Raw genomic sequence first — 86,008 nt, 5'->3', positions numbered from 1 at the left:
CGGCGACCGCGCGCGCGGCTTCGGCGCCGTCGGCCGCCAGCGCCAGCGCCTCGCTCGCGCGCGTCAGCAGCGCCTGGCCTGCCTCGGTCAGGTCCATGCCACGGGTGCCGCGGCGGAACAGCGGCGCGCCGATTTCGGCCTCGAGCTTGCGGATCTGGACGGACAGCGGAGGCTGCGCCATCCGCAGCCGCTCGGCGGCCCTGCCGAGGCTGCGCGTTTCGGCGACGGCGACGAAATAGCGGAGCCGGCGAAGATCCATTGACATACCGAAAACGTATGGGTTGGCCACCAAAATCGTATTGGACGGCGAGTTAACAAAACTGTCATTCTCGCTGTCAATGTCTTCGGGCCAACGGCGGCCCGCTTCGGAGCGTGATGTGGCGATGAACGGCGATCCCTGTCTCCTGTCCGCAACCGAACTGCGCGGCCTCATTGCCGCAAAGAAGATTTCGCCGGTCGAGATCGTCCGTGCCGTGCTCGCGCGCGCCGAGGCGCTCCAGCCCGAGTTGAACTGTTTCATCACGCTCTGTGGCGACGAGGCGATGGCGCAGGCCCGCGCGGCCGAGCGCAAGGTGATGGCCGGTGAGCCGCTTGGCCTGCTGCACGGCATCCCGGTCACCGTCAAGGACATCGTCAACACCAAAGGCGTCAAGACCACCTTCGGCGCCGTTCCCTACAAGGACAATGTGCCGAGCGAGGATGCCGTGGCGGTGGCGCGGCTGCGCAGCGAAGGTGCGATCCTGATCGGCAAGACCACGACGCCGGAATTCGGCAGCAAGTGCCTGACGGATTCTCCGCTGTTCGGTCGTACCCGCAATGCGTGGGACGCGTGCCGCTCCTCCGGCGGCTCCAGCGGCGGCGCGGCGGTTGCAATTGCCAGCGGCATCGCGCCGCTTGCGATTGCGACAGACGGCGGCGGCTCGACGCGGATTCCCGCCGCCTGCAATGGCGTGGTGGGTTTGAAGCAGAGCAACGGAATCATCCCGCACAGCCAGGCGCTGGACGTCTTCGGCAACCAGACCTACGTCACGCCGACCACCCGCACCGTCGCCGACACCGCGCTTATGATGCAGGCGATGGCAGGGGAGGATGCTTGCGATCCCTGGTCGATTGGCGTGCCCGTGCCGGACTTCATCGGCACCGCCGCCCCGCGTGGCGACCTGCGCGGGCAGAGAATCCTGTACTGCCTGACGCCGCCGGGCCGGCCGGTATCGGTCGAAGTCGCCGCCAATTTCAGGGCGAGCCTCGACCGGCTGGCGGGACTTGGCGCCGAGCTCGAGGAATTCTCGGGCGAGGGTTTCGACATCGAGCCGATCTGGCGCGCCATCAACCACACCGTCTGGCGCACGCGCTTTGCCAAGCTCGCCGCCGAGCACAAGGACGTGCTGAGCGAGGCCTTCCTCAAGCAGCTCGCACTCGCCACCGAGGTCAGCGGCGTCGACTACCAGGAGGCGATGTTCGCGCGCACCGCGCTGTTCCGCCATGTGCAATCGCTGCTGGCGCGCGGGCACCTGCTGGCGATGCCGACCCTCACGCGGACCGCACTGCCGATCGGCCAGGACCTGTTCGGCACCATCGAGATCGATGGCCGGCATTTCGACAGCGTCCGGCCGCACTGGTTCCCCTGGACCATGCCGTTCAACATGACCGGCCATCCCGCTGTCAGCCTGCCCTCCGGCTTCGGCCGTGACGGCTTGCCGATCGGACTGCAGCTTGTCGGCCGCTTCCGCGCTGATGCGGGACTGCTGCGCGTGAGCGCATTGTTCGAGGCGTCCAGCGATCTTCTGTCCCGCTGGCCGGCTTGAGGGGATGGGCATGGCGCAAAGGGCTTCTCAGCAAAGGGCTTGCCTCCGGCGCCCGGACATGTTGATCGTGCCGCAAGTGAGCTTTGAGCCCGAGCGCGCATGAGCGTATTTGTCCTCCGACGTCTGTTGACCCTGCTGGCGACGCTGGTCGGCGCATCGCTGATCATCTTCCTCGTCCTCGATGCGCTTCCCGGCAATGCCGCGCAGATGCTGATGGGTGCGGATGCCTCGCCGGATGCGGTGCGCGCGCTCACAGTCAAGCTCGGGCTCGACCAGCCGCTGGCGGTTCGCTATCTGCAGTGGATCAAGGGCCTCCTCGTCGGCGATCTCGGTAACTCCTATGTCTACGGCACGCCGGTCGCCAGCCTGATCGCGGAGCGGCTGCTGCTGACCGTTCCACTCGCGATCATGGCCATGGCGATCACAGTGACGCTGGCGCTTTCCGCCGGCATCTACACCGCCGCCAATCACAACAAGCTCGGCGACGTCGGCGTGATGTCGCTGACGCAAATCGGCATCGCGCTGCCGAATTTCTGGTTTGCGATCCTGCTGGTTCTCCTGTTCTCGGTGCGGCTGCAATGGCTCTCGGCGGGCGGCTTTGCCGGCTGGGAGGACGGCATCTGGCTCGGCGTGAAGTCGCTGCTGCTGCCGGCAATTTCGCTCGCGGTCGTGCAGGCCGCGATCCTCGCGCGCGTCACGCGTTCGGCCGTGCTGGAAGTGCTGCGCGAAGATTTCGTCCGCACAGCACGCGCCAAAGGACTCGGCAAGCGCGAGGTGCTGTGGAGTCACGTGCTGCGCAACGCCATGATCCCCGTGATGACGGTGATGGGGCTGCAATTCGCCAATCTGCTGGCCGGCACCATCGTGATCGAGAACGTGTTCTATTTGCCGGGCCTCGGCCGCCTGATCTTCCAGTCGATCGCCAATCGCGACCTGATCGTGGTGCGCAATTGCGTGATGCTGCTCGCGACCATGGTCGTCATCGTCAATTTCGTGGTCGACGTGCTCTACGCCTTCATCGATCCCCGCATCAAGGTCCACGACCTGTGAGCGAGCCCCTGATCATCGATGCGCCGCTCGCACCGCGCCCGCTGCCGGCGCGGACGTTCTGGCGGCGCGCGCTACGCCATCGCAGCTTCGTGCTCGGCGGCGCGCTGAGCCTGCTGGTGCTCCTCTCCGCGCTGCTGTCGCTGGTGTGGACGCCATGGTCGCCCTACGACATCGACATCGCCTCGAAGCTGCGGCCGCCGTCGGCGGCGCATTGGCTCGGCACCGATTCCTTCGGCCGCGACATCGTCTCGCTGCTGCTCGCCGGCGCCCGCTCCACCATCATGGTCGGAATCATCGCCGTCAGCATCGGTCTCACCTTCGGCGTCACGCTCGGCCTGGTCGCCTCTGCACGGCGCGGCTGGACCGAGGAGATCATCATGCGCTTCTCCGACTTCACCTTCGCGTTTCCGGCCGTGCTCTCCGCGATCATGCTCGCCGCGGTGGTGGGGCCGGGCATGGTGACCTCGATCGTCGCGATTGGCATCTTCCAGATCCCGACGCTGACCCGGCTGACGCGCGGCTCGGCCAACGCGATCTGGGCGCGCGAATTCGTGCTGGCCGCGCGCGCCGCGGGGAAAGGGAAATTCCGCATCACCATTGAGCACGTGCTGCCGAACATCCTGTCGATCCTGATCGTGCAGGTCACTATCCAGTTTGCGCTCGCCATACTTGCCGAAGCGGCGCTGTCCTATCTCGGCCTCGGCACGCAGCCGCCGCAGCCATCCTGGGGGCGGATGTTGAACGATGCGCAGACGCTGCTGTTCCAATCGCCGATGCTCGCGGTCTATCCGGGCGCGGCGATCGCAATCGCGGTGCTCGGCCTCAATCTGCTCGGCGACGGATTGCGCGACCTGCTCGATCCAAGATTGGCGCGGGAGCGATGACGATGGCTGAGCGCTCCGACATGCCGCTGATCGAGGTTGAGAATCTCGGCGTCCGCCTCAACACCAGTCGCGGGCCGGCGCAGGCCGTGCGCGGCGTCAGCTTCGCGCTGAAGCGCGGCGAGACGCTGGGACTGGTCGGGGAGTCCGGTTGCGGCAAGTCGGTCACCGCGATGTCCCTGATGGGGCTACTACCCGATAGCGCAATGGTCACCGGCAGCATCAAGCTCGACGGCAACGAGCTCGCCGGGCTTGCGGATGCGGACTACTGCCGCCTGCGCGGCAACCGCATCAGCATGATCTTCCAGGAGCCGATGACCGCGCTCAATCCGATGCACACCATCGGCAACCAGGTCGCCGAGCCACTGCGGCGTCACAAGAAATATTCGGCGTCTCAGGCGCGGAAAGAAGCGATCGCCTTGCTCGATCGCGTCGGGCTGCCTGATCCCGCGCGGCGGGTCGACGCCTATCCGCACCAGTTTTCCGGTGGCCAGCGTCAGCGCATCACCATCGCAATGGCGCTCGCCTGCGAGCCGGACCTCCTGATCGCGGACGAGCCGACCACCGCGCTCGACGTCACCATCCAGGGGCAGATCCTCGACCTCATTGCTGATCTCGTCGAGGAGCGCGGCATGTCGATGATCCTGATCTCGCACGATCTCGGCGTCATCGCCGAGAACGTGCAGCGCATGATGGTGATGTACGGCGGCGCCGTCGTCGAGAGCGGGCCGACCGAGGAAGTCTTCCGCCGCATGGGCCATCCCTACACGCAGGGCCTGTTCCGCGCCCGGCCGAAGCTTGGCGCGCGCAAGGGGACGCGGCTGAAGACGATATCGGGCACCGTGCCGGAGCTGGCCGATCTGCCTTCGGGCTGCACCTTCTCCGAGCGATGTCCGCTGGTGATCGATGCGTGCCGCGCCGCAGTGCCGCCGATGGTGGAGGTCGGACCTCGCCATGGCGTGCGCTGCATCAGGACTGATGTCTCGATGGCAGAACGCGTCGGAGCGCTGACCGCATGACCGTCGCACCGCTTCTGGACGTGAAGGATCTCGAGCAGCGCTACGCCCTGCCGCGGGAAAGCCTGTTTCGTCCGCCGGGGCAGGTGCGTGCGCTCAATGGGGTGAGCGTGCAGGTTGCCGCGGGCAAGAGCCTCGGCGTCGTCGGCGAATCCGGTTCGGGCAAGTCGACCTTCGCGCGGCTGGTGATGGCGCTAGAGCGGCCGACGTCGGGACAGGTCGCGCTGCTTGGGCGCGATCTCAACCGCATCCCCGCGGATGAATTGCGCCGCGCCCGGCGCGATTTCCAGATGGTGTTCCAGGATCCCTACGGCTCGCTCGATCCGCGCCAGACCATCGCCCGCATCGTCGCCGAGCCACTCACCGTGCTGGAGGGGGCCGATCGCACGACGTTCCGCGACCGCGTCGCCGCAGTGCTGCGCCAGGTGGGCTTGCGCGATGCGGACATGGACAAATATCCGCACGAATTCTCCGGCGGCCAGCGCCAGCGCATCGCCATTGCCCGCGCGCTGATCACCCAGCCCAAGCTGATCGTCGCCGACGAGCCGGTCTCCGCGCTCGACGTCTCCGTGCAGGCCCAGGTGCTGAACCTGATGCAGGATCTCCAGGAGCAGTTCGGCCTCAGCTACATCCTGATCAGCCATGACCTCGCAGTCGTCGACTATCTCTGCGACGAGGTCGCGGTGATGTATCTCGGCCGCATCGTCGAGCAGGGCCGCCCCGAAGATCTGTTCGAGCATTGCGCCCATCCCTATACGCGGGCGCTGCTGGAGGCCGTGCCGCGGGCGCGTGCCGGCGGCGGTCGCCGGCGGCGTGGGGGCCAGGCGATCGCCTCGCAATCGGCGGCGGCGGTCGGATGCCCCTATGTCGCGCGCTGTCCGCTCGCCGAGCAGCATTGCCGCGAGGCCCTGCCTGAGTTACGCAAGGTCGGCGAGGGACAACTTGCCGCCTGCCACAGGGCGGAGGCCGTGATGGCGTTGCCGCAGGCCGCCATGGAAGGTTAGTGTCCGGAGCCGGATTGGCGTAGGCTTAAGAACAGAACAGGGCCGGGGAGTTGCGCATGTTGAGGAAATTATCGATCGTCGCCTTTGCCGCCGCGCTCGTCGCGGCACCTTTGCCCGTGCTGGCGCAGAGCAAGAAGGACAGTGTCGTCATGGCGATGACGCTGGAGCCGCCGGGGCTCGATCCCACCAATGCCGCCGCCGCCGCGATCGCCGAGGTCACGCTCTACAACATCTATGAGACTCTGACCAAGATCAACGAGGACGGCTCGGTCTCGCCGCTGCTGGCGGAGAGCTGGACCGCTTCGCCTGATCTGAAGACCTATACGTTCAAGCTGCGCAAGGGCGTCAAATTCCACAATGGCGAGCCGTTCGATTCCGCGGCGGTGAAGTTCTCGTTCGAGCGCAACGCGGCGCCGACCAGCACCAACAAGGACAAGAGCCTGTTCCAGGCGTTCGAGAAGGTCGACGCGCCCGACGCCGACACCGTCGCGATCACGGTGAAATATTCCGAGCCGAACCTGCCGTTCCTGCTGGGGCAGGCGAGCGGCTCGATCGTCGAGCCGAAGAGCGCGGCGACCAACGTCACGCAGCCGGTTGGGACTGGACCCTATCAGTTAGGGGCCTGGGCCAAGGGGTCCTCGATCACGCTGACCAAATGGGCCGGCTACCGCAACGCCTCGGCGATCAAGCTCTCGAAGGTCACGATCCGCTTCATCTCCGATCCGGCCGCGCAGGCTGCGGCGCTGCTGTCGGGCGACGTGGATGCATTTCCGCGCATCGCGACTCGCGTCGTTGCTCAGTTCAAGTCCGACCCACGCTTCACGGTGCTGATCGGCGGATCCAGGGCCAAGACCATCGTCGCGATCAATCATCGCAAGAAGCCGCTCGATGATGTCCGCGTCCGCCGTGCCATCCTCGCTGCGATCGACCGCAAGGCATTGATCGACGGCGCGGTCGAAGGGTTCGGCACCCCGATCGGCAGCTTCTACACGCCTGGATCGCTCGGCTATGTCGACACGACCGGCATCAATCCCTACGATCCCGAGAAGGCCAAGAAGCTGCTCACTGAAGCCGGCGTCACCACGCCGATCGAGCTGTCGCTGAAGCTGCCGCCGCCGCCCTATGCGCGGCAGGGCGGCGAGATCGTCGCGGCCCAGCTCGCCAAGGTCGGCATCGTCGCCAAGATCGAGAATGTCGAATGGGCGCAGTGGTTGTCGCAGGTGTTCGCGCCCAATGGCCCGCACAATTTCGACCTCACCATCGTCAGCCACGTCGAGCCGTTCGACCTCGTCAAGGTCACCGAGCCGGACTACTATCTCGGCTACAACAACGAGAAGTTCAACGCGCTCTACAAGGAGATCGTGTCGACGCCGGAGGAAGCCGCTCGCGCCAAGCTTCTCGGTGACGCCCAGCGCATGCTGGCCACCGACGCCGTCTCCGCCTACCTGTTCCAGCCGCAATGGCCCACTGTCATCAACAAGAAGCTGAAGGGCGTCTGGAAGGAAGTCCCGCAGTTCGAGAACGATTTCTCGGCGTGGGCCTGGGAATAGGAACGATCGATCAATTCGAGCGCATCGGTTCAATGTTGGCCTCTCCTCATCGGGGAGAGGCCAATCGTTTGTCAGGTCCAAAACAAAAACCTGAAAAACAACCCCATGCACAGTAGCCGGGCGTAGTCATTTCAAGGACTTGCGCGTTGCGTCGCTCAATGGTCGACGGCGGCGCCGGGATGTTGATGCGTCGGGCAAAACACCGGCAATCTATCATCATCGCGTCGGTCATCGCCGTGTAAGGGGATCGTAGCGGAGTTCCATACGCACAATCAAACTCTCTCCCGAATTCCTGCAAATCTCTGCCATCGACCAAAGGTAGATTCGCTCCCGGTGAAGCGTGGTCAACAACGCGTCTTGCAAAAAAGCATTCTGCAGGCGTCAGGCCCGCTTCCGACAATGAAATGGGAGTTACGCCATGCAGCATCTGCCGAACGACACCATCGACGTCCTGCTCGACCAGTTTGGTCAAATCGAAACCATCTACGGCGATCCGAACTTCCCGACCACCGCGGACGCCTGGGGCGGCAACGACACCGTGACGGCAACCATCACCCAGCCCGAAGCAGAGGTCACGATCTTCGGCGAGGACAATACGACCTTGCACGGCCAGTCCCACGGGGGCAACGACACGCTCACGGTCAACTTCAACTACGGCTGGAACGCGGCCCTCGTGGTCGGCGATGCCCAGGCCATGACCGACGACGCCAGCGGCGGCAACGACACGATCAGCGTCGAGGACGATTCGCTGTACACCAACGCTCATGCATTCGGCGACGTCGCTGGCGACATGTCGGGCGATTCACACGGCGGCAGCGACGTCATCACCGGCGCGGTGGGCTGGCGGAGCTACGATAATGTGTACGCCGGAGATGCCGGTGGTTCCATGAGCGGCACGGCGCAGGGCGGCAATGACACGCTCGATGTCAGTCTGAATACCATGGAGGGCTTAGCGCAGGCCAGCGGCGACGCCATCGGCTCCATCAGCGGCGATGCACGTGGCGGCAACGACAACATAACCTTCACGTTCGGCACCAACATCGTCTACACTTTCGGAGCTGGGTACGGAGATTCGGCGACCTCACTGACCGACAATGCCCAAGGGGGCGATGACATTCTCACGCTGAAGGCCGATAGCCCCGATACCCTCCAGCTTACGCACCCAACGCTCTACGGCGATGCTCCGACCATGTCCGGCAATGCCCAGGGTGGTAACGACGTTCTCACCGGCGGGACAACCGGTGACTTCCTGTATGGCGACGCGAAGGTCTATGACCCCGCGACGCCGGGCTCGATCGCCGGCGGCAGGGATATCCTCAATGGCGGCGCTGGCGATGACCAGCTCGCGGGCGGGGGGAACAGCGACATCTTCGTCTTCAATACCGGCTCCGGCAACGACCTCATCACCGACTTCGATCAAGGCAACAAGGCGGTCGGCAGCACCGTGACGGAGCACGATCTGATCAACGTGCACGACTACGGGTTTGCGGACTGGGCGGCGCTGTCGAGCCTGATCAGCGACAATGCCGCCGGCGACGCCGTGATCCATCTGTCGGCGAGCGATACCATCACGCTCGACGGCGTCCAGGCGGCGAACCTGCATTCGACCGACTTCCTGATCTGAGCGAGTTGCTTTGGGCGCAACGACCTCGCCCCGCCAGCAGCGGGGCGAGACACCTTCGCCGCTCAGCAGCACGACCAATTCCCCGCTTGGACGTCCGCTTCTGACCGGGGGCCGAAAGAGCGGAACGTGTCCGCCCCGCCGGGCGATTCAGACTCGCTCCGCGATGAGAAGCGCGTCGTCCCGTCGCAGCCGAAATATCAGGCGATATTCACCATTTCTACGCTGCCGAAAAGGAATTCGGCGTTAACCATCCCTAACGGTTTCAATCTGAACGAAATCGCTTCGAAGTTTCTTAAATTTTGCCGGGTTACCTCTTCGGGCATGGTGACCTGGGGTAAGATATGAGTAAGCGGGCCAAACGTAGGAAGGCGGAGACGCTCGCCATGCCGATGGCCGCGAGAGTTGCACTCGGCGCCGTGGCCGTTGCCGCGTTGGGGTACGGGTTGCTGTCTGGCCCGGCGAGCGTGCCACCCGCGCGGAAGCCGTCCGCACCTCAAGCCCAGGCATCGTCAAGTCCGGTTTACGTGGCACCTCCGGTTCATGCATCGGCGCCGCCTCCGGCTCCAGTTCCGGCCCCGGCGCCTCTGGTTGAACCACCGAAAGCCGCTGAGGGCCCCGGCGCTCTTGTCCGACAAGTGGTTGATTATGCCAGCCGCCAGGCGCCGGGCACCGTGATCATCGATACCAAGAACACATTCCTCTATTTCGTCCTGAACGACACGCAGGCGATGCGCTACGGCATCGGTGTCGGCCGCGAAGGTTTCGCATGGTCCGGTGAGCAGACTGTGGCCCGCAAAGCAGAATGGCCGGATTGGCATCCGCCCGCGGAGATGATTGGGCGTCAGCCTTATCTGCCGCGGTTCATGGCAGGCGGTCCCGGCAACCCGCTTGGCGCCCGGGCGATGTATCTCGGCGAGACCGAATATCGAATTCACGGCACAAATAACCCCGATACGATCGGGAAGCGGGTTTCGTCTGGCTGTATCCGGCTGACGAATGACGACGTCACGGACCTTTATGAACGGGTGAAAGTCGGAGCGAAGGTGATCGTGCTTCCGGCAAATGCCGCCCGTCGACCATCGCAGGGAGCGCCGTCCGACGCCGCTTTCCGCTTGCCGGATCCGGCATCGTCGCCGAAGCGGCCCTTGGCGGCCAACGCGCAGATGCTGTCATCTGGACCGAAGATTGCCGAGGTCCAGTAGCTTAGTTCTTGGTCCGTAACTGAGGCAAGGCGGCGGCGCATCGTTCGGAAATGATGCGCCGCTCCACTCATGCGGCTTTCGCCTCGACATTGCCGATCCAGTCGCGGGCGAGCGTCACGTCGGCTTGCGACAATTGATGGCCCGCCGGCAGGACCCTGTGGGTCACGCTCGCGCCTGCTTGCGAGAGCAGGGTCGCAAGCCGGGCCGAATTGCCGGCCGGCACGATCGGATCGCCTTGCCCGGACAACAGCAGGACCGGCTTGGTTGCAAGATCGGCCGTTGGCGGATCCGACAGCGGCACCATGGCACGTAGCAGGATCGCGCCCGCAAGCACCTCCGGCTCCAGCAGCAACAGCGCCGCCGCGATGTTGGCGCCATTGGAGAAGCCGACCGCGACCGGCGCGGCGATGCCGTAGCGCTGCCGCGCATCCGCGACGAAGTCGCCGAGCTCGCGTGCGCGCCGGCGCACATCCTCCTCGTCGAACACGCCTTCGGCCAGCCGGCGGAAGAAACGCGGCATGCCGTGCTCGAGCACGCGGCCGCGCGGCGAGAGCAGGGCGGAGCCGGGCGAGATCATCTTGCCGAGCCCGAGCAGGTCGTTCTCGTCGCCGCCGGTGCCGTGCAGCAGCAGCAGCGGAGGGGAGCCCGCGCTCGTCGCGGGCTCAAAACGATGGATGAATGAACTCTCGGTCATGACACGCTCTCTTCCAGGTTCGGCAACACGCCCACGATCTGCTCGCGCTGCGCTTCGAGGAATCTCGGCAGCTTCAGCTCGCGACCCAGCGTCGCGACGGGCTCGTCGACGGCAAAGCCGGGAATGTCGGTCGCGATCTCGAACAGCACGCCGCCGGGTTCGCGGAAGTAGATCGAGCGGAAGTAGTTGCGGTCCCTCTGCTCGGTCGGATGCAGGCCGTGATTGCTGATGAGCCTCTCGGCCATCTTGGCCTGCTCGGCGTCATCGGCCGCGCGGAAGGCGATGTGGTGCACCGAGCCGCCGCCCTGATGGCCGCGCAGAAAACCCTTGGCCTCGTAGATGTCGACGACGCTGCCCTCCACATCGCCCGGCGCCTTGAAGCGGATCACGGAGCCTTCGCGCCCCGTCTCCTTGAAACCGAACACGTCGGTGAGGACGGCGGCCGTCTTCGCCGCGCTGTCGAGCAGCAAGGTTACGCCGTGGAAGCCGCGGATCGCATGCTCGGCCGGCACGTCGCCATTGCTCCAGCCGGGCTCGCCCTCGGCGCCGGGGATGCCGACCAGCGCAAGCGCCATGCCGTCAGGATCGGTGAACGGCAGCACGGATTCGCCAAAGCGCTTCTCGAGCGCCTCATAGGCAATGCCCTTCTCGGTGAAGCGCTGGGTCCAATAACTGAGCGAGCGCTGCGGCACGCGGAAGGCGGTCTGATGGGTCTCGCCGACGCCGCGGCGTCCGGGCGACACGCCAGCCCAGGGGAAGAAGGTCAGGATGGTGCCGGGCCGACCGGTCTCGTCGCCATAGTAGAAATGATAGGTGCCGGGATCGTCGAAATTGACCGTCTTCTTGACGAAGCGCAGGCCGAGATCGCGGGTGTAGAAGCCGAAATTGCGGATGGGATCGCCGGCAATCGCGGTGACGTGGTGCAGTCCTGACATTGTCGTCCTCCAAACTTCGGGGAGCGGTCTTGCTCTGGACGGAAATATTGTTCAGCTTTGGATTGGAGACAATCCATGCAAATATGACGGCTATGTCTACGATTTGGAAACAATCGGCGGAAGCAGACCTTGGATAAGCTCGGCAGCCTCCGGGCGTTCGTGAAAGTGGTCGAGAGCGGCAGCTTTGCGGAAGCCGGCCGGCAGCTGCGGCTGTCGCGCTCGGCGATCAGCAAATACATCGCCGACCTCGAGGAGAGCCTCGGCGTCCAGCTTTTGAACCGGACCACGCGGCACGCGAGCCCGACCGAGAATGGCCAGCGTTATTTCGAGCGCGCGCTCGTCATCCTCTCGGAGGTCGAGGCGGCCGACCAGGCGGTAACGCAAGCCCAGTCGGCGCCGCGCGGCCTGCTCCGCGTCAACGCGCCGATGTCGTTCGGCACCCTACGGCTCGGGCCCGTGCTGGCCGATTTCATGACGCGCTATCCGGAGCTCCAGCTCCAGATCGTGCTCAGCGACGATCTGCTCGATCCCGTCCAGGACGGTTTTGACGTGACCTTGCGGATCGCGGAATTGGAATCGTCGAGCCTGATCGCGCGAAAAATCATGCCGGTATCGCGCATGATCTGCGCTTCGTCCGATTATCTCGCGCGTCACGGCACGCCAAAACATCCGCAGGATCTGCGCGAGCATGTGTCGCTGACCTACGGCTTCCTGCTCACCGGCAACCAGTGGAAGCTCACCGGCACCGACGGCGATCACTGGATCCAGCCGGCCTGGTCGCTGTGCGTCAACAATGCCGAGGTGCTGCGCGACGTCGCGATCAAGGGCAGGGGGCTGGCGCTGCTGCCGGAGTTCATCGCGGCTGATGCTTTAAGGAAGGGCGAGCTGCGCGCAGTGCTGCAAGACTATTCTGCGCCGCCGCTCGCGCTTTATGCGGTCTATCCGCCGACGCGGCATTTGTCGGTGAAGGTGCGGCTGTTCATCGATTTTTTGGTGGAGCGGTTTGGGCGGGAGGAGGAGGCAGGCTGACGCGCCACAGGTGGCGCGCCAAGGGAAAAGCCGGGCCGAGACATTTCAGCCCGGCTCGCCGTCCTATTTCTTGCCGTCGAGAAACTGGCGCACCGCCTTGATCGTCGCCGCCGGATCCTCCTCCATCAGCCAGTGCCCGGCACCCGGGATGACGACCTCGGTGACATCAGTCGCGGCATTGCGCATCACGACCGCCTCCGTCGCGCCAAAGGATTTCTCCCCGCCGACGGCGAGCACGGGCATGGTCAGCTTGGTCGCGATCGCCTTCTTGTTGTCCTCGGCGTCGGTGCGGATCGACCTGAACTGGGCGAATGCCGCGTGCATCGCGCCCGGCCGCGCATAGAGCTCTGCATAATGGCGGCGTGTCGCTTCCGTGACCTTTGATGGCGTGCCCGCGAAGTCATCCCAGAAGCGGTCGAGGTAGATGCGCTCGCGGCCCTTGACCAGCCGTTCCATGTCGGGCCCCCCGAGATCAAAATGCCAAAGCTGCGGACTGCGAACGACCTCGTCCCATGGCGGCACCCCGGGCACCGGCGCATCCATGACGACCAGCTTCTCGGTCAGGTCGCGATACCGGGCCGCGTAGGCATAGGCCACCATGGTTCCGATGTCGTGTCCGACGACGGCGGCCTTTTCGATGCCGAGTGACTGCAAAACGGCACGCATGTCGGCCGCCTGAGTCCACTTGTCGTAGCCATTATCGGGCTTGCCTGACAGGCCCATGCCGCGGAGATCGGGCACGACCACGGTGTGATCGCGCGCGAGGTCAGCGCCGAGCTTGACCCACATGTCGCCGGTATCGCCGAAGCCATGGATCAGGATCACGGCCGGACCTTGGCCGCCGACGCGAACATGAATCTGTGTGCCATTGGCCGCGACGGTTCTGGTTCTAAAGCCGGAAGGGAATTGTTCGACCTCGGCGCGCGCGGCAGGAGCGAACAGCATGAGAAGAATGGCGAGGCATTTTGCGCGCACCGGCGTCTCCGATCATCTTGTACTTCAGTCAGCGACCGTACGATGTTCGGCTGGCCGGAGCAATTCGTCCAACGCGCTCATCGAGGCCTTCTGAAGCGTGGCGAGCTCGCGTGCAGCGTCCTGGCGCTCGGGCGGGGACATTGAGCTCGCTGCCAGCTCGACTTCGCGGCAGCGCTCGAACAGCCGGACGAGGCCAAGCGCGCTCGCCGCGCTGCCGAGCTGGTGCGCCGATCGGGCGAGCCGCTTGTGGTCGCCGAGCTCTGCCGCCTTGCCGATGTCCGAGATCAGCCTGTCGCCGGTCTCCTGGAGCAGATGATGGAGCTTTGCGATCTGCGTCGGGCCAAGGAGTTCTTTCTGGTCGTCGAGGAAAGGGCGATCAATCAACGCGCCCGCGGCGAGCTGCGCTGCTGCTGGCTCGACTTCCGGATCGTCCTCGATCGCCTCGCGCAGCGCGTTGATCAGGATCGGCTTGCTGACGATCCTGGCGATGCCTGCGTCCGCGAGCCGCTCGCGCGCGCTGGACGACACGTCGGCCGTCACGGCGATGATGCGCGGCGTGCTTGGCAGGCCGAGCTTGCCGATTCGCGACGCGGCCTCCACACCGTCCATGTCGGGCATGTGCAGATCCATCAGGATGGCGTCGAATGAATGATTGCGGGCGAGCTCGACGGCCGATGCACCGTTCCTGGCGATCGTGGGATGATGGCCGAGCCGGTTCAGGATCGCCTCTCCGACTTCGCAATTGACGGGATCGTCGTCGACCAAGAGCACGCGAAGCGGCCGCGACGGCGGCGGAAGCTTGCCTTGCGCGACGCCGCTCGCGGCCAGGCTCAGCGGCACCTCCAAGACAAACGTGCTGCCCGCGCCCGGCGTGCTCGCAACCGTCAACTCGCCGCGCATCAGCCGCGTGAGGCGCCGCGCGATCGCAAGGCCGAGGCCGGTGCCGCCGAACCGCCGCGCGATGCTGTCGTCCGCCTGCACGAAATCCTCGAAGATCCGCTCGTGCATGTCGGGGGCGATGCCGATGCCGGTGTCGCGAACGGTGATGCGCAGCAGGACATGATCGTCGTGCCGCTCAGCGGCCGCGTTCACGGCGATCCCGCCTGATGGCGTGAACTTGATGGCGTTGCCGATGAGGTTGAGCAGGATGCGATTGAGCCTGACGGGGTCGCCGTGCACCGAGGTATTGACCGTCGCATCGCAGGCGAGGTCGAAAGTCAGCCCCTTGGCGAAGGCCTGCGGACGCATCAGATCGGCGGTTGTCCCGATCAGCTGGTCGAGGCGGAAGTCGCGTGTTTCCAGCGTTTCGGTGCTGGCCTCAAGGCGGGCATATTCCAGGACGGCGTCAACCAGCGCGATCAGCGTTTCGCCCGACGCGGCTGCGGTCGCGAGGTGGCGCCGCTGCGCCTCGCCGAGATTGCCGTCATCGAGCAGCTGCAGCACGCCCATGACTCCGTTCAGCGGGGTGCGCAGCTCGTGGCTGACGACGGCGAGGAAGCGCGATTTGGTCTCGTTGGCCGCCACCGCCGCGCTGCGCGCGCGCTCGGCGGCATCGTGCTCGGCAAGGGCGTGATCGCGCGCCTTCTCCAGCTCGGAGGTGCGCTCGATCACCTTGCGTTCGAGCGTCGCGTAGGAGTCGCGCAGGTGCGCCGCCATCCGGTTGAATTGGTCGCCGAGCGCTTCCAGCTCGTCGCCGGTCTTGATCGCGAGCCGCAGGCCGAGATCGCCGCTCCCGATCCGCCGCGCGCCCTGGGTCAGGAGCTGGATCGGCCCCGTCATGCGCCGGCTGAGAAAGAGCGAGACCAGCACCGCACCGACCAAGAGGACGACGAGGAGGAAGGCCGAACGGCCGATCGATGCGTAGATCGGCGCATAGGCTTCGCTGAGCGGCAGCTCGACGAACACCAGCCAGCCGAGCGAGGGGACCGTCGCATAGGTCGACAGCACGCACTGGCCGGTCAGATCCGCCTTGACCAATCCGCCCGAGGGCGGCCCCACGCCATCGAGCGCGGCGCGCACGTCCGCATGGCCCGAGAGATCGCTGCGCTGCAGTGCCCGCCACAAATCCGGATGCGCGATCAAGACGCCCATGCGATCGACCACGTAGGCCTTGCCGGTGGTGCCGACCCTGATCCCGGTGACGAGGTCCCAGATGAAACGCAGATTGACCTCGGCGACGATCACATTCGGATTGCGGCCGGTGCCGCGCGTGGCGAGCGTCATGAATGGCTCGGTGTCGGCGAAGAAGTAGACCGGCCCGTAATAGGCGCGGCTTTCGTTGGCACCGCGAAAGGCGGGCGAGGCGGACAGGTCGGCCTTGCTGCCGATCTTATCCGCCACACGGCGGGACACGCGCACCTGCTCGAGTCCTTGCGAGTCGAGCTCGGCGATTTCCGCGATGGGCGGCGAAAGACGCAGGAGACGGATGGCGTTCAGGCGCTGGTCTTCGTTGGTCGACAATTCCGGCGGCAGGCGCGACAGCCATCTGATCTGGCTCTCGATCTGGCCGACGAACTGGCCGATCTGGATCGCCGCGGACGCTGCCTGCTCGCGCTGGGTTGCCGCCAGAAGCTGCTTCTGCTCGCGATAGGAGAACCAGACGTCAAAGCCGGTGTTGATGGCGAGCGCGGCAAAGGCGAGGGCGAGGATCGAGTAGAGATATTTGCGGAACAGCCGCCCGGGAGGCGTCCGCAGAGGTCCCTGGTCGACTGTCTCGTTCACTCGCGGATCTCGTCGGTGCGCGCGAGCAGCGTGAACGGGATGGTCAATCCCAGCAAGCGAGCGACCGTACGGTTGATCAGGAGCTCGTATTTCCGCGGCGATTGCACCGGAAGATCACCGGCCTTGGTGCCGCGCAGGATGAGATCGACGTAATCGGCCGAGCGCACCTCCAACGTCGGCCCGTAGCTCATCAACCCGCCGGCATCCATGAAGTAATGGAACGGATAGATCGTGGGCACGCGATACTTGGCCGCCGCAGCGACGACCGTCTGCCGGTTGACGACGAGGAAGCTGTCGACCAGCGCGATCATCGCCGCCTTGGGCGGTTCGGAGAAGCGCCTGACGGCGTCGTCGATGTCCGCCGGCACATGGACGGGGGCGGGGAGGACGGACACTCCGGACTCGGCCGCCTGTTGCTCGATCGAGTCGAGGAAGAAGCGCCCCGCCCGAGGTGTGGTCGCCGGATTGAACAGGACACCGATGCGGGTAAGGTCGGGCACGGCCTCCCGGATCAGTTGCAGCCATTTGCCGCCCATCTCGGCGGTGCTGTTGGTGAAGCCGGTCACGTTGCCGCCGGGATGGGCAAGGCTTTCGACGAAGCCATTGCCGACGGGATCGTTGGCGGTCGCAAAGACGATCGGAATGGTCTTGGTGGCGGCAAGGACCGCTGCGGTTTCGATGGTCGATCCCGTCAGGATCACATCCGGCTTGAGCTCGAGCAGTTCCTGAATGGCCGCCTTCAGCCTGTCCGGTGCGCCGAAGCTTGAACGCAGCTCGAGGCGGAAGTTGACGCCCTCGACCCAGCCGCGCTGCCTCAAGCCGACGACGAGGCCGCCGAGGCGAGAGGTCGCGCTGTCGATCATGCTCCGCCTCGTCAGCTCGTCGTCGAGCGGCAATGCGGTCAACGATGCGACGATCCGCATGCGATCCGACGTTGCGCCGAGCGCGATCCATCCCGCGGCGGTCGCTCCTGCAAGACGAATGAAGTCGCGGCGATCGACCGCGAGAGCGGAAGGCCGTTCGGTCATGGAATGCTTTGCATGATGGCTTGCCCCGGCTCGGATGCTTAGCGCGATCGGCCAGCGTCCACAATTGATCAAAAAATGCACGTGTGAATGTTCATTCGCAGCGTTTGGCAGCCACTCTCCCAGCTAACGCCGCAGCGTGAACTCATCCGCCCGGCGCCGATGCTCCCATTTCGCTTGCTCGAGCTCGGGCCGGTCGCATTCGCCTTCCGGATAGCCGATGCAGAGATAGGCGATGAACTTCCAGGTCTCGGGTACGTCGAGAATGGCGTGCACGCGATCCGGATTGAGGATCGACACCCAGCCGAGACCGATGTCTTCCGCGCGTGCGGCGAGCCACATCGCGGTGATCGCGGCAACCACGGAATATTCCGTGGTCTCCGGCATGGTCGCGCGGCCGAGACCGTGGCCGATGTCGCTGGTCTTGTCGGCGAACACGGCGAGATGGCCGGGCGCCTGTTCGAGGCCCGACAATTTCAGCGTGGCGTAGCGCGCTGCGCGCTCGCCGGAATAGCAGCTCAGCGCATCGGCGTTGCACGCCCTGAAATCGTCGATCACGGCGCGGCGGCGCACGGCATCGTCGACGATGACGAAGCGCCAGGGCTGGCTGAGGCCGACCGAGGGCGAAAGGCAGGCGGTCTCGATCAACCGATCGATGGCCCCCTCCGGTAGCGGATCGCTGCGAAAGCGGCGCACGTCGCGGCGCCACACGAACAGCTCGTGCAATTGCCGGCGGAAGGTGTCGTCGAACTCGACCATCGGCTCAACGTCCGATCTGAAAGGCTGCGGCGACCAGCAGGACCAGAATTTCGCCGATCTGCTCGAACGCGCCGAGGATGTCGCCGGTCTGCCCGCCGATCTGGCGGATCGCAAGCCGTGCCAGCATCAATCCAGCAAACGACAGCAGGATCAGGCCGACCAGCGCCTTGCCCGGCCCCAACGCCAGGGCGAGCGCGAGCGTTCCAACCGCGAATGCGATAGCGACGCTGCGGCCCGGCGGCGATCCGGCGCGCGCCGACAACCCGTCCGGTCGTGCCGGCGGGACCAGTGACATGAAGGCCGGCACGCCTGCACGGGCGGCCGCGTGCGCGGCGCACAGCGCCAGCGTGACGGCGAAGGGACTGGCGATCGTTGCGAGCGCGCTCCAGCGCAGGCCGAACGACAGGATCAGCGCACAGACGCCGTAGGTGCCGATCCGGCTGTCGCGCATGATCTCCAGCTTGCGCTCGCGCGTGCGGCCGCCGCCGAGTCCGTCGGCGGTGTCGGCAAGCCCGTCCTCATGCAATGCGCCGGTGATGAGGGCGGTAGTCCCCAGCGCAAGCAGGGCGGCGAGGTTCGGTGTCAGTCCGCAGCGGATCGCGGCCTTGTAGACGAAGGCGCCGGCGAGGCCGACCAGCAGTCCTGCGACGGGCAGCGCCCAGGTCGCCCGCGCGACGGCGCCGTCAGCCGCCGGCTTCGACGATGCCGCCGGAAGGATCGTCACGAACGACGCCGCCATCCTGAGATCGGCGACGATGTCTTTGAGAAGCTCGGCGCGCGGCATCATTTCAATTTCATCGGAAGGCCGGCGACGACGAACTCGACCTCGTCAGCAACGTCGGCGATCGTTTGATTCATGGTTCCGGCGGCGTCGCGATAGAGGCGCGCCAGCGCATTGTCCGGCACGATGCCGAGGCCGACTTCGTTGGTGACCAGGACGACGGGGCTCTTGAAACGGGGCAGGGCGGCGGCGAGTTCGGTCACCTCGCGTTCCCAATCGCGCGTCGCATGCATCAAATTGGAAAGCCACAGCGTCAGGCAATCCACCAGTCTTGCGCCGCCGCCATCGGTCGCGACCAGCGCCCCCACGAGATCTAGCGGTACCTCGCGCTCGATCCAGTCGGCTCCGCGCCGCGCGCGATGCTTGGCAATGCGTGCCTCCATCTCAGTGTCGAGTGCCTCGGCCGTTGCGACATAGACGGGCTGGCCCGGAAAAGCGCGCGTGCGCATTTCCGCACGCCTGCTCTTGCCCGATCGCGCTCCGCCGGTGATCAAGATGACGGCCATAAAACTCTCCTGGAGGGCCTGACTAACCACCAATCGCGGCCAAAGACAAAGCCGAAATCAGGCGTGGAGGGGCTTGCGCTTGGCCCTCGCTTTGCGCAACAGGGGCTGGACAGGAGGCAGGATTGGGCTTTGCGGGCGCGATGGTGGTGGCGATGGCGGTGGATGCCCTCTCAGGCTGGCCGTCGTGGCTGTTCGCGCGGATCGGCCATCCCGTGACCTGGCTGGGGCGGCTGATCGGCGCCATCGATTGTAGCTGGAATCGCGCCCCCGATCCGCCGGCGCTCCGCCGCGCGGCTGGCGTCGCCGGAGCACTTTTGGTGGTCGCATTCTCCGTTGTGATTGGCTGGATGATTCAGGCCTTGCTTCCCACGGGTTGGATCCAGATCGTGCTGGTCGGTGCCCTGGCCTGGCCGCTGGTCGCGCTGCGTTCGCTGCATGATCACGTCGCCGCCGTCGCCAAGCCGTTGCAGGCCGGCGACATCGCGGCTTCGCGCGAAGCAGTTTCGCGCATCGTCGGTCGCGATCCCGCGGCGCTCGATGAAGCCGGCATCGCGCGCGCGGCAATCGAGAGCCTCGCGGAAAACGCTTCCGACGGCATCGTCGCTCCGGTGTTCTGGGGCGCGCTGTTCGGATTGCCCGGCATTTTGGGGTACAAGGCGATCAACACGCTGGACTCCATGATCGGCCATCGCAGCGAACGGCATGAAGCCTTCGGCTGGGCCGCCGCGCGCGTCGACGATGTCGCCAACTTCGTCCCGGCGCGCCTGACCGGATTTCTGTTCGTGCTGCTGGCGCCGCGGCGATCCGGAGCGCTGGCGTGCATGACGCGCGATGCGCGCCGTCATCGCTCGCCCAATGCGGGCTGGCCGGAAGCCGCGATGGCAGGTGGGCTCGGCGTGCGGCTCAGTGGTCCCCGCATCTATCACGGCAGCATCACGAACGAACCCTGGCTCAACGAGGGCGCGCGCGATCCGCTTGCCGCGGATATCGGCGAGGGACTGACGATCTATCGCCGTGCCATGCTGCTGCTTGCCGGCGTGCTTGCGATCCTGGCGTTCGCGTGAAAGAACGGGGCATGCGCGAGCATGGTGGAAATCTCGATCTGGCCGGGCAACGTTTTGGCGGGCGCGCCGAGGACTGGATCGACCTGTCGACCGGGATCAACCGGTTGCCTTATCCCGTGGGGAGGATGAGCGCGCGTGCGTGGAGTGCGCTGCCGTCGCACGCCGAGATCGACGCTCTGCATCAGGCCGCGCGGCACGCCTACCGCACCAGCGCGCCGATCGTCGCGCTTGGCGGCGCGCAGGCCGCGATCCAATTGCTGCCGCAACTCGTGCCGCCCGGCCGCGTGCGCATTCTTGCGCCGACCTATAATGAGTATGCGGGTGTGCTGTCGGCCGCGGGCTGGGAGGTGCAGGAGGCTGGCGAGCTCGACGCGCTGGCCGGCGCCGACCTCGCCATCGTCGTCAATCCCAACAACCCCGACGGTCGGAATCATGCGCCAAAGGATTTGCTCGCGCTGCTGCCACGCGTCGGCCGTCTCGTGATCGACGAGAGCTTTGCCGATGCGGTCCCGCAATTGTCGCTTGCGCCTGGAGCGGATCGGCCTGGACTGCTGGTTCTGCGCTCGTTCGGAAAATTTTATGGCCTTGCCGGCGTGCGGCTGGGCTTTGCCCTTGGCAATGCGGCTGATGTGGCCAGGCTCGCGGCGGCTTCGGGTCCATGGCCCGTATCGGGGGCAGCGATCGCGATCGGTTGTCGCGCGTTGCACGACGATGCCTGGGCTGAGGCCACGTCCGCGCGCCTTGCGCGCGACTGCATTCGTCTCGACGAGATGGCGCGCGAGCAGGGATGGCGGCTCGTTGGCGGGACAGCGCTGTTCCGCCTCTACGAGACGCCGGACGCACTCGCTGCGCAGGAGAAGCTGGCACATGGCTATATCTGGTCCCGCGTCTTCGCGCACAATCCGGCGTGGCTGCGGCTCGGGCTTCCGGGCAACGAAGCCGAATGGACGCGCCTTGCCGAGGCGCTAGCGCGCTAGCGAAAGCAGGCCTTCGACGTCGAGATGGCTTTCGATGTGATCTGCGAGGGCGTCGAGCGCGCTTTCGACCCGGGCCATGTAGGGCTCGTCGCCTGCGGGAATGTCGAGCTCGGCGAGGTAGGCCTTGCGGAAATCATCGGAGGCGAAGAGGCCGTGCAAATAGCTGCCCTGCACGTGGCCGTCGCGTGAGATCGCGCCTTCCGGCTCGCCGTTCAGTCTTGCGAAGGGGCGGGCGCGATCCGGTCCATCGGTACGGCCGATGTGGATCTCGTAGGCCTCGATCGGCTGCTCCGTGGCGGTGTGCACGGCCGCGACACGCGTCAGCGTCTTTTGCGGGCTCATCACGGTGTTGACATCCAGCAGCCCGAGACCCGGCGTGTCGCCTGCGGGACCCTCGATGCCGTCGGGGTCGGCGACGCTGCGCCCGAGCATCTGATAGCCGCCGCAGAGGCCAAGGACATGGCCGCCCCTACGGTGATGTGCAAGCAGGTCGATGTGCCAGCCCTGCGCGCGCAGGAAGGCGAGGTCGCCGCGGGTGGATTTTGAGCCCGGGATGATGACAAGACGCACGTCGCCCGGGATCGCTTCGCCAGGGCGCACCATCACGAGATCCACGGCCGCCTCGAGCCTGAGCGGATCGAGATCGTCGAAATTCGCGATCCGCGACAGTGCGAGGCAGGCGATCTTGCACTGGCCGGGCTTGCGCGCGTCGCGGAGGCCCAGAGCATCCTCAGCCGGCAGCTCGCCGGCGCGCGGAAACCAGGGCAGCACGCCGAGGCCGCGCCACGCGGTCTTTTGCTCGATCAGCTTGTAGCCGTCGTCGAACAGCGTTGGATCGCCGCGGAACTTGTTGATGACGAAACCCTGGATCATCGCGGCATCGTCGGTGTCGATCACCGTCTTGATGCCGACGAGCTGGGCGATGACGCCGCCGCGGTCGATGTCGCCGACCAGCACGACGGGCACTTCGGCCTTGCGGGCAAAACCCATATTGGCGATGTCGGCCTTGCGCAAATTCACCTCTGCGGGGCTGCCCGCGCCCTCGACCAGCACGAGATCGGCGCGCGCTTTCAGCCGCTCGAAACTCTCCAGCACCGCACCCATCAGCGATGGCTTCATCGTCGCATAGTCGCGCGCGCGTGCGGTCGCGATGCGTTTCCCATGCACGACCACCTGCGCGCCGACATCGGTCTCGGGCTTGAGCAGCACCGGGTTCATGTCGGTGTGCGGCTCGACGCCGGCGGCCAGCGCCTGCAGCGCCTGCGCGCGGCCGATCTCGCCGCCGTCGACGGTGACCGCCGCGTTGTTCGACATGTTCTGCGGCTTGAATGGCAGCACACGCAGGCCCCGCCGCGTGAAGGCGCGCGCAAGGCCGGCGACGATCAGCGACTTGCCCACGTCCGAGCCGGCCCCCTGGATCATCAACGCGCGTGCCATGGTTTTTTCAGAACTTGGTGTGGTCAGAACTCGACGCCGGCCTGCGCTTTGATGCCGGAGCGGAAGGGGTGCTTGACCAGCGTCATCTCGGTGACGAGATCGGCGATCTCGATCAGCTCGTCCTTGGCGTTGCGGCCGGTGAGCACGACATGCGTCATCTCGGGCTTTTGCGTCGTCAGGAACTCGACCACCTCGGCGATGTCGAGATAGTCGTAGCGCAGCGCGATGTTGATCTCGTCCAGCACGACCATGCGCAAATTGGGATCGAGGATGAGCTCCTTGGCCTTCTCCCAGCCGGCGCGCGCGGCGGCGATGTCGCGGGCGCGGTCCTGCGTCTCCCAGGTGAAGCCTTCGCCCATCGCATGGAACTGGCAGAGCTCGCCGAAATGGCCGGTGAGCAGGCGCCGCTCGCCGGTATCCCAGGCGCCCTTGATGAACTGCACGACCGCGCAGGGGAAGCCGTGGGCGACGCAGCGGACGATCATGCCGAAGGCGGAGGAGGACTTGCCCTTGCCGGCGCCGGTGTGGACGATGATGAGGCCCTTTTCGCCGCTCTTGGTCGCCATGATCTTGTCGCGGGCGGCCTTCTTCTTCGCCATTTTCTGGGCATGCCGGGCGTCGGTTTCCTCGGCAGTTTGGGTATCCGGTTCAGGCGTCATCGGTCCCGGTCCTTCGGCTTGACAAGAGGCGGCCACCGGCAAATGGTGGCCCGGCGTTGGTTCCTGTCCTATGACAGGCGAAGAGGGAATGCGATAGGGTCCGAATCGGCAAGATTTGGGTCCAAACTGCAGCCGCCCCCGCGACCGTAACCGGAGAGATGCCCGAAGCCACTGATTCCCTTAGGAATCGGGAAGGCGGGGATCGAAGGGCAAAGCCCTGCTCCGCAAGCCGGGAGACCTGCCAGCGCGGACGAGTTTTGAACCGGCGGACGGGGTGTTCCGCGACGGGGAAACGGGCCTTCTGAAGAACGGTCCGTGTGCCTCATCGCCTCCCGCGTTTATCAGGAAGAGGCGATGACCGTCACACTTCATGTCTGCATCACCTGCCGTGCCGGCCAGACGCTTGGCGAGGGCGAGACGACGCCCGGCAAGCGCCTGCATGGCGCGATCCTCGAGACCGGCGTGCCCGAGGGCGTCAGAGTGGTTCCCGTCGAATGCCTGTCGGCCTGCAGCCAGGGCTGCTCGGTCGCGCTCAGCGCGCCCGGCCGCTGGTCGTACGTCTATGGCCGCCTGTCGGATGCCAATGCGCAGGACGTGGTCGCCGGCGCCGCTGCCTATGCGGCTGCGCCCGATGGAATCGTGCCCTGGCGCAGCCGTCCCGAGATCTTCCGCAAGCAATCGCTTGCGCGCATTCCCCCTGTTGCCGTCGTGCCGGAGGCCGCCGAATGAATTCGCTCGCAAAAGTCCCGGTCACGGTGGTCACCGGTTTCCTCGGTTCCGGCAAGACAACGCTGATCCAGCATCTTCTCGCAAACCCTGACGGCAGGAAGCTCGCCGTGCTCGTCAACGAGTTCGGCAGCGAGGGCGTCGACGGCGAGATCCTGAAGTCCTGCGCCGACGCGAACTGTCCTGAAGAGAACATCGTCGAGCTCGCCAATGGCTGCATCTGCTGCACCGTCGCCGACGATTTCATTCCGACCATGGAGCGATTGCTGGCGCGCCCGGTGCGGCCCGATCATATCCTGATCGAGACCTCGGGCCTGGCGCTGCCGAAGCCGCTGCTCAAGGCGTTCGACTGGCCCGAGATCCGCTCGCGCATCACGGTCGATGGCGTGATCGCGCTCGCCGACGCCGAGGCCGTCGCGGCCGGCCGCTTCGCGCCCGATCCCGACGCCGTCGAAGCGCAGCGCGCGGCGGACGAAAATCTCGACCACGAGACGCCGCTGTCGGAAGTGTTCGAGGACCAGATCGCCTGCGCCGACATCGTGCTGCTGACCAAGGCCGATCTCGCCGGCGCGGCGGGACTTGAAGCTGCGAAGGCTGTGATCACCGCCGAGATGCCGCGCCGAGTGCCGATGCTGCCCGTCACTGACGGCGCGATCGATGCGCGCGTCATTCTCGGCCTCGGCGCTGCCGCCGAGAACGATCTTGCCGCGCGCCCCTCGCATCACGACGGCGAGGAAGAGCACGAGCACGATGATTTCGCCTCCGTCGTGATCGACCTTCCTGAGGTCGTCGACATCGATGCGCTGGTCGGCTCGGTGCAGAAGCTCGCGCGCGAGCAGAACGTGCTGCGCGCCAAGGGCTACATCGCGGTGGCGGGCAAGCCGATGCGCCTGCTGCTGCAAGCGGTCGGCGAGCGCGTGCGCCACCAGTTCGACAAACCCTGGGGGGCAGGTCTCAGGCAGTCAAAGCTCGTCGTGATCGGCGAGCATGGCGATATCGACGAGGCCGCGATCAGGTTGGGACTAGGCATCTGATGCACGTCGTCTTCCGCGAGAGCCGCGGTCTGGAGGAGACCGCGACGCCAAGGGACATCGGCCAGGACCCGGCCGATCTCGTGGTGCTCTCGTATTCGGATTCCGACCTTGCAGCGTTTGCGGCCGGATGGCGCCGCGGCCGCAGCAACTTGCCGTCGCTGCGGCTCGCCAATCTCGCGGAGCTGCGTCATCCGCTGTCGGTCGACACCTATATCGAGCGCACGTTGTCGCAGGCGCGCGGCATTCTGGTGCGGCTGATCGGCGGCGAGTCCTATTGGCCGTACGGGCTGGCTGCCCTTCAACAACTCGCCAAGGATCGTGGCATCGTGCTCGCCGTGCTGCCGGCCGACGGCCGCGATGACACGCGGCTCGATGCCTATTCGACCTTGCCGGTCTCGACGCTGCGCCGGCTCAAGGTGCTCTGCGACACCGGCGGTCCGGTCGCCGCGCAAGCGGCGATCGCGCAACTCGCGCTGGCGTCGGGCCTCTATGCAGGGCCTGTCATCGGTGAGATGACCGTGCCCGAGATGGGCTTCTACGATCCCTTGCGCAGCGTCATTGCTGCGCCAGTGGGTGGCGAGGGGAAGCCGCGTGCCCTGGTGACGTTCTATCGCTCCTATCTCACCGCTGCCGACACCGGCCCGGTCGATGCCCTCATCGCGGCGCTGCGCGACAAGGGCTTTGACGCCTACGGCGTGTTCGTCACCTCGCTGAAGGCTCCGGGTGTTGCGGACTGGCTGCGCGCGCATCTTGCGCAAAATCCTCCGGCCGCGATCGTCAATGCGACGGCGTTCTCGGCCGTAGGCGACGACGGCACGACGCCGTTCGATGCCGCATCCTGTCCGGTATTCCAGGTCGCGCTGTCCACGGCACGGCGCGAGGACTGGGCTGCCTCGCTGCGCGGCCTATCGCCCGGCGATCTCGCGATGCATGTGGTGCTGCCCGAGGTCGATGGACGGCTGCTCGCAGGCGTCGTGAGTTTCAAAACAGCGGCCGAGCGCGATCCCGATCTGCAATTCTCACATCTGGCGCACAGTCCCGACGAGGAGCGGGTGAAGGCCGTTGCCGCGCGCGTTGCGGCCTGGCGGCGGCTCGCGGAGAGGCCAACCGCCCAGAAGCATCTGGCGATCGTGCTCTCGAACTATCCGGGACGCCCGCACCAGATCGCGCACGCAGTCGGGCTCGATGCGCTGGCTTCGGTCGAAGCATTGCGGTCCGATCTCGCCGCGGTCGGCTTCGATGTCGCGCCGGTTCGAGCACTCGGTGAGACTCTGCTGAAGCAGAAGCTCAGCTGGAACGTCGCCGATTATCGCGCCGCGCTCTCGCGCCTTCCGCAATCCCTGCAGGATGATCTCGCGCAGGCCTGGGGCGCGCCGGAGAACGATCCGAGCTGCCGTGGCGGCGCGTTTCAATTCGCGGCCATCGCGTGCGGTCAGTCGGTCATCGCGGTTCAGCCGGAGCGTGGCGATGTCGCCACGCGCGATACCGACTATCACGATCTCGCCCGCACGCCGCGCCATGCCTATGTCGCGTTTTACCTGTGGCTCCGCGAGCGTGGGATCGATGCCGTCGTGCACATGGGCGCGCATGGTACGCTGGAATGGTTGCCCGGAAAGTCCGTGGCGCTGTCATCCGCGTGCTGGCCGGAAGCGCTGATCGGCGATTTGCCCGTCATCTATCCCTTTATCGTCAACGATCCCGGCGAAGCCGCGCAGGCCAAGCGTCGCTTAGGTGCCGTCACCATCGGTCATCTGCCGCCGCCGCTGGAGACATCCACGGTGCCAGAGGGGTTGCGGCGGCTCGAACGGTTGCTCGACGAATATTCGACCGCCGATGGTCTGGATCCCGCGCGCCGGCAACGATTGATCGCGGCGATCCGCGACGAGGCGCGTGCGGCGGGTCTCGAAGACGATCTCGGCCTCGATGCCTCGGCCGCGCCGGCCGAAGCGATCCCGCGCATCGACCGCTTCGTCTGCGATCTCAAGGAAAGCCAGTTCGGCGACGGTCTGCACGTGTTCGGCCGCGGCGCCTGCGGCGAAGCAGAACGCGATGCGCTGCTCGCTGCGCTTGCCGGCCAGCGCGTCGCGCCCGGACCATCGGGCTCGCCCTATCGCGGCCGCGCGGACGTGCTGCCGACCGGGCGCAATCTCTTTGCCGTCGACCCGCGCGCGGTGCCGACGGCATCGGCGCATGCGCAAGGCATCAAGCTCGCCGAAGAGCTGCTGCGCCGTCACCTGCAGGATCATGGCGACTGGCCGAAAGGGCTCGTGGTCGATCTCTGGGGCTCGGCGACGATGCGCACCGCGGGCGAGGAATTTGCCATGGCGCTGCATCTGGCCGGCCTTGCGCCACGCTGGGATCACGCCTCCGGCCGCGTCACCGGCTACGACATTATCGCGCCGGCCGAACTTGGCCGCCCGCGCATCGACGTCACGCTGCGCGTCTCGGGCCTGTTCCGCGATGTCTTCTCGGGCCTTGCGCAATTGTTCGAGGCTGCGTCCGAGGCGCTTGCGGGGCGCGAGGACGAGGGCGAGGACAATCCGTATCGCCACCGCACCTCCCGCGTGTTCGCGCCGCGGCCAGGGCAATATGGTGTCAGCCTCTCGGCGATCCCGGATGCTTTCACGCCGGAAACGCGAGAGGCGGCCGGCGAAGCCTGGCTGTCGGCATCGTCCTGGGCGTTCGCGGCCGACGGCGAGATGCAGCACGACCGAGCCGGCATTGAACAGCGCCTCGCTGCGGCCGACGCCTTCGTCCACGTCCAGGATTTGCCGGAAACCGACCTGTTGCTCGCCGCCGATTATGCTGCGCACGAAGCCGGTGTTGCGGCTGCCGCAGGGCATCTCGGCGCGGCGGGACCATCGCTCTATCACCTCGATACGACGTGCCCCGAGCAGCCGCATGCACGTACGCTGACCGAAGAAATTTCCCGCGTCATCCGTGCGCGCGCCGCCAATCCGGCCTGGATCGCCGGCATGATGCGTCATGGTTTCCGCGGGGCCGCCGAGATCACCGCGACGCTGGAGCACATGGCCGCTTTCGCCCATCTTGCCGGCGCCGTGCCGCCGCATCTGTTCGATCTCTACTATGATGCGACGCTCGGCAATGACGGCGTCCGCGCCTTCATGGCGCGCGAGAATCCGGCGGCGTTCGCCGCGATGGAAGCCTGCTTTGCGCGCCTGCATGATGCAGCGCTCTGGCAAACGCGCCGCAACTCGATCGCAGCGGCGCTGAGGGAGGCCTCATGAGTGCGGTCGCGGTCAAGGGCTGGTGTCCCGGCGCGCTGCGCCCGATGCTGTCGGGCGACGGACTGGTGGTGCGCGTGCGCCCGTTCGGAGGGCGCCTTGACGCCTCGCAAATCGCCGGGCTTGCCGAACTCGCCGGGCGGCACGGCAATGGTCTGATCGATGTGACGAGCCGCGCCAATCTCCAGATCCGAGGCGTCAGCGAGCAAAGCCATCGGCCGCTGCTCGACGGCCTTGCGCAACTGAGGCTGCTCGATCCCGACGCCGAGATCGAAGCCCGTCGCAATATTCTGGTGATGCCATTCTGGAGCGGCAGCGACCAGACGCAGTCGCTCGCCGCCGAGCTGGAGGAGGCACTCGCCGAGAGCGCGCTCGCGCTTCCGACCAAGTTCGGCTTTGCTATCGATGACGGAAGGTCGCGGGTGCTCGCCGGCGATTCCGCCGACATCCGCATTGAGCGCGATCGCTCGGGCCGTCTCCTGGTGCGCGCCGATGGTGCGAGGCTCGGCCGTTCCGTCGCGCGTGGCGAGGCCGTGAGCACAGCCCTGGCGCTGGCAAGCTGGTTCCTGGTCTCCGGCGGCGCGAGGGGCGGGCGAGGGCGCATGGCAGCACATATCGCCGCCGGCGCGACGTTGCCTGCATCGCTGCGCGGCGAGACCGAGCCTGCACCCGTGATGGCCGCCTCGCGGCCCGGGTCCTATCCGCAAGGCGCCATGGTCGGCGTCGCGTTCGGGCAGTTGCTGCACACGACGCTGCATCAATTCGCGAGCTGCGGGCATGCGCTGCGCATGACGCCCTGGCGGATGGTGCTGAGCGAGGGCAAGCGGGAGATGCCGAGCGGGGCGGGTCTCATCACCGAGCCGTTTGATCCCGCGCTGCGGGTCATCGCCTGCAGCGGCGCGCCGCGCTGCCGCGAAGCTCAGGCCGATACGCGCGCGCTGGCCGCGGCGCTCGCGCCGCGTATCGCCGCCGATGCGCGGCTCCACGTCTCCGGCTGCGGCAAAGGCTGTGCCCATTCCGGCACGGCCGCAGTCACGCTGGTGGCGACGCGCGCCGGCTTCGATCTCGTCCGCGACGGCTCGACGCGCGATGAGCCGGTCCTGCGCGGCCTCAACGGCGCCGACATCGTCAGTGATCCCTCCATCCTCGTCGGAGGGAATTGATGCCGCACGTTTACGAGACCGATGGCGCCACGATCTACCGCCAGTCCTTTGCCACCATCCGAGCCGAGGCCGATCTTGCGCGCTTCACGGCGGACGAGGAGCAGGTCGTGGTGCGGATGATCCATGCCGCCGGCATGATCGGCCTGGAGGCGCATATCCGCTTCACGCCCGGCATGGCGGCTGCCGCGCGCGCCGCGCTGCAAAGAGGCGCGCCGATCCTGTGTGATGCGCGCATGGTCTCGGAGGGAATTACGCGCGCAAGGCTGCCCGCGGCCAACGCTGTCATCTGCACGCTCGGCGACGAGACCGTGCCAGCGCTCGCGCAATCGATGCGCAACACCCGCTCGGCCGCGGCGCTCGAGCTGTGGCGGCCGCATCTTGAGGGCGCAATCGTTGCGATCGGCAATGCGCCGACCGCGCTGTTTCATCTGCTCAACATGCTGGAGGACCAAAACTGTCCGCGGCCGGCGGCGATCATCGGCTGCCCAGTCGGCTTTGTCGGCGCGGCCGAGTCCAAGGCGGCGCTGATGGCCGATCCGCCGGCGCCGGCGCTGACGGTCGACGGCCGCCTCGGCGGCTCCGCAATCACGGTCGCGGCCGTGAATGCGTTGGCGAGCCGGAGCGAATAGCGATGGGACGCATCATCTGCTGCGGTCTCGGCCCCGGTGATCCCGATCTGATGAGCGTGCGCGCCGATCGCACCGTCCGCGCCGCGCAGCACGTCGCTTTTTTCCGCAAGAAGGGCAGGCCGGGCCAGGCGCGGCGCATCGTCGAATGCATGTTGGCAGCCGACGTCACCGAATACCCGATGGAGTATCCGGTCACGACAGAGATCGCATTCGACAGTCCCGAATACGTGCAGTTGCTCGCCGGCTTCTACGACGAATGGGCGGAGCGCCTGGCGCGGCTTTCGCGCGCGGTCGATGTCGTCGTGCTCTGCGAGGGCGATCCCTACTTCTACGGCTCCTTCATGCATCTGCATACGCGCCTGCAAGGCCGCGTCGAGATCGAGGTGATCGCCGGCATTCCCGGCATGGTCGGCTGCTGGAACGGCGTCGGCCAGCCGATCGCGCTCGGCGATGACGTGACGACGGTGCTGATGGGGACACTTCCGGAAGGCGAGCTCGAGCGGCGCATGCGCGATTCCGATGCGCTCGTCGTCATGAAGACCGGCCGCAATCTCGCAAAAGTGCGCCGGGCACTCGCATCCGCTGGCCGGCTCGACGATGCCTGGCTGGTCGAGCGTGGCACTATGCCGGGCGAGCGTGTCGCGCGGCTCGCGGAGATCGATGCCGCCGACTGTCCTTACTTTGCGATCGTGCTGGTTCACGGCAATGGCCGGCATCTGGATGCCGCCGAATGACGGGCTCCTTGACCATCGCGGGCCTCGGGCCGGGTAGCGATGCGCTGGTGACGCCGGAGGTCTCAGCTGCGCTCGCCTCAGCAACCGACATTCTGGGCTATGCGCCCTATGTCGCGCGGGTGCCGGCGCGGCCGGGCCTTATTCTGCATCCTTCCGATAATCGCGAGGAGCTGCAGCGCGCAAGCGAAGCGCTGCGGCTCGCGTCCGAGGGTAGGCAGGTCGTCGTCGTGTCCTCCGGCGATCCCGGCGTCTTCGCGATGGCCTCCGCCGTGTTCGAGGCGCTCGAACAGGCGCCGCAATATCAGGCGCTGGCAATCCGCGTGCTGCCCGGCATCACCGCGATGCTGGCCGCCGCCGCCCGCGCCGGCGCGCCGCTGGGCCATGATTTCTGCGCGATCAATCTCTCCGACAATCTCAAGCCCTGGACATTGATCGAGAAGCGCCTGCGCCTCGCCGCGGAAGCCGACTTTGCGATCGCGATGTATAATCCGCGCTCGGCCAGCCGGCCGGAGGGCTTTGGCCGCGCGCTTTCAGTGTTGAAGGAGGCCGGTTGTGGCGAGCGCCTCGTGATCTTCGCGCGCGCCATCAGCGCGCCTGATGAGAAGATCCAGACGGTGACGCTGAACGAGGCGGCGCCCGAGATGGCCGACATGCGCACGTTGGTGATCGTCGGCAATTCGCAGACGCGCCGCGTCGGCCGCTGGGTCTATGCGCCGAGGCAGGCGCGATGACCGAGCCACTCCATCACGTCAGCGACGCTCTCGACCCGCCAGCGCTCGGGCAGCTCCGGTCGCGAGATCATAATGACGGGAAGGCCGAGCATGCGGGCCGCGTCGATCTTGGCACGCGCGCCATCGCCGCCGGAATTGCGGGCGACGATCGTGGCGATGCCGCGCCTGCGCAGCATTTGCAGCTCTCCGTCGAGCGTGAAGGGGCCGCGCGACACGATCACGTCGGCGGCGAAGGGCAGCGGCGCTTCGGGCGGATCGACGAAGCGCAGGGTGTAGGTGTGCTGCGGCTTCGTCGCAAATGGCGCGATATGCTGGCGACCGATGGCGAGGAACACGTTTGCGGGCAGCTCGGGCAACACTGTGACCGCGGCGCCGACATCTGCGACCTCGATCCAGTTGTCGCCAGGCGTCTTGATCCACGGTGTGCGTTCCAGCGCAATCAGCGGCGTTCCGGTGTCCGCGCACGCTTCGACCGCATGGCGGCTCATCTCGGCTGCGAAGGGATGCGTCGCGTCGATCACATGCGTGATGCCTTCGCCGCGGATGTAGTCGGCAAGGCCGCTCACGCCGCCGAAGCCACCGATGCGGGTCGGCAGCGGCTGATCCGCCGGTGCGCGGGTGCGGCCGCCATAGGAATAGACGGCGTCAAGACCGGCGCGCGCGATCGCCGCGGCGAGCAGGCTCGCATCGGCCGTTCCGCCCAGAATGAGGGCGCGTGTCATGATTGATCCCTGGCTGACCATCATCGGTATCGGCGAAGATGGCCTTGCCGGGCTGTCCGAGGCAAGCCGAAAGGCGCTCAGGGAGGCTGAAACCGTGTTCGGCGGCGAGCGGCATCTTGCGCTTTCCGGCGTGGGCAGTCGCGGCCGTCCGTGGCCGGTGCCGTTCGACGCCGCTGTCGTTCTGAGCTGTCGCGACCGGCCAACGGTGGTGCTCGCCTCCGGTGATCCGTTCTGGTACGGCGCGGGGGTCGTTCTCGCCGAGAAGCTCGGTAGCGACGAGTGGATGGCGCACCCGGCACCATCGACATTCTCGCTCGCTGCCGCGCGGCTGGGCTGGCGGCTGGAGTCCGTGACATGCATCGGCCTTCATGCCGCACCGTTCGAGCGCCTGATACCGCATCTGGTGCGAGATGCGCGCATCATCTGCCTGATGCGTGACGCAACGGCGGTCGGCAATCTCGCGAAGTGGTTGACGAAACGCGGGTGGGGCGCCTCATTGTTGTGGACGCTCGAAGCGCTTGGCGGGCCACAGGAATATATTGACCAGCATCGCGCCGACCTCTTTTCCGAGGAGATCGCTGGAGATCTGGTCGCGGTGGCGGTGTGGGCGAGGGGGACGCAGGGCATTCCGCGCAGCTCGGGCCTGCCAGACGATTTGTTCGTCCACGACGGCCAGATCACCAAGCGCCCGGTGCGCGCGCTCGCGCTCTCGGCGCTGGCGCCGCGTCCCGGCGAACGGCTGTGGGACATCGGTGCCGGCTCGGGTTCGATCTCGGTCGAGTGGGCGCTGTGCGGCGGGACGGCGACTGCCATCGAGGCACGCGAGGATCGCGTCGCGAACATCAGCAAGAATGCAGCCGCGTTCGGACTGGCGCATCGGATCATTGTCGTCACGGGAAGGGCACCGGAAGCTATTGCTGGGGCAGAAGCGCCGGATGCCGTCTTTATCGGCGGGGGCCTCGATAGCGCAATGTTCGATGCCATCTGGTCGCGGCTTTCGCCGGGCGCACGGCTGGTTGCGCATTCCGTTACGCTGGAAACGGAAGCACTGCTGGGCGGGCTGCATCAGCGCCACGGTGGCGAGCTGATGCGGGTCGAGATTGCGCAAGCCGCGCCGCTCGGCCGCTATCGCTCCTGGGAGGCGGCACGCCCGGTGGTGCAGTGGAGTACGGTCCGATGAAGGTCGCCGGGCTCGGATTCAGAAAGGATGTCACGCTGGCTTCGCTGCGCGAGGCGCTGTCGGCGGCCGGCGGTTCCGAGGGCCTCGCAGCGGTTGCGACCGTGGCCGACAAAGCCGATGCGGAGGCGCTGAAGCAACTCGCGCGTGAATGCGGCGTGCCGATCAGGGGTATCCCCGCCGATATGCTGGCCGGCATCGATACGCCGACGCAGTCGAAATTCGTCATGGAGAAGTTTGGAGCAGGATCTGTTGCCGAAGCCGCGGCGCTCGCCGCGGCTGGCCCTCGGGCTCGGCTCATTGCGACGCGCGTGGTTTCGCAGGACCACACGGCGACCGCCGCCATTGCGGAAGGAGACGGCGCATGACGGTGCATTTCATCGGCGCAGGGCCGGGCGCGCCTGACTTGTTGACCTTGCGCGGCCGCGACTTGATCGCGGCCTGTCCGGTCTGTCTCTATGCGGGCTCACTGGTGCCCGAAGGTGTCTTGTCGCATTGCCCGCCGGGCGCGCGCATCGTCAACACCGCGCCTCTGTCGCTCGATGAGATCATCGCGGAGATCGCCGCTGCGCATGCAGAGGGCAAGGACATCGCGCGGCTGCATTCCGGCGATCTCTCGATCTGGTCGGCGATGGGCGAGCAGCTCCGCCGCCTGCGCGCGCTCGCCATTCCGTTCACTGTGACACCTGGCGTGCCCTCTTTCTCGGCTGCCGCGGCAGCGCTGGAGGCTGAGCTGACGCTGCCCGGTCTTGCCCAGACGGTGGTGCTGACGCGCACGCCGGGTCGTGCTAGCGCGATGCCTGAAGGTGAGAAGCTCGCCGCATTCGCAGCCACTGGTGCCGTGCTTGCGATCCACCTCTCGATTCATCTGCTCGACAAGGTCGTCGCCGAGCTCACGCCGCATTATGGCGAAAATTGTCCGGTCGCGGTCGTCTGGCGTGCGAGCTGGCCGGACCAGCGCATTGTGCGCGCGACGCTGGCAACGCTCGATGCCGCGGTCGGAACGGAGATGGAGCGCACCGCGCTGATCCTGGTCGGCAGAACGCTTGGCGCCGCGGATTTCGACGAGAGCCGGCTCTACGCCGCCGACTACGATCGTCGCTATCGGCCCGTCGGTGCCGAGCCGCGCTTTCCGGAGGCGTCGTGATGCCGGCGGGCCTCATCGTCTCGGCACCAGCCTCCGGCGTCGGCAAGACCACGCTGACGCTGGCGCTCGCGCGGGCCTGGCGCCATCGCGGCTTGAATGTGCAGTGCTTCAAGAGCGGTCCCGATTACATCGATCCGGCCTTTCATGCCGCCGCGACTGGACGCGCTTCGGTCAATCTCGATAGCTGGGCGATGGATCGGGGGACAATCGCGTATCTGGTCAGCCGCGGCGCGGATGCCGATATTGTGCTCGCCGAGGGCTCGATGGGCCTGTTCGACGGCGTCGCCGCGCATGGCGTCTGCGGCACCGGTGCCACCGCCGACATCGCCGAGATGCTGGGCTGGCCGGTGCTGCTGGTGATCGACCCGTCTGGCCAGGCGCAGACCGCAGCCGCAATCGCCGCAGGCCTTCGCGATTATCGCGCAGGTGTGCGGCTTGCGGGCGTCGTGCTCAACCGCGTTGCCAGCCCACGCCATGAAGATTTGGTGCGGCGTGCACTCAGCGATGTCGGCATCGCCGTGTTCGGCGCGCTGCCGCGTCATGCCGAGATCAGTCTGCCGAAGCGGCATCTCGGCCTGGTGCAGGCCGAAGAGCAGGCCGAGATCGGCAAGCTGATCGACGAGGCCGCGCGCTTCGTCGCCGAGCATGTCGATCTCGACGCGGTGCTGCGCTCCGCAGCCAGCTGTTCGCCGCGAGCCGCGGCGAGCGGCGTCAATGTAGTGCCGCCCGGCCAGCGCGTTGCGCTGGCGCGCGATGCCGCGTTCTCCTTCGTCTATCCGCATATGCTGGAGGCCTGGCGCGCGGCGGGCGCAGAAATCTTGCCGTTCTCGCCGCTGGCCGATGAAGCGCCTGACGCGAGTGCCGACGTGTGCTGGCTGCCCGGCGGTTATCCCGAGCTTCATGCCGGCAGGATCGCGTCCAATGCCCGTTTTCGCAGCGGGCTGCGCGCTTTCGCCGAAACGCGGCCGGTGCATGGCGAATGCGGGGGCTATATGGTGTTGGGAGCCGCTTTGACCGACGCGGACGGGATGCGCCACGAGATGACAGGCCTGCTTGGCCTCGAGACGAGCTTTGCCAAACGCCGCATGCATCTGGGCTATCGCCTCGCGGCGCTCGCCGCGCCGATGCCGGGATATCGCGCCGGGGCGCGTCTGCGCGGCCATGAGTTTCACTATTCGACCATTCTTGGCCAGCCCGATCCGCAGCTGGCGGTCGTGCACGATGCGACGGGCGCGGCCATTGCCGAGACCGGCTCGCGGCGGGGCCACGTCAGCGGCACTTTCTTTCATCTGATCGCGGAGGACCGGTGAGCGGATTCGTCTCCTTCATCTCCGCCGGACCCGGCGATCCCGAGTTGCTCACGCTCAAGGGCGCCGCGCGGCTGCGCGAGGCCGACGTCGTGCTCTATGATGATCTCGCCTCGGGCGCGATCCTCGATCTCGCCCGGCCCGGCGCCAATCTCGTCGCGGTCGGGAAACGGGCAGGGCGGCCCTCGACCAAGCAGCATCACGTCAACCGGCTCCTGGTCGATTATGCCGCAACAGGGGCGCGCGTGGTGCGGCTCAAGTCAGGCGATGCCGGCATTTTCGGCCGGCTCGAGGAGGAGATCGAGACGCTGCGCGAGGCCGGCATCGGCTATGAGATCGTTCCCGGCGTCACCTCGGCTTGCGCCGCAGCGGCCCAGGCCGGCATTCCCCTGACCCGGCGCCACACCTCGCGCCGGGTGCAGTTCGTCACCGGGGCCGACGTCACCGGCGAGCTGCCGCCGAATCTGAACTGGGCGGCGCTGGCCGATCCTGAGGCGACGACCGTGGTCTATATGGGCCGGCGCACCTTCCCGGCGCTTGTCGCAAAATTGATCGCACACGGTCTCGCCGCGGATACTCCGGCGCTGTTGGCCGAGTCCCTCGGTCGCCCCGACGAGCGGCTGGTCCGCACCACCATTGCCGAGCTTGCCGAGCAGCTTGCCCGCGGCGGCGCCGCTTCAACCGCCGCCGTGATCCTGTTCGGCGCGCTGGCGGGGGATTATCCCTCGTGACCGCTTCGCCCCTTGACGCCGGCTCGGCGAAAGGGGCACACAGGAGAGGCATGGTGCTCGACGCGGCGCAAAGCGCCGGAGCATAATCGGGAATGGGGGTGGGCGGACCAAGTTGCGGCGCCCAAAACCCCAGCCGCCCCCGCGACTGTAAGCGGTGAGGGGCTCCGATCAGCCACTGGGCCGCAAGGCCCGGGAAGGCCGGAGAACCCAGTGAACCGCGAGCCAGGAGACCGGCCCTGCACGTTTTGAGGCCAAGGCCGTCGGGTGTGACGGCAGGAAGGATCTAAGCCATGCATATCGAACCCGGAATCGTGACGGGCGCCAAGCTCGTGTTGAGTTACGCAACCGGCGTCGCCGCGGGCGGCGTTGCCTTGAAGCTCGCCGCCGAGACCGTGCGCGAGCAGGGCATCGGCTCGTTCGCGGCGCGGACGCTCGCCACCACCGCCCTTGTTTTCACCTTCTTCGAGATTCTGCCGCACTTCCCGGTCGGGGTGTCCGAGGTGCACTTCATCCTCGGCTCGACGCTGTTCCTGCTGTTCGGCGCTGCGCCTGCCGCCTTCGGCCTGGCGTTCGGCCTGCTGCTTCAGGGCGTGTTCTTCGAGCCGGCCGACCTGCCGCAATACGGCATGAACGTCACGACGCTGCTGGTGCCGCTGTTCGCGATCCAGGCAATCGCCACACGGATCATCTCGCGCAACACCGCTTATGTCGACCTCAGGTATCGGCAGGCGCTGGCGCTGTCGACGACCTATCAGGCCGGCGTGATCGCCTGGGTAGCGTTCTGGGCGCTCTATGGCTCCGGTTTTGCGATGAGCAACCTCGCCAGCATCGCGACGTTTGCGGCCTCTTACGCGCTGGTCATCGTGATCGAGCCGCTCGCCGATCTCGCCGTGCTGGCGCTTGCGAAGTCGCTGCGCGGCGTCACCGCGCCCGGCCTCGTCACCCCGCGCCTGCACAACGCGGCCTAGAGAGACAAGGGGCGGCCGTCATGGCCGCCCCCAGCGCCCGCGATGCTCACGCTTTCCCTGATCGGCATCGGTTGCGGCGATCCTGGCCAGCTCACACGCGCCGCCGTTGAAGCCATCAATGCCGCCGATCTCATCCTGATCCCGCGCAAGGGAACGGCGAAGTCCGATCTCGCCGATCTCAGGCGGACGATCTGCGCGGATGTTGTCGGTAGCGGCAAGACCGTTATCGCCGAGTTCGATCTTCCCGTGCGCGACGCAGGTGAAGCGGATTACCGCAAGGGCGTGGACGACTGGCACGATGCGGTTGCCGCGACCTGGTCGCAGGCGATCGCAAATCATTTCGGCGGCGAGGGCAAGGTCGCGCTGCTGATCTGGGGCGATCCTTCGCTGTATGATTCCTCGCTGCGCATTGCGCGGCGGCTCGACCCCTTACCCAAAATCGAAGTCGTGCCCGGCATCACGTCGATCCAGGCGCTGTGCGCGGCACATGCACTGCCGCTCAACGATATCGGCGAGCCGTTCTTGGTCACGACGGGGCGGCGCTTACGCGAAGGCGGCTGGCCGCAGGGTGTCGACACCGTGGTGGTGATGCTCGACGGCGGCACGGCGTTTCAATCCTTGGATCCACTCGGGATTCACATCTATTGGGGCGCCTATCTCGGCATGCCCGATCAGATCATCATGTCCGGCGTGCTGGCTGAAGTCGGTCCGCGCATCGTCGCGCAGCGCCAGGAGGCGCGCGAGCGGCATGGCTGGATCATGGACAGCTATATTCTCAAGCGCAGGCGTTAAGCGAGGCAGCATGCTCCCCGAATGGATCACCCAGAACTGCCCCGAGATCTCCGCAGTCCATCGCGAAGCGGCGATCGCGCGTCAGGCGCAGTTGACAAAACCGACCGGCGCGCTTGGCCGGCTTGAGCAGCTCGCAATCGAGCTCGCAGGTCTGCAGGCGACCGAGCAGCCACGCGCCGCGCGTGTACCCATTGTCGTCTTCGCCGGTGATCACGGCATCGTCGCGCAGGGCGTGTCGGCCTATCCGCAAGCCGTGACCATCGCGATGATGGCGAACTTTGCCTCCGGCGGTGCTGCGATTTCGGTGCTGGCGCGCGAGCTTGGCTCGCGCCTGGAGGTGGTTGACGCCGGCACGCTGGCGCAGGAGCAGATGACGGGCATCGTCACCGACAAGCCGCGCCATGGCACGCGCGATTTCAGCGTGGAGGCCGCGCTCCTGCTTACGGAGCTGGCGTTTGCCTTCGAGGCCGGCCAGCGCGCGGTGGCGCGCGCGGAAGCCAATCAGCCCGACCTGCTGATCTTCGGCGAAATGGGGATCGGCAACACCACGACATCGGCGGCGATTGCGGCGAGCCTGCTTGGCATCAGCGCCGAGGAGATCGCGGGCAGCGGCACCGGCGTCGATGCGGCCGGCCGGGCGCACAAGGCGCGCGTGATCGACGCCGCGATTGCACGGCACGGCGTTGCAGGCTCTTCGCCAGAGAAGATCCTGTGTGCCGTCGGTGGGCTCGAAATCGCGGCGATCTCAGGCGCGATCATCGCTGCCGCGCAGCGCCGCATTCCCGTGCTGATCGATGGCTTCATCGTGTCGGTCGCAGCGCTCGCAGCAGCGCGGCTGAACCCGTCGTGCCAGCCCTTCCTGCTGCCGTCGCATCAATCGGCCGAGCAGGGGCATCGCCTGGTGCTGCGCGCGCTGAACGTGCAGCCGTTGATCAGCCTCGATCTCAGGCTCGGTGAGGGATCGGGCGCCGCCATCGCGTTGCCGTTGGTTCGGTCAGCCTGTGCACTTCACAACGGCATGGCGACCTTTGCAGAGGCCAATGTGCCCGATCGGCCTAGCTGATCCGCTGATTGACCGAGACGACACGCCAGCCGGCTGCGAGGCGATCGATCCGGGTCAGCGACAGCGGATCGACGACGAAGCGCAAGGCCGCTTGTGGCGTGAGATCCAGCGCGATGCAGAGCGCGGCCCGGATGGTGCCGGAATGCACGACGAGCGTGGCTGGTCCGGCTCCGATCCGCGCCAGACCCAGCCGCACGCGTGCGACCTGATCCGCAAAGCTTTCGCCGCCCGGCGGCCGTCCGCCGGCCGGATCGTTCCAGAACTGCGCGTAAGTCTCGTCGCCGGCGGCAGCGAGCTCATCGTGCCGACGGCCGGTCCAATCGCCGAAGTCCTGCTCGCGGAATTCACTGACCAGCTCCGGTTCGAGCCCCAGCGCGCGCGCGGTCTCGACCGTGCGCCGCGATGGGCTGGCATAGCTGGCGGCATCTTGCGAGAGGCGCTGCCGCAGCGCCTCCAATTGCGCGCGAGCGCCGAGATCAGCCGGCGCGTCGGCGGCGTGGATGGTGCCGGTGACGCCCGCAACCGGCGCGTGCCGTATCAACCAGAGGAAGGTCTCGCCTTCCATGCTCATCACTCCAAGGAAGTTGGTCGCTGTGGCAACAACGCCGCAACTGGCACATTGACTCCGTCGTGACGGTAATCCTAGATGCTCGCGACGGTTTCCCCGAGAGGGGATGAAAAGGGAATACGGTGCGGGGACGTTGTCCCCAATGCCGTGGCTGCCCCCGCAACTGTAAGCGGTGAATCCTTCGTCAGAAGCCACTGGGGTGCTCGGTCCCGGGAAGGCGACGAAGCGGTGATGACCCGCGAGCCAGGAGACCTGCCGTCAGCCGTGGTCACACGCGAAGATGTCGGTCGGGGAGTACAGACATTCGGCTTCATCGGACGGCTGCAAGCCAAAAGGTGAGACCTCGTTCGCTGTGACGTGCCACTGACGTCACACCGAGGTCCAAGAACCGTGTTTTCCATCCGTATCGTACGACCGTGCAGCGTCCTGCTTGCCTCCGCCGCGCTCACATCCTTCGCCGCTGCCGATATCCCTGCTGCGCTGGCGCAGCAGGCCCGCGAACCGTTGCCGCCCGTCGAGGTGACGCCGGCCCAGTCCCGCAAGCAGGCCAAGCCAGCCGGCCGCGGGGCGCAAAGCCCGCGCCGCGCGGCAGCGCACAGGCCTGCTGCTGCATCCGCGCCCAAGCCCATCGGGCCGGCTGCGGCGGCGCAGACGCCGCTCAACTCCAATGCCGTGGCGGAAAGCGCCTCGCGGCTCGGCCTGACGGTGCGGGAGACGCCCGCGACCGTGGAGGTGATCTCGGCCGAGACCATGCGCGAGCAGGGCTATCGCACCGTGTCTGACGTGGCCCAGGGCGCGGTCGGCGTCACCTCCGGTGACAATCCGGCGGAGCCCTCCGCGTTCTCCATGCGCGGTTTCACCAACAGCCAGATCAACACGCTCTACAACGGCATCAAGATCGGCCCGCAGAACATGACCTCGCGGATCATGGACACCGCCAATCTGGACGCCGTGGAATTGTTGAAGGGACCGGCGTCCTTGATCTCGGGCGAGGGTGCCGCCGGCGGCGCGATCAACTTCGTCACCATACAGCCGCACTCTGGACTTAGCCGGAACGAGGCGGACTTCTCCTGGGATTCGCTGAACTCGTTGCGCGCGCATTACGGCTCGGGCGGTAGCACCAACGTGCAAGGCCTCGACTACCGCTTCGACGTCAGCCGCTCCGCGCTCAACGGCTTTGCCGACGACACCAACACCAAGACGCTGGACGTCTCGGGCCAGCTCAACTACCGCATCTCCGACAGCCTCAAGGTCTGGGGCGCGATCGAGTATCGCGAAGATCGCTCCAAGGCCTATTGGGGCGTGCCGCTGGTGCCGATCGCCTTCAGCGGCTCGCATGCGACGAGCGGGATCGTCTCCGGCAATTACGTCTCGAACTACAGCAAAACCAACCTCGGCGCGGTTACCATCGACGATCGCACCTTCAACACCAATTACAATGTTCTCGACAACCGGAATGTCGCGCAGGAGGTCTGGCTGCGTGGTGGCTTCGAGCTGAAGCTGGCGCCCGACCTGACGCTGAAGAGCCAAGCCTATGGTTATGGCGCTGAGCGCACTTGGTTCAATAACGAGGTCGAAGCATTCAATTCCACGACGAACCTTGTCGATCGCGAGCGCTTCTATGTCGCACATAGCCAGCGTCTCGTCGGCAACATCACCGACCTGATCTGGGACACCAACATCGCAGGGTTCGACAATCGACTCGTCACGACGCTGTCGTCGAGCTATCTGGATTTTGTCCGGCCGGGCGCGGCCAACTTTCCAGGGGATTCCGTTGATCTGGTCGATCCCAACCGTGGCTTCTACGGCCTGCTCACGACCAAGCAGCAGACCGCACGCATCGACAACGAGGCGCTGTCGGTCGAGGACCGGCTGAAGCTGACGCGGACGTTCGCGCTGATCGGCGGCCTGCGCGTCGAGCATATCGGGCTCGATCGCAACTCGACCGATCGGAACGGCCTTGTGAACGCGGGCTTTCCGTACACGAAAGACTGGGCGCCGGTGACGGGACGCATTGGCTACACCTGGGAGGCCGTGCCCGGCCTGACCTTCTTCAGCCAGTACGCGACCGGCGCCGACGTCTCCGCCAACAACATCTTTTTGCTCGCGCCAACCCAGCCGCTGGACCTCACCACCGCGCGCACCTACGAGACCGGCGTCAAGCACCTGTTCTGGGACAACCGCGCGGAGTGGTCGTTCTCGGCCTACGACATCCTGCGCAAGAACGTCTATGCCGCGGCCGGCGGGCAGGCGCTCAATATCGCCGGGCGGCAGGAGTCCAGGGGCGTCGAGCTTGCCGCCTCGTTCCGTCCGATCGAGCCGCTGCGGCTGTGGGGCAACATCGCCTATGTCGATGCGCGCTATGCCGATTACAACTTCGTCGGCGGCTCTTTCTCCGGCAACACGCCGCCGAACGTGCCCCGCATCGTCGCCAATGCCGGCGCGTCGTACCGGTTATTCACGCCCTGGCCGGTGGAGCTCGGCATTACCGGCCGTCATGTCGGCGACCGCTACAATACCGATGCCAACACGGTGACGATGAAGGCCTACACCGTCGCCGATGTCTACGCCTTCGTCGATATTCCCAGGTCCGTATTCAACGCGGTCGACCAGGCCCGCCTGACCTTCCGCGTCCGCAACATTACCGATAAGCGCTATGCGATCTGGGGCGATCCGTTCTATCCCGATCAGGTCCTGCTCGGCGCGCCGCGCACCTACGAGCTCTCGGCGGCGTTCAAATGGTAGGACGCTGACCGCATGATGGGCGCGATCGTCCTGTTGCACCGCTGGCTCGGGATCGCGTTCTGCCTGCTGTTCGCGATGTGGTTCGGAACCGGAATCGTGATGCACTTCGTCCCGTTTCCGTCGCTGACGGAGGCGGAGCGCTTTGCCGCGCTCGCGCCGGTGGCGCGTACGGAGATGAGGATCTCGATCGCCGAGGCGGTCGCTGCGAGCGGGGTCACTGACGCCACGCGCGTGCGTTTGGTCCAGCTGAGCGGCGGATCGGTCTATATTGTGTCGGGGCCATCGCGCGTCCGTGCGGTCGGTGCCTCCGACGGGCAGGACGCAGCTTTGATGTCCGCCGATCTTGCGCTCGCCATCGCGCGGGATCACGCCCGCCGCCGCGGGCTCGACGCCGCGCGGGCCGGGATCGTCCCTCTGGAGGACTACGATCAATGGAGCGTGCCGAACGGCTTTGACCGCCATCGGCCCTTGTTTCGCATCGCCCTCGGCGATGCCGCGGGAACGGAGCTCTATGTCTCGTCGCGCACCGGCGAGGTCGTCCTCGATACGGCGCGCGGCGAGCGCGGCTGGAATTGGGCCGGCAGTGTGCTGCACTGGATCTATCCGACGGTCCTGCGGAGCAACTGGTCTCTGTGGGATCGCGTCGTCTGGACGCTGTCGCTGCTGGCCTTGCTTGCAGCCTCGCTGGGTGCGGTGCTCGGGATCGTACGGCTCAGGATGCGAGGTCGCCGGATCTCGACACCCTACCGCGGCTGGCATGCGCTGCATCACCTTGTTGGCCTTGCTGCAACGGCGTTCGTGCTGACGTGGATTTTCAGCGGCTGGCTTTCGATGGATCACGGCCGGTTGTTCTCGCGCGGCGAACTGAGCCGCGCCGAAGCGGACGTGATGAACGTCGCACCGGACTGGACGGCGGCTCCGTCATTCGATCGACAGCCGATGGCGCCGTCAGTCCGCGAGATTGAATGGTTCGCGTTCGGCGGCCAACTCTATCGCCGCGATCGCTCCGTTCTCGGCGTCCAGACCTTGGCCATGGCAGGGAATGCCTCCCACGAGGAATTTCTGAGCGCGGGCGAGGTCGAAGGGCTCGCGGCGCGTCTCGCCAACGGATGCGGTACGCCGTCCGTTCTGGCCCGGAATGACGGCTATCCCGCACAATCGGTCGTCCCCGGAGCCCCGGTCTATCGCGTCCGCTGCGGTGATCTCTGGTTCGACATCGACGGCGCCGACGGGCACGTGCTGCAACGGCTGGACGCCTCGCGGCGCGCCTACCGCTGGTTCTACAGCGCGCTGCACACACTCGACTTCCCTGTCCTCATGGCGCATCCGCTTCTGCGCGATGTCCTGATCGTCGGGCTTTGCGCGCCTGGGCTTGTGTTCTCGCTCACTGGCATCGTCATCGGCTGGCGGCGCTTGCGGTCGACCTTCGCGGCTTGAGCCGCGTCTCGGGCAAATCATATGAACCATGCAAATTGCGGGTTGCGCGGGCGACGACGGGCGAGGATGATCGACTGAGGGAGCGCAGCAGTGCGCTCTCCCGATGGGGCGATCGTGATCGATGTCTATCTTGCGCAAGCGTCTCGGCATGATCACACCGTCCTCCAATTCGGTGCTGGAGCCCGTCACCGCCGCCATGCTGCAAGGCGTTGACGGCGTCACCGCGCACTTCTCGCGGTTCCGTGTCACGGAGATCGCGCTGGACGCCGCTGCGCTGAGCCAGTTCGATGTCTCGGCGATGCTGCCGGCGGCGGACCTGCTGGCCGATGCCAAGGTCGATGCCATTGCCTGGAACGGCACGTCGGCAAGCTGGCTCGGCGTCGGTCGCGACAGGAGCCTTTGCGAAGCCATCACCGCGCGCACCGGCGTGCCCGCGACGACGTCGACGCTTGCCTGCATCGATGCTGCCCGCGCGCTCGGCGCCAAACGTGTCGGCCTCGTCTCGCCCTATACGGACGACGTGCAGCAGCGCATCGGCAATGTCTGGACCGAGGAAGGCATTGCTCCGCATGCCGAGCGGCATCTCGGCCTGCGTGACAATTTTTCCTTTGGCGAGGTCGGCGCTGGCGCCATCGCGGACATGATCCGCGCCGTGGCGACGGAGGGCGCCGACGCGGTCGTCATTCTCTGCACCAATCTCGATGGTGCGGCGCTCGCCGCCTCGCTCGAGCCGGAATTGAGCGTCGCGGTCCTTGATTCGGTCGCGGTCACGCTGTGGCGGACGCTGGAGCTCGCCGGCGGCGACATCGCGCCCCTTGCGCGGTGGGGCCGGATCTTCGAGACATCGGCAGCCATCAAGTGACGGAGACTCCTGTGACCCAGCTCGATCTCGCCATTCGCGGCGGCACCATCGTGACGGCCAGCGACGAGTTTTCCGCCGATATCGGCATTCAGGACGGACGCATCGTCAGCATTGCGGGCCGCATCGAAGGCGCGGCGCGCGAGATCGACGCGTCCGGGCTGCTGGTGCTGCCGGGCGGTATCGACAGCCACGTTCACATCTCGCAGCCCTCGGGCCCCGACGTGGTCATGGCCGACGATTTCGCGTCGGCGACGCGTGCCGCCGCTGCCGGCGGCAACACCATGGTGCTGCCCTTCGCGCTGCAGGAGAAGGGCACCTCGCTGCGCGCCTGTGTCGAGAATTACCGCAAGCTCGCCGAGGGCGAGTGCTACATCGACACCGCCTTCCATCTCATCATCTCTGATCCGACCGCGATCGTGCTCGGGCAGGAGCTGCCGGCCCTGGTCAAGGATGGCTACACCTCGTTCAAGGTATTCATGACCTATGACGACCTCGTGCTCAGCGACAAGCAGCTGCTCGAGGTGTTCGACGTGGCGCGCCGCGAGGAGGCGCTGGTCATGGTCCATTGCGAGGGCTATGACGCGATCCGCTTCCTCACCACCAAACTCGAGCGTGAAGGCCACATCGCGCCCTATTATCACGCCACCTCGCGGCCACAGGCCGTCGAGCGCGAGGCAACGCACCGCGCCATCAGCCATGCCGAGATCGTTGGCGTGCCCATCATGATCGTCCACGTCTCCGGCCGTGAAGCGATGGAGCAGGTTCGCTGGGCCCAGCAGCGCGGCCTCCCGGTGCATGCGGAGACCTGCCCGCAATACATCACGCTGACGGCCGACGACATGAAGGGCCTGAACATGGACATGTCAGGCGCGAAGTACGTTTGCTCGCCGCCGCCGCGCGATGTCGAAAGCCAGCAGGCGATCTGGGAGGGCATCACATCAGGCGTATTCCAGACCTTCTCCTCCGATCACTGCCCGTTCCGCTACGACGATCCCAAGGGCAAGCTGACGCCGAATTCGCGCACCTCGTTCCGCTGGGTGCCGAACGGCATTCCGGGTGTCGAGACACGGTTGCCGATCCTGTTCTCGGAGGGCGTCTCGAAGGGACGGATCACGTTGCAAAAATTCGTCGAGCTGACCGCGACCAATCACGCGCGCATCTACGGCCTCTATCCTCGCAAAGGCTCGATCGGCATCGGCTTCGACGCCGACATCGTGCTGTGGGATCCGAAGCTGACAAAGCCGATCCGGCAGGCCGATCTGCACCACGGATCCGACTATACGCCCTGGGAAGGCTTTGACGTCACCGGCTGGCCCGTGACCACCATTGCCCGCGGCCGGGTCGTGTTCGAGCGGGGCCACATCGTCGGAGACAGAGGCGCGGGCGAGGTGCTGAGCCGTGGCAAGTCGAGCCTGATCTGATCGAGGTATCGATCGGCATCCCCGCGACCGGAAAATGTCCTCTCTTACTGTTCGTACAATAAAGAGAGGCTGAGCCGACCGCTGTGCATAGCTCGCGGATGCCTCCGCTATCCCGCGAGGGCCAGTCGGTCGCCTGCAAATTAGACAGATGATCTCGATCGCGCCGATTGCAGTGCAGCGGGTGTTACGTTTTATGCGGAGAATATCCGTGGTGCGCTGCACTTTTCCCGCATGGCATGGTCGCGTTCACGTGCTGTCTGTGCGGGCAGCGCTGCACCAAAACGTGCAGCCCGTGGCTTGGTGAGCGGGGCCGGTCGCTTGCTGGCCCGGCGGATTGCGACAAAGCTGGCCCTAGCCCGCGCCCACCACTCTGTCGCACGCTCGCAGACGGTGGCATGACGGAGGATGCACGATGCACGCTCGAGGTTGTGATGGACGGGAAGGATTGGCGTTCGGTTCGGACGTCGCACGTAGTTGACCCCAATACATGAGCTCCTCCGAAAATCACTGGGAAGTCGGCACCGATATCGGTGGCACCTTCACCGACATCATCGCGATCCGGCGTGGCTCCGGCGAGGCGCGGATCGCAAAGGTGCCGTCGCGCCCCGACGCTCCGGTTCAGGCGATGCTGGAGGCGATCGAGGCGGTGGGCTTGCGCAAGAGCGAGATCAAGCGCTTCGTCCACGGCACCACGCGTGTGACCAATGCCATCGTCGAGGGCCGGCTGCCGAAGGTAGCGCTGGTCGCGACCGAAGGCTTCTCCGATGTGCTGGAGATCGCGCGCTATCGCCGCCGCGATCTCTATCGGCTCGACATTCCGCCGAAATCCCCGCCGCTCGTGCCGCCCGAGCGCTGCTTTGGGCTCGCCGAGCGCCTCGATCACGAAGGGCGGGTCCTGAAGCCGCTCGAACAAGCCGAGATCGAGCGTCTGGTAGACTGGCTGAAGCAGACCGGCGTCCAGAGCGTCGCGGTTGCCCTTCTTCACGCTTATGCCAATCCCGTGCACGAGAAGATGCTGGGCGAGCGCCTCAAGGATGTCGTCGCCCATGTCTCGCTGTCGCACGAGGTCAATCCCGAGGCACGCGAATATGAGCGGACCTCGGCGACCGTGTTCAACGCCGCCGCGATGCCCATCGCGGTCGAATATCTGAGCGAGTTGGAGCTGCGGCTGCCGATCGGCCCGGGCTTGCAGGTGTTTCATTCCGCCGGAGCCATGGTCCCGATCTCCGCGGTGAAACAGCGGCCGCTGGTGATGGCCATGTCGGGCCCGGCGGCCGGCGTCTCGGCGTCGGTGAGCATCGCCCGCCAGCTTGGTACGCCGCGCATGCTGACCTTCGACATGGGCGGCACCACGACCGACGTCTGCCTGATCGTCGACGGCCAGGCCGAAATGACCGACGGCCGCATGCTTGGCGACAAGCCGCTGCGCCAGCCGATGCTTGCGGTTCATTCGATCGGCGCCGGCGGCGGGTCGATCGTGCGCAACGGTCCCGGCGGCCTCACCGTCGGGCCGGAAAGCGCCGGCTCCGAGCCGGGGCCGGCCTGCTACGGCCGCGGCGGCCTTGAGCCGACCATCACCGACGCCAATGCCGTGCTCGGCTATCTCAATCCCGCGACCAAGCTCGGCGACCGGATCGGCGTTGATATCGAGGCGGCCAGGCTCGTCATCGAGCCGATCGCGCGCGCGCTCGGCCTGAGCCTGACCGAAACGGCCCTTGGCATCATCAAGGTCGCGAACGCGACGATGGCTCGCGCGCTGCGCCGCGTCACGGTCGAGCGCGGCATCGACGGACGCGACTGCACGCTGCTCGCCTTCGGCGGCGGCGGCCCCATGCACGCCGCCGGGCTCGCCGATCTCTATGGCATCGCGCAGGTCGTCGTGCCCAGTGCATCGAGCGCGTTCTCGGCGCTGGGCTGTCTCACCGCCGATTTCAGCTTCTTGCAGCAGCAGACCTTGCGCGCCGCACTCGACGGCATCGATCTCGTGCGCGTGTCGGAGCGCATCGGGACGCTGATCGACGATGCCTCGGCGCCGCTGATCGCCAATGGCGTTGCGAAGGCGGAAATCCAGGTCGAGCTGGCGGCGCTGATGCGTTATGCGGCACAGAACGATGCCATTCCGGTGCCCTTTGCGCTGCCGCTGGATGTAGCGAAGCTGAAGACGGATTTCCTCGCCCGACATCACGAACTGTTCGGCTACGCGACGGGCGAGCCTTGCGTCATTGAATCCGTGCGTGTCCAGGCGCGTCGTCCGTCCACGACCGTCGTGAACCGGCCGGTGACGTTGGTGAGGGCGGTGTCGTCAGGTACGCGCATCTGCTCCTTCGACAGCCTGCATGAGGTCGAGACTGCGATCGTCGACCGCGCCGCGATGGTCGATATCGTCAACGGCCCCGCGATCATCGAAGATGCGTGGTCGACGGTGGTCATGCCGCCCGGCTGGCAGGCGAAGCCTGATGCCGCAGGCAATCTGTTCCTGACGCGGAGGGCAACATGAAGCTCGATCCGTTTGTCGTCGAGGTCATCAGGCACGGGCTTTCCGCCGCGGCCGAGGAGATGAGCCTGGTGATGACGCGCTCGGCGCGCTCACCGCTGTTGCGGGAGGCCGGCGATCTGTCGTCCGCGATAACCGACGGCCATGGCAGCCTGGTCGGGCAGGGCCGCGACATCCCGATCCATCTCGGCGCGATGGCTTACACCATTCCCGAACTGCTGAAGGTCGTGCCGCGCGACAGCCTGAACGACGGTGATGTGCTGATCTATAACGTCGGCGCGCTCGGCGGCAACCATCTGAACGACGTCAAGGTCGTGCGACCCATCTTCGTCGACGGCGAGATCGTGGCGTTCGCGGTCAGCCTCGCACATTGGCCTGATATCGGCGGCACCTGGCCTGGCAGCTATTTTGCCAAGGCCATCGACACCTTCCAGGAGGCGATGCGCATTCCACCGGTGCTGATCGCGACCGCGGCGGGGGTCAATACGCCGATCGTGCAGTTGCTCAAGGCCAACATTCGCGACCCCGAATCCGGCGAAGGCGATCTTCTCGCCCAGATCGCGGCGACGAAGGCCGGCGAGCGGCGCATCGTCGATCTCTGTCGCGAGCACGGCAAGGCGGTGTTCATGGCGACGCAGTCGCGCCTGCACGATTTGTCCGAAATCGAGATGCGCGAGGCGCTCCGCGCGCTGCCGGACGGGGTCTACGAGGGCGAGGACTATCTGGACGACGGCAGCGAGAACAACGCGCCCGCGCGCATCCATGTGAAAATCACCATCGTCGGCGACGAAGCGACCTTCGATCTCTCCGGAAGCTGCGACCGCGTCTCGAACTTCTGCAACACGACCCCGTTCATGGCGCGCTCCGCCGTCGCCTATGCCGCGCGCATCATGAGCGGCCGCGACATGCAGCAGAACGCGGGTGCGCTCCGCCCCTTGACCATCATCACGCGTCCAGGCTCGATCCTGGAACCGGGTTGGTCGGCATCCGTCGCCGCCGGTAACCACGAAACCTCGATGCGCATCGTCGACGCGATCTTTCATGCCATGCAGGACACCATTCCCGAACGTTTGTCGGCAGGCGGAGCGACCACCGCGGGCGTCCTGTTCTTTGCGCAGCCGCGGCAGGACGGTTCGTGGAAGATGCTCTATGAAGTCCATGGCGGCGGCGAAGGTGCGCGTCATGATCGGGACGGCATCTCGGCAACCCGGGTGCATCTGTCCAATACCTCGAACACGCCAGTCGAGGTGATCGAGGCAAGCTACGCAATCCGCCTCGAGCAGCAGTCCATTCGCCGACAGTCCGGCGGCGCCGGCGCCCATCGCGGCGGTGATGGCGTCGTGCGCGCCTACCGCATCCTGGCTCCGTCGATGCATCTGACCACCTGCATCGAGCGCATGGTGATCCCGCCGTTTGGCATGCAGGGCGGAAAGCCCGGCAAGCCGTGCCGCATCTCGCTGATCCGGCATGGCGCAAGCATCGCGATCGACGGCAAGTCGAACCTGGTGTTGCAACAAGGCGATCTCGTCACCGTCGAGACTTGCGGCGGCGGTGGCTACGGCACTGGGGCCGCCGAATGAGGGAAGTGCCATGAGCAAATTGTTGCGAACCGGGCTGAACGCGGGTGAGGCCGCGCCGATGGCCGTGGTCGGCGGCGAGGGCGTCTACTTTCACCTTGCGGACGGCCGCAAGCTGATCGACGGCAGCAACACCGGCGGCGGCCTCGGTCACCGCCATCCCGCGATGGTGGAGGCGATCCGCCGTGCGGCCGATACGCCCGTCGTCAACGAGGGCTGGACCTGGATCGGCCGCGAGCAGGCAGCGGACGATCTGATGGCCATCGCCTTTGCGGGCGAGGAGGATTGGGTCGGCGCGGTGCGCTTCTGCATCAGCGGCAGCGAGGCCAACGACATGGCGCTGTCGCTCTGCCAGGCGTTGACGCAGCGCTCGGCGCTCGCGACGCGAGAGCGCGCCTATCACGGCATCACCGGGCTGTCGCGTAACATGACGGTGCAGCCGCAATGGCACGGCGGCCTAGCGGTGCATGCCGGCGGCTCGAAGCTCCCGGCGCCGATGGCCCCGGTGCGGATCCTGCCGGCGCCTGATGGCGCGATCTACGGCGGCGCGGCCAACAACACCCCGCCCAGCGAATATCTGGCGGATGCTCCGCGTCTGCTCTCGGACACCGCGGCAACGATCATCGACTACACGCAGGGCGGCATCTATTACGACGGTGCCTATCAGGACGAGGTGGCGAGGCACGCGCGGCAGGCAGGCTCGTACTGGATCGCGGACGAGGTCGTTACCGGTGCTGGGCGCGCGGGGCGCTGGTTCGCGTTTCAGGGGGCGCAAAGCCGCCCTGATATCGTGACGCTCGGAAAATCGCTCGGCGGTGGGGCGGCGGCGGTCGCGGCTGTCGTCGTGTCGAAGGAGATCGTCGAGCGGTTAAAGGGCACGAGCTGGCAGAACTACGGCACCTTGCGCGGCCATCCGATCAGCATGGCTGCCGTCAGCGCTTATCTGAGGGTTGTCGCCGACGAGAAGATTCTGGAGCGCGTCCGGCACCTGGAAAAGCTGTTCAGCCGCCGCCTGCTCGCGATCGCACAAAAACACTCCAGCGTGCGGCGCGTGGCGGGTCAGGGATTGCATTGGACAGTGGAGTTGCACGGTCCGGACTGGCGTACCTGGCATGCCGACACCGCCGAGGTGCCGATCGCCTCGCGCGTCGCGGAACGGGCGCTGGAGGCCGGCGCCGTGATCGGGACCAGCGGCGAGCAAACCTCGCTGTTCCTGGCGCCGCCGCTTGTCATCTCCGATCGTGAGGCTGACCAGCTGCTCGACGCCCTCGACCATGGCCTTGATATTTCCGACAAGGAGCGCGGTTGAATGCGGGCCATGCAATGCACACCATGCGGTTTCGCCGGCGTCCGGCCGGAAAATCCGGACGAGGCTACGTTAAGCTGCGCGCCGGCAATTCGTTGAAGCCGTGGCTTTCCCCAAGAGATCACCAGGAAATCGCTGATGCGTATCGTCAACCTCGCCGCTGCCCAGATGGGCCCGATCCAGAAAGCCGACAGCCGCGAGGCCGTGGTCCAGCGCATGATCGCGCTGATGGATGAAGCCAAGAGCAAGGGCGCCGACCTGATCGTCTATCCCGAGCTGGCGCTGACGACGTTCTTTCCGCGCTGGTATGTCGAGGACCGCGCCGAGTTCGACATCTGGTTCGAGCGCGAAATGCCGAACGCGGCGACCAAACCTCTGTTCGAGCGCGCGGCGCAGCACGGGATGGCGATGAATTTCGGCTATGCGGAGCTGACGCCCGACGGTCATCATTTCAACACTGCAATCCTCACCGACAAGTCGGGCAAGATCGTCGGCAAATATCGCAAGGTTCATCTGCCGGGCCATGTGGAGTACGACACCAAGCGTTCGCACCAGCATCTGGAGAAGCGCTATTTCGAGCCGGGCGATCTCGGCTTCAACGTCTGGCGCGAGCTCGGCGGCATTATCGGCATGGCCATCTGCAACGACCGGCGCTGGCCCGAAACCTATCGCGTGATGGGTCTGCAGGGCGTCGAGATGGTGCTGATCGGCTACAACACGCCGTCGGTCAATGCGGAGAAGAGCGAGGAGGGCGTCGAGAAGCGGCTGTTCCACAACCGCCTGTCCGTGCAGGCCGGCGCCTATCAGAACGCGACCTGGGTGGTCGCGGTGGCCAAGGCCGGCGTCGAGGACGGCCACCCGCTGTTCGGCGGCAGCCTGATCGTCGATCCCAATGGCGAAATCGTCGCGGAAGCCAAGACGGAGGACGACGAGGTTCTGGTCCACGCCTGCGATCTCGATGCGACGATCTTCGGCAAGACCACGATCTTCGATTTCGCCCGGCATCGCCGGATCGAGCATTACGGCCTGATCACCAGTCAGACCGGCGCCGTGCCGCCGCCGGAGACGTGACACCGATGGCGGGCGAAAGCATATCCGGCATTGCCTTGCGCGAGCTCCATCCGTGCGATCGCGCGGCAGGGGACCAAAGAGCTGAAGGACGTCTAGTGAGCCGAGAACTGCACAGTCCCCAACGCCATGGTGACGGCCGCCTGTGTCGGGTCGATCACGGCAATGCCGAGCGCGTCTTCCAGCGGACGGCGATGGCGCGCCATGCCGGCGCAGCCCATCACGATGGCGCAGGCACCGTCCTCGTCGCGCAGCGCGCGGCCGACTTCGATCATCTTCGCCAGCGTTCCTTCGCCCGAAGCGGTCTCGGCGACACTCATATTGAGCGGCCGTTCGCCGGCGAGTCGTTCGGTCAATCCCATCTGCCTGAGATAGCGCATGTGGCGCGGGATCGAGCGCTGCGCGATGGCGATGACGCCGAAGCTCTCGGCGCGCGCGAGCGCCGTCAGCACGCCGCACTCGGCAATGCCGAACACGGGGCGGTCGGTGCCTTCACGGCAGACCTGAAGGCCGGGATCGCTGTAGCAGGCGATGACGAAGGCCGACGAGTTGTTGTCGCCTTCGACCAGCCGGCGCAGCGGCATCGCGACGCTGTCGACGTCGGCCTGGCTCTCGATGCCGAACGGACCCTCGGCGAGCGTCTGGCAGACCACTTCGGGTCCGCCCTCGAAACCGAGCGGCTTCAGCGCGTCTTTCAGCCCTTGCGTGACTGCAGGGTTGGAGTTCGGATTGATGACGAGAATGCGCGGCCGCGACATGATGGTCTTCCTGCGACATGGAGATGATTTGCCCAAGCCTATCACGGAGTGCCTGATGACTGAACCCAGCTACGACCTGATCATCCGCGGCGGACGCGTCGCCACCACGACCGACGTTTTCGAGGCCGACGTTGCCATCTCCGGCGAGACCATCGCAGCCATCGGCCGCGGGCTTCCACAGGCCAAGCGCGAGATCGACGCGCGCGGCAAGCTGGTGCTGCCCGGCGGCGTCGATAGCCACGCCCATATCGAGCAGCTGTCCGCAGCCGGCATCATGAACGCCGATACGTTCGAGAGCGCGACCGTCTCGGCGGCGTTCGGCGGCACCACCACGGTGATCCCGTTCGCGGCTCAGCATGTCGGCATGAAGCTGCCGCAAGTGGTCGAGGATTATCATGCGCTGGCGAAGAAGGGCGCCGTGATCGACTACGCCTTTCACATGATCATCGCGGACGCGACCAAGGAGACGGTCGAGGAGCATATTCCGGCACTGGTGAAGCAGGGGCACGCTTCGATCAAGATCTTCATGACCTACGACCGGCTCAAGGTCGACGACGAGCCTTTGCTCGACATCCTCCTTGCCGCGCGCCAGTCCGGCGCGATGTTGTGCGCGCATGCCGAAAACCACGGCATCATCGCCTGGATGGTGAAGCGGCTGCTTGCGCGCGGCTACACCATGCCGAAATACCATGCCGTCAGTCACGCCCGCGTGTCGGAGGCCGAGGCCTTCACGCGTCTGATCGGCATGGCGGCATTGATCGACCAGCCCATCATGATCTTCCATGTCTCCACCGCCGAGGGCGCCAAGGTGATCCGCGACTCGCGCGGGCAGGGGCTGAAGGTCTTTGCCGAGACCTGTCCGCAATATCTGTTCCTCACCGCCGCCGACCTCGACAAGCCTGGCTCTGAGGGCGCCAAGTGGATGTGCAGTCCGCCGCCGCGCACGCATGCGGATCAGGAGGCGCTGTGGCAGGCGCTATCGCTCGGCGATCTCCAGACCATCTCGTCGGATCATGCGCCGTATCGCTTTGACGAAACCGGAAAGCTGCGCGCCGGGCCCAATCCGAGCTTCAAGCAGGTTGCCAATGGCCTGCCGGGGCTGGAGCTGCGGCTGCCGCTGCTGTTCGACGCGATGGTGTCGAAGGGCCGGCTGGGTCTGGAAAAATTCGTGGAGCTTACCGCGACGGCGCCGGCCAAGATCTACAATCTGCATCCGCGCAAGGGCTCGATCGCAGTCGGCGCCGACGCCGATATCGCGATCTGGGATCCCAACCGCGAGGTCACCATCGCCGACGAGACGATGCACGATCTCGCCGGCTACACGCCCTTTGCAGGCCGTAGGCTGAAGGGCTGGCCGGTGACCACGCTCTCGCGTGGCCGTGTCATCATCGACGGCGACAAGTGCCTCGCGAGCCCCGGCAGCGGCAAGTTTTTGGCGCGCAGCGGCGGCGAGGCGGCGAAGCCCACCGGCCGGCTGGACGTCGACATGGATCCGGAACGGAATTTTGGAGCAAGACTGCTGTGACGGCGGACAGCGCGCGATGAAGATCGTCATCTTCGGCGGCACCGGTTTTGTCGGCCTCAATCTCGCCGAGGTGCTGCTCGCGCGCGGGCACGAGGTGACGCTGTATGATCGTGCACCGCTGCCTGCGGCTGCGCAGCGATCGCTGGGCGAGTATCGCGAACGGCTCAAGGTCGTTCAGGGCGATATCACCGACTCAGAAGGCATCGACGCCCTCATTGCCGAGGGATGCGATACGATCGTGCTCGGCGCGGCGGTTACGGCCGGCGAGAAGCTCGAGCGTGCATCGACTGCGCGCGTCCTTGAGATCAACGTGATGGCGCAGATCCCCATTCTACTCGCGGCGATCCGCCATGGTGTCCGGCGGGTCGTCAATCTGTCATCGGCATCGGCCTATGGCGCATCAGGTGCGCGGTTCGAAGTCCTGGACGAGGAAACGCCTTGCGATCCCGTCTCGCTCTACGCCATCAGCAAGTTCACGTCCGAGCGGTCCGTGGCCCGCCACGCCGAACTCTTTGGCGGCGATTTCCTGAACGTCCGCTTAAGTGCCGTGTTCGGTCCGTGGGAGCGGCCCGGCTCAGTGCGCGATACGCCGAGCCTCCAGTTCCAGATCCTGGCCGCGTTTGCGCGCGGCATGCCGGCGCTCATGCCGGGGCTGGGGATGAAGGATTGGATTTACGCCATCGATGCTGCCGAAGCCGTGGCCGTGCTGATCGAAGCCGAGCGCCCGCGCCATCGTCTCTACAACATCTCCAGCGGTGCAAATTGGTCCGCGCTGCAATGGGGTGAGGCGTTCGCTGCGCTGCATTCCGGCCTGCAATGCCGGCTGGCGGGGCCGGAAGAAAAGACGTTCACCAAGTTGCATGGGCGGCACCGCGCGCCGCTCTCGGTCGCGCGGATGGCCGACGAATTCGGCTGGCGCGCCCGTTTCGGCTGCGTGGAGTCAGCGGCCCATATGAGCGGCTGGTGGATGCAGCATCGAGGGGGCGTTTGACATGCGGCTGCAGGGGCGCACGGCCATCATCACGGGAGCGGGCTCGGGCATCGGCCGCGCCAGCGCAAAGCTGTTCGCGGAGGAGGGCGCGCGGCTGGCTCTCGTCGATCGCGATGCGGCGGGCCTGCAGGAAACGCTAAACCTGATCGGCGAGGCCATAATTCACGTCGGCGACGTCGGCGATGCCGCTCTGGCCGAGACCGTGGTCGGCGACGTCATAGCGAGGCACGGGAGGCTCGACGTCCTCATGACCGCCGCCGGCTTCTCCTGCGGCGGCACGATCCTGACGACGAGCCCGGAAGACTGGGACGCGGTGTTCCGCACCAATGTCGGCGGCACCTGGCTGTGGGCGCGAGCCGCCGTGCGGCAGATGCAGCGGCAGAAGGGCGGCTCGATCATCACGCTGGCCTCGCAGCTCGCGATGGCCGGCGGCAAGGGCAACAGCGCCTACATCGCCGCGAAAGGAGCCGTCGTCAGCCTGACGCGGACGATGGCCGTGGATTTTGCCGCGGACGGTATCCGCGTCAACGCCATCGCGCCGGGTGCGATCGATACGCCGATGCTGCTCCGCAGCTTCGCCCGCCATGCCAATCCGGACGAAGTGCGCGAGGCCTCTCGCAATCGCCACGCCATGAAGCGGTTCGGCGTGCCTGAGGAGATCGCGCAGGCAGCCCTGCACCTCGCCAGCGATGCGTCCTCGTTCACGACCGGCACGGTGATGGTGGTCGACGGCGGCTGGCTCGCGGCATGAATGATGCGCTCACCGCGCCCAAGTGTCCGCAAGAACGCCATGAGACTGGCGCGCAACTTGCTTTCTCCTTAACCTACCCTCGCTGGCGTTCTGGTTCGAAATTCAGGGAAAAACGAATGCGTTTTGTGTCTTTCAGGCTGACGTCCTCGGTCCTCGCCACTACGGCGCTGTTGCTCATCGCCACCGCGCCTGTGCAGGCGCAAACGCGGGCGGAAACGCTGCGTTATGTGACGGGCGCATCGGTCAACACGCTCGATCCCAACATCCCGGGCTCGACGCGCGAATCCTTCGCGCTGAGCATGAGTACCTATGACCGGCTCGTGGCGTTCGGCCGCAAGCAGCTCGACGGCAAATGGGTGTTCGATCTCGACAAGATCACGGGCGAGCTCGCTGAATCCTACGAGGTCAGCCCCGACGGCTTGAGGATCACATTCCGCCTGCGCAAGGATGCCAAGTTCCAGGACGGCTCGCCAGTGACGGCTGACGACGTCAAATGGTCGCTCGATCGCTGCGTCACTGCGCCGATCCTCGGCAAGGCGCAGCTGCTCACGGGCTCCCTGACGTCGGCTGATCAGTTCAAGGTGATCGATTCTCTCACCATCGAGGTGACGTTGCCCAAGCCCGACAAGCTTGCGCTGCCCAATCTCGCCACCGTCTATCCCATGATCATCAACTCGAAGATCGCCAAGGAGCACGCGACCGCGGATGACCCCTGGGCCACCGCCTGGTTGAAGGAGCACACCGCCGGCAGCGGCGCCTATGTGATCGAGAGCTTCAAGCCGGGCGAGCAGGTAATCGCTAAGCGCAACGAGGCCTGGAACCGCGGCTCACCCGATAAGCCGGCCTTCTTCAAGCGCGTGATCATCCAGTCGGTGCCGGAGCCGGCGACCCGCGCTAACCTGGTCGAGCGCGGCGATGCCGACCTCGTGGTCGATCTCCAGGCGAGCGACGTGCAATCGCTGGAGGCCAAGGGCAAGCTCAAGGTGATTTCAACACCGCAGTACAATTCGATCACCTTCGTCTCGATGAACAACCAGATCCCGCCCTTCGACAACGTCAATGTCCGCCGCGCCATCGCCTTCGCGCTGCCCTATGACGACATGTTCAAGGCCGCTCTGTTTGGCCGCGGCGCGCCTTTGTTCGGTGCGAGCTGGCCGGACGGAAAGCCGCTCAACGGCATCTATCCGTTCCAGCAGCCGGTGAAGATGGATCTCGACAAGGCCAGGGAATATCTGAAGGCTGCAGGCCTGCCGGAAGGCTTCTCGACCACGTTCAGCTTCAATGTCGGCCAGGCCTCGACCGCCGAGCCGATGGCTGCGCTGGTGAAGGAGTCGCTTGCCAAGATCGGGATCAAGGTCGACATCCAGAAGCTGCCGGACGCTCAGATGTCGACGCAGATCAACGAGAAGAAGCTACCTTTCTTCACCGAAGGCATCGTCGCCTGGCTGCCCTCGACCGACTATTTCTATCGCAACTTCTACACCGGCAATCAGCGCTGGAATTACAGCTCGATCAACAATCCCGAGCTCGCCGCAATCGCACAGGAAGCCCGCTTTGAGCCGGACAAGGCCAAGTACGAGGAGGCCGGCCGCAAGCTCAATGCGATGCATGCCGACTTGATGCCGCAGGTCATGCTGTGGCAGCCCAACCAGGATGCGGTGATGGCGTCCTCGATCGAGGGCTACACCTACGAGTTTCACCGCCAGATCGACTATCGCGACGTCAGCCGCAAGTGATAGCGTCAGGCGAAAGGAGCTCTGAAAGGTGATGACTGGTCTTGGCGCAACGATGGTGCGGGCGGGCAGGCGGCTTCTGTCGTCGCTGCCGGCGCTGTTCGGTGTGCTGGTCTTCACCTTTCTGTTGATGCGCGTGTTGCCCGGCGACCCCGCGGTGTTCTTCGCCTCGGGGCCCAACGCCGGCAAAGAGGAGATCGAGCAGATCCGCAAGCAAATGGGGCTCGACAAATCGGTGCCGGAGCAACTCGTGTTCTATCTCTCCGACATCGGCCGCGGCAATCTCGGCCGCTCCATGATGACGGGGCAGCCGGTGCTGAAGGACCTGCGCGAGCGGCTGCCGGCCTCGCTGGAGCTCACCTTCACCGCGCTGCTGATCGCGCTGATTGCGGCGGTGCCGCTCGGCGTGATGGCGGCGCTGCGTCCGGGATCGGTGGTCGATCACGGCGTGCGGCTGTTCTGCGCGCTCGGCGTCTGCGTGCCGACCTTCGTCTCGGGCCTGCTGCTGATCTACGTCTTTTATTATCTGCTCGGGCTCGCGCCCGATCCGACCGGTCGGATCGACGTTTTCACCTCGCTGCCGCCGCAACACACCGGGTTCCTCTCGATCGATTTCCTGCTTGCCGGCGATATCGAAGGCTGGTGGACGGCCTGCAGGCAACTGATCCTGCCGGCGGTGAGCATGGCTTTGTTCGTGATCGCACCGCTGGCGCGGATCACCCGGGCCTCGATGCTGGTGTCGCTCGGCAGCGATTTCGTGCGCACCGCGCGCTCGGTCGGATTGTCCTGGCACAAGGTGGTCGTGACCTACGCACTGCGTAACGCGATCCTTCCCGTCATCACCATCGCCGGCATCGTGTTCTCGACCATGCTGGGCGCCAACGTGCTGGTGGAAAAGGTGTTCTCCTGGCCCGGCGTTGCCTCCTATGCGCTCGATGCGCTGCTGTCCTCCGACTACGCGCCGGTGCAGGGTTTCGTGCTGCTGATGGCGAGCCTGTTCGTGCTGGTCAATTTGGTCGTGGATATCTGCTACGGCATCGCCGATCCCAGGGTGTCGATCGGATGACCAGCGCGACCCTCCGCCATTCGGTCTGGATCCTGCGCGGCAATCCGCTGACCGCCGTCGCTGCGACCGGCGTATTCCTCTTCGTCCTGGTGGCGATCTTCGGACCGTGGATCGTGCCCTATGACGCCGTGGCCTCGAATGTCTCGCAGGCCCTGCTGCCGCCGAGCGCGGCGCACATTGCCGGCACGGACCAGCTCGGCCGCGACGTGTTCAGCCGCCTCATGATTGCCGCGCGACTCGACCTTGCAATTGCGGTCTCGGCAGTTGGTATCTCCTTCCTGATCGGCGCGGTGGTCGGTTCCTTCTGTGGTTATGCCGGCGGCCGGCTTGATCGCGCGGTCGGGCGTTTCGTCGACGTCATGATGGCCTTTCCGCTCTTCGTGCTGGCGATGGCCATGGTCGCGGCCCTCGGCAACCGGATCGAGAACATCGTGATCGCGACCGCGATCATCAATCTTCCCTTCTACATTCGCTTCGCGCGCGCCGAGGTCAATGTCAGGCGCGATGTCGGCTGGGTCGAGGCGGCGCGCGCCTGCGGCGAGAGCCATTTCTCAGTGGTGCTGCGCTTCCTGCTGCCGAACATCCTGCCGGCGATGGCGGTGCAGATCTCGCTCAATCTCGGCTGGGCCATATTGAATGCCGCCGGCCTGTCCTTCATCGGCCTGGGCGTCAGGCCGCCGACGCCGGAATGGGGCATCATGGTCGCGGAGGGCGCGCGTTTCATCTCGACGGGGCGATGGTGGCTGGTCGCCTTTCCGGGCCTCGCGCTGATGCTGGCCGTGCTGTGCTTCAATCTCCTCGGTGACGGGATGCGGGACATTCTCGATCCCAGGATGCGCACATGAGTGAGGAGCTGCTCAAGATCGACGATCTCCACGTCGCGTTCTCGACGCGGCGCGGGATGGTCGAAGCTGTGCGCGGAGTGACTCTCTCGGTCGAGAAGGGCGAGATGCTCGGCCTTGTCGGCGAGAGCGGTTCGGGCAAATCCGTCACCGGCTTTGCCACGACACGGCTGCTCGATACGGCCGGCCGGGTCACTGGCGGCAAGATCCTGTTTCGCGGACAGGATGTGACGAAGCTCAGGGGAGATGACCTCCGTCATCTCCAGGGCGCCGCGATGTCGATGATCTTCCAGAACCCGCGCGCGGCGCTCAATCCGATCCGGGCGATCGGCTTGCAGATCGCGGACGCGATCCTGACACATAAGAAGATATCGAAGGAGGCCGCGCGTGCGGAGGCGCTGGACCTGCTGCGCGCGGTGCAGATCCGCGATCCCGAGGCGCGGATGAACGCCTATCCGCACGAGCTCTCCGGCGGCATGTGCCAGCGAGTCATGATCGCGATCGCGATCTCCTGCAATCCCGCGCTTCTGATCGCGGACGAGCCGACCACCGGCCTCGACGTCACCACCCAGAAGGTGGCGATGGATCTTCTGGCGGACATCGCCGCGGCGCGCGGCATGGCCACGATCCTGATCACGCACGATCTCGGACTGGCGGCGCGCTATTGCCGCCGTATCGCCGTGATGGAGCGGGGCCGCATCGTCGAAGAGGCGCGTCCCAAAGCTCTCTTCAGCGCACCTCGGCATGCCTACACCAGACGTCTGGTCGCCGCATCGCCGACCGCGACGTCTCGCATCGAAGACCTCGTGGCGGAGGAGGACCGGGAGCGCCACACGGCCGTTAACGGCAAGCCCCGGCCGGAGCCCGCGCACGGCACGCCGCCGCTCCTGGAGGTGCGGAAATTGGCAAAACGCTTCGACCAGGGCTCCGCGGCGGTTGCCGACTTCTCGATGACGATGGCCGGCGGCGAGGCCGTCGGGCTCGTCGGCGAGTCCGGGTCCGGCAAGAGCACGACGTCGCGGATGATCTGCCGGCTGATCGACCCGAGCGAAGGCGACATCGTGTTCGATGGGCATTCGATCGGTCACGTCGCCTCACGCGACTTTCACCGTTCGCCCCTGCGTAAAGACATCCAGATGGTGTTCCAGGATCCGAACGAGAGCCTCAATCCGCGGTTTACGGCCTACGATTGTATCGCACACCCGCTGCTGCGGCTCGATGGCATGCGTGCGGGCGAGGCCCTGCGCCAACGGGTCGAAGAATGCGCCGAGAGGGTCGGATTGCCGCGGGATCTGTTGCCGCGCTTTCCGCATCAGCTCTCCGGCGGCCAGAAGGCCCGCGTCGGCATCGCCCGTGCCATTGCCTGCCGGCCGCGGCTCCTGGTGCTGGACGAGCCGACCGCCGCGCTCGATGTCTCGGTGCAGGCGGTGGTGCTGCAATTGCTCGACCGCCTGCGGCGCGAGAACGACATCGCGCTGCTGTTCGTCAGCCACGATCTCAACGTGGTGCGCATGCTCTGCGACCGCACCATCGTGCTGCGCAATGGCGGCATCGTGGAGCAGGGCGAGAGCCGGGCGCTGTTCGACAATCCGAAGACCGACTACACGCGCAAGCTGGTCGAGGCGATCCCGCATATCGAGACCGGCGAGATGCTGGCGTCGGCTCTGTGAGGTCTGAGTTGAGGCTAGGGCCCGCCCAAATCGCGATGAGATCCTGCTGGCGAAGGGCCGGTTAGTGGCATACCATTTGCACGCCAATGGGCTCTGGCTTCACCTGCTCTTGGCCAACGATGGCCGGCATCACGGCATTACTGGGAGGACTTCATGGATCGCAGGACCGTATTGAAGGGACTGGCTGGCGCGGGCGGTCTGGCATTGACCGGCCTCTCGGCACCGGCCATCGCGCAAGGCGCGTCGGCCCGCACCCTGCGCTTCGTGCCCCAGGCCAATCTCGCCAATTTCGATCCGATCTGGGGCACGCAATATGTCGTGCGTAATGCGGCCGCGCTGGTCTGGGACACGCTCTACGGCATCGACGCGCAGCTTCAGCCGCAGCGCCAGATGGTCGAGTCCGAGGAGACCTCCGACGACGGCAAGGCCTGGACGTTCCGCTTGCGGCCTGGTCTCAAGTTTCACGACGGCGAGCCGGTGCTGGCCAAGGACGTCGTCGCGAGCCTGTCGCGCTGGGCGGCGCGCGATCCGATGGGCCTGATGATCATCGCGATCCAGCAGGAATTGACCGCCGTCGACGACCGCACCTTCAAATGGGTCTTGAAGCAGCCGTTCCCGAAAATGCTCTACGCGCTGGCCAAGAACAACGCGCCGTGCTCCTTCATCATGCCCGAGCGCATTGCGAAGACCGATCCCTTCAAGCAGATCACGGAGTATGTCGGCTCGGGTCCGATGAAGTTCGCCAAGGGCGAGTGGGTGCCTGGCGCCAAGGCCGTGTTCGAGAAGTTCGCCGACTACGTGCCGCGCCAGGAGAAGGCATCGTGGCTTGCCGGCGGCAAGCAGATGATGGTCGATCGCGTGGAATGGATCGTGATGCCGGATCCGGCCACAGCGGCGGCCGCCTTGCAGAACGGCGAGGTCGACTGGTGGGAAAACCCGATCGCCGATCTCGTGCCCGTCCTTAAGAAGAACAAGAACATCAGCGTCGATATCGGCGATCCCCTCGGCAATATCGGCTCGTTCCGCATGAACCATCTGTTCGCGCCGTTCAACGATGTGCGGGCAAGGCGCGCGGTGCTGATGGCGATGAGCCAGGAAGACTACATGCGCGCGATCGTCGGCGACGATACCGCACTGTGGAAGCCGCTGCCCGGCTTCTTCACGCCCGATACCCCGCTCTACAGCGAGCTGGGCGGCGAGATCCTCAAGGGCAAGCGCGATCTCGACGCGGCCAAGAAGCTGCTCGCCGAGAGCGGCTATGCCGGCCAGCCGGTGACGTGCCTGGTGGCGCAGGACCAGCCGATCACGAAGGCGCAAGGCGACGTCACGGCCGATCTTCTCAAGAAGCTCGGCATGAATGTCGACTTCGTCGCCACCGACTGGGGCACGGTTGGCTCCCGCCGTGCGGCGAAGACGCCGCCGGGGCAGGGCGGCTGGAACATGTTCCACAGCTGGCATGCCGGCGCCGACTGCATCACGCCCGCCGCCTACACCGCCATCCGCGCCAACGGCGACAAGGCCTGGTTCGGCTGGCCCAACAGCCCGAATACCGAAAAGGAGATCACGGGCTGGTTCGACGCCAAGAATCTCGAGGAAGAGAAAGCGGCGATCGGGCGGGTCAACAAGGCGGCGCTCGAGGATGTCGTCTACGCGCCGACCGGCTTCTTCCTGACCTACACGGCTTGGCGCAAGAACGTCTCCGGCATCGCCAAGGGGCCGCTGCCGTTCTTCTGGGGTGTGTCGAAGTCTGCATGATCGCGCGCTGAGGCCAGATGCTCTCCTTCATCCTCCGTCGCATCGTCGCGACCCTTCCGGTCATGGCTATCGTCGCGCTGTTCGTGTTCAGCCTGCTCTACATCGCGCCGGGTGATCCTGCCGTGGTGATCGCTGGCGACCAGGCGAGTCCGGAGGATGTGGAGCGCATCCGCCAGAGCCTCGGTCTCGACCGACCCTTCCTGATCCAGTTCGGTGGCTGGGTCTGGCGCATCCTGCACGGCGATCTCGGCACCTCGATCTTCACCAACCTGCCGGTGTCGGCGATGATCGGACAGCGCCTCGGACCGACGCTGTCGCTGATGATCGTCACGCTGCTGCTCACGATCGCGGTGGCGGTGCCGCTCGGCGTCGTGGCGGCGTGGAAAGCGGGCAGCCTGATCGACCGCGTCATCATGGGCTTTGCCGTGTTCGGCTTCTCGCTGCCTGTCTTCGTGGTCGGCTATATGCTCGCCTACATCTTCGCGCTCGAGCTCGAATGGCTTCCGGTGCAAGGCTACACGCCGCTCAGCTCAGGCTTCTGGCCGTGGCTCGAGAACCTGATTCTGCCGGCAATCGCGCTCGGTTGTGTCTACATCGCGCTGGTCGCACGCATCACCCGCGCCGCCATGCTCGAAGTGTTGCAGCAGGACTATATCCGCACCGCCAAGGCCAAGGGCCTCGGGCAGGGCGGCATCCTGTTCATTCACGCGCTCAAGAACGCGGCGGTGCCGATCGTGACGGTGATCGGAATCGGCATCGCGCTCCTGATCGGCGGTGCGGTCGTGACGGAGAGCGTGTTCGCGATTCCCGGCCTCGGCCGGCTCACGATCGACGCGATCCTGCGGCGCGACTATCCCGTCATCCAGGGCATCGTGCTGCTGTTCAGCTTCGTCTACGTCCTCGTCAATCTGATGATCGACGTCATCTACACGCTCGTTGACCCGAGGATCCGCTATTGACCGACACGACCGTCGATCCGCAATCGCTTCCCACCGGCCTCGTCCTCGCGCCGCAATTGCCGGAGATTCTCCGGCCGGTCAGGATCCGACGCGGCTTCGTCGGCCTCCTCCGCGGCCATCCCACCGTCGCGATCGGCGCCGCACTGCTGCTGACGCTGGTCCTGATCGCGATTTTTGCGCCATATCTCGGGACGGTCGATCCGACCGCGCTCGCGCCAGCCAAACGCACGCGGGCGCCGTCGGCTGATTTCTGGTTCGGCACCGACGTGCTCGGCCGCGATATCTATTCGCGCGTGCTGTTCGGTGCGCGGGTTTCGCTCACGGTCGGGCTATCGGTCGCGATCTTCGCATCCGCTGCGGGGCTTGCCATCGGCATGGTCTCCGGCTTCATCCGCTGGGCCGACGGCATCCTGATGCGCTTCATGGACGGTCTGATGTCGATCCCGCCGATCCTGCTCGCGATCGCGCTGATGGCGCTGACGCGCGGCAGTGTCGGGAACGTCATCCTCGCGATCACTGTCGCCGAGATCCCACGCGTCTCGCGTCTCGTTCGCAGCGTCGTGCTGTCCTTGCGCGAGCAGGCCTATGTGGATGCCGCCGTGGCCTGCGGCACGCGCACGCCCATGATCATTTTGCGCCACATCCTGCCGAACACGGTTGCGCCGATGCTGGTGCAGGCGACCTATATCTGCGCCAGCGCCATGATCACCGAGGCGATCCTGTCCTTCATCGGCGCCGGCACGCCGCCGACCATTCCATCCTGGGGCAACATCATGGCCGAGGGCCGCGCGCTGTGGCAGGTCAAGCCCTACATCGTGTTCTTTCCGGCGGCCTTCCTGTCCATCACCGTGCTCGCGGTGAACCTGCTCGGCGACGGCCTTCGCGACGCGCTCGACCCGCGCATGGCCAAGAGCCTGTGATGTTGCCTGTGATGGATCGAGGCTGATCGCGATGGCATTGCTCGAAGTCGACAATCTCCAGACCCATTTCCGCACCCCCGGCGGCATCAACCGCGCGGTGGACGGCGTGTCCTTCCATGTCGACGAAGGCGAGACGCTCGCCATCGTCGGCGAATCCGGTTGCGGTAAGTCGGTGACCTCGATGTCCCTGATGCGCCTGATCCCGGAGCCGCCGGGCAGGATCGCTGGCAGCATCCGCTTTGCGGGCAAAGATCTCCTGAATCTGTCTGACCGCGAGATGCGCGCGATCCGCGGCAACGACATCTCGATGATCTTCCAGGAGCCGATGACGAGTCTCAATCCGGTCCTGACCGTCGGCCGCCAGATCCGCGAGACCCTGATGATCCATCAGGGCCTGGATAAGCAGGCCGCCGAGACACACGCGATCGAAATGCTGACGCTGGTCGGCATTCCCGAGCCGAAGCGGCGGGTGCGCGAGTATCCGCACCAGCTCTCCGGCGGCATGCGCCAGCGCGTCATGATCGCGATCGCGCTCGCCTGTAATCCGAAGCTCCTGATTGCGGACGAGCCCACAACCGCGCTCGACGTGACGATCCAGGCGCAGATCCTCAAGCTGATGCTGGATCTGAAGCGCCGGGTCGGCGCCGCGATCATCCTGATCACCCACGATCTCGGCGTCGTCGCCGAGATCGCTGAGCGCGTCATGGTGATGTATGCCGGCCGCAAGGTCGAGGAAGCGCCGGTCGCCGAGCTGTTCCGTTCGCCGCGCCATCCCTATACGCAAGGCCTGTTAGGTGCTGTGCCTCGGCTCGGCTCCTCGCTGACGGGCACCGCGAGGCGGCTGGCCGAGATTCCCGGGCAGGTGCCCGATCTGCGCAAGCCGATCAGCGGCTGCGTCTTCGCCGGCCGCTGCGCGCTCGCGACCGATCTTTGCCGTCAATACGCGCCGGGGCTCGAAGAGAAGGGCCCGCGCCACATCGCCGCCTGTCACTACGCGGCCAAGGGAGCCGTCGCGGCATGAGCCCTCCGCTACTCCAGGTCAACGATCTCAAGAAGCATTTTCCGGTCAAGGCCGGCCTGTTCAGCCGCAAGTCCGAGTTCGTCTATGCGGTCGACGGCGTCTCCTTCGAGATCGCGCGCGGCGAGACGCTGTCGCTGGTCGGCGAGTCCGGTTGCGGCAAGTCGACGGTCGGTCGCGCCATCCTGCGGCTGTTCGACATCACCGCCGGACAGGTGATCCTCGACGGCCAGCGTATTGACGATGCTGCACCAAGCACGATGCGCCAGATGCGCCGGCGCGTGCAGGTCGTGTTCCAGGATCCATTCTCCAGCCTCAATCCCCGCATGCGGGTGCGCGACATTCTGGCCGAGCCGATCCGCAATTTCGGCCTCGCCAAATCCGCCGAGGATCTCGAAGTTCGCCTCACGGCGCTGATGGACACCGTGCGACTGCCGCGCGAGGCGTTGAACCGCAGGCCGCACGAATTCTCCGGCGGCCAGCGTCAGCGCGTTGGCATCGCGCGGGCGCTGGCGGCCGATCCCGAGCTGATCGTATGCGACGAGGCGGTCTCCGCGCTCGACGTTTCGGTCAAGGCGCAGATCGTCAATCTCTTGCAGGATCTCCAGAGCGAGTTCGGCCTCGCGCTCTTGTTCATCAGCCACGACCTCGCCATCGTCGAGCACATGACCCACCGCGTCGCGGTGATGTATCTCGGCAAGATCGTGGAGGTGGCGCCGCGCCGCGAGATCTTTGCCGCGCCCAGACATCCCTATACCAAAGCGCTGCTGTCCGCGGTGCCGCTGCCCGAACCTGGCGCCCAGCGCAATCCCATCATCCTCAAGGGCGACGTGCCGAGCCCGATCAATCCGCCGAAGGGATGTCGCTTCCATACCCGCTGCCCGTTCGTCTTCGACCGCTGCCGGGTCGAAGAGCCGGTGCTTCGCGCGGCCGGTCCTGAGCAGTGGGTGGCCTGTCATCTCGAAGAGGGCGCGGCGACGACGAGCAGCTAGAGGGTGAAATTCGCGTTGGAAATTCGTCAGCAAAAACAAGCCCGGTTCTACTGTGCATGGGGTTGTTTTCGCGCTTTTGATGGGGCTGATCTCAACCCTGCCGGCGCAGGAAGCCCGTGATCGTGACCTTTTCCCAGATGCCGGCGGCGGCAAACGGATCGGCGCGATTGAAGGTCTCGACCTCGGCGCGGCCGGGCGCCTCGACCAGGAACAGGCTGCCCATCATCGTCTGGCTGTCGTCGGAGACGAGCGGCCCCGACATTACGATCTTGACGCCGAAGCGCGAGGTATCGCTCAGAAACGCCTTGTGCGCATCGTAATTGGCGAGCCGGGTCGGCAGCGCGCCGGCGCGGTCGACGGCGTGAATGGCGAACAGCATGGGGTCTCCGTTTCTTGACCTTGGTTCTTGGGACGGCCGCCGAAGCGACCGCCCGGATGTGATGGATGAGCTTACTTGGCCCCGAGCTTGCTGGCGTCCTCGAAGGTCGGGCAGGTGCGCTGCTCCAGCGGCACGTCGAACGGCTGGTAATTGTCCTTGGTGATCACGGTCGGCTTCAGCACGATCTCGGCGATGACCGGCTGATTGCGCAAAGCGCGGATCGTCATCATGGTGCCGAGGCAGCCTTGCGCAAATCCGTTGTAGTCGCCGCTCGCGAGCAGCTTGCCGGACTTGATCGCGTCGATCGCCTCCTTGGTGCCGTTGATGCCGATCACCTGCGCCTTGCGGTTGGCGCCGTCGAGCGCCTCGATCGCGCCGACGGCCATGGCGTCGTTGGCGGCAAGCACGCCGTCGATCTGCGAATTCGACTGCATCAGGTTCTCCATGACCTGGAGCGCCTGCAGCCGCTGGTAATTGCCCGGTTGCGAGGCCAAGAGCTTGGCGCCGGGCGCCTCCTTCAGCGCGTCGTTGAAGCCGCGGACGCGGTCGACATTGGTCAGTGATCCCTTGACGCCCTCGATGATGACGATGTTGCCCTTGCCGCCGAGCGTCTTGAGCAGAAAGCGCGCGGTCTCCAAGCCAAGGCTGTAATCGTCGGCGCCGACGAAGGACAGGAATTTTCCGCCGGCGGAACGGTCGGTGATGTTGACGACGGGAATCTTGGCCTCGTTGATCTTCTCGACGCCCGGCACCATCGCCTTGTAATCGACCGGCGTGAACACGATCGCGCTCGGCTTCTTCACCACGACGTCCTCGATCTGGCTGAGCTGCTCGGGGATCGAATCCGGCTTGGTCGGGATGTATTGCAGCGTCTTCGCGTTCAGCGCCTTCGCCATGTTGTCGGCGCCGACCCGCACCGTCTGGAAGAACGGGTTGGTCTGGTTTTTGGTGAAGACGGCGATGGTCTCGCCGTCGGCGCGCACCTCGCTGGTGAGCGCAGCCGCCATCAGCAGCGGCAGCGCAAGGTAACCCAGTTTCTGTTTCATATTGCCTCCATCCCTCGTTTTGCTTGTTGGAACGCTTAGAAACTCATTGCGTGCGCCGGCGCGTCTTCATGTCGAGCCAGACCGCGAGAATGACGATGATGCCGGTGACGAGCGGCTGCCAATTGGCGCTGACCGAGAGCAGGTTCATGCCGTTCAGCACCAGGGTCAGGATCAGCGCGCCGATGAAGGTGCCGAACACGGTGCCGACGCCGCCGAACAGCGAGGTGCCGCCGATCAGCACCGCCGCGATCGCGGGCAGGGTCAGGCTTTCGCCGATGTCGGCTTCGGCTGAATTGAGCCGCGACAGGAAGATGATCGAGGCGAGGCCGGCCATGATGCCGGAGACGGCGTAGACCAGTAGCAGGCGCCGCGCCACCGGAATGCCCGAGAGGCGCGCCGCGACCGGATTGGCCCCGATCGCATAGATCTCCTGGCCCCAGATCGTGCGCTGCGCGAACAGCGTCCCGATTCCGAGAAACACCAGCAGCAGATAGACCGGAATCGGCAGGCCGAACAGATAGCCGCTGCCGATCTGGCGGAAGCCTGCCGGAAAGCCGTGCAGCGTCTCGCCCGCCATGTACCAATAGGTCAGGCCGTTCAGCACCCAGAGCATGCCATAGGTGGCGATGAAGGAGGGGATGCGCAGCGCCGTGACCATGATGCCGTTGAGGAGGCCAACGAGCCCGCCGCAGGCGAGCCCGGTGAGGATGCCGAGCGCCGGCGAGCCGGTCTTGTGGATCACGGTGCCGGCGATGCAGGCGGACAGCGCGACATTGGCACCGACGGACAGATCAAGGCCCGCGGTCAGCACCACCAGCGTCAGGCCGGAGGCGATGAAGAAGGTCAGGCTGGCCTGGCGGAGCACATTGAGGATGTTGCCGAGGCTCAGGAAGGAATCGCTGAGCACGGCAAGCACCGCGCAGATCAGGAGTGCAGCGAGCAGGCGGTAGAACACCTGGATCGCGTCCTGCGACAGGAAGGAGCGGGGCGGCATGATCGCCTCTTTGGTGATGTCGGTCATGCGCGGCTCCTGAGACCATCGAGGAACAGCGCGACGATGACGAGCACGCCGACGCTGGCGACCTGCACCGAGGACGGCAGCGAGATCAGGTTGAGCCCGTTGCGGAGTACGCCGACGGAAAGGACCCCGAGCAGGGTGCCGAGCAGCCAGCCATTGCCGCGCTCGAACGAGGTGCCGCCGACGGCGACGGCGGCGATGGCATCGAATTCCAGGCCGAGGCCGGCGGTGGGGTGCCCGGAATTCATCCGCGCCGTCATCAACAGGCCAGCGATGCCCGCCATGGCGCCGCCGATCGCGTAGACCGCGATCAGCAGCCTGCTCGGCGACAGACCGGCATAGCGCAAGGCTTCGCGGTTGCCGCCGAGCGCGAAAATGTAGGTGCCGAAGCGGGTGTGATAGAGCAGGCCGTGGAACGCTGCGTAGGTGACCAGCGCCATCACGATCGGCACGGGTATGCCAAGCAGCGTCGCCGAATAGATGTCGCGCACGCTGTGAGGGATGCCGACCACGCTCTGGCCGTCGCTGACGATCAGCGACAGGCCTTGCGCCATGCCGAGCGTGCCCAACGTCGCGACGAACGGCGGAATGCCCAGGATCGCGACCAGCCAGCCGTTGACCGTGCCAAAGGCCGCACCGACCAAGAGGCCGGCGCCCAGGCCCAGCAGCATCGACTTGGTCGCAAGCGAGACGATGGCGACGCAAAGCGAGGTCAGCGTCAGCACCGCGCCCATCGACAGGTCCAGCCCTTCGGTCATGATGATCAAGGTCATCGGCAGGGCGAGCATGGTCAGGATGGTCGACTGCACCAGCACGTTGGAGAGGTTGGCGACCGACAGGAAGCCGGGCGCGATCGCGCCGAACAGGGCGATGAGCAGCACCAGCACGATGGCAACGCCGGGAATGCGTTGCAGCGGATGGGGTTCTGAAGCGACCGCGGCCTCACGCATGATGCATCCCCAGTCGCACGATGTTTTCCTCGGTCAGTTCGTTTCGCGTCAGATGCCCGGCGATGCGACCCTCGCGCATCACATAGGCGCGGTCGCAAACGTGGCAGATCTCGATCTGCTCGGACGAGATCATCAGCGCGGCCGCGCCTTCGGCGACGAGGCGGTCGATCAGCGCAAAAATCTCGGACTTGGCGCCGATGTCGATGCCGCGCGTCGGCTCGTCGAAGATGAAGAGTTTTGAGCCGGCCGCCAGCCATTTTCCGATCACGACCTTCTGCTGGTTGCCGCCGGAGAGCAGGCCGACGGTCTGGCGCGGGCTTGGTGTCGCAATGCGCAGTTGCCGGATCAGGCCATCGGCGGTGCGCTGGGCCGAGCGTTGGTCGAACAGGCCGCTCGGAAAGAGTTTCCTCAGCGTCGAGACCACCAAATTGTCGCTGACCGTCCGCAGCAGCGCGAGACCCTCGCTCTTGCGGCTCTCCGGGATCAGCGCGATGCCGCGGCGGGCAGCGAGGTCCGGCTCGCCCGAGATCGTCTTGCCGTCGAAGATGATCTCGCCTGACGTCACGGGATCGGCGCCGAAGATGGCGCGCGCGACCTCGCTGCGGCCGGAGCCGACCAGGCCGCACAGGCCGACGATCTCGCCCCGGCGAACCTCGATGTTGATGTCGGAGATGCCGGTCGGCGCGGTCAGGCCCTTGACCTCCAGCAGTACCTCGCCCGGCTTGTCGGCAAAGTGGCGCGGATAGGTCATGTCGACGTTGCGGCCGACCATCATGCGGACGAGCTGGTCCGGCGTGACGTCGGCGGGCCTGACGCCGTCGATGCGGCGGCCGTCACGCAGCACAGTGATGCGATCTCCGATGGCGAACACCTCGGCCATGCGATGCGAGATATAGACGATGGCGACGCCGTCGGCCTTTAGTCGCGCGATCAAAGCGAACAGCAGCTCGGTCTCGCGGTCGGACAGTGCCGCGGTCGGCTCGTCCATGACGAGAATGCGGGCGTCCTGGCTGATCGCTTTCGCGATCTCGACCATCTGCTGCTGCGCCACACCGAGCTTGTCGACGATGGTGGAGGGATCGATGTCGAAACCGATCGTATCGAGCACGCGCTTGGCATCGGCCAGGATCTTGCGGCGGTCGATGGTGCCGGGGACGCGTCCCCCCGGCTCACGTCCAAGGAAGATGTTCTGGGCGATGTCGAGATAGGGGACCAGCGAGAATTCCTGGAAGATCACGGCAATGCCGAGCTTCTGCGCATCCGCGGTCGATGAGATCGCGACGTTCTCGCCCTTGTAGAAAAACTCACCGGCGTCAGCGCGATAGGCGCCGCACAGCACCTTCATCAGGCTCGACTTGCCGGCGCCGTTCTCGCCGAGCAGCATGTGCACTTCGCCGGGGTAGACGGCAAAGGACACGTCATCCAGCGCCTTGACGCCGGGGAATTCCTTGCGGATGCCGCGAAGCTCCAGCAGCGGCATGGGCGAGGTGACCTCGATCGGGAGCGCGTCGCTCATGCTTTGGCCCCGCTCGCAAAGATCTTTCCAGGATTCATCAGGCCATTCGGATCGAGCGCAGTCTTGATCGATCGCATCACATCGACGGCCTCGCCGAGTTCATCGGTGAGATAGTCGATCTTGCCGAGCCCGATACCGTGCTCGCCGGTGCAGGTGCCGTCCATTGCGATGGCGCGGGCGACCATGCGGGCCTGTAGCGCCTTGGCGCCTTCGGCCTCGTCCGGTTTGGCCGGGTCGATCAGGATCAACATGTGAAAATTGCCGTCGCCGACATGGCCGACGATCGGCGCGGTGAAGCCGTGCTCGTCTGCGTCCCGCCGCGTCTCGGTCAGGCATTCCGCCAGCCGCGAGATCGGCACGCAGACATCGGTGATCACCGCGCGCGCGCCGGGCCGCAGGCCCAAACCGGCATAAAGCGTGTTGTCGCGGGCGTGCCAGAGCCGGCTGCGGTCCTCCGGTGCTTTGGCCCAGGCGAAGCCATGACCGCCATGATCGGCGGCGATCGCCTGCGCGGCCTCCGCCTGCTCGGCGACTGACGCCTCGGTACCGTGGAATTCGAAGAACAGGGTAGCGGTCTCGCGATAGCCGAGCTTGGCGTAGGCGTTGATGCCGCCCATCATGACATCGTCGAGCAGCTCGATGCGGGCCACCGGGATCGCGGACTGAATCACCGAGATCGCGGTGTCGACGGCGTCATGCAGCGTGTCGAAGCTGCAGATTGCAGCCGAGATCGCCTGTGGTACGGGATGCACCTTCAGCGTGATCTCGGTGATGACGCCGAGCGTGCCTTCCGCGCCGACGAACATGCGGGTCAGGTCATAGCCCGCTGCCGATTTTCGCGCACGCCTGGCGGTGCGGATCACGCGGCCGTCCGCCAGCACCACCTCGAGCGCCATGACGTTGTCCTTCATGGTGCCATAGCGCACGGCCATGGTGCCGGAGGCGCGCGTCGAGGTCATACCGCCGATCGAGGCGTCGGCGCCAGGATCGATCGGGAAGAACAGCCCGGTGTTACGCAGCTCCGCATTGAGCCGCTTGCGGGTGATGCCGGGCTGCACCACGACATCCATATCGCTGTCGTGCACGGCCAGCACCTTGTTCATCCGCGCGAAGTCGAAGCAGACGCCGCCCGCGACGGCAGCGGCATTGCCTTCGAGCGAGGTGCCGACGCCGAACGGCACGATCGGCATGCCCGCTCCCGCGCACAGCTTGACGATCTCGACGACCTCCTGTGTGGTTTCAGGAAAGACGACGATGTCGGGCGGCAGGCTCCGGTAGTGCGACTCGCTCTGCCCATGCTGATCGAGCACGCCGCGCGCAACGCTCGCGCGCGGGCCGATCATGCCGGTGAGGCGATCGGCCAAAATGCTCGCGCTGACCTGCGGTCCCATCCTCAGCTCCCTGTCTACCCGATCGCGGACTCTTTCCGGTCCGCTGTGTTGTCGTCCGGCTTAGGCGGCTCTTGCGTTGCTCGCAACCTGCTTCAAACCGAAATCATAGTTGAGATGAAAATATTCGCGCTCCACCATGCGGCCATCCGGCGCACGGCCGGCGGGATGACGGACGAACTCCCGGATCAGGCTGTCCTTGACGCCGAACACCACGTCGCTGTCGAGATATCGGTCGCCGGCAACGAACACGTGCGTCACGAGCTGCTCGAAGCCGGGCGCCGAGATCATGAAGTGAACATGCGCGGGGCGCCAGGGATGGCGTCCCTGCGCCTCCAGCATGTCGCCGACCGGGCCGTCATGGGGGATCGGATAGGCGGCAGGCTTGATCGACCAGAAATGGAAGCGGCCATTGGCGTCGGTATGGAAGCGCGCACGCATCGCGAGATCGCCGATCTGGTCGAGCTGCTGCACGTCGTAATAGCCGTCATCGTCGGAATGCCAGACGTCGACGACGGCGCCCGCCAGCGGCTTGCCGTCGACGGTCGAGACCGAGCCGGTGACCAGCATCGGATCGCCTTCCATCGGGCCGGAGATATCGGCACCACTTTCCTTCTCCGGCGCGGCCTGCACGAAGAATGGCCCGAGCACCGTGGTCTCGGTCGCGCCTTCCGGTACCGGATGGTTGATCGCATCGACCAGCATGGAGACGCCGAGCGTGTCCGACAGCAGGATGAATTCCTGGCGCTTGTCGTTGCACATGTGCCCGGTGCGGGTCAGGAAATCGATGCCGAACTGCCATTCCTTCTGGGTCGGACGCACCTCGCGGACAAAGGCGTGAAGATGCCGGACCAGCGCTTCGCTGACCTCTTTGATGCGTCGATCGGTTGAACCCGCGATCCGCTCCAGCACTGCCTCGGTGATCGTGTTCTCGTTGAAGTTACGCATAGGAGGCTCCGCGGATCAGAGTTTTGGCTCGCCGAGGCCGGACAGCCGCTCGAGATGCTTGACGGTGGCGATGAAATCGGTGTCGCCGTCGCCCTGCGCGACCAGCGAGCCATAGGTCTCGCGCACTTGGGCTGCGAGCTGAAGCGGCACGCCGACGGCATGGCCGGCACCAAGGATCAGGTCGAGATCCTTGGCCATCTGCTTGCAGGAGAAGGTTGACTCGAAATCGCGCGTCCTGAGCGGCGCGGTCTTGTACTTGACCATGGGTGAAGCGACCGCGCTGTCGTGCAGCACATTCAGGATGTCCTGCCAGGCGATGCCGCCCTTGCGCGCCAGTGCCAGGCTCTCCGCCATCATCGCCGCCGACACGGCGATCATCAGATTGACCGAGAGCTTTGCGTAGCGCGCTTCCTCGGCCGGCCCGAGATAGGTCTGGGCGCGGGTGAAGGCGCCGAACAGCGGTTTTGCGTTCTCGAAGGCGTCCTTCGGCCCCGAGACGAAGCAAGTTAGCGCGCCGGTATGAACGATGCTGGCGTTGCCGGAGACCGGCGCACGAAGATAGGCAATGCCACGCGCCTGCGCGCCGGCGGCGACTTCAGTGGAGGCTTCGACGCTGACGGTGCTGGTTTCGATCAGAACGGCGCCGGGTGCCATTGCGGCGATGAGGCCGGCGGAGCCAAGCAGAGCGCCGCGCAACGCAACGTCATCGGGCAGGGAGGTGACGACAGCCGCCTTGCCGCTCACGGCCTCCGCGGGCGAGGCGGCAGTCGAAATGCCTTGCGTGCGTGCCTCGTTGATCCGTGCTGCGCTCTGATCGAATGCTGTGACGGCGAAGCCAGCCTTGGCGACGAGCAGCGACATCGGCAGCCCCATCTTGCCGATCCCGATGATAGCGACATTCTTCGAAGTGTTTGTCATTGTTGTTGTCCTTGAGACGCCTAGACGGCGCGCCCCTGTCGTTCGATGTCCTGCACCAGCCGCCGGCCGGACTGCGCCAGAAGTTGTTTCTTCGTTTCAAGCCCCTCGACCAGCAGCTGGCCGTTCCGCTTCTTCCAGGCGCCGCCGATCATGACGGACTCGATGTTGGCAAGGCTCGTCTGCATCACAACGGTGGCGACGGGATCGTGCACCGGGTGGAGATTGAGATCGCTGGCGTTGATGATGACGAGGTCGGCGAGCTTGCCCGGTGTCAGCGATCCGATCTGGTCTTCGCGGCCGAGCATGCGGGCGCCTTCCGTCGTGATCCAGCGCAACGCCTCGCGCACCGGGATCGTGGTCGTCGCTGGAATGGTGCCGCTGGTCTTGCGCGATTCCGCATTGTCGAGCGCCCGCTGCATCGACAGCGCGACGCGGGCGGCCGAGAAGAGATCGCTGGCCAGAATGGATTCAAGGTCGATGCCGATGGTCGGGCGGACGCCGCGCTTGAGCAGCCGGCCGGTGATCGGGAAGCCATGGCCCTGGATCATCTCGTTCTCCGGCGTCACCGAGAACGACACGCCGAGATCGACGAGACGATCGAGTAGATCATCAGGCAGGTCGTTGCCATGGACGATGTTGATGCCGGGGCCGACGAGGCCGGCCTCGATCAGCTTTTCCCAGCCGCCCGGGGTCTTGGCCGGACCGCCGCCCTGATGCATCGATGCGGTCAGGTTCAGCTCCCGCGCCAAACGAAAATCGTGCATGGCAACGTCGAGCGTCGAATAATGCGGGCCGAGAATGGCGAGTCCCAGCGTGACGAGGCCGTCGCGGTCGGCGAGGAGGCCTGCCAGCAGCCGCTCGACCTCGCGGCGCGGATGCGGCACTTCCGAGAAATGTGGCTCGCCCGGCTTCGGCTCGGGTTTTGGCGAGCCGTGGAAGAAGGCCGCGCGGATGCCGCTCTCAATCAGGCCGCGGACCGCAGCGTCGGTATGATCAGGCGTCGGATTGTTGTGGCACCAGTCGACCAGCGTGGTGGTGCCGCAATTGATCTGATTGAGCGCGCCGACGAGCGTTGCGATATGGATGTCCTCGGGCCGGAATACGGTGGCAAGTCCAGCATGCATGCGGCGGAAATATTCCAGCAACGTCCAGTTGGCAGCAAAGCCGCGCAAGCCTGTCTGCCAGGTGTGCATATGCGCGTTGATCAGTCCGGGAATGACGATGCGGCCCTTGCCGTTCACGATCTCCGTGTCGGCTGCGACGTGGATCGAAGGCCGCACGTCGGCGATGCGGCTGCCCTCGACCAGCACGTCGCCGGTCGCGAGGTCGCCGATCGCGTCATCCATGCTGATGACGATGGCGGATCTGATCAGTGTGCGCCGCATCGCGTCAAGCCACAGCTTTGATGGAGGCCGGCGGCTCGCCGGCCCAGGCGCGTGCGATCAGGTCGCGAATGGCGTTGCGGTCGAGCGGGCGCGGATTCCAGTAGGCATTCGTCACCGCGAGATCGGCCGCCTTGTCGATGCCGCTTTCGGGCATGCCGACGTCGCGCAGCGCCAGCTTCGCGCCCAGCCGCTTGGCGAGATCGTAGAGACCTTGCGGTGCGTCAGCCGCGCCGATCGCCCGCGAGATGCGCGCCATCGCCTCGGGCACGGCCGGGGCGTTGTAGGCAAGCGCGTGCGGCAGCACGATGGTGTGCGTCTCGGCATGTGGCAGATCGAAAGTGCCGCCGAGCGTGTGGCAGAGCTTGTGATGCAGCGCCATGCCGACGGTGCCGAGGCAGACGCCGCACAGCCAGGCGCCATAGAGCGCTTCGGTGCGGGCCTCGCGATCGTCGCTCCTGGCGGCGATGGCGGGCAGGGCGCGTGCCAGCGCACGGATGCCTTCCTCGGCCATCAGCGATGTCACGGGATTGGCGTCGCGTGCATACAGCGCCTCGACCGCATGGGCGATCGCGTTGATGCCGGATGTTGCGGCGAGACGCGTCGGCAGCGTCAGGGTCAGATCGACATCGTAGATTACGGTCTCCGGCAGGATCGCCGCATCGCGCACCGTGGTCTTCAGGCCGTTCTCGGTCTGGCCGACGATCGGCGTCATCTCCGAGCCGGCATAGGTGGTGGGAATGCAGAGCTGGTTCACGCCGGTGCGCAACGCCAGCGCCTTGCCAAGGCCGGTGGTCGAGCCGCCGCCGAGCGAGACGACGCAGTCGGCCTCGCACGCCTTCATCGCCGCGAGCGCACGCTCGGTGACCTCGACCGGCGTGTGCATGGTCGCGCCGGGAAAGATGCCGGCATAGAGCGGGCCGAGTGCAGCACCAAGGCTCTTGCCCTGCGCCTCCTGCTGCGGCGTCGTCAGCACCAGCGCGCGTGTGCCGCCGAGCCGCTCGACCTCGGCCTTGGCGCTCGCCAACGTTCCGCTGCCGAACACGACGCGGCAGGGCAGGTTTTCAAAAGTGAACGAACCGATCATGCGCCGGTCTCTTTGATGGGATAATCAACCTGGAAGCGCCCGATCCGCAAGTCGCCCAATGCCTCGCGGACCCGCAGATGCTCTGGATGGTTGGCGTAGGCGCTGAGCGCGGCTTCATCGGTGAATTCAGAGAACAGGACGACGTCGCAGGCGTAATCGACCGCACTGACATCCATGCCGACTTCGATATGGGTGAGGCCGTCGATGCGGCCCTTGAGGCCCTCGAACAGGGTCTTGACCTTGATCCGGGCGGCCGAGCGCTCCTCTTGGGTCTCCCCGCGCAGCCGCCACATCACGATGTGCCTGATCGGGCCCGACATTTCCCTGCTTCCTCGCCTGCCATTGTGCTTTTGTTGGCATTATTTTGCCTTGCAGAAATCGGAAATAAAGGTCAAAATTTGTAAGTCTCTTTTCCTAATTCCGCAAAAATGGACCGGCTACTCCAACTCGAGGTCTTCTCCAAGACTGCTGAACTCGGCAGCCTTTCCAAGGCTGCCGAAATCCTGCGGATGTCGAACGCGGCCGCGAGTCGTCATCTCAGTGCGCTGGAGGAGCGGCTTGCGATCCGGCTGATCGAGCGCAATACGCGCCGGCAATGGCTGACCGAGGCAGGACAGGAGCTGTTGCAACGCTGCAGCCCGCTGCTGAACGAGCTCGCCGAAGCCGAGGACGCCGTCTCCGACCGCGCCTTGTCGCCGAAGGGCATGCTGCGCGTCACGTCTTCGCTGTCCTTCGCGATGATCTATCTTGCGCCGATGCTGCCGGCCTTCCGCGCGCTCTATCCGGATCTCAGCGTGCAGATCATCAGTGCCAATCGGTATCTGGACTTCATCGAGGCCGGCATTGACGTCGCGATCCGCACGCGCGAGCACGAGCCGGATTCCAACATCATCGTCCGCCGCATTGGCCAGATGCACCGCGTGCTGGCGGCAGCTCCCTCCTATCTGGAGAAGCACGGCCGGCCTGAGCATCCTGCCGATCTCGCCCGTCACGACATGCTGATCTACAATCTCGCCAATGATCCCTATTCGCTGCGGCTGAGCCAGGGCAGCACGACGCAGACGGTGCGGATCGCGCCGACGCTCGACAGCAATGACGGCCAGATCATTTGCGGCGCGGCGCGTGCAGGGCTCGGCATCCTGATTCAACCGCTCTACATCGTGCAGGGCGATATCGCGGCCGGCCGGCTGGTGCCCGTCCTGAGGGACTGGCAGCTGCCGCTGCTCACCATGAACATTGCCTACCAAAACCGCGTTAGGCTGCCGGCCAAGATCAGGGTCTTCTCGGATTTCCTGGTCAGCTACATCCGCGAGCATTCGGAGCCGGGGATCTGGATCGACGCGGCGAAGTGAGTGGGAAGCATCCATGTATCTCGGCATCGATCTCGGCACCTCCGCAGTCAAGACCGTTCTCGTCGACGACGCCCAGCGCGTGATTGCAAGCGAGAGCCGGGCGCTGACGATCGCCTCGGCGCAGCCCGGTCATTCCGAGCAGGACCCCGCGCAATGGATCGATGCGACCTTCGCCACGCTGGATGCCCTGAAGGCGAGCCATGCCGGCGCGATGGCGGCGGTCGCAGGCATTGGGCTGTCCGGCCAGATGCACGGCGCCACGCTGCTCGATGCGAGCTTAAGGCCCTTACGGCCCTGCATCCTCTGGAACGACGGACGTGCCGCCGCGGAGTGTCGTGTCCTGGAGCAACGCTGGCGCGCCTTGCGCGCGATAACAGGCAACAAGGCGATGCCGGGATTCACCGCGCCAAAACTGCTCTGGATCGCGACCCACGAGCCCGACATTTTTGCAGCGACCAAGCTCGTGCTGCTGCCAAAGGCTTATTTGCGCCTGGTGCTATCGGGCGAGGCGGTCGAGGACGTCTCGGATGCATCGGGGTCGCTATGGCTCGACGCCGCGCGCCGGGACTGGTCGGACGCCGCATTAGAAGCGACCGGCCTGACGCGCGAGCACATGCCGCGTCTGGTCGAGGGCTGCGCGCCCGCAGCAAGGCTGCGGAGTGAGCTGGCGCGGCGCTGGGGCATGACCGGGCAGCCGGTGATCGCGGGCGGTGCCGGCGACAATCCGGCGGGTGCCGTCGGCATCGGCGCGATCCGGCCGGGAACCGCCTTCGTATCTTTGGGAACATCGGGTGCCCTGTTGGCACCGACCGGCACCATTGAAGCTAACCCGGACCGCGCCGTGCACACCTTCTGCCACGCCATTCCCGGCATGTGGATTCAGGCCGGCGCGATCCTGTCGGCCGCCTCCTGCCTGGCCTGGGCCGCGCGCCTGTTCGGCGTCACCGAGGCCGAGTTGCTGGCACCGCTGGGATCGCGCCCGCAGGCTCCGTCGCCGGTGAGTTTCCTGCCTTATCTCGCGGGCGAGCGGACGCCGCACGACGATCCCGCCGTGCGCGGCATGCTCGATGGCTTGAGCCATGGCACCGACCGAACGGCGATCGTGCAGGCGGTGCTCGAAGGTGTCGCCTTCGCGCTGGCCGATTGCCGCGACGCGCTCGCGGATGCCGGCATTGCGATTGCGGAAGCCGACGCCATTGGCGGTGGGTCGCGGTCGCCATTCTGGCTCTCGGTTCTCGCAAACGTGCTGAATGTTCCAGTCCATCGCTTTGCCGGAGGTGAGACCGGCGCGGCGTTCGGTGCGGCGAGATTGGGGCGACTTGCTGTCACGGGTGAGGCGATCGCCGCCGTGTGCACCCGGCCGCAGCGCATCGAGACGTTTGAACCCGACGCCGGGCTGGTCAATGCCTATGCCAAGCGGCTTCCCGCGTGGCGCGAACTGTATCGGCCGCGCCACTAGCTGGCCCAATCTGGTTTGCATACTTCGGTATACTGGCCTTCGGTATTGCCCTGCGTCGCTCGCTTTTGTTTAATGACCAAACCGCGCAGACAAGAAGGTTGAGACGCGGGTGGGAAACGCATTGTGCGTCGGGAGGCACGATGAACGATCCGATCCTCGAGATGCGCGGGGTCTCAAAATCCTTTTTCGGCATCAAGGCGCTGCGTGCCGTCGATCTCACTGTCTATGCCGGCGAAATTCATGCCTTGATGGGTGAGAACGGCGCCGGCAAGTCGACGCTGATGAAGATTTTGTCCGGCGCCTACAAACCCGATCCCGGCGGCGAGATCCGCATCGAAGGACACCCGGTACGGATCGAAGGTCCGCTCGGCGGACGCGCGGCGGGCATCTCCATCATCTATCAGGAGCTGTCGCTCGCTCCCAATCTCAGCGTTGCCGAGAATATCTATCTCGGACGGGAGATATCGCGTTCGGGTTTGCTGGCGCGCGGTGTCATGCGCGAGGGCGTCGGTCCGATCTTGAAGCGGTTGGGCGCAGACTTCCTGCCATCGACGCTGGTGGCGCATCTGTCCATGGGCCAGCGGCAGCTGGTCGAGATCGCGCGCGCGCTGCACGCCAGATCAAAGATCCTGATCATGGACGAGCCGACCACGGCACTGTCGGCGGGCGAGAGTGCGCGGCTGTTCGCGCTGATCCGCCAGCTCAGGGCGGAGGGGCTCGCCATCATCTACATCTCGCATCGCATGGACGAGGTCTACGCGCTCGGCGACCGCGTCACCGTGCTGCGCGACGGCCGCCTGGTCGGCTCGCTCGACAAGCCCGAAATTCGTGCCGACACCATCGTGCGGCTGATGGTTGGGCGCGACGTCTCCTCGTTCTACAAGAAGGACCACGATCCCGACGCGGGGCGCGGGCACCCCGTGCTTGCAGCGATCGACATGGCCGATGGCCAGCGCGTCAAGGGCTGCTCGCTCACCGTGCATGCGGGCGAGGTGGTCGGGCTCGCGGGCCTGATCGGCGCCGGCCGCACCGAGCTTGCGCATCTCATCATCGGCGCGTTGCCCAAAACCTCCGGCCGCCTCGAGCTGGAGGGCCAGCCGGTCGAGATTCGCACCCCCGGCGAGGCGCTTGAGGCCGGCATCGCCTATCTGACCGAGGACCGCAAGGCGCTCGGCCTGTTCCTGGACATGTCGTGTCTGGACAACATCAACCTCGCGGTGCTCAGCCGCGATGCGAAGCTCGGCTGGTTCCTGGACCGCGACAAGGCGCGCGAGCGCGCCGACAGGGCCTTCGCAGGCCTCAGCATCCGCGCTGCCAATGTCGGCGTCCCAGCCGGTGGCCTCTCCGGTGGCAATCAGCAGAAGCTGCTGCTGTCCCGGCTTCTCGCCATCGCCCCGAAGGTCCTGATCCTCGACGAGCCGACGCGTGGCGTCGATGTCGGCGCCAAGTCCGAGATCTATTCGATCATCGACAATCTGGCCAAGGCCGGCACCGCCATCCTCGTCATCTCGTCCGACCTGCCCGAGATCATCGGCATTTGCGACCGTGTCGTCGTCATGCGGGCCGGCCACATCGCCGGCGAGGTGACGCGCGGCCCCAATTCGCCGCTGACACAAGAAGACATCATGGCGCTTGCCACGGGGATGGAGCATCTCGATGCCTGACAACGGTGCTGCGGAGATCCAGTCCGCCCCGACGACGACCAATGCTGCTGCCGCCGAGACAAAGCGCCAGCGGGTGAGGGTGCTGATCAGCGCGCTCGGCATGCTGCCGGTGCTGTTGATTCTCTGCATCGGCTTCCATTTCCTGTCCGAGGGACGCTTCTTCACCGGACAAAATCTCGGCATCGTGTTGCAGCAGGCCGCGGTGAACACCGTGCTTGCCGCAGGCATGACCTTCGTCATCCTCACCGGTGGCATCGATCTCTCGGTCGGCTCGATCCTGGCGGCCTCCGCGATGGCCGGCTTGACGCTCTCCAAGCTGCCGGAGCTTGGAGTGCTGTGGCTGCCGGCCGCGCTGCTCACCGGTCTTGGCTTCGGTGTCGTCAACGGCGCGCTGATCGCGCTGCTCCGCCTGCCGCCTTTCATCGTCACGCTCGGCTCGCTCACCGCGGTGCGTGGCCTCGCGCGACTGCTCGGCGCCGACACCACCGTGTTCAATCCGTCCATTCCCTACGCGTTCATCGGCAACGGCTCGCTGACGCTCGTTCCCGGCGTCGCGTCGATCCCGTGGCTCTCGGTGATCGCCTTGCTCGTCATCCTGGTCTCGTGGCTGGTGCTGCGCCGGACCGTGCTCGGCGTGCACATCTACGCGGTGGGCGGCAATGAGAGCGCGGCGCGGCTTGCGGGCATCAAGGTCTGGGCCGTGCTGATCTTCGTCTACGGTGTTTCAGGGCTTTTCGCCGGGCTCGGCGGCGCCATGCAGGCGGCGCGGCTTTATGCCGCCAACGGCCTGCAGCTCGGCCAATCCTACGAGCTCGATGCGATCACCGCGGTGATCCTGGGCGGTACCTCGTTCGTCGGCGGCATCGGCTCGATCTGGGGTACCCTGGTCGGCGCGCTGATCATCGCGGTGCTGTCGAACGGCCTCATCCTCGTCGGTGTCTCCGACATCTGGCAATATGTCATCAAGGGTCTGGTGATCATCGGCGCCGTGGCGCTCGATCGCTACCGGCTGCAAGGCTCGGCCAGAACATGAAAGCGCTGCCAGAACGTGAAGGGTTTGGTGCGCGCATATGAGCGCGCATGGCTCGATGCAAGCTTCCGTTGCGGCAACTGGTCTGCCGTGCCGGGGATGAAGACAGACCAGGGAGGAAGTCCATGTTGAAGACGATCATGCTCGCCGGCGCCGCGACGGCGCTTGTTCTTAGCGCCGCGCCGTCCTCCGCCAAGGAGCTCAAGTCGATCGGCGTCTCGCTGGGGTCGATGGGTAACCCGTTCTTTGTCGCGCTGTCGAAGGGCGCCGAGTTCGAGGCAAAGAAGACCAATCCCAATGTGAAGATCACGGCGGTCGGCTTCGAATACGACCTCGGCAAGCAGGTCACTCAGATCGACAATTTCATTGCTGCCGGCGTCGACCTGATCCTGCTCAACCCCGGCGATCCCAAGGCGATCGGGCCGGCGATCAAGAAGGCGCAAGCCGCAGGCATCGTCGTCGTTGCGGTCGACACCGCGGCCGAAGGCGCCGACGCCACCGTGACCACGAACAACGTGCAGGCGGGCGAGATCTCCTGCCAGTACATCGTCGACAAGCTGGGCGGCAAGGGCGACGTCATCATCGAAAACGGGCCGCAGGTCTCCGCCGTGATCGACCGCGTCGTCGGCTGCAAGAATGTCTTTTCGAAGAATCCCGGCATCAAGGTGTTGTCCAACGACCAGGACGGCAAAGGCTCGCGCGAAGGCGGCCTCACCGTCGCGCAGGGCTATCTGACCCGCTTCCCCAAGATCGATGCCATCTTCGCCATCAACGATCCGCAGGCGATCGGCACCGACCTTGCGGCGCGCCAGCAGAACCGCAGCGGCATCGTCATCACCGCGGTCGACGGCGCGCCCGATATCGAGGCCGCGCTGAAAGATCCGCAGTCGCCGCAGATCCAGGCTTCGGCGTCGCAGGATCCGTTCTTCATGGCGCGGCGGGCCGTGCAGGTCGGTGTCGGCATCCTCAATGGCCAGAAGCCGGCCTCGACCGTCGAGCTGTTGCCTTCCAAGCTCGTGACCAGGGACAACGTCGCCCAGTACAAGGGCTGGACCTCGGATCGCTCTCAATAAGTCTCTCGCCGGGAGCGCTCGATCCACGAAATCACGGGCGGCGTGTTGATCCGCGCCGCCCGTCACGTCAGACCCGCCGCGATACGCGCCGATCGGCTGTCCGAGCGCGCCAGGCCGCCTCTTGTGTTAGCTTCGCGCAACCTCGACCCGGTCGAATCGGAAGCAGATCTCGTGAAAGCCAAGATATCCGGCACCGCGTGGCGGCATGCCAATATCGGTCGCCTGCTCAACAACGCCGTGCGGCGCTTCGAAGGGCGCGTGCTCGCATTGATGAGCGAACGGGGACACGACGAGACGCGCATTGCGCATGTCAGTCTGACCCGCAATCTCGACGTGGAGGGGACGAGGCTCACCGAACTCGCCCGGCGCGCATCCATGAGCAAGCAGGCGATGGGCGAGCTGGTCGATCAATGTGCCGAGCTCGGCCTCGTCGATCGGATCGCGGACCCGACCGACCGGCGCGCCCGCATCGTCATG

The 86,008-nt window shown here is 65.9% G+C and carries 78 protein-coding genes and 3 riboswitches (1 of these 81 running past the window's edge); of the genes, 53 read left to right on the top strand and 25 right to left on the bottom strand.

Translation table 11 applies throughout. The features are described 5' to 3' along the window. Nucleotides 1–259, bottom strand: a 259-nt coding sequence (locus XH84_RS40995) for a LysR family transcriptional regulator (protein ID WP_245471869.1), incomplete at its 3' end; no start/stop codon positions are given. A 124-nt stretch (nucleotides 260–383) separates the two neighbouring features. Between XH84_RS40995 and XH84_RS27585 the strand changes: the two genes are divergently transcribed. The 9 genes from XH84_RS27585 (at nucleotide 384) to XH84_RS27545 (ending at nucleotide 10,132) form a co-directional block, all read left to right on the top strand. Continuing rightward, the gene (locus XH84_RS27585; protein ID WP_164936650.1) at nucleotides 384–1,805 is read left to right on the top strand and encodes an amidase; all 1,422 of its coding nucleotides are present in this window, start codon (nucleotides 384–386) and stop codon (nucleotides 1,803–1,805) included. A 99-nt stretch (nucleotides 1,806–1,904) separates the two neighbouring features. Next, complete coding sequence (locus tag XH84_RS27580; protein WP_128922621.1) at nucleotides 1,905–2,855, top strand: ABC transporter permease; 951 nt, start codon at nucleotides 1,905–1,907, stop codon at nucleotides 2,853–2,855. Further along, nucleotides 2,852–3,739, top strand: coding sequence for an ABC transporter permease (locus XH84_RS27575; RefSeq protein ID WP_128922620.1), 888 nt, complete (start codon nucleotides 2,852–2,854; stop codon nucleotides 3,737–3,739). The genes XH84_RS27580 and XH84_RS27575 overlap by 4 nt, the downstream gene beginning before the upstream one ends. A gap of 2 nt (nucleotides 3,740–3,741) precedes the next feature. Further along, entirely contained in the window at nucleotides 3,742–4,755 is a 1,014-nt protein-coding gene (locus XH84_RS27570) for an ABC transporter ATP-binding protein (RefSeq protein WP_164936649.1), read from the top strand. Then, on the top strand, nucleotides 4,752–5,756 hold the full coding sequence (locus tag XH84_RS27565; protein ID WP_128922618.1) for an ABC transporter ATP-binding protein: 1,005 nt from the start codon (nucleotides 4,752–4,754) through the stop codon (nucleotides 5,754–5,756). The genes XH84_RS27570 and XH84_RS27565 overlap by 4 nt, the downstream gene beginning before the upstream one ends. 56 nt (nucleotides 5,757–5,812) lie before the next feature. After that, a complete protein-coding gene (locus tag XH84_RS27560; protein ID WP_128922617.1) occupies nucleotides 5,813–7,306 on the top strand; it encodes an ABC transporter substrate-binding protein in 1,494 nt (497 codons plus the stop codon). A 418-nt stretch (nucleotides 7,307–7,724) separates the two neighbouring features. Beyond that, nucleotides 7,725–8,930: a calcium-binding protein gene (locus tag XH84_RS27555; RefSeq protein WP_128922616.1), complete on the top strand. Its 1,206-nt coding sequence runs from the start codon at nucleotides 7,725–7,727 to the stop codon at nucleotides 8,928–8,930. Nucleotides 8,931–9,056: 126 nt separating this feature from the next. Beyond that, a complete protein-coding gene (locus tag XH84_RS27550) occupies nucleotides 9,057–9,275 on the top strand; it encodes a hypothetical protein (RefSeq protein WP_128922615.1) in 219 nt (72 codons plus the stop codon). Next, entirely contained in the window at nucleotides 9,272–10,132 is an 861-nt protein-coding gene (locus XH84_RS27545; protein WP_128922614.1) for a L,D-transpeptidase, read from the top strand. The genes XH84_RS27550 and XH84_RS27545 overlap by 4 nt, the downstream gene beginning before the upstream one ends. A gap of 67 nt (nucleotides 10,133–10,199) precedes the next feature. On the opposite strand, the gene XH84_RS27540 is transcribed toward XH84_RS27545, so the two are convergent. Together XH84_RS27540 and XH84_RS27535 are read right to left on the bottom strand one after the other, a co-directional pair. Continuing rightward, nucleotides 10,200–10,826 carry an alpha/beta hydrolase gene (locus XH84_RS27540; protein ID WP_128922613.1) on the bottom strand — a complete coding sequence of 209 codons (627 nt, stop codon included), beginning with the start codon at nucleotides 10,824–10,826 and terminating at the stop codon, nucleotides 10,200–10,202. Further along, entirely contained in the window at nucleotides 10,823–11,761 is a 939-nt protein-coding gene (locus tag XH84_RS27535) for a ring-cleaving dioxygenase (RefSeq protein WP_128922612.1), read from the bottom strand. Before XH84_RS27535 ends, XH84_RS27540 begins: the two co-directional genes overlap by 4 nt. Nucleotides 11,762–11,890: 129 nt before the next feature. Here XH84_RS27535 and XH84_RS27530 point away from each other — a divergent pair, with 129 nt between their 5' ends. Continuing rightward, nucleotides 11,891–12,790, top strand: coding sequence for a LysR family transcriptional regulator (locus XH84_RS27530; RefSeq protein ID WP_164936648.1), 900 nt, complete (start codon nucleotides 11,891–11,893; stop codon nucleotides 12,788–12,790). A 63-nt stretch (nucleotides 12,791–12,853) separates the two neighbouring features. On the opposite strand, the gene XH84_RS27525 is transcribed toward XH84_RS27530, so the two are convergent. From XH84_RS27525 to cobU, 6 genes are all read right to left on the bottom strand, one after another. Further along, complete coding sequence (locus XH84_RS27525; RefSeq protein ID WP_128922687.1) at nucleotides 12,854–13,735, bottom strand: alpha/beta fold hydrolase; 882 nt, start codon at nucleotides 13,733–13,735, stop codon at nucleotides 12,854–12,856. Between the two features lie 54 nt (nucleotides 13,736–13,789). Beyond that, entirely contained in the window at nucleotides 13,790–16,486 is a 2,697-nt protein-coding gene (locus XH84_RS27520) for a hybrid sensor histidine kinase/response regulator (protein ID WP_128922611.1), read from the bottom strand. Further along, on the bottom strand, nucleotides 16,483–17,514 hold the full coding sequence (locus XH84_RS27515; protein WP_128922610.1) for an ABC transporter substrate-binding protein: 1,032 nt from the start codon (nucleotides 17,512–17,514) through the stop codon (nucleotides 16,483–16,485). Before XH84_RS27515 ends, XH84_RS27520 begins: the two co-directional genes overlap by 4 nt. Nucleotides 17,515–17,637: 123 nt before the next feature. After that, nucleotides 17,638–18,270, bottom strand: coding sequence for a 5,6-dimethylbenzimidazole synthase (bluB, locus tag XH84_RS27510; protein WP_128922609.1), 633 nt, complete (start codon nucleotides 18,268–18,270; stop codon nucleotides 17,638–17,640). Between the two features lie 4 nt (nucleotides 18,271–18,274). Then, nucleotides 18,275–19,057, bottom strand: a complete 783-nt coding sequence (cobS, locus tag XH84_RS27505) for an adenosylcobinamide-GDP ribazoletransferase (RefSeq protein ID WP_128922608.1) — start codon at nucleotides 19,055–19,057, stop codon at nucleotides 18,275–18,277. Further along, complete coding sequence (gene cobU, locus XH84_RS27500) at nucleotides 19,054–19,557, bottom strand: bifunctional adenosylcobinamide kinase/adenosylcobinamide-phosphate guanylyltransferase (protein WP_164936647.1); 504 nt, start codon at nucleotides 19,555–19,557, stop codon at nucleotides 19,054–19,056. The genes cobS and cobU overlap by 4 nt, the downstream gene beginning before the upstream one ends. Nucleotides 19,558–19,679: 122 nt before the next feature. On the opposite strand from cobU, the gene cbiB reads away from it, so the two are divergent. Next, on the top strand, nucleotides 19,680–20,621 hold the full coding sequence (cbiB, locus tag XH84_RS27495; RefSeq protein ID WP_164936646.1) for an adenosylcobinamide-phosphate synthase CbiB: 942 nt from the start codon (nucleotides 19,680–19,682) through the stop codon (nucleotides 20,619–20,621). An 11-nt stretch (nucleotides 20,622–20,632) separates the two neighbouring features. Further along, nucleotides 20,633–21,598, top strand: coding sequence for a threonine-phosphate decarboxylase CobD (gene cobD / locus XH84_RS27490; RefSeq protein ID WP_164936645.1), 966 nt, complete (start codon nucleotides 20,633–20,635; stop codon nucleotides 21,596–21,598). Here cobD and XH84_RS27485 read toward each other — a convergent pair. After that, on the bottom strand, nucleotides 21,587–23,035 hold the full coding sequence (locus XH84_RS27485; RefSeq protein WP_128922605.1) for a cobyric acid synthase: 1,449 nt from the start codon (nucleotides 23,033–23,035) through the stop codon (nucleotides 21,587–21,589). The two genes, cobD and XH84_RS27485, sit on opposite strands and share 12 nt — an antisense overlap. A 23-nt stretch (nucleotides 23,036–23,058) precedes the next feature. Next, entirely contained in the window at nucleotides 23,059–23,694 is a 636-nt protein-coding gene (gene cobO / locus XH84_RS27480) for a cob(I)yrinic acid a,c-diamide adenosyltransferase (protein WP_128922604.1), read from the bottom strand. 40 nt (nucleotides 23,695–23,734) lie between these two features. Further along, nucleotides 23,735–23,954: riboswitch (cobalamin riboswitch) on the top strand. Nucleotides 23,955–24,048: 94 nt separating this feature from the next. On the opposite strand from cobO, the gene XH84_RS27475 reads away from it, so the two are divergent. The 7 genes from XH84_RS27475 to cobJ are packed head-to-tail and all read left to right on the top strand — an operon-like array spanning nucleotide 24,049 to nucleotide 31,956. Beyond that, the gene (locus XH84_RS27475) at nucleotides 24,049–24,423 is read left to right on the top strand and encodes a DUF1636 family protein (protein WP_128922603.1); all 375 of its coding nucleotides are present in this window, start codon (nucleotides 24,049–24,051) and stop codon (nucleotides 24,421–24,423) included. Further along, nucleotides 24,420–25,454 carry a cobalamin biosynthesis protein CobW gene (cobW, locus tag XH84_RS27470; RefSeq protein ID WP_128922602.1) on the top strand — a complete coding sequence of 345 codons (1,035 nt, stop codon included), beginning with the start codon at nucleotides 24,420–24,422 and terminating at the stop codon, nucleotides 25,452–25,454. The genes XH84_RS27475 and cobW overlap by 4 nt, the downstream gene beginning before the upstream one ends. Beyond that, the gene (cobN, locus tag XH84_RS27465; RefSeq protein WP_128922601.1) at nucleotides 25,454–28,702 is read left to right on the top strand and encodes a cobaltochelatase subunit CobN; all 3,249 of its coding nucleotides are present in this window, start codon (nucleotides 25,454–25,456) and stop codon (nucleotides 28,700–28,702) included. The genes cobW and cobN overlap by 1 nt, the downstream gene beginning before the upstream one ends. Further along, entirely contained in the window at nucleotides 28,699–29,862 is a 1,164-nt protein-coding gene (gene cobG / locus XH84_RS27460; protein WP_128922600.1) for a precorrin-3B synthase, read from the top strand. Before cobN ends, cobG begins: the two co-directional genes overlap by 4 nt. Further along, nucleotides 29,862–30,491 carry a precorrin-8X methylmutase gene (locus XH84_RS27455; protein ID WP_128922599.1) on the top strand — a complete coding sequence of 210 codons (630 nt, stop codon included), beginning with the start codon at nucleotides 29,862–29,864 and terminating at the stop codon, nucleotides 30,489–30,491. The genes cobG and XH84_RS27455 overlap by 1 nt, the downstream gene beginning before the upstream one ends. A gap of 2 nt (nucleotides 30,492–30,493) precedes the next feature. Further along, nucleotides 30,494–31,225, top strand: coding sequence for a precorrin-2 C(20)-methyltransferase (locus XH84_RS27450; RefSeq protein WP_128922598.1), 732 nt, complete (start codon nucleotides 30,494–30,496; stop codon nucleotides 31,223–31,225). Continuing rightward, complete coding sequence (gene cobJ, locus XH84_RS27445) at nucleotides 31,222–31,956, top strand: precorrin-3B C(17)-methyltransferase (protein WP_128922597.1); 735 nt, start codon at nucleotides 31,222–31,224, stop codon at nucleotides 31,954–31,956. Before XH84_RS27450 ends, cobJ begins: the two co-directional genes overlap by 4 nt. On the opposite strand, the gene XH84_RS27440 is transcribed toward cobJ, so the two are convergent. Beyond that, entirely contained in the window at nucleotides 31,932–32,678 is a 747-nt protein-coding gene (locus XH84_RS27440) for a cobalt-precorrin-6A reductase (protein ID WP_128922596.1), read from the bottom strand. The genes cobJ and XH84_RS27440 overlap by 25 nt on opposite strands. Here XH84_RS27440 and cbiE point away from each other — a divergent pair. The 8 genes from cbiE (at nucleotide 32,677) to cobT (ending at nucleotide 39,863) form a co-directional block, all read left to right on the top strand. Continuing rightward, nucleotides 32,677–33,858: a precorrin-6y C5,15-methyltransferase (decarboxylating) subunit CbiE gene (gene cbiE, locus XH84_RS27435; RefSeq protein WP_128922595.1), complete on the top strand. Its 1,182-nt coding sequence runs from the start codon at nucleotides 32,677–32,679 to the stop codon at nucleotides 33,856–33,858. The two genes, XH84_RS27440 and cbiE, sit on opposite strands and share 2 nt — an antisense overlap. After that, nucleotides 33,855–34,223, top strand: coding sequence for a cobalamin biosynthesis protein (locus XH84_RS27430; protein ID WP_164936644.1), 369 nt, complete (start codon nucleotides 33,855–33,857; stop codon nucleotides 34,221–34,223). The genes cbiE and XH84_RS27430 overlap by 4 nt, the downstream gene beginning before the upstream one ends. Beyond that, nucleotides 34,220–35,002: a precorrin-4 C(11)-methyltransferase gene (gene cobM / locus XH84_RS27425; protein WP_128922593.1), complete on the top strand. Its 783-nt coding sequence runs from the start codon at nucleotides 34,220–34,222 to the stop codon at nucleotides 35,000–35,002. Before XH84_RS27430 ends, cobM begins: the two co-directional genes overlap by 4 nt. Next, the gene (locus XH84_RS27420; protein WP_128922592.1) at nucleotides 35,002–36,312 is read left to right on the top strand and encodes a cobyrinic acid a,c-diamide synthase CobB; all 1,311 of its coding nucleotides are present in this window, start codon (nucleotides 35,002–35,004) and stop codon (nucleotides 36,310–36,312) included. The genes cobM and XH84_RS27420 overlap by 1 nt, the downstream gene beginning before the upstream one ends. Then, complete coding sequence (gene cobA, locus XH84_RS27415) at nucleotides 36,309–37,040, top strand: uroporphyrinogen-III C-methyltransferase (protein WP_128922591.1); 732 nt, start codon at nucleotides 36,309–36,311, stop codon at nucleotides 37,038–37,040. The genes XH84_RS27420 and cobA overlap by 4 nt, the downstream gene beginning before the upstream one ends. Before the next feature lie 34 nt (nucleotides 37,041–37,074). After that, nucleotides 37,075–37,293: riboswitch (cobalamin riboswitch) on the top strand. 37 nt (nucleotides 37,294–37,330) lie between these two features. Continuing rightward, nucleotides 37,331–38,008 (top strand): energy-coupling factor ABC transporter permease, encoded by a 678-nt coding sequence (locus XH84_RS27410; RefSeq protein WP_128922590.1) that lies wholly within the window; start codon nucleotides 37,331–37,333, stop codon nucleotides 38,006–38,008. 42 nt (nucleotides 38,009–38,050) lie between these two features. After that, entirely contained in the window at nucleotides 38,051–38,800 is a 750-nt protein-coding gene (cobF, locus tag XH84_RS27405; protein ID WP_128922589.1) for a precorrin-6A synthase (deacetylating), read from the top strand. A gap of 10 nt (nucleotides 38,801–38,810) precedes the next feature. Continuing rightward, nucleotides 38,811–39,863: a nicotinate-nucleotide--dimethylbenzimidazole phosphoribosyltransferase gene (gene cobT, locus XH84_RS27400; RefSeq protein ID WP_128922588.1), complete on the top strand. Its 1,053-nt coding sequence runs from the start codon at nucleotides 38,811–38,813 to the stop codon at nucleotides 39,861–39,863. Here the strand turns inward: cobT and XH84_RS27395 are convergent. Continuing rightward, the gene (locus tag XH84_RS27395) at nucleotides 39,856–40,428 is read right to left on the bottom strand and encodes a histidine phosphatase family protein (RefSeq protein ID WP_128922587.1); all 573 of its coding nucleotides are present in this window, start codon (nucleotides 40,426–40,428) and stop codon (nucleotides 39,856–39,858) included. The two genes, cobT and XH84_RS27395, sit on opposite strands and share 8 nt — an antisense overlap. A gap of 74 nt (nucleotides 40,429–40,502) precedes the next feature. Next, nucleotides 40,503–40,705, top strand: a riboswitch (cobalamin riboswitch). Between the two features lie 116 nt (nucleotides 40,706–40,821). Between XH84_RS27395 and XH84_RS40055 the strand changes: the two genes are divergently transcribed. The 8 genes from XH84_RS40055 to XH84_RS27350 all read left to right on the top strand — a co-directional run bounded on the left by XH84_RS40055 (nucleotide 40,822) and on the right by XH84_RS27350 (nucleotide 53,344). Next, nucleotides 40,822–43,176 carry a TonB-dependent receptor gene (locus XH84_RS40055; RefSeq protein ID WP_164936643.1) on the top strand — a complete coding sequence of 785 codons (2,355 nt, stop codon included), beginning with the start codon at nucleotides 40,822–40,824 and terminating at the stop codon, nucleotides 43,174–43,176. 12 nt (nucleotides 43,177–43,188) lie between these two features. Further along, the gene (locus tag XH84_RS27380) at nucleotides 43,189–44,613 is read left to right on the top strand and encodes a PepSY domain-containing protein (protein WP_128922585.1); all 1,425 of its coding nucleotides are present in this window, start codon (nucleotides 43,189–43,191) and stop codon (nucleotides 44,611–44,613) included. A 121-nt stretch (nucleotides 44,614–44,734) separates the two neighbouring features. Continuing rightward, nucleotides 44,735–45,475 (top strand): maleate cis-trans isomerase family protein, encoded by a 741-nt coding sequence (locus XH84_RS27375; protein WP_128922584.1) that lies wholly within the window; start codon nucleotides 44,735–44,737, stop codon nucleotides 45,473–45,475. Between the two features lie 11 nt (nucleotides 45,476–45,486). Continuing rightward, entirely contained in the window at nucleotides 45,487–46,896 is a 1,410-nt protein-coding gene (gene hydA, locus XH84_RS27370; RefSeq protein WP_164936642.1) for a dihydropyrimidinase, read from the top strand. 487 nt (nucleotides 46,897–47,383) lie between these two features. After that, on the top strand, nucleotides 47,384–49,393 hold the full coding sequence (locus XH84_RS27365; RefSeq protein WP_128922582.1) for a hydantoinase/oxoprolinase family protein: 2,010 nt from the start codon (nucleotides 47,384–47,386) through the stop codon (nucleotides 49,391–49,393). Continuing rightward, nucleotides 49,390–50,970, top strand: coding sequence for a hydantoinase B/oxoprolinase family protein (locus XH84_RS27360; protein ID WP_128922581.1), 1,581 nt, complete (start codon nucleotides 49,390–49,392; stop codon nucleotides 50,968–50,970). The genes XH84_RS27365 and XH84_RS27360 overlap by 4 nt, the downstream gene beginning before the upstream one ends. Nucleotides 50,971–50,980: 10 nt before the next feature. After that, on the top strand, nucleotides 50,981–52,276 hold the full coding sequence (locus XH84_RS27355; protein WP_128922580.1) for an aminotransferase class III-fold pyridoxal phosphate-dependent enzyme: 1,296 nt from the start codon (nucleotides 50,981–50,983) through the stop codon (nucleotides 52,274–52,276). A gap of 135 nt (nucleotides 52,277–52,411) precedes the next feature. After that, nucleotides 52,412–53,344 carry an N-carbamoyl-D-amino-acid hydrolase gene (locus XH84_RS27350; protein WP_128922579.1) on the top strand — a complete coding sequence of 311 codons (933 nt, stop codon included), beginning with the start codon at nucleotides 52,412–52,414 and terminating at the stop codon, nucleotides 53,342–53,344. 92 nt (nucleotides 53,345–53,436) lie between these two features. Here the strand turns inward: XH84_RS27350 and XH84_RS27345 are convergent, their stop codons facing one another. Continuing rightward, nucleotides 53,437–54,099 (bottom strand): aspartate/glutamate racemase family protein, encoded by a 663-nt coding sequence (locus XH84_RS27345; protein ID WP_128922578.1) that lies wholly within the window; start codon nucleotides 54,097–54,099, stop codon nucleotides 53,437–53,439. A 55-nt stretch (nucleotides 54,100–54,154) separates the two neighbouring features. Here XH84_RS27345 and hydA (XH84_RS27340) point away from each other — a divergent pair, with 55 nt between their 5' ends. The 12 genes from hydA (XH84_RS27340) to XH84_RS27285 all read left to right on the top strand — a co-directional run bounded on the left by hydA (XH84_RS27340) (nucleotide 54,155) and on the right by XH84_RS27285 (nucleotide 68,321). Beyond that, nucleotides 54,155–55,624 carry a dihydropyrimidinase gene (gene hydA, locus XH84_RS27340; RefSeq protein ID WP_128922577.1) on the top strand — a complete coding sequence of 490 codons (1,470 nt, stop codon included), beginning with the start codon at nucleotides 54,155–54,157 and terminating at the stop codon, nucleotides 55,622–55,624. A 16-nt stretch (nucleotides 55,625–55,640) separates the two neighbouring features. Next, nucleotides 55,641–56,615, top strand: a complete 975-nt coding sequence (locus tag XH84_RS27335; protein ID WP_128922576.1) for an NAD-dependent epimerase/dehydratase family protein — start codon at nucleotides 55,641–55,643, stop codon at nucleotides 56,613–56,615. Between the two features lies 1 nt (nucleotide 56,616). Then, nucleotides 56,617–57,366 carry an SDR family oxidoreductase gene (locus XH84_RS27330; protein ID WP_128922575.1) on the top strand — a complete coding sequence of 250 codons (750 nt, stop codon included), beginning with the start codon at nucleotides 56,617–56,619 and terminating at the stop codon, nucleotides 57,364–57,366. A gap of 116 nt (nucleotides 57,367–57,482) precedes the next feature. Further along, on the top strand, nucleotides 57,483–59,102 hold the full coding sequence (locus tag XH84_RS27325; RefSeq protein ID WP_128922574.1) for an ABC transporter substrate-binding protein: 1,620 nt from the start codon (nucleotides 57,483–57,485) through the stop codon (nucleotides 59,100–59,102). A gap of 28 nt (nucleotides 59,103–59,130) precedes the next feature. Further along, nucleotides 59,131–60,165, top strand: a complete 1,035-nt coding sequence (locus XH84_RS27320; protein WP_128922573.1) for an ABC transporter permease — start codon at nucleotides 59,131–59,133, stop codon at nucleotides 60,163–60,165. Beyond that, nucleotides 60,162–61,010: an ABC transporter permease gene (locus XH84_RS27315; RefSeq protein WP_128922572.1), complete on the top strand. Its 849-nt coding sequence runs from the start codon at nucleotides 60,162–60,164 to the stop codon at nucleotides 61,008–61,010. Before XH84_RS27320 ends, XH84_RS27315 begins: the two co-directional genes overlap by 4 nt. After that, on the top strand, nucleotides 61,007–62,677 hold the full coding sequence (nikE, locus tag XH84_RS27310) for a nickel ABC transporter ATP-binding protein NikE (RefSeq protein ID WP_128922571.1): 1,671 nt from the start codon (nucleotides 61,007–61,009) through the stop codon (nucleotides 62,675–62,677). The genes XH84_RS27315 and nikE overlap by 4 nt, the downstream gene beginning before the upstream one ends. Before the next feature lie 153 nt (nucleotides 62,678–62,830). Further along, the gene (locus XH84_RS27305; RefSeq protein WP_128922570.1) at nucleotides 62,831–64,432 is read left to right on the top strand and encodes an ABC transporter substrate-binding protein; all 1,602 of its coding nucleotides are present in this window, start codon (nucleotides 62,831–62,833) and stop codon (nucleotides 64,430–64,432) included. Between the two features lie 17 nt (nucleotides 64,433–64,449). Continuing rightward, on the top strand, nucleotides 64,450–65,391 hold the full coding sequence (locus tag XH84_RS27300; RefSeq protein ID WP_128922569.1) for an ABC transporter permease: 942 nt from the start codon (nucleotides 64,450–64,452) through the stop codon (nucleotides 65,389–65,391). Next, entirely contained in the window at nucleotides 65,388–66,311 is a 924-nt protein-coding gene (locus XH84_RS27295) for an ABC transporter permease (RefSeq protein ID WP_128922568.1), read from the top strand. Before XH84_RS27300 ends, XH84_RS27295 begins: the two co-directional genes overlap by 4 nt. A gap of 31 nt (nucleotides 66,312–66,342) precedes the next feature. Then, entirely contained in the window at nucleotides 66,343–67,332 is a 990-nt protein-coding gene (locus tag XH84_RS27290; RefSeq protein WP_164936641.1) for an ABC transporter ATP-binding protein, read from the top strand. After that, nucleotides 67,329–68,321, top strand: a complete 993-nt coding sequence (locus XH84_RS27285) for an ABC transporter ATP-binding protein (protein WP_128922566.1) — start codon at nucleotides 67,329–67,331, stop codon at nucleotides 68,319–68,321. The genes XH84_RS27290 and XH84_RS27285 overlap by 4 nt, the downstream gene beginning before the upstream one ends. Before the next feature lie 91 nt (nucleotides 68,322–68,412). On the opposite strand, the gene XH84_RS27280 is transcribed toward XH84_RS27285, so the two are convergent. From XH84_RS27280 to XH84_RS27230, 11 genes are all read right to left on the bottom strand, one after another. After that, the gene (locus tag XH84_RS27280; RefSeq protein ID WP_128922565.1) at nucleotides 68,413–68,700 is read right to left on the bottom strand and encodes a YciI family protein; all 288 of its coding nucleotides are present in this window, start codon (nucleotides 68,698–68,700) and stop codon (nucleotides 68,413–68,415) included. 71 nt (nucleotides 68,701–68,771) lie between these two features. Then, nucleotides 68,772–69,746 (bottom strand): sugar ABC transporter substrate-binding protein, encoded by a 975-nt coding sequence (locus tag XH84_RS27275; protein WP_128922564.1) that lies wholly within the window; start codon nucleotides 69,744–69,746, stop codon nucleotides 68,772–68,774. Nucleotides 69,747–69,789: 43 nt separating this feature from the next. Continuing rightward, complete coding sequence (locus XH84_RS27270) at nucleotides 69,790–70,767, bottom strand: ABC transporter permease (protein WP_128922563.1); 978 nt, start codon at nucleotides 70,765–70,767, stop codon at nucleotides 69,790–69,792. Beyond that, nucleotides 70,764–71,714 (bottom strand): ABC transporter permease, encoded by a 951-nt coding sequence (locus tag XH84_RS27265; RefSeq protein WP_128922562.1) that lies wholly within the window; start codon nucleotides 71,712–71,714, stop codon nucleotides 70,764–70,766. Before XH84_RS27265 ends, XH84_RS27270 begins: the two co-directional genes overlap by 4 nt. Beyond that, nucleotides 71,707–73,230: a sugar ABC transporter ATP-binding protein gene (locus tag XH84_RS27260; protein ID WP_128922561.1), complete on the bottom strand. Its 1,524-nt coding sequence runs from the start codon at nucleotides 73,228–73,230 to the stop codon at nucleotides 71,707–71,709. Before XH84_RS27260 ends, XH84_RS27265 begins: the two co-directional genes overlap by 8 nt. Continuing rightward, complete coding sequence (locus XH84_RS27255; RefSeq protein WP_128922560.1) at nucleotides 73,227–74,621, bottom strand: FAD-linked oxidase C-terminal domain-containing protein; 1,395 nt, start codon at nucleotides 74,619–74,621, stop codon at nucleotides 73,227–73,229. Before XH84_RS27255 ends, XH84_RS27260 begins: the two co-directional genes overlap by 4 nt. A 60-nt stretch (nucleotides 74,622–74,681) precedes the next feature. Beyond that, the gene (locus XH84_RS27250; protein ID WP_128922559.1) at nucleotides 74,682–75,566 is read right to left on the bottom strand and encodes an intradiol ring-cleavage dioxygenase; all 885 of its coding nucleotides are present in this window, start codon (nucleotides 75,564–75,566) and stop codon (nucleotides 74,682–74,684) included. Nucleotides 75,567–75,581: 15 nt separating this feature from the next. Next, on the bottom strand, nucleotides 75,582–76,484 hold the full coding sequence (locus tag XH84_RS27245; RefSeq protein ID WP_128922558.1) for an NAD(P)-dependent oxidoreductase: 903 nt from the start codon (nucleotides 76,482–76,484) through the stop codon (nucleotides 75,582–75,584). 20 nt (nucleotides 76,485–76,504) lie between these two features. Continuing rightward, entirely contained in the window at nucleotides 76,505–77,869 is a 1,365-nt protein-coding gene (locus tag XH84_RS27240; protein ID WP_128922557.1) for an amidohydrolase family protein, read from the bottom strand. Between the two features lie 4 nt (nucleotides 77,870–77,873). After that, nucleotides 77,874–78,953, bottom strand: coding sequence for a maleylacetate reductase (locus XH84_RS27235; RefSeq protein ID WP_128922556.1), 1,080 nt, complete (start codon nucleotides 78,951–78,953; stop codon nucleotides 77,874–77,876). Continuing rightward, nucleotides 78,950–79,273, bottom strand: a complete 324-nt coding sequence (locus tag XH84_RS27230) for a Dabb family protein (protein WP_128922555.1) — start codon at nucleotides 79,271–79,273, stop codon at nucleotides 78,950–78,952. The genes XH84_RS27235 and XH84_RS27230 overlap by 4 nt, the downstream gene beginning before the upstream one ends. Before the next feature lie 108 nt (nucleotides 79,274–79,381). On the opposite strand from XH84_RS27230, the gene XH84_RS27225 reads away from it, so the two are divergent. From XH84_RS27225 to XH84_RS27200, 6 genes are all read left to right on the top strand, one after another. Beyond that, the gene (locus XH84_RS27225; RefSeq protein WP_128922554.1) at nucleotides 79,382–80,305 is read left to right on the top strand and encodes a LysR family transcriptional regulator; all 924 of its coding nucleotides are present in this window, start codon (nucleotides 79,382–79,384) and stop codon (nucleotides 80,303–80,305) included. Between the two features lie 13 nt (nucleotides 80,306–80,318). Next, nucleotides 80,319–81,764: a xylulokinase gene (xylB, locus tag XH84_RS27220; RefSeq protein WP_128922553.1), complete on the top strand. Its 1,446-nt coding sequence runs from the start codon at nucleotides 80,319–80,321 to the stop codon at nucleotides 81,762–81,764. A 140-nt stretch (nucleotides 81,765–81,904) separates the two neighbouring features. After that, complete coding sequence (locus XH84_RS27215; protein WP_128922552.1) at nucleotides 81,905–83,428, top strand: sugar ABC transporter ATP-binding protein; 1,524 nt, start codon at nucleotides 81,905–81,907, stop codon at nucleotides 83,426–83,428. Then, nucleotides 83,421–84,461 (top strand): ABC transporter permease subunit, encoded by a 1,041-nt coding sequence (locus XH84_RS27210; protein ID WP_128922551.1) that lies wholly within the window; start codon nucleotides 83,421–83,423, stop codon nucleotides 84,459–84,461. Before XH84_RS27215 ends, XH84_RS27210 begins: the two co-directional genes overlap by 8 nt. A gap of 122 nt (nucleotides 84,462–84,583) precedes the next feature. After that, on the top strand, nucleotides 84,584–85,531 hold the full coding sequence (locus XH84_RS27205) for an ABC transporter substrate-binding protein (protein ID WP_164936640.1): 948 nt from the start codon (nucleotides 84,584–84,586) through the stop codon (nucleotides 85,529–85,531). 171 nt (nucleotides 85,532–85,702) lie between these two features. After that, nucleotides 85,703–86,008: the 5' portion of a MarR family winged helix-turn-helix transcriptional regulator gene (locus XH84_RS27200; RefSeq protein ID WP_128922549.1), read on the top strand. 162 nt of this gene lie beyond the right edge of the window; the window shows 306 of its 468 coding nt (coding positions 1–306); the start codon lies at nucleotides 85,703–85,705; its stop codon lies off the right edge, out of view.

The organism is Bradyrhizobium nanningense, from assembly GCF_004114535.1.
In the GTDB taxonomy this organism is placed as follows: Bacteria; Pseudomonadota; Alphaproteobacteria; order Rhizobiales; family Xanthobacteraceae; genus Bradyrhizobium; species Bradyrhizobium nanningense.
The sequence above is the reverse complement of the archived record's forward strand: the minus strand, read 5'-3'. Positions and strand labels throughout refer to the sequence as shown.

What these genes read in the sequence shown, in the direction of transcription:
- XH84_RS27290 (WP_164936641.1), top strand. Translation starts at nt 66,343, where the DNA reads ATGGCATTGCTCGAAGTCGACAATCTCCAGACCCATTTCCGCACCCCC.
- XH84_RS27215 (WP_128922552.1), top strand. Translation starts at nt 81,905, where the DNA reads ATGAACGATCCGATCCTCGAGATGCGCGGGGTCTCAAAATCCTTTTTC.
- cobG (WP_128922600.1), top strand. Translation starts at nt 28,699, where the DNA reads ATGAGTGCGGTCGCGGTCAAGGGCTGGTGTCCCGGCGCGCTGCGCCCG.
- XH84_RS27245 (WP_128922558.1), bottom strand. Translation starts at nt 76,484, where the DNA reads ATGACAAACACTTCGAAGAATGTCGCTATCATCGGGATCGGCAAGATG.
- cbiE (WP_128922595.1), top strand. Translation starts at nt 32,677, where the DNA reads ATGATTGATCCCTGGCTGACCATCATCGGTATCGGCGAAGATGGCCTT.
- XH84_RS27210 (WP_128922551.1), top strand. Translation starts at nt 83,421, where the DNA reads ATGCCTGACAACGGTGCTGCGGAGATCCAGTCCGCCCCGACGACGACC.
- XH84_RS27365 (WP_128922582.1), top strand. Translation starts at nt 47,384, where the DNA reads ATGAGCTCCTCCGAAAATCACTGGGAAGTCGGCACCGATATCGGTGGC.
- XH84_RS27455 (WP_128922599.1), top strand. Translation starts at nt 29,862, where the DNA reads ATGCCGCACGTTTACGAGACCGATGGCGCCACGATCTACCGCCAGTCC.
- XH84_RS27260 (WP_128922561.1), bottom strand. Translation starts at nt 73,230, where the DNA reads ATGAGCGACGCGCTCCCGATCGAGGTCACCTCGCCCATGCCGCTGCTG.
- cobW (WP_128922602.1), top strand. Translation starts at nt 24,420, where the DNA reads ATGAATTCGCTCGCAAAAGTCCCGGTCACGGTGGTCACCGGTTTCCTC.
- XH84_RS27485 (WP_128922605.1), bottom strand. Translation starts at nt 23,035, where the DNA reads ATGGCACGCGCGTTGATGATCCAGGGGGCCGGCTCGGACGTGGGCAAG.
- XH84_RS27275 (WP_128922564.1), bottom strand. Translation starts at nt 69,746, where the DNA reads ATGAAACAGAAACTGGGTTACCTTGCGCTGCCGCTGCTGATGGCGGCT.
- cobD (WP_164936645.1), top strand. Translation starts at nt 20,633, where the DNA reads ATGCGCGAGCATGGTGGAAATCTCGATCTGGCCGGGCAACGTTTTGGC.
- XH84_RS27300 (WP_128922569.1), top strand. Translation starts at nt 64,450, where the DNA reads ATGCTCTCCTTCATCCTCCGTCGCATCGTCGCGACCCTTCCGGTCATG.
- XH84_RS27585 (WP_164936650.1), top strand. Translation starts at nt 384, where the DNA reads ATGAACGGCGATCCCTGTCTCCTGTCCGCAACCGAACTGCGCGGCCTC.
- cobJ (WP_128922597.1), top strand. Translation starts at nt 31,222, where the DNA reads ATGACGGGCTCCTTGACCATCGCGGGCCTCGGGCCGGGTAGCGATGCG.
- XH84_RS27380 (WP_128922585.1), top strand. Translation starts at nt 43,189, where the DNA reads ATGATGGGCGCGATCGTCCTGTTGCACCGCTGGCTCGGGATCGCGTTC.
- XH84_RS27230 (WP_128922555.1), bottom strand. Translation starts at nt 79,273, where the DNA reads ATGTCGGGCCCGATCAGGCACATCGTGATGTGGCGGCTGCGCGGGGAG.
- cobF (WP_128922589.1), top strand. Translation starts at nt 38,051, where the DNA reads ATGCTCACGCTTTCCCTGATCGGCATCGGTTGCGGCGATCCTGGCCAG.
- XH84_RS27515 (WP_128922610.1), bottom strand. Translation starts at nt 17,514, where the DNA reads ATGACCGAACGGCCTTCCGCTCTCGCGGTCGATCGCCGCGACTTCATT.
- XH84_RS27315 (WP_128922572.1), top strand. Translation starts at nt 60,162, where the DNA reads ATGACCAGCGCGACCCTCCGCCATTCGGTCTGGATCCTGCGCGGCAAT.
- XH84_RS27265 (WP_128922562.1), bottom strand. Translation starts at nt 71,714, where the DNA reads ATGCGTGAGGCCGCGGTCGCTTCAGAACCCCATCCGCTGCAACGCATT.
- XH84_RS27560 (WP_128922617.1), top strand. Translation starts at nt 5,813, where the DNA reads ATGTTGAGGAAATTATCGATCGTCGCCTTTGCCGCCGCGCTCGTCGCG.
- XH84_RS27565 (WP_128922618.1), top strand. Translation starts at nt 4,752, where the DNA reads ATGACCGTCGCACCGCTTCTGGACGTGAAGGATCTCGAGCAGCGCTAC.
- XH84_RS27335 (WP_128922576.1), top strand. Translation starts at nt 55,641, where the DNA reads ATGAAGATCGTCATCTTCGGCGGCACCGGTTTTGTCGGCCTCAATCTC.
- cobN (WP_128922601.1), top strand. Translation starts at nt 25,454, where the DNA reads ATGCACGTCGTCTTCCGCGAGAGCCGCGGTCTGGAGGAGACCGCGACG.
- bluB (WP_128922609.1), bottom strand. Translation starts at nt 18,270, where the DNA reads ATGGTCGAGTTCGACGACACCTTCCGCCGGCAATTGCACGAGCTGTTC.
- cobS (WP_128922608.1), bottom strand. Translation starts at nt 19,057, where the DNA reads ATGATGCCGCGCGCCGAGCTTCTCAAAGACATCGTCGCCGATCTCAGG.
- XH84_RS27545 (WP_128922614.1), top strand. Translation starts at nt 9,272, where the DNA reads ATGAGTAAGCGGGCCAAACGTAGGAAGGCGGAGACGCTCGCCATGCCG.
- cobT (WP_128922588.1), top strand. Translation starts at nt 38,811, where the DNA reads ATGCTCCCCGAATGGATCACCCAGAACTGCCCCGAGATCTCCGCAGTC.
- XH84_RS27280 (WP_128922565.1), bottom strand. Translation starts at nt 68,700, where the DNA reads ATGCTGTTCGCCATTCACGCCGTCGACCGCGCCGGCGCGCTGCCGACC.
- hydA (WP_128922577.1), top strand. Translation starts at nt 54,155, where the DNA reads ATGACTGAACCCAGCTACGACCTGATCATCCGCGGCGGACGCGTCGCC.
- XH84_RS27225 (WP_128922554.1), top strand. Translation starts at nt 79,382, where the DNA reads ATGGACCGGCTACTCCAACTCGAGGTCTTCTCCAAGACTGCTGAACTC.
- XH84_RS27475 (WP_128922603.1), top strand. Translation starts at nt 24,049, where the DNA reads ATGACCGTCACACTTCATGTCTGCATCACCTGCCGTGCCGGCCAGACG.
- XH84_RS27535 (WP_128922612.1), bottom strand. Translation starts at nt 11,761, where the DNA reads ATGTCAGGACTGCACCACGTCACCGCGATTGCCGGCGATCCCATCCGC.
- XH84_RS27450 (WP_128922598.1), top strand. Translation starts at nt 30,494, where the DNA reads ATGGGACGCATCATCTGCTGCGGTCTCGGCCCCGGTGATCCCGATCTG.
- xylB (WP_128922553.1), top strand. Translation starts at nt 80,319, where the DNA reads ATGTATCTCGGCATCGATCTCGGCACCTCCGCAGTCAAGACCGTTCTC.
- XH84_RS27330 (WP_128922575.1), top strand. Translation starts at nt 56,617, where the DNA reads ATGCGGCTGCAGGGGCGCACGGCCATCATCACGGGAGCGGGCTCGGGC.
- XH84_RS27410 (WP_128922590.1), top strand. Translation starts at nt 37,331, where the DNA reads ATGCATATCGAACCCGGAATCGTGACGGGCGCCAAGCTCGTGTTGAGT.
- cobO (WP_128922604.1), bottom strand. Translation starts at nt 23,694, where the DNA reads ATGACGCCTGAACCGGATACCCAAACTGCCGAGGAAACCGACGCCCGG.
- XH84_RS27345 (WP_128922578.1), bottom strand. Translation starts at nt 54,099, where the DNA reads ATGTCGCGGCCGCGCATTCTCGTCATCAATCCGAACTCCAACCCTGCA.
- XH84_RS27355 (WP_128922580.1), top strand. Translation starts at nt 50,981, where the DNA reads ATGAGCAAATTGTTGCGAACCGGGCTGAACGCGGGTGAGGCCGCGCCG.
- XH84_RS27360 (WP_128922581.1), top strand. Translation starts at nt 49,390, where the DNA reads ATGAAGCTCGATCCGTTTGTCGTCGAGGTCATCAGGCACGGGCTTTCC.
- XH84_RS27285 (WP_128922566.1), top strand. Translation starts at nt 67,329, where the DNA reads ATGAGCCCTCCGCTACTCCAGGTCAACGATCTCAAGAAGCATTTTCCG.
- cobU (WP_164936647.1), bottom strand. Translation starts at nt 19,557, where the DNA reads ATGGCCGTCATCTTGATCACCGGCGGAGCGCGATCGGGCAAGAGCAGG.
- XH84_RS27440 (WP_128922596.1), bottom strand. Translation starts at nt 32,678, where the DNA reads ATGACACGCGCCCTCATTCTGGGCGGAACGGCCGATGCGAGCCTGCTC.
- nikE (WP_128922571.1), top strand. Translation starts at nt 61,007, where the DNA reads ATGAGTGAGGAGCTGCTCAAGATCGACGATCTCCACGTCGCGTTCTCG.
- XH84_RS27250 (WP_128922559.1), bottom strand. Translation starts at nt 75,566, where the DNA reads ATGCGTAACTTCAACGAGAACACGATCACCGAGGCAGTGCTGGAGCGG.
- XH84_RS27580 (WP_128922621.1), top strand. Translation starts at nt 1,905, where the DNA reads ATGAGCGTATTTGTCCTCCGACGTCTGTTGACCCTGCTGGCGACGCTG.
- XH84_RS27255 (WP_128922560.1), bottom strand. Translation starts at nt 74,621, where the DNA reads ATGGGACCGCAGGTCAGCGCGAGCATTTTGGCCGATCGCCTCACCGGC.
- XH84_RS27235 (WP_128922556.1), bottom strand. Translation starts at nt 78,953, where the DNA reads ATGATCGGTTCGTTCACTTTTGAAAACCTGCCCTGCCGCGTCGTGTTC.
- XH84_RS27555 (WP_128922616.1), top strand. Translation starts at nt 7,725, where the DNA reads ATGCAGCATCTGCCGAACGACACCATCGACGTCCTGCTCGACCAGTTT.
- XH84_RS27395 (WP_128922587.1), bottom strand. Translation starts at nt 40,428, where the DNA reads ATGGAAGGCGAGACCTTCCTCTGGTTGATACGGCACGCGCCGGTTGCG.
- XH84_RS27205 (WP_164936640.1), top strand. Translation starts at nt 84,584, where the DNA reads ATGTTGAAGACGATCATGCTCGCCGGCGCCGCGACGGCGCTTGTTCTT.
- XH84_RS27350 (WP_128922579.1), top strand. Translation starts at nt 52,412, where the DNA reads ATGCGTATCGTCAACCTCGCCGCTGCCCAGATGGGCCCGATCCAGAAA.
- XH84_RS27420 (WP_128922592.1), top strand. Translation starts at nt 35,002, where the DNA reads ATGCCGGCGGGCCTCATCGTCTCGGCACCAGCCTCCGGCGTCGGCAAG.
- XH84_RS27270 (WP_128922563.1), bottom strand. Translation starts at nt 70,767, where the DNA reads ATGACCGACATCACCAAAGAGGCGATCATGCCGCCCCGCTCCTTCCTG.
- XH84_RS27305 (WP_128922570.1), top strand. Translation starts at nt 62,831, where the DNA reads ATGGATCGCAGGACCGTATTGAAGGGACTGGCTGGCGCGGGCGGTCTG.
- XH84_RS27570 (WP_164936649.1), top strand. Translation starts at nt 3,742, where the DNA reads ATGGCTGAGCGCTCCGACATGCCGCTGATCGAGGTTGAGAATCTCGGC.
- cobM (WP_128922593.1), top strand. Translation starts at nt 34,220, where the DNA reads ATGACGGTGCATTTCATCGGCGCAGGGCCGGGCGCGCCTGACTTGTTG.
- XH84_RS27430 (WP_164936644.1), top strand. Translation starts at nt 33,855, where the DNA reads ATGAAGGTCGCCGGGCTCGGATTCAGAAAGGATGTCACGCTGGCTTCG.
- XH84_RS27540 (WP_128922613.1), bottom strand. Translation starts at nt 10,826, where the DNA reads ATGACCGAGAGTTCATTCATCCATCGTTTTGAGCCCGCGACGAGCGCG.
- XH84_RS27375 (WP_128922584.1), top strand. Translation starts at nt 44,735, where the DNA reads ATGTCTATCTTGCGCAAGCGTCTCGGCATGATCACACCGTCCTCCAAT.
- XH84_RS27325 (WP_128922574.1), top strand. Translation starts at nt 57,483, where the DNA reads ATGCGTTTTGTGTCTTTCAGGCTGACGTCCTCGGTCCTCGCCACTACG.
- XH84_RS27240 (WP_128922557.1), bottom strand. Translation starts at nt 77,869, where the DNA reads ATGCGGCGCACACTGATCAGATCCGCCATCGTCATCAGCATGGATGAC.
- XH84_RS27525 (WP_128922687.1), bottom strand. Translation starts at nt 13,735, where the DNA reads ATGCTGTTCGCTCCTGCCGCGCGCGCCGAGGTCGAACAATTCCCTTCC.